Source organism: Devosia sp. (assembly GCF_017744655.1).
Lineage (GTDB): Bacteria > Pseudomonadota > Alphaproteobacteria > Rhizobiales > Devosiaceae > Devosia.
In genome coordinates this window covers 171,393-283,147 of record NZ_JAGIAW010000004.1, presented here as the reverse complement: position 1 = coordinate 283,147, position 111,755 = coordinate 171,393, and the positions used below count along the sequence as shown (strand labels likewise).

Below are 111,755 nucleotides of genomic sequence, written 5' to 3'. Positions count from 1 at the left end.
AGGCGAGCAGCGCCTTGGTATAGGGATGGGTCGGCTGGCGCAGCACCTCGTCCACCGTCCCCGCCTCGACAATATTGCCCATATACATCACGGCCACATCGTCAGCGAGTTCAGCCACGACGCCCATGTCATGGGTGATCAGCATGATCCCCGTGCCATGCTCGCGCTTGAGCTTGTCCATCAGCTCGAAGATCTGCGCCTGAATGGTCACGTCGAGCGCCGTCGTCGGCTCGTCGGCAATCAGCACCTTCGGGTTGCAGGCCATGGCCATGGCGATCATGGCGCGCTGCCGCATACCGCCCGAATAGCGGTGCGGAAAATCGTTCACCCGCTTTTCCGGTAGGGCAATGCCCATCTCCTTGAGCAGCGAAATGGCTTTCTGATGCGCTGCCCGCCCCACCATCTTCATGTGGTATCTGAGGCTTTCCTTGATCTGGAAACCCACCGAATAGACCGGGTTCAGCGCCGTCATCGGGTCCTGGAAGATCATGGCGATCTCAGCCCCGCGAATGCGCCGCATGTGCCGCCCATTCTTTTCGAGCGCATGGAGCGGAATGTCGCCCCGGTCGGCGTGATAGATGATCTCGCCCTGCTCGATCCGCGACAGTGTCGGCAAAAGCTGCATGATCGAGGCGGCGGTCACGGATTTCCCGCAGCCGCTCTCCCCCACGATGCACAGCGTCTTGCCCTTCTTGATATCGAAGGACACCCCGTTGAGCGCCTTGTTGCAGCGGTTGTTCGTATAGAAGAACGTCTTCAGATCACGCACGCTGATGGCGATGTCTTGAGTAGCGGTCATCGCATCACCCCTGCTGGCTCGGATCGGTCGCATCGCGCAGACCGTCGCCAATGAAATTGACGCTCAGCACGAAGAGCGAAATCACCACGCCCACCGGCAGCCAAATCCACCAATTGGTCTGCAGCACGCGAATATCCTGCGCCACATTGAGAATATTGCCCCAGGTCGGAATAGAGAGCGGCACACCAAGCCCCAGAAAGCTCAGCCCCGCCTCCTGCAAGATGAAGGCCGCCGTCGAGAGCGTGATATTGACCATGATCGGTCCCAGCGCATTGGGCAGCATGTGCTTGTAGGCGATCAGCGGCCGGCTGAGCCCAAAACTGCGCAGCGCCAGCACATATTCTTCCTCACGCAGGCTCAGCATGCGCGCCCGCGCCATGCGGTAAATGCCGCCCCAGCCGGTAAGCGTAAAAATCAGCATCAGGTTGAGCAGCGACTGGCCCAGAATGGAGACCAGCATCAGGACGAGAATGATCTGCGGAAACGACATGAAGATTTCCGAGACACGCATGGCCAGCGCATCGAGCCACCCGCCGACATAGCCGGTATAGACGCCGATCAACACGCCGATGATGGCGGCGAGGACTGCGCTGCCGAGACCGACCAGAATGGATATGCGGCCGCCATAGAGCACACGCGCAAAGAGGTCGCGCCCCGTCCGATCTGTGCCGAACCAATGCTCCCAGCTCGGCGCCTGCAACATGCCGCGCAGGTCGATCTTGTTTGGATCATAAGGCGTCAGCAGTGGCGCGAAGACCGATGCGAAAATGATGATGGCAAAGACAACGAGCCCAAAGACGGCGAGCCGATTGTTGAGGAATTTCTTGACCGCACGCGAGCCACCGCCGGACTTGGCGAGGCCAGCCTCTTCACGGGCGCGAATACGGTCAAACTGCGCATCCAGCCGGGTGCGACGGCGTGTGGTGGGATAGTTGGGGCCTGACATGAACTATTCTCCCAGGCGCACGCGCGGATCGATCACCGCGGTCAGAATATCGACGATGAGGCTGGCGACGAGCACCGCCATGACCGAGAGCAGTGCAATGGTCATCACCACCGGATAGTCCTGCGAACGGACGGCCGAGATGAATTCATTGCCGATCCCCGGCCACTGAAACACCTGCTCGATGATCACCGAACCGCCGATGAGAACCGGCAGGCGGAAGCCGATCAAAACCACGACAGGCGTCAGCGCGACGCGAAAGCCGTGCAGCAGATTGACCCGCCATTCCGGCAGGCCCTTGGAGCGGGCTGTCTTGATGAAGTCGCGACTCAAGGCATCGAGCATGGACGAACGCGCATAGCGCATCACACCCGCCGTCAGCATGATCGAGAGAACCATGGCCGGCATGACCATATGCGGTAGCCGGTCCCAGAGCGTCAGATAGCCGGGCATGGAGCGCCCACCGACCGGAAACCATCCGAGGTTGAGCGCAAAGATCGAAATGGCCACGAGACCGAAGAAGAATTCGGGGATCGACACGCCGAGCATGCCGATCACGGTCAGCGCGCTGTCGGTCTTGCTACCGCGCTTGAGGGCACTGACGACGCCGAGGAGGCTGCCGATGACAGTCGAAAACACCAGCGCCACCGCGGCCAGTTCCAGCGTAGCCGGCAGGCGCGTCGCAATGATATTGGCAATGGGCACCCCGCCACTCATCGAGTAGCCGAAATTGCCTTGCAGGAGGTTGGTGAACCACGACCAGAACCGCACATGAAACGGCTGCCCGAGCCCCAGCGATTGACGCAGGGCCTCGAGTTGGGCCGGATTCATGCTGCCCGCGGCATCGGGATTGATCATGTGGGAGACAGCGTCTCCCGGCGTGAGTTCAAGTCCCAGATAGACCAGGAAGCAGATGACAAAAGCCATCGGGATCAGGATCAGGACGCGCCTGATGATGTAGGTCAGCATGGTGTCTGGCCAATCCCCGTCGATAAAAGGAAAAAAGCCGTGGGAGCATCGGCATTGCTGCCAATGCCCCCACAGTCAGGGTCAGTTCGTCGGATGCGGGAACTGGTTGATCCAGAGCATACGGGTATAGGGAATGTCGATCGGGTGGACATTCATATAGTCGAGGGCTTCGAGCCCCGGCACGTCGCCCGCCGCCTTGGTGTAGCCGAAGTCGGCCTTCTGGGCCTGGGCATTGACCAGGAGGTTGCCGTCATTGTCGCTCGAAGGACGGGCGATGATCTGTTCGATCTTCGGCGTACCCTTGTGATAGCCCTCGAAGGGAACGAGCGTGGTGTAGTCGTTCATCACCACTTCGTCGATCTTGAACGGGCCCGAGCCGATCGGCTTCTGCCAATAGGGCGCCTGCTGCAGCGTCACCGGGTCCACGCCTTCGAAATACTTGGCAGGGAGCGGTGCGAACTGGCTGAAGCTCAGGAGCACATTGGGGTCGAGCGTCGCGAACTTCACCGTCACGGTGTTGCCCTCGGCACTGACGCCGGCCAGAGTATCGGCCTCGCCCTTGATGAAGGCATCGGCGCCTTCGATCTTCTTCAGCGTCGACTGCACCACCGGATGGGTAACCGGGAACTTGGCTGCCGCGCCGATCGACCAGACGACATCATCAGCCGTGATCGGCTCGCCATCATGCCAGGTCAGGCCATCCTTGAGCGTGAAGGTGAAGGTCAGACCGTCTTCGCTGATCTCATAGGTATCGGCCATTTCGCCGCCGATCGGGGTGAGCGAACCATCGGCTTCGAGCACGGTGTCGAAGGCGAACTTGTTGGCCACCCAGATACCGAGGTTCTGCCACGGCACTTCGAAGAACTGCGCGGGACCGGCATTGGTATACATCACCGCCTTGCCCGACGCGTCGGGATCAATGGTCCAGTTCTCGACGCCCCAGTTGTAATTGTACTGCTCGTTGCCATAAGGCGCATCGTTGCGGTGCAGACGATCGCTCTCATAGGTATAGAGCTGCTGGTAATAGAGCGGGATTTGGGTGACGTTCTCGTTGATATAGTGTTCCATCTCGAAGTAGCCCTCACGCTGCACTTCGGGATCGGTCGTGCCGTTGACCTTGGCGACCAGCTCGTTCATCCGCGGAATGTTCGGGATCATCGGCTTGAGGCCATAGGCGTATCGGTTGAAATATTCCTGCAGGGCCAGGGCGGCACGGGCGCCATAGAGGAAGTCCCAGGTCACCTTGGACGGGCCGTTCACCGGATCATCCGGCACGACGGAAATCTGCGAAGCGACATCGCCCTCGACAAGGCGATAGTTCACGATGATGCCGACATCGGCAAGATAGGCCTGGAGTGCGGCCATGAGGTCGGCGGTCGCCTGGTCGGTATAATAGTAGACCATGTCGAGCTCACGGCTCGAATCCCAGCCAGCCTCGGCGAGCAGCGCACGGGCCTTGTCCGGATCATAGTCATAGTGGATCAGGTCGGTGGGCTTGTTCGGGCCATCCGGAAGCATGCCGATGGCGCGAACCGCCTGGCCTTCGAAGATGGTCTCGATGATTGTGTCCATGTCGATGGCATAGGCAATGGCCTTGCGCACGCGCGGATCGGACAATGGATTTTCATTGATCGGCTGCGCGAGGGCATGACCGATCGCGGTCGTCGACATCAGCGCGGCAAGGCCGACGGCGATGAGTTTCTTGAATTGCATCTGCGTTCCCCTGTTATGAAACTTGTTCAATGGGTCCGGGCCGAATCCCCACTCGGTGACGCCGGACGATCGCGGTCTCCACACCGCTTGTAGTCAGTCGTTCTGCTTCAAACCTCCGGGTCCTCGTTGCTGTCCTCGAGTGGGGTCAGCACGTGATTGACGTAGATCGCGTAATTACGCGTCAGGTGTTTCGTCAGGATGGTGACAGCGGCCTCCGCGTCATGCGCGATGATGGCCTGGACCACGCCCTTGTGTTCGTCATTGCTGCGCCGGTTGTGGCTCACGACATCCTTCGGACCCGGCCGCGACATCATCAGCCCGCCCACGAACGCATCGTGCAGCGCAACGAAGATCGGATTGCCCGGCACCTCGGCCAGCGCCCGGTGAAATTCCACATCGGCAATCCGGAAGGCCGGCAAGTCGTCGAGCGCCTTGTCACCCTTCTCGATAGCCGCAACCATCTTGCCGATCTGGGCCGGCGTCGCCGATTGCGCCGCATAGCGCGCAAGGCTCGTTTCGAGAAAGAGCCGCGCCTGCTCCATATGCGCGCCGCCCTCGGTGCCCCGGAAGAACAGCCCGGACGCCGCCGAAATGCTACCCATCAATTGCGTAAGCGTCGGATAGGCAACACGCGGCCGATATCCCTTGCGCAGTTCCACCAGTCGCATAGCCTCGAGACGCTTCACCGCCTCGCGGATTGTCGTCCGGCCCACACCAAAGCGATCGCACAGGTCACGCTCGGAAGGGAGCATGGCGCCCACTTCGAGAATGCCCCCATGCACTTCCTCCGCGAGCATGCCGGCAATGTCAGCCGCACCAAAAGTCACTGCGTCCCCCTCCTGATCGCGCTTTACACGCAACCACGAAGCTGAGTTTGGTGTCAAATTTTCTGACTTTGGTCGACCAAAACGACTAGATACGTTGAAAGAATTGAACTTTGAGACTTCAGGAGCAGCTATTTTCGACATTTATGATCGCCCTCCTGAAAAATTTGTTTCACGAAATCGCACAGAAATTCAATTTCACGAAAGATAATTCTATGAAACTCGGAATTAGCAGCCAAACTCCCTCGTTAAACCGCAAAAACCGTTGTTGACAGCTTAAGCTATCTCATTAACATAACAACATAGTTTTTTGGAGTGTCAAGCGGCATTCGAAAATTGCGCTTGATCCGAGGGATGGGGATCGAATGACGAGGGTTCTGATTATCGGCAGCGGCGGCATTGGCCGCCGCCACCTGCGCGGCTATGCGGCAACAGGGCGCGCAAGCCTCGCTATCGTCGAGCCGCACCCCGAGCGGCGCGCCGAGGCCGAAGCGATGTTTTCGCTCGTCGGCAGCTATGCCGATCTCGACGAAGCCGACCTTTCGGCCTTCGACCTCGCCGTCATCTGTGCTCCGGCCCATCTGCATGTACCACTCATGCTTAAGTGCGCCGCGGCAAAGCTCCCCTTCATGGTCGAAAAGCCCCTCGCCGTGACCATGGATGGCGTCGACGCCGCGCTCGAAGCCGTGGAGGAATCCGGCATCCTTGCCCGCGTTGGCTATATCCGCCGCATCGCCCCCGAAGTGCTAGCAGTCCGTCAACAAATCCACGACGGAAAGATCGGGGCGCTAAAGCTCGCCTACGTCAATTCCTCGCAGGAATTTCCCAAATACCGCCCCGACTTCCAGCGCACCTATTATGCCCGCCCGGAGATGGGCGGCGGGGCCATTCTCGATGCCGCCAGCCACACATTCGATATGCTGATCTGGCTCATGGGCCAGCCCGTCGCCGTCGGCGCCATGTATGATCGGCTGGTCCTCGAAGGCACCGAAACCGAGGACACCTGCCTCGTAAATATTTGTTTCGAAAACGGCGCCATGGCCAATGTGACCATCAACCAGTTCCAGAAACCCAATATAAATCAAGCCTCTTTCATCGGCACATCAGGCAATCTCTTCCTAGAACATTCCGTCCTCAGCTTTGCCGATGACGACAGCGGCCGGTGGAAAGACCGCCACGATTACATGGACGGTCTCGTCCCGACCGAAGCCCATCAGGCCCGCTTCACCATTCAGGCCAATGCCATGCTCGACGCGCTCGAAGGCAAACCCTGCCATCTCGCGACCCTGGGCGAAGCCCGCCAGAACCTCCAGATTGCCCTTGCCGCCAAAAAGTCCTGGCAAGACCGCGTCATCGTCTCGATAACCCGCTGAGGCCAAACATGTTTTCTCTTGAAGGCCGCAGCGTCCTCGTCGCCGGCGGCGCCGGCTATCTCGGCACTCCCGTCTGCCTGCTGCTCAAGGCCCAGGGTGCCAATGTCATCATCGCCGACCGCGACATCGAGCGTCTCGAAATCGCCCGCACCACCGTCGCCAACGCTCCAGGCAACGGCGGCGTCGCCACCCTGCCCCTCGACATGGCCGACGAAGCCTCGATCCTCGCCTGCGTCGACGGCGCCACCATGGCCTTCGGCAATCTCTCCGGCCTCATCGCCGCCACCGCCTTCAATTCCGGCAAGACTTTTGATGCCCTCGACGCCGATACCTTCGACCTCGCCAACCGCATCAACCTGACCGGCACCTTCCTCCTCGCCCGCGCCGCGGCGAGCAAGATGGCTCCCGGCGGCGCGATGGTGCTCTACTCTTCCATGTATGGCGTCGTCTCGCCCGATCCGAAGAACTATCCCGGCAAGATGGCGCCCAACGCCATCGAATATGGCGTAGGCAAAGCCGGCCTCAACCAGATGGTCCGCTACATGGCCGGTCACTACGGCCCGAAAAATATCCGCGTCAACGCGCTTTATCCCGGTCCCTTCCCGCATGCTGCAGTGCAGGAAACCCATCCTGATTTCATCGCCAATCTCGAAGCCGAAACCATGCTGGGCCGCATCGGCCGCCAGCATGAAACCGCCGGCGCCGCCGTATTCCTCGTTTCCGATGCCGCCTCCTACATTACCGGCCAGGTGCTCGGCGTAGATGGTGGCTGGACCGCCTGGTGACCTCAATGACCTTTCCCTTCGCCGACCGCCCCATCCGTCTCGCCATGCTCGGCATGGTCGAGGGCAATGGCCACCCCTTTTCCTGGTCGATGATCATCAACGGCCGCTATGACGCCGAAGCGCTAAAGACCTGCCCATATCCGGCGATCATCAACTATATCGGCAAACAGCCCCCCGAAACGCTGGGCATTCCCGGCGTCGAAGTCACCCATGTCTGGACCGACAACCCTGCCGAAGCCCCGCAGGTCGCCGCAGTCGCCAAGATCGCCAATGTCGTCACCCGCGCCGAAGACGTCATCGGCCAGGTCGACGCGGTCATCGTCGCCACCGATAAGGGTTTTGAACATGTCGAGCGCGCTCGCCCCTTCGTCGAGGCCGGCCTTCCCGTCTTCATCGACAAGCCGCTCTGCGACAACCGCGCCGACCTCGAAACCTTCTCCAATTGGATCGCCGAAGGCAAGCCGATCATCTCCTCCTCGGGCATGCGCTTTGCCAAGGAATTCGCGCCCTATCACGGCGCCACCTACGAATTCGGCCCCCTGCGCACGGTCTTCGCCACCATGGCCAAGAAGTGGGAGACCTACGGCATCCATGCCCTCGAGTCGATCTACCCTATTACCGGCCCCGGCTTCGTCTCCGTCCGCAATACCGGCACCTATGAGCGCAACGTCGTGCACCTGAAACACTCCAAGGGCATCGACGTCGTTATCACCGTGACCGCAGACCAGATCGGCGGCTCAGGCTTCATTACCCTCGCCGGCACCGAGGGCGGCGTGACCCTGCGCAGCCAGGACACCTACACCGCCTTCAAGGTGCAGCTCGAAAGCTATGTCGGGTTCCTGCGCACCGGCGTGCCACCCGTCCCCTTCGCCCAGACGCGTGAATTGATGCAACTGGTCATCGCCGGCATCGAAAGCCGCGAGGCCGGCGGCGCTGAAATCCTGCTTTCCAGCTTCGGAGCCTGATCCATGGGCGTTCTCGACACTTTTTCATTGAAGGGCAAAGTTGCTCTCTGCACGGGTGGCGCGGGTCTCTATGGCCGCCAGATCGTCGCCGCCCTCGCCGGAGCCGGCGCTACGACCTATCTCGCTGCCCGCGACCAGACCAAGCTCGAAGCCGTTGCCGCCGAAGAACGCGCAGCCGGCAATGACGTCACCGCCCTCTCGCTCGACCTCAGCTCCGACGCCTCCATCGAGGCCCTGCACAAAACCATTTTCGAGCGTAGCGGCCGCTGCGACGTGCTGGTCAACAATGCCGTGACCCGCTCGGCCACCGATGGCTGGGACCACGATCTCGAAGCCTATGACCGGAGCCTCCGCGTCAACGCCTCGGCGCTGTTCAAGATCACCTCGCTCTTCGGCAAGTCCATGGCCGCCAACAAATCCGGCTCGATCATCAATATCGGCTCGATGATGGGCATGGTTGGCGTCGAAATGGGCAATTATGCCGGCACCGACATGAACCCCAATCCCTCGCCCATCTACTTCTACGAAAAGGGCGGCATGATCAATTTCACCCGCTGGGCCGCCAGCATTCTGGGCAAGGACAATGTCCGGGTGAACTGCCTCTCGCCCGGCGGGCTCTTTTCCAACCAGCCCGCGCCCTTCGTGCAGAACTATTCCGATCGCACCCAGCTCGGCCGCATGGCCAATGAGACCGATCTCATGGGCGTTATCGTCTTCCTCGCTTCCGATGCCTCTGCCTACATCACCGGCACCAATATCCCGGTCGATGGCGGCTACACCGCAAAGTAACAGCCATGACCGAAAAGCAGCTCTATTCCGCCACCCCCGCCACCCAGCACCGCATGCGCAAGAGCCGCGTTTTGCGCACCATCGCCGCTGGCGGCGTTGCGCGCGTGCTGAAGCTAAACACTTTTGACGCCAAGGTCGCCGAAATCTTCGCCCAGGCCCAGCCTGACGCGCTCTGGCTCTGCCAGGAGCACACCTCGGCCAGCATCGAGGCCATCGAGCACCAGATCCGAGCCGCCAAGATTTACGACGTCGATAGCCTCGTCCGCGTCGCCCGCGGCAGCTATTCCGACTATATCCGCCCGCTTGAAGCCGATGCCACCGGCCTTATCGTCCCGCACGTCATGGGCGCGACCGACGCCCGCGCCGTGCGCGACATGACCAAGTTCGCCCCGCTCGGCCGCCGCGCCGTCGATGGGGGCAATAACGACGGCATGTTCACGCGGGTCGGCTTTCTCGACTATCTCGAAACCGCCAACAAGGAACGCTTCGTCTGCCACCAGATCGAGGACCCCGAGGCGCTGGATGAAATCGAAGCCATCGCCGAAATCGACGGCGTCGACGCCCTCTTCTTCGGCCCCGGCGATTATTCCGTTCGCCTCGGCATTCCTGGCCAGATTCAGGCGCCCGAAATCATCAAGGTGCGCGAGCGCGTCGCCGAAGTCGCCCGCAAGCACGGCAAGATCGCGGCCACCGTCGCCGGCAAGGTCAATGTGAAGGACTATGTCTCGATGGGCTACAACCTCCTCAGCGTTGGCGCCGACGTGGTGGCCCTCGCCACCTATGCCGACGACGTCCTTTCCGCATTCGACGCGATCTAGGACGGAAAGATGAACCTCGAGGCGCTGCAGAAAACCCTGCTCGACGGCCGCACCAAGGGCATCCCCGCGACAGCCGAACCCTTCGCACTGAAGGACATTGCCGGCAAAGGCTGGAACGTCCTCCGCGAAGACTTGCCCATGCCGCTGATGCTCCTGAAACGCAGCGCGCTCGACCACAATGCCAGTGTCTTCGGGCAATATCTGACAAGCCACAACCTGTCCCTCGCGCCCCATGGCAAGACCACCATGAGCCCGCAAATCTTCGCCGAGCAACTTTCCGGCGGCGCCTGGGGCATGACGGCTGCTACGGTCAATCAGGTGCAGGTCATGCACCACTATGGCGTCAAGCGCGTCCTCCTTGCCAACCAACTCATCGGGAAGGCGCACCTCGCCGGCATCGCCGCACTCATCGACAGCGACCCAGAGTTCGATTTTCTGTGCTTTCTCGATTCCGCCGCCCAGCTCGACAATATGCTCACGCATCTGCGTGAGCTTGCTCCGATCCGCCCAATCAAGGTCCTGCTCGAAATCGGCGCCAAGGGCGGCCGCACCGGTCTCCGCACGGAAGCCGAAGCGCTCGCCCTCGCCGACAAACTGGCATCGAGCGACCAGAACCTTGTCCGCTTCGCCGGCCTCGCCACCTTCGAAGGCGTCGTGCCGGGCATCGACAAGGACCCGATGCTCGTCGAACCCTTTGCCCAAGGCATCGTCGACATCGCCCGCGCCCTGCCCAAAAACCTCTATGCCGGCCTCGACGAATTCATCCTCTCGGGCGGCGGCTCCTCCTATTTCGATATCGTCGCCGACCGTTTCTCGACCCTAGACCTGCCGCTTCCCGTCCGCGTGCTACTGCGCTCGGGCTGCTACGTCACCAACGATTCCGGCGCCTACAAGAAGGCCCAGGACGAAGCCAAGGCCGATCCGCGCCGCTCGTGGAAATCCGATCTGCAACCGGCCCTCGAAGCCTGGGCCTATGTCCAGTCCATGCCCGAACCCGGCCTCGCCTTCCTCTCCATGGGCAAGCGCGACGTGCCCTACGATTCAGGCCTGCCTATCCCGTTCAAGCGCTACCGTCCCGGCACCGGCTTCCTGCCTGTCGGCGAAGCGACGATCTTCGCCACCAACGACCAGCACGCCTATGTCCGCCTCGGCCCCGACACCGACTGGCAGGTAGGCGACCTCGTCGCCTCTGGCGTCTCCCACCCCTGCACCGCCTTCGACAAATGGCGGTTCCTCCCCATCGTCGACGACGACTACACCGTTATCGACGGCGTTCTAACCTTCTTCTGACCAGGGACTGCGCCATGTCCAAGACCATACTTTTCGGCGGCCTCTACCACGAGACCCACACCTTCCTCGCCGACAAGACCGGCATGGCCCAGTTCGAGGATGGCGGCATCCGCATCGGTCAGGCCGCCGTGGACCAGAACCGCGGCAATGGCTCGCCCAGCGCCGGCTTCATCGACTACGCTGAAAAGGCAGGCTGGCGCATCCTCCCCACCATCCAGATGGCGGCCCAACCGGCCGGCAAGGTGACCGACGACATCGTCGAGCTCTTTTTCGAGCACTTCCTCGCCGGTCTCGACCGCCACATCAATGAGATCGACGGCATCTTCCTCGTCCTCCACGGCGCCATGGTCAGCGAGGGCTCCGACGACGTCGAAGGCCTCGTCATCAAGACCATTCGCAACCGCCTGAAAGCTGCCGGCCGCGGCGATCTGCCGGTGGGTGCCGTCCTCGACCTCCACGGCAACATTTCGCAAGTCATGGTCGAAAACTCGACGATCCTCCGCGCCTATCGCGAAAACCCGCACACCGACGCCTATGAATCAGCCGTCGCCGCTGCCGAACTGCTGGACCGCGCCCTCAGCGAACCCAATATCAAGGCGCTGCACCGGTCGACCAAATACATCGTCTCGCCCGTCGGTGTCGGCTCCGCCAATGACCCGATGAAGAGCGTCCTCGCCGCCGCCCGCGCCATCGAGGCCAGCGATCCTGATATCCAGACCGTCAACGTCATGGCCGGCTACGCCTATTCCGACATTCCCGATTGCGGCTTCAGCCTCAATCTTGTCACCAAGGGTCCGGTCGCTGCCGCCGAAAAACACCTCGACACGCTGGTCAGCGTCCTCGAAGCCAATATCGAAGCCGGCTACCCGCACGAAGACGATCTCGCCACCGCCCTCACCAAAGCCGACTCCCTGCCGCCGGGCACTGGCCCGATCCTCCTCATCGAGCCCGCCGACAATATCGGCGGTGGCACGCCGGGCGATGCTACGGGTCTCCTCGGCCCCCTCCTCGAAACCGGCCGCAAAAACATCCTCGCCGCCCTTGCCGACCGCGAAGCCGTGGCCAAATGCTTCACCGCCGGAGCGGGCGCAAAAGTCTCGCTGCTGATCGGCGGCAAGACCGACGCCCATCACGGCGCGCCGATCCCCTTCACCGGCACCGTCGAAAACCTCAGCGACGGCGTCTTCCAGCTCGAAAACCCGAAATCGCACCTCGCCTCCATGGGCGGCACGACTATCCGCATGGGCCGCTGCGCCGTGATCGCCAATAATCAGGCCAAAATCCTGCTCTCTGAGCGCAAGACGGCGCCCATGGATCTCGGTCAATACCATTCGCAGGGTCTGCGCCCCGAAGACGCCACCTATGTCGTCATCAAGGCCGCCGTCTCGCATCGCGCCGCCTATGACTCGATCCAGCGCGCCAGTTTTTATGTCGACAGCCCCGGCCTCTGCACCAGCGACCTGCGCCGCCTGCCCTTCACCAAGCTTCAGGGCAAGGTGATTTCATTGAGCTGAACATGCCAAGACCGCCGCAAGATCGAAGAGGTTTGCGGCGGAGCCCCATTGGGCCCCGCCATCGCCATTCAGATCTTGCCGGCGGCCCGAAGATCGGCCTGGAGCTTGGCCTGATAAGCCGCCCGCGCCTCCTCATCCACCTTGGCGCTTTCGCCAAAATAGACAAAGCCCAGCGCCCGCCGCGCCCGCGTCGGAGAGGTATTCGGCCCCGCCCAGTGAATGGTCTTGGAATGGTGCATCAGGAAGGTGCCCGCGTCGCCCGGAAAGGCCACGGTATTAGCCTTGTCGTCCGCAGTGCCGAAATCGGTAATTCCCTGCGAAAAGCCAAGGATTTCCGATCGCCCATGCGGTCGATAGCCTTCGTTCTTATGCGACCCACGCACATAGTGGATGCAGCCATTTTCCGGATCGACCCGCTCCAGCGCCAGCCATCCGGTAACCGCGGCTGGCGGGTTGAAATGGAAATAATACCCGTCCTGATGCGGTGGCGTTGGCTTGCCGATGCCGGCAGGCTTGTTGAAATATTCAAGGTTCACCGCCCGCGCTTTTTCGCCCAGCATGCCCTCGGCCAGTTCGCGGATCGTGTCGATCTCGAGCAGATCGCGAAAATACGCATCATAGTGCTGCATGTTCTGCATCTGCTTGAGTGTGCCCCTGGCGCCCTTCTCCTCGTAGAATACTTCCGTGTCCTTCATCTCAGGCACGCAGCTTTCGACATAGCGGTCGAATTCGCGATTGATCTCCGCCATCTTGCTGGCGTCGAAAAGCGGCTTGATGGCGATAAAACCATCCCGGTCAAAATCGCTCTTGAGGTTGGTGGGCGGTTCCTGCATGGCCACGGACATCGGCTTTCTCCTTCTGGGTTCCCTCTGCCACCATCAGAGACCAAGCGCCTGTCGCCGTCTGTTGAGCAGTGCGGCAGCAAACTAGGAATTCCGATTGCGCCTGCCACACATCAGTGGCGGCGCACCCCGCTTCATGGTGCTGTGCTGGCATGACCCAGAGCATCGACCCCGATAGCATCATTCTGCGCGAGCACCGCCTCGGTCGCTTCGATCGGCGCATGCCCATTGGCCCGGCGCAGTGGGATTTTCATGACCTGCTGTGGATCCACGAAGGCAGCGTGCGCCTCAGTATCGGCGGCGACAACATCGCCCTCAGCGCCCCCGGCGGTATCCTGATCCTCCCGAACACCCCCTTCTCGGGCACCACCATCGGCGGCTTCGCCACCGCCTCGATCTGCCACTTCACTTTGGTCAGCGCACAAACCAGCGACCCTGGCTATCTTCTCCCACGCCCCGGCGAAGCCATGCACGTTCAATCCATGCTGCGCCTGAGCCTCGATCTCGCCGGCGCGACCACTGAGGCGGACCTGCAACGCCGCCGTCGGCTCCTCCTCGCCATGCTCGACTGTTTCGATCACCCCACCGCCACCCATAACGAGCCCGCACCCAGCGATGACGGTCTCGACATGGCCTGGGGCCAGGCAACAAAATCCCTCCACAAGATGCGCACCCTCAGTGACGTCGCTGCCGTGATGGGCGTCCATGAAAGCGCCCTGCGCGCCCGCCACCGCCGCCAATACCGCACCTCGGCCGGCAGCCACTTGCGCGAAATGCGCCTGCGCCGCGCCGAAGACCTGCTCTCGACCACCCGCTACACGCTCGGCGAAATCGCCCGCCTCGTCGGCTATGGCCACGCGGAAACCTTCATCGCCGCCTTTCACCGCAGCCGCGGCTGCACCCCCGGCGAATTCCGCCACCGCTCCAATCCCTTTGCCTGAGAGCCCCAATGCAGCTCCTTAAAACCGGCACACTCTACGCCAATCCCGACCCGCTTCTCGTCAGCCGCCAGGCCGCCTTTCCCGGCCTCGCCCGCCTGGCCAATGGCGACATCGTCGCGCTTTTCTCCATCGGCCAGGCCTTCGACGCCGCCGACATGCGGGCCTATGTCAGCCGCAGCACCGACAACGGCCACACCTGGAGCACCCCCGCGCCGCTCCACACCCAAACCTTCACCCCCGAAGAATCCGAAACCTTCAAACCGGCTGCCCTCGCTGACGGCTCCCTCCTCGCCACCGGCTATGTCTTCCTCCGCCCCACCCCGCTCACACCCGTCGTCGATCCCGAAACCAACGAACTCCTGCCACTCCACAACAAGCTGTCCCGCTCCCACGACGGCGGCCAAACCTGGACCGTGCCGGAGCGCTTCACCGTCGAAGATGCCGGCCTCGAAATCTCCGGCCCCGTGATCCAGCGCGCCTCGGGCGAACTCCTCGGCTCGGGCGCCCCATTCCATCTCGGTCCCGACAATCACGAAGGCTGGCTGATTTCCAGCGGTGACAATGGAAAAACCTGGCAGAAAAAATCTATCTTCTTCCGCGCTGAACCCAGCACCATCGCCCCCTGGGAAAGCCGCCTGATCGACTTCGGCGGCGAGCGTATCGGCGTCCTCTTCTGGGCCTTCGACATCGCCGCCGGCCGCAACCTGACCAATCGCCTCGCCCTCTCCGAGGATGGCGGCAAGACCTTCCGCACCCTCGACACTGGCATCCCCGCCCAGGCCTCCAACGGCCTCGCCCTCGATCACAGCGAAATGCTCACCATTCACGCCCACCGCGAATCCCCCGTCGGCCTCAATATCTATCGCTCCCGCCTCCACCATGATCGTCTGGAGGTGCTGGACACGCTTGCTCTTTTCGCCGACGAAAGATTGGGGCAAAGGACGGGGAAGGCCGATCCCTTCGCCAGCCTGCGCTTCGGCCAGCCGAGCCTGCTTACGCTCGGCAATGGCGAATACCTCGCCTGCTGCTGGCAGGTCGAAAACGGCCAGCATGTCATCAAAACTTTCCGCATCCGGCTCTGAGGCCATTGTGTCGACGACACCAGAACTGACCGACTACGCCAAGCTGAGAAAAATGCCGTTCTACTACGGCTATTCCGTACTCACCGGCACCGCCGTACTCTGCACCGTCGGCGCGCCGCTGGTGCTTTTCTCAGCCGAACTCGGCATCGACAAAGACCGCATCGGCCTCATCGGCGGCATCCTGCCCTTCTTCCAGGTTCTCGGCATCGCCGCGCTGCCGGTTATCCTGCACTTCGGCACCAAACGCGTCGCTGCCCTCGCGCTCATCGCTCGCTACCTCTTCCTGTTGCCGCTTTTCATCGCCCCCCTCTTTATCGTCACGCCCAACATCGCCTTCGCCCTGATCTTCGGCGCCATCATCTGCTTCGCCATCTGCCGTACCCTCTCCGAAGCTGCCGTCGTCCCCTGGTCGCAGGAAATCATCCCCCGCCTCGTGCGCGGTCAGGTCAGCGGCAAGAACGCTCTGGCCTATCTACCCACCGCCCTCATCGGCTCTTTCCTCATCCAGCTCTGGCTCGATGGACAAGACGGCATCGAGCGCTTCTATCCCGTCTTCGCCATCGGCATCGTCATCGGCATTGTCGGCGGCCTCTTCCTCTTCGGCCTCGGCGGCGGCGGCCCGCGCACCTCCTCCCGCAGCAGTCTCGACGCCATTCGCCAATTGCGCGTCCCCCTGCGCGATCGCAATTTCCTCGCCTTCCTCTATTCGTCCGGCAGCCAATATCTTGTCTTCGCGGCGCTCAATATCTTCCTTCTGCTGTTCTTCCGCGAGCGCCTCGGCATTTCGAGCGGCCAGATCGTGCTCATGGCCGCGCTCGTCCCGGTCGGCTCTGCCGCCGGCAGTTATGCCGCCGGCTGGTTCATCGACCGCCACGGCACCCGCGCCATCCGTATCACCCTGCAGACCCTGCAGGTCGCCATGCTCCTCGCCCTGCCCTTCCTCCATGACGGCATTCCCGGCGTCGAGCTGCTCGTCGGCCTCGTCTTCTTCCTCTTTGGCTTCCTCGTTCAGGGCGCCATGGTCGGCGGCAGCGTCTATATGCTCAACTATGTGCCGCCCACCGAGCGCGAGAGCTACATGGCCCTCGCCTATTCGAGCGACGGCATCTTTGGCGGCGGCCTCACCGTTCTCGCGGGCGTCTTGGTGCAATATTTCGAGCACAACGGCACCAATCTCGGCTCGGCCCATATCGGCGGCTACGAGGTTCTCTTCCTCGTCGCCGCCCTCGTCACCGCCAGCTCCGCCGCCGTCTTCGCGCTCCTCAAGGAAGAAGGCGCCACCGGCGTCCGCGATTTTCTCGGGCAATTCTCCACCGGCAATCCCCTGCGTGCCCTCTGGGGCATCCAGCGTTTTTCCAGCTTTACCTCGGAACAACGCCGCCGCGACCTTGCCTACAGCTTTGGCGGCACCGGCAGCACGCTCGCCAAGGACGAACTGATCTCAGCCCTTTCAGACCCCAGTTTCGATGTCCGCCACGAAGCCATCCGCGCCCTCGGCCGCCTCCCGCCGACGCGCAAGGCCATCCACGCGCTCGAAGAGATCCTCACCTATGACGGCCTGATTGAGCTGCAATATGCCGCGCTCGATTCCCTCGGCCAGCTTCAGTCCCGCTCCAGCGCCGCAAAAATTGCCCGCTTCCTCGACGACGGCAATCGTCTCCTGCGCTCCCGGGCCGCCCGCTCGCTCGGCGACATCCGCGCCGAGACCTATCTGCCTGCGCTGAGAAAAATGCTCGCGGAAGATGCCGACATCGACTGCCGCCTCGCCGCCGCTTCGGCTCTCGGCAAATTCGGCGACCGGCAAAGCGTACCCGCCCTTGTCGCGATCTATGTCGACCAGGCCGGCGACGAAAACCCGATCAGCGAACCGCGCAGCAAGGTCGTGCTGCTGGCCATTTCCAAAATCCTCGGCCTCGAAGAACAGTTCGCCCGCAATTGGCGCCGCGAACAACGCATGCCCGGCTACTGCCTGCCGGCCCTGCTGAGCCGATTGGCCAAATCGCTCGACGCAAAGGACAAACGCACCGAGAGCGTCCGCGCCAACTTGCAGCAAGCCGCTGCCGGCCTCGGCACCGGCCCGACCGCCGAAAGCTTCGCCGCCCTCCGCGCCCTGCGCCCGCTCATCGCCGCCTCGCCCCACAGCGAAGCGCTACCAGTTGTGGAATTGATCGACGGAACCCAAGACATCACCGAGGCCCACCCGGCTCTAATGGTCCTTCTCGCCGTAGCCGCCCGCCACGTCCTCCGGCCGCCAAAGGACTAGGTCGCAGCCTTCTTGCCCGGCCACCCCATCAAGAGCTGCACCGACTTCTCCGCCTCTTTCGCCTTTTCCACGTCCTTGAAGATGCGCATGACGCAGCGCGGCTCGGTGCGGCTGATGACGTCATAGACGAGGTGATAGCCGGTCTTGTCCATGATCGGCCCGATCCATCCGGCGCAATGGTCGCAATAGCGTGTCATCGGCGCGGCATCGTTGTCCATCACCTTGGCAAGGCTCGGACAGCCGTGCATGTGCAGCTCAAGATGCTCGTCATCGACCATCAGGTCGAGCTCGCAATTTTCCTCTTCTTCGATCACCGACCAATATTCGTACATGCCCTGCAGGCCCTTGGTCCTGATCAGGTCAAGAATATGCTTTTCCTGGTTCTTGCTGATTTCGAGCCAGTAGAGGTCGAGGTCCTCCTGCCCCTTGCTTTCGAGGAACTTGAACACCTCGTTATAGAAGCGGGTGAAATGGTCGCTCGGGATCATGCGCGCCTCCGGATGATCTGCCGGCACGCGCCCGGCCCGGTAATCTCAGTATCAATCCGATAAGGCGTGCCCTCGGCGATCGCCTCGTTCACCTTGGTCGTCTGGTCGCAGAAATGCGCCGAAACCGATGGCGAGATCTTCGCGACATGGTGATAGGCCGTGCAGCGGCGCACGGTAAGCACGATCTCGTCCTCGCTGACGGCAATGTCATAGTCGGCATTTTCGCGGGCAAAAAAATGCCGCCAATGCCGCACCATCTCTTCGGGATGCCCCTCCAGCATATGCCGCCGCAGGTCGACATAAACATCCCTGCCCACCTTGGCGAAAATCTCATGCAACACCTCGACGCCGTAGCGCTCGACGATGAAGTCGATGGTCGTGTTCACCGCACCATGAAAATCGAGGTGAACATTGCCCTCTTCCTGATAACGCAGCGGTGTTTCAGGCAGCTTTTGCATGGTCGCGCCTAAAGTAGGATTTGCCACCGATAATGGTCTCCTCAACCGACAAGTCCACTGCATCGAGCAGCACGAAGTCGGCCAGCTTCCCCGCTTCGATACTGCCGAGGTCCGCCTCCCGCCCGACAACCCGCGCCGGCACCAGGCTCGCCGCATGTGCCGCCTGCACCAGATCCGCGCCCGCCATCGACACATAGTTTCGCATGGCCTCGTCCGAGGTCAACGACGAACCGCAGAGCCCGCCATTGCGATCCCGCACCGCCTTGCCCGGCGCACTGGTCACGAAATATCCGGGATAAAACTCGAACTCCGTCCCCGGCAGGCCCGCATATTTCATCGAGTCCGTTTCGAGAAACACCCGATCCGCCGGCAATTGCGCCAGAATACGAAGGAGCTTGGGATGCGCATGAATGCCATCGGCCACGACGCCCAGCGCCAGGTGCCGCTCCGCCAGCAGCGCATCGGGCAGCGAAAACACATGCACGCCCGAATTATCCGGCGGGATCGTCCGCATCACGTCATACATATGCGTCACCGCGTCGATCCCCCAGCCAACATAGCGCGAGACATCGTCCGGCGCCGCCTGGCTGTGCCCGAAATGGATCGAAACATCAGCCGCCTTCATCGCACGGATAAACTGCTCCGCCCCCGGCAATTCCGGCGCAATAGTCACCGCCGCCAACCGACCCTGCGTCCTGTCAAGCATCATCGCTGCCAGCTCAGCCGATGGCAGTTGCAGGTTCTGCGGGTTATGCGCCCCCGGCGAATTGAAGCATGGCCCCTCGCTGTGAATGCCCAGCGCCCGCGCCCCTTCGGCGCGTCCACAAGCCTCGGCCAGCCGCGACAGCACTGACCCGAATTCCGTCGGCGGCTGGCAGCCGATAGACGGCAGAAACGCCGTCACCCCACGCGCCGGCAACTTGGCGGCAGAGTCCGCCACCCCGTTCGGCGTCGCATCGGAATAGAGATTGATATCGAACCCATGCTGCAAAAGGTCGATCATGCCCGGAAACAGCAGTTTCCCGCTGGCATCCAGCACCAGCCAATCGGTCCCGACCGCCGTTTCCGGTGCGACAATGCCCAGAATCCGGCCGTCTTCCACCAACAGGTCATGACGCAGAATCCCCGTGGGTGTCACCACCAGACCCCCTGCCCACTTCTGCTTGACACCCATTGGGGAACCTCTATTAGCATGTTATTATGCTAATGAGTTAACTCACTTCGTTTCGGGTGTAAATATGGATCGCCGCACCGTCTGCATCACCGGCTCCACGCAAGGCATAGGCTACGGAATTGCCAAGGCTTTTGCCGCTGACGGCCATCGCGTGATCCTCAATTCTCACATTCGCGACGACCGGGCGGAAGAGGCCATCGGCGAACTTTCTGCCCTCACGGAAGTGCACTTCGTACAATCCGATGTCTCAAAGCCCGGCGGCGCAGAACAGCTTGTCGCAAACGCCCACGCACGCTGGGGAGTACTCGATACGTTCGTCAACAATGCCGGCACTTTCCTCGATGCCCCCTTCGGCCAGCTTACCGAGGATATTTTCGACCGCACCTTCGCCCTCAATGTGCGCGCCTATCTCTTTGCGAGCCAGGCCTTTGCCAACCGCGTCAAGTCCGAACAGGTCGGCGCCAGCATCATCTGCGTCGGCTCGACCAATTCCATGGCTGCCGAACGCGATAGCGTCGCCTACGACACGTCCAAGGGCGCCGTGCTCATGCTGGTCAAATCCCTCGCGGTAACCCTCGCCAGCCGCGGCATCCGCGTAAACGGTCTCGGTCCCGGCCTCGTCCGCACCCCACTCACTGCCGCTGCCCTCGCCTCCGAGGATTTGAGAAAAGCCCTGGCTCGACAGATTCCACTCGGCCGTATCGCCGAACCCGAAGATATCGGTGGAGCCGCAGTCTTTCTTGCTTCCGATGAGGCGCGTTATATTACAGGACAGATGTTGTTCATCGATGGCGGGATTCTTGCCAACCAACTGTCCTGGGGTGTCGAACCGTGAATGTTGAACTGACACCGCGCCACCTGCAATTGCGGGACCTCTTGTTCCGCCGCTGGAAAACGGCCGGTCTCAAGGCGGGGGACAAGATCGAGTCGCAGAACGAGATCACCAAATTCTGCGATTTCTCGCTGATCACTGTCATCAAGACCCTCAAGGACCTCGAAGCCGAAGGCGTCATCCGCCGTCAGGTCGGCCGCGGCTCCTTCCTCGAAAAGGCCCCTTGGGCCGAAGCCCACCACCGCGTCGGTTTCTTCTATAACCGCAACATCGTCGGCGGCGGCATCTTCAACAACGAGTTCTATACCCGCCTCGTCATCGCGCTCGAACGCGGCATTGTCTCGGATGGCCATGAATTCGTCATGGGCAGTTTCACCCACGACAAGATGCCGGTCACCTTCTGGGACCGTCTCGACATGGTCGTCCTCGCCGGTATCACCGACGAAACCGATATTTCCGCCCTCGGCCAGACCACGAGCCAGGTCAGCGTCCTGGACGCCACGCTCGACCTGCCAGGCATCCACAGCTATGGCCTGGACTATGGCCCGGCCTTCGAGGAAATGTTCGCCCGGCTCGGCAACAGACCCAATCGCGTCCTCTATCTCGACACGGTCCACCTCTCCTCCGAACAGGCCTCACGTCTCGAAAAATTCAAAGCCGCCTGTGCCGCGAGCGAAGCGGTCCAGATTCTGCGCATCGCCGAAGTGAATCAGGAAGACCAGACGGCCGACATTGTGCCGCTCGAAGAGACCATCGCCGAATTCCAGCCCGACCTCATCTGCGGCTATATGCACCACCGCTGGCACGCCCGCATGGCCGAAGCGCTCGCCAAGCCGGTGCGCATCTATCCCTATGGGCTCGATTCCCACCGCCCCGGCTTCGTCGTCGAAAGCGGTGCTTGGCTCAAGACGGTGCTGCCGACCATCTACCAGAACCTTGATGACCGGCCCGGCGAAGGCGGTGTCCACACTTTCCCGGCCCATTTCGTTTACTGATCAGGACTTTTATTCATGCTCAAGCTCGTCGATAGCGGCGCCCGCTCGCACCTGCCGTTCAGCCCCGCCTTCATCGCTGGCGACCTGATGTTCGTCTCTGGCCAAGCCTCGGTCGACAGCGCCAGCGGCGCCATCATCACCGACACGTTTGAAGGCGAAATGCGCCGTTCGATCGAAAACCTGCGCGCTATCCTCGAAGCCGGCGGCCTCAGCCTCGATCACGTCGTCAACGTCAAGTCCTACGTCGCCGACGAAGCCGACCTCGCCCTCTACAACCAGATTTATCCCGAATATTTCAGCGAACCCCGACCCAGCCGCAGCACCATCGTCGGCGTCCTCGGCACCAAGCTGAAATTCGAACTCGACTGCGTCGCCTATGCCAAGGCCACCCGCCAAGAGGCGGAACGCATCGGCTAAGCCTGGTTCAGCCCCAGCGGATCATCATCCAGCGGCCAGATCGGCCGCTGCAACCGCTCGAAAGGCAGGGCCTTCCAGTCGGGATTGCTGGTGCCCGGCGTCGCCACGAACAGTTGTTTTCGCGATATCGGCGCAAACAGGTCCTTCTGCTTGTAGAGATTCTTGATCGAAACCACCTGCTTGGTTTCGTAGACAATGCCGTGACGGCTCATCAGATCAAGCGAATAGAGATTGGTCCGCAAGGTCGTCAGCAATACCTCAATGCCGTCGACCCGCACCACGGCCACATCGCCAATGCGGATTTTCTCGTCCCCGATATGCCCCTGCCACGAATCCGCCGCGAGGTGCAAAACCTCTGCCTCCACATCGAGCGCTGGGCCCGAATGCGGTTCATACTTGCCACCAATCCTGAGTTTTAGTCGCGCGCCGACGCCCACCTGAAAACAGATTTTTACCGCCAGTGGATCCCAGAGCGGCACCACCGCCGCATTGCGAATGCCCGCTTCGATGAAAGCCCTCAATACATAGGTTGTATCACCCGGCGCCCCGCTGCCGATCTGGTCGGCAGTATCGGCGATGACCAGCGGCATGTCGCCAGCAATACCGGCCTCGGCAATCGCTTCCTCGAAAGGTGTAAAGGGTAGCGTCGCTTCCTTCCGGATTGCATAAAACCTCCGGCCAAAATCGACCGCCACACTCTCGGCGAGCGCCGCATCCCCGTCCACCACCGCCAGCATCTTCACCCCCGCCTGCGGCAGGTCGGCCCATGGAAACCCATGATTGAGCGATAGCGACAGCACGCCGCCCTTCCCCTCTGCCGCTTCCATCTCCGCACAGAATCCGGGCATAGGCCCTTCCATCGTCGTCGGAAACAGGCCGATGCTGCGGCAATCGAACAGCGCCATCTCAGGCGCAATCTCGCCCGCCAGCGTCCGCTTCATGAGATCAAAAACCTCATGCGCCCGCTCATTGTGGTCGATATGCGGATAGGTCTTGTAGAAGACGATGATATCGGCCGCTGCGACCAGCACATCATCGATATGCGCGTGCAGGTCGAGCTCGAGCCCGATCCTGACCTCCGGCCCGACAATGGCGCGCATCCGCGTTACAAGATCGGCCTCGCAGTCGTCATAACCGTCCGCGATCATCGCGCCGTGAAGGAACATCAGCACCGCATCGACCGGTCCAGCCGCTTTCAGGTCGCCGAGGATGCGATCGCGCATGCTCTCATAGGCCGGCCTCGTCGTCGGCCCCGCCGGATTGGCAAAGGCAAAAAGGCTCTGCACCACTTCCCAGCCTTCCGCCTCGGCGCGCTTCAGCCAGGTCTGCCCCGGCCCGCTCCACGGTGACGGTATGGCGCTCGCAATATCGCCCTCATTCCAGAAACAGTCATAGAAATCGTCGATCCCCGTGGGAAAGGACGCGAAGGTATTGGTCTCGGTGCCAAGCGTGGCAATGAAGATGCGCATGGAAAAATCCCGCTAAATATCGAGAAGACGGCTGTGCTGATCGAGCCAGGTTCCGGGCACCAGCACCGCTTTACGCGCCCGCTCGTCCTCCGCAATCACTTCAGGCGTATAGACCGGCGCATTCCCATCCTGCGGCTCGTAGCCGAGGACCCGCCGTGCCGGCTCAATGTCCCAACGCATGCCCGGATTGGCGGAAACGAGATTGAAGATGCCGAACCCCACCTTCGATGCCGCCACCGCGCCATCCATCGCTTGGAGGAAATCCCGATTGGAGAGCCACATCTCTTGACCCCAGCTACCAATTCCGAGATCTGGCCCCGGCAGGTTTTCGCCCGGCCAGATATTGCCGATACGGAAAACAATGAAATCCGCCCCCGTCTCCGCCGCAAAGGCCCGGCCCATTTCCTCGCCAGTCAGCTTTGACACCGCATAGGGATTGAGCGGCAGCGGCGGGGAGTCCGAACGAATTTGCTCTGTCCGAAACCGATAGCCCCCCATGACCTGATTGGTGCTGGCAAACACCACGCGCGGCACGCCCGCCTCCCGCGCCGCTCGCAACACATTGGCGGTACCGACGATATTGGCCGGCTGCACCTGCTCCCATTTCGACGCCGGCGAAATCTGGCCCGCGAGATGAACGACCACCTCAACGCCAGAGAAACGCTCGACCCAACTGGACTCGAATTTACTGATATCGGCCCCGATCACATCGGCTCCACCGGCCCGGTCGAGCAGGACAAGCTCATGGATCCCGTTCGTCCGCCAATGCGCAACCAGCTTGCCGCCCAGATTGCCGGCAGCGCCGGTGATAAGCACACGCGCCATCGCTAAAGCTCCCGCGCCAGATTTTGGAAGATCAGCCCCTTGAGCCCGCTTTCGCTCGCTGCCTCGACAATCTGACCCAGTGTCGTCGGGTCAATTGGGATGCCCTCATCCATCCGTTGGCGCCGTACCGCCTGTTCCGGCTGCCCCGGCAGCAATACCTGCCCAGGCTTTTCCGCATTTTCCGACTGCACCCAGGCCAGCACCTGCGCCATCTCGCTACCAAATACATCGAGCGTCCCGATCCGCTCGGGCGACACGAGTATGGACAGCATGGAATTGATCACTGCCGGATCGCTCGCCCCATCATGCTGGGTCTCCCCACCCAGCAGCGCCGCCCCTAGCAGTTCGCAGGCCAGAGCCAGCCCCCAGCCCTTGTGCTCGCCAAACGGCACGAGGACACCCGGCGGTTCGGCGAAAAGATCATCGGGATTATTGGTCGGCAGCCCATCGGCCGTCAGCAGCGCATTGTCCGGCAGCTTCTTGCCCTGATTGCGATAGACCCGGATCTTGCCCATGGCCAGGCGGCTCGTTGCAAAATCGACCACGACGGGTTCCGCCCCCGCCCGCGGAAATCCCGCCGCGAAGGGATTGGTCCCCAGCCGCGCCTTGGTCCCGCCAAAAGGCGCCACGATAGGCCCCGCAACCACATTGACGAAATGTATCGAAACGAGCCCCGCAGCCGCACATTGCTCGGCCCAGTGTCCGATCCGGCCCAGATGATGGCTATTGCGCAGGCCGACAATGGCGCTGCCCTGCGCCTGCGCCAGTTCGATCCCGGCCTCCATGGCGCGATGCCCCATGACTTGGCCCACGCCACGCCCGGCATCGAAGATCACCATGCCGCCACTGTCGACGACAGGTTTGAGCGTCTGGTTCAAGACCATGCCGCCCGCCGAAATGCTTTTAAGATAAAGCGGCACCACCCCAACCCCATGGGAATCGTGACCACGCAGATTGGCCTCGATCAAATGGCCGGCTATCAGCCTGGCATTTTCCGCAGTCGCCCCGGCCACCTCGAACAATTCGACAACCGCGCGCCGCAGCAGTTCCGGCTCAACCGGTAAGGCCACCATTGCTCTCTCCAGCCCAAAAGGATGAAACGAGCCTATGTCAGTGCCAAAGGGGCAGTAAGAGAGCCGCGTTTCGTTGCAAGAAACGCTGGCGGGTTTCTCCGCCTAAACGTGCAGCGAAATCGGCGGCAGTGAAGCAGTGATACGCCGAGCCGCATCCTGCAACGCTCCTGCGGCACGATCGACCATCGCTTTCATTCGATTATCCGGCGCAGACAGGCTGACGGCAGCGATGGGATAGCCTTTCCCATCGAGAATGGGCACGCCGATGCATGTCACGCCATCTTCGTTCTCGCCGGTCTCCATGGCAAAGCCGCGCCGCCGCGCTTCCTCGACATGCCGGCGGAATGTCCGCGCGTCAGTCAGTGTGCGATAGGTGCGCTGCTCATATTCGGGCCGCACCAGACGTTCGACCGTCTCAGCCGGCAAAAAGGCCGCCATGGCCTTGCCCAACGAAGTCGAATGCACGGGATGCCGATGGCCGATGCGCGCCTGAAATCTCTGCGACCGCGTCGCCTCGCGAATATCGACATAGACGACTTCATCGTCCGCCAGAACTGCCAAGTTTACCGTCTCGCGAAACCCGCCGACCAGCCCATCGAGTTCGCCCTGCGCCGTGCTGCGAAGGCTGTGATAGATCGCGTCAGTCCGCGCCAGCTCGCGAAATCTCTCTCCCACCCCATAGCGGTCCTGCACGATGTCGTGAGCAAAAAGACCGGCAGCAGAGAGTGTCTGCAGATAACGAAACACGGTGGTCTTGGGCATGCCGAGCGCCTGCACCACCTCGGTCAGCGTGACGTCATGCGCCTGGCTCGCGACATAGGCAAACACCTGCATCGCCTTGGCAACCGGCAAAACCGAATAGGGGTCGCTACCCTTGGTCACTCTATCCTCCGAAGACCTGTCGGCACGAATAGAGAATGATGCCGTCCACACTGTCAACAGACTGACATTTTGCACATCTCGTGAGCAGCAGACCCTCGCTTATTTCGTAAAGCGAAACACGGCACGATTTACAGGCAAACCGCTCCAGTGCCTCCTTACGCCACATGCGTGCCAAAGGGGCCCGGTTCCGCCGGGTGGCGCGCCAGGGACGCAAAATCAAGGGAACGACCATGACGCAGACCATTCTCAAGTCTTTCCGGCTGGGCCTCACCATGCTGACCGCCACAGCGGCCATCATGGCAGCTGTTCCGGGTGTGGCGCTGGCGGCATCGCCGCGCGCCGAAGAAGGCAAGATGATCCTCGTCGCCCGTCAGGATCCGGGCACGCTGGACTATACCAAGAGCAATCTGACGGCACTGCGCCTCTGGATTCCGGCCAATGTCGTCGAGCCGCTCGTCTACTTCAACAAGGATGGCAGCGTCGCACCCGGCGTCGCCGAGGCCTGGGAAATCAGCGAAGACAAGCTGACTTACACCTTCACCATCCGCGAGGCCAAATTCTCCAATGGCGAAGCGCTGACCGTCGAAGACGTCATCTATTCGCTCAACGCCATGAAGGCGAGCCCGGTCTCCCAGAACTCGTCGGCGTACCAGGCCGTGACCGCCATCGAAAAGGTCGACAACCGTACCGTGAAGGTCACCCTCGATCGCCCGAGCCAAAATTTCTGGAAGGGCATGGGCTCCACCGCCGGCCTCATCCAGCCCGAAGCCGCGGCCGAAACCATCGCCACCAATCCGATCGGCACCGGCCCCTACAAGCTCGTCAACTATACGTCCAATTCCAGCTTCGAATTCACTGCCAACGAGAACTATTGGGGCGAAGCGCCTGCCATCAAGGACGTGACCGTCCGCATCATCACCGATGGCACGGCCGGCCTCAACGCGCTCGAAGCCGGTGAAGTGGACTCCCTCCCGGTCATCACCATCGACCTCTGGGAACAGCTGATGGCCCGCGGCCTCGACAAGAACTTCTCCATGGTCACCTACCCGCAGATCGGCGAGCCGACCTATGCGGTGATCAACCAGAAGCTCGATCCCGAACTGCGCCAGGCCCTGGCCATGACCATCGACCGTCAGGCCTATAACGACGCCTTCGGCGCCTCCTGGGGTGCCGAAAACACCTGCACCTTCGCCCTGCCCAACCAGGCCTGGTATTCCCCGGAAAGCGCCGAAACCTGCCCCTATCCCTATGACATCGAAGGCGTCATGGCCCTCGTTGCCGAGAAGGGCTATGCCGCGACACCGCTCGAATATGCATCGCTCAGCGACGTGCCGGACCTCTCATTGCCCGCCGACATCATGGTGCCGACCATGCAGGCGGCCGGTTTCAACATGACCCGCAATGCCATCGACCTCGCGCGCTATTCCCAGCTCATCTTCCAGGGCCGCCCGCCCCAGTTCGACGTCACGGTCATGTCCGGCGATGCCGACCCGACCCAATGGGCTTGCGCCGATGAAGCCAGCGCCGGCTGGAGCACCTATTGTTCCGCCGAATATACCCAGGCCTTGGCCGATGCCGACGAAGCGCTCACCGACGAGGACTATCTCGCCCTGATGCAGAAGTCGGCCGATATCCTGCGCAAGGATGCCGTGATTGTGCCAATCATCGCCAAGAAGGGCGTCGGTCTCTTCGACCCCGACCTCAAGGGCTTTGTCGAACCGCGCGTCGCCGTGGCCCTCGAATTCGCCCCGCTGCACTGGTAATTTAGCACCGGGGGCCGGCTCCGTGGCCGGCCCCCGGCCGCCCTCTGTCAGTTGAGGAGACGTCGCGCCCGATGCCGGTCTATATCGCCCGCAAGCTGGCCTTTTTCCTGTTGGCGGTCCTGGCCGCCTCCATCGCCATTTTCCTGCTCATCCGCGGCGCGGGCGGCAATGTCGCCGCCGTCATTCTCGGCAAGGACGCCACCGCCGAAGCCATCAATGCGCTCGCCCAGCAATACGGGCTAGATCGCCCCCTCTTCGTTCAATATTTCGACTGGATCGGCAATCTCCTCCAGGGCGACCTCGGGCGCTCCTTCCGCACCAATGAGCCCGTCACCGATCTCGTCGTCTCGCGCCTTTCCATCTCCATTCCGCTCTGCGTGTCCGGCCTCATCCTGGGCCTCGTGATCGCCATCCCTGCCGGCACCTATTCAGCTCTCAATTCCGACAAGCCGCTCGGCGCCGTCATCGCGCTTCTAAGTCAAGTCGGTATCGCCGTTCCCGTCTTCTGGGCTGGCATTCTTCTTTCGCTGCTCTTCGGTGTCCGGCTAGGCTGGCTGCCCACGGGCGGCTGGACCAATTGGGATGTCAGTTTCTGGGGCGCCGTACGCTCGCTCGTGCTTCCTGTCATTTCGCTCGGCCTCATCCTCGGCGCCTCGCTCACCCGCTATGTGCGCTCGGCCGTCCTCGACGTGATGAACCAGGACTATGTCCGCACCGCTCGCGCCACTGGCATGACGCGGATGCAGGCGCTGCTCCAGGTCGGCCTGCGCAATGCCGCCCTGCCTATCGCCACCGTCGTCGGCCTACAGATCGCCGAACTCATCGGCGGCACCGTCATCATCGAGACCGTCTTCTCCCTGCCCGGCCTCAGCCGCATGATCCTCGCCAATGTCGCCGCCCGCGAAGTTATCGTGGTGCAGTCGACCGTCATGCTGATCATCATCTTCGTCATGTTCATCAATCTCATCGTCGATCTTCTCTACGGCGTTCTCGATCCGCGCGTGAGGCTGGCCCGATGACCCTCGCCCCAACCGCCACGCCGGCTAAACCCAAACGCCGGCGCCGCCGCCGCAATCTCACGCTCACCATCGGCATCGTCATAACCGTCGCCTTCATCGCCATGGCCATGGCCTCGTTCTTCTACCTGCCGCACAATCCCAATCTGCCGCGCATCCCCGACCGCCTCCTGCCCGCCGGCTCGCCGGGCTACCTCCTCGGCACGGATGCGCTCGGCCGCGATATCTTTTCCCAGCTCATGGTCGGCGCCCGCACCTCGCTCATGGTCGGAGCCGGCGGCGCGCTGATCAGCCTTGTCATCGGCACCATTGCTGGCCTCTCGGCCGCCGCCTTCGGGCGCATGGCAGATGAAACCATCTCCCGCGGCGCCGATATCATGCTCTCCATTCCCGGCATGGTGACCGCGCTCGTTTTGGCCGCCACCATCGGCTCGGGTGCCCTGACCACCATCCTGGCGCTATCGGCCTTCTTCACCCCCTCCTTTACGCGCGTCATCCGCTCAGCAGCCCTCTCGGTCATGCAGGAAGATTTCATCACTGCGGCGCGCCTCTATGACCGTCCCACCTGGTTCATCCTCCTCCGCCATGTCCTGCCAAATGTCGCCGGCGTCATGATCGTCCAGTTCACGCTCTATTTCGCTGCCGGCATTCTCACCGAGGCAGGCCTTTCCTATCTCGGCGTCGGCGTCACGCGTCCATCGATCTCCTGGGGCATGATGCTCAACGAGGCCCAGCAGCAGGTCGGCATTTCCTCGCCCCTCGCCATGTGGCCGGGCCTTGCCATCGTCATCGTCGTGCTTGGCCTCAACCTTCTCGGCGATGGGTTGCGCGACGTGCTCGATCCCAAACTGGCACGGAGGGCATGATGACCACACCTCCCGCAATCGAGGTAAAAAACCTCACCGTCGGCTATGAAGACCTCAACGCCGTGCGCGGCGTCTCCTTCACCCTGCCGGCCGGTGGCCGCATGGGTCTCGTCGGTGAATCCGGCTCGGGCAAGAGCATGACCGCCCTCGCGCTCATGGGCCTGCTCCCCGCCGGTTGGGAGGCCCATGGCGAAGTGCTGCATGACGGCGTCAATCTCGTCACTGAGACGGACAAGGCCCTATCCTCCCGCCGCGGCCGAACCATTTCCATGGTGTTCCAGGATCCCATGTCCTCGCTCAATCCGGTGCGCCGTGTCGGCGACCAGATCGCCGATGTCATCCACCGCCACAACAAGGTGAGCCGCCGCGACGCCATGCGGCAGGCCGTGGACCTCATGGTGCAGATGAACCTGCCCCGCCCCGACCAGCTCGCCCGCTCCTACCCGCATCAGATTTCCGGCGGCCAGAAGCAGCGCATCATGATCGCCATGGCGCTGGCCTGCTATCCGCAATTGATCATCGCCGACGAGCCCACCACGGCCCTCGACGTCACCGTCCAGAAGCAGGTGCTGCGCCTTCTCAACGCGGCAACGCGCGAGCGCAACAGCGCCCTCCTGATGATCACCCATGACCTGCCCGTCATTGCCGCCATGTGCGACACCGTCGCCGTCATGTATGCTGGCCGCATCGTCGAATATGGCCCGGTGCAGGATGTCTTCCGCAATCCGCGCCACCATTACACGCGCGGCCTTCTCGACTCCCAGCCGACCATGGACAATATCGCCCTCGACGGCTCCTCGCGCCTCGTTTCCATTCCTGGCATGGTTCCGCCGTTGCAACGCCTGCCCTCCGGTTGCGCCTTCAATCCGCGTTGCCCCGCCGCCACCGAAAAGTGCCGCACCGAAATGCCCGAACTCGGTCCGAATGGCGCTGCCTGCTGGCACCCCGTCGGCGCAGTGCAAGTAGTGGAGGCCTGACCATGTCCGAGCGCCGCCCGCTTCTCGCCATGCAGCAGGTCACCCAGGCCTATAGTCTGCCGCGCACCGCCCTCTTCTCCCCGCCCGGCAGCTTCACCGTGCTGGAAAACATCGACTTCGACGTCTGTGCCGGCGAAGCCGTCGGTCTCGTCGGCGAAAGCGGCGCCGGCAAAACCACCCTCACCCGCATCCTCACCGGCATGGAGCGTCCGCAATCGGGTCACGTCCTGTTCGACGGCACCGATATCTGGTCCGCCGACCAGACCCAGCGCGCCAATTTCCGCCGCTCCGTTCAAATGGTGCTGCAAAACCCGCGCAGCTCGCTCGATCCGCGCATGCGCGTCGGCACCGCCCTGCTCGAACCCATGCGCAGCCTTCGCATCGAGGGCGATCACGTCAAACGCCTTCACGAAGTGCTCGACCAGGTCGGCCTCGACCGCTCGGCACTGGAGCGCTTCCCGCATGAATTCTCCGGCGGTCAGTTGCAGCGCATCGCCATCGCCCGCGCCCTCATGCCCAATCCACGCGTGCTGGTCGCCGACGAACCGGTCTCGGCCCTCGACGTCTCCATCCAGGCGCAGGTGCTGAACCTCCTCAAAGACCTCGTCCGCGATCTCAATCTGGGCCTCGTTTTCATCGCCCATGACCTCTCGGTCGTGGCCTACACGACGAGCCGCGTCTCGGTCATCGCGTCCGGCCGCATCGTCGAAGTCGGGCAGCCCGTCGAGCTGTTCACCCGGCCCAGTGCTCCCCAGACGAAAAATCTCGTCGATGCCGTACTGACGGTTGAGTCAGGCCTTTCCGGCACCGCGCTCTAGAACTTCCTCAAACTATTCCGCACCACGAAATGCCCCGGCGTTTACCTCGGCGGCCTCGTGGTGTGTTTTCAGACAAACAATTCGAGGAGCAGCGAATGCTGAAGTTCGACGAGTCCGCACGCATCATCGCGTCCGAGTCTCGCTATGTGGCCGGCGGCGTAAACAGCAATTTCCGCCTGGGCATGGGCCACGGCCCGCTCGTGTTCACCCACGGCGAGGGCGCCTATTTGCATGATGTCGATGGCAACAAGATCATCGACTATTATTGCGGTATGGGCGCCATGGTCCTGGGCCACAGCCCCAAAGGCGTACAGGCAGCCGTCAAACAACAGGTCGAAAAGGGCATCCTTTTCGCCGGCCAGTCGCCCGTCGAATACGAAGCTGCCCGCATCATCTGCGAGCGCATCCCGAGTGCCGAACGCCTGCGCTTCGGCTCCTCCGGCTCCGAAGTCGCCCAGGCCGCCATGCGCCTCACCCGCGCCGCCACCGGCCGACGCACCATCGTGAAATTCGAAGGCCACTATCACGGCTGGTTCGACAACATCCTCTGGTCGACCGCCCCCTCGCTGGCCGATGCCGGCCCCGCCGAAGACCCCAATCTCGTCATCGGCAGCAAGGGCCAGAGCATGGCCGATGCCGAAGGCCTCGACGTGCTGCAGTGGAACGATCTCGCCGCCGTCGAAGCGCGCCTCTCGCGCGGCGACGTTGCCGCCGTCCTCATGGAAGCTGCCATGTGCAATCAGGGCGCTATCTCGCCCATGCCAGGCTATCTAGAAGGCGTGCAGGCCGCCTGCCGCAAATATGGCACCATCCTGATCTTCGACGAAGTCATCACCGGCTTCCGCCTCGGCCAGAAGGGCGCTCAGGGCCGCTTCAACGTCACGCCCGATCTTTCGATCTTCGCCAAGGCCATCGCCAACGGCTTTCCGGTCGCCGCCATTGTCGGCCGGGCCGACCTCATGGACATGTTCGCCACCGGCGGCGTGCTGCATGGCGGCACCTTCAACTCCCAGCCCGTCCCCATGGCCGCCATGGTGGCGACGCAACAGGCCCTCACGCCCGAGCACTACGAACAGACGTCGGTCTATGGCACCCGCCTTCGCGAGGGCATCAAGTCGATCTTTGCCGAAACCGGCATCAAGGCCCAGGTCACCGGCTACGAACTGATGTTCCATATCGGCTTCGGCCTCGACGCCCCGGCCCGCAACTATCGCGACCTCGCCCGCGCCGACAAGGCCGGCTATGCCCGCTTCGCCCAGGCCCTCCTTCGGCAGGGCGTACGCGTCCTCGAACGCGGCGCCTGGTTCGTCTCCTCCGAGCACAATGACGAGGTCGTGGACAAGACCCTCGAAGCCGTCCGCACCGCCGCCCGCGAAGTTGCTCCGACCCTGCCAAGCTGAGGCACCGGCGAGCCGGCGCAATGCACCCGCGCCGGCTCCCGCCGTTGATCCGATCACTGATCCGCTGTTAGGAGTTCCCCACTTCTTTTGCGGATTGCCAAATGACCACCACCAGCCTTCGCGCCGAGATCGAGAGTTTTCCGATCGCCGGCCGCTTCACCATTTCCCGCGGCAGCAAGACCGAAGCCCGCGTCATCCGCGTGGAACTGGAGCAGGACGGCATCGTCGGCCAAGGCGAGTGCGTCCCCTATGCCCGCTATGGCGAAACGCTCGAAGCCACAATCGAAACCATTTTGAGCCTAGCCCCGCAACTCGCCGCCGGCCTCGACCGCACCGCCCTCCAGACCGCCCTGCCCCCCGGCGCCGCCCGCAACGCCATCGACTGCGCCTTCTGGGACCTCGAAGCCAAACGCGCCGGCACCGACGTCGCCACCCTCGCCCACATCCAGCCTCCGGCCCGCATCGAAACCGCCTACACCATCAGCCTCGACAGTGCCGAAGCCATGGCCGAAGCCGCCGCGCGCCACGCCCACATGCCGCTGCTGAAACTCAAACTCGGCGCCCCAGACGACGCCGAGCGCATCGCCGCCATCCGCGCAGCCGTACCGAACACCCGCCTCGTCGTCGACGCCAACGAGGGCTGGCAACCAAGCGAACTGCAAGCGCTCCTCCGCGCCGCCCACGACGCCCGCATCGAGCTCGTCGAACAGCCCCTGCCCGCCGGAAATGACGCGCTGCTCGCCGGAATCGAGCATACCGTCCCCATCTGCGCCGACGAAAGCGCCCACGCCCTCGCCGGCCTCGACCAACTCGTCGGTTGCTACGACGCCATCAACGTCAAACTCGACAAAACCGGCGGCCTGACCGAAGCCCTTGCCGTGGCCCAACGGGCCAAAGAGCTGAACCTCGCCATCATGGTCGGCTGCATGGTCAGCACCTCGCTCTCCATGGCCCCCGCCTCCCTCCTCGCCCCCTTCGCCCGTTGGGTCGACCTCGACGGCCCCCTGCTCTTGGCGTCCGACCGCCCCAACGGCCTCGCCTACACCGACGGCGCCATCGACCCTTCGGTCGGCAAAATTTGGGGCCGCTACGCCTGAAGCATTCCAACCAGTCAATGCTCCCACCCCCCTCGGTTGTCACCCCGGCGAAGGCCGGGGCCCATCTTGAGATTTCAGGTTGGATCCCGGCTCAAGGCCGGGATGACAGCCAGTGGATACGGAAGCATGCGACCCTACCGAGGATGCGTCACATCACGCGTGCGCTGCAACGCATCCACCGTCTGCTCGTACCTTTGGTTCGCCACCCCCAAAAACAAGCAATCAACAATGGCCAACTGCGCAATGCGGCTAACCATAGCCCCCGCCCGCAACCTACTCTCCCGCGCCCGGCTCACGAGACACTCCTCCGCCGCCTTCGCCAGCGGTGATTCCGGCGACCCCGTCAGCGCAATCGTCAGCGCCCCCGCCTGCCGCGCGATCTCGATATAGCGCACCGTATCGGCCGTTTCCCCGGAATGCGAAAACCCGAAAGCCACCGTCCCCGGCGGCGACAGCAGTGCCGCCGTCCAGGCCTCATGCGGATCGGCCAGAAGAAACGCATTTCGCCCGATGCGAAACAGCTTGTGATGCAGATCCTGCGCCACGAACTGGCTGGCCCCGATGCCGAACAGCAGGATTCGCTGCGCCTTGTCGAGCGCCGCCACCACCCGCTCCAGCGCCTCATAGTCGAGCCCCGAAACCGTCTCGTCGATCGCCAGCATTTCCAGCGAAGCAACCTTCGACGCCATCTCCCGCAGCGTATCGGACTTGGCGATCTCCGCCCCAAGGATCAGGTTGCCGCCATATTGCGCGGTCTCTTTCCCCAGCTCCGTCGCCAGCGACATGCGCAATTGCGCATAGCCCGAAAGCCCCAGCGCCTGGCAAAACCGCACTACCGAAGCCACCGACGTCTCACAGGTTTCCGCCAGCTCATAGATCGTCTTGTTGAGCACCAGGCTCGGCGTATCGCGAATGGCCGTCGCCACCCGCTGCATGGCCGGGGTGAACTTTGCCGACGAGGCCTCGATGCTCGACTGAATACCCAATTCCACCCTCCGGGCCGATCACAGCCCCACCAATCTACCGCAGATCCACCCACCTCTGAAACAATATTTCACAAAATGGCAATCTAGTGAAACTCGTTGACACAGACTGCCGTGAATTCATAGGCTTGTCATGAACCACTACCGCCGACAGGGACGATCCCGAGGGATCGGAGCGGCAGTGCAGTTTGGAATTTCCGGCCCCCGCGTGGCGGCCGTCAGCAAGGAGGGAATTAAGATGAACTGGATCAACCACCGCAAGCTCATGACCGGGCTCGCCATCGCCACGGCGCTGTCCACGGCCGCCGTCGCCCTGCCGGTTCAGGCGGCGACGTTGCGCATGGCCTGGAGCCAGGACGCGACGGGCCTCGACCCGCACAAGCAGACCGCCTTCCCGTCCATTCGCCTGCTCGAACTGGTCTATGAGCCGCTGGTCCGCCTCGATGCCGATCTCAACGTCATCCCCGCCATCGCCACGAGCTGGGAATTCGCCCCCGACGCCAAGACGCTGACCTTCAAGCTCGATCCCAACGCCAAGTTCACCAATGGGGCGCAGGTCACCCCGGCCGACGTAAAAGCTTCCTTCGAGCGCATCCTCAACGAGGAAACCGCCGCCGCCGCGCGCTCGAATTTCCTCTCCATCGACACCATCGACACGCCCGACGCCGAAACCGTTGTTTTCAACCTCAAGACCGCCGACGTGCCGATCCTCGTCGCCATGGCCACCATCAATGCCGCCGTGGTCCCGGCCAGCGAAATCGAGGCCGGCACCATCGGCACCGAAGCCATCGGGTCCGGACCCTTCAAGCTCGATAGCTGGGAACCCAATTCCCGCGAAGTCCTGAGCGCCAATGCCGATTGGGCTGGTGGCGACGTCAAAGTCGACGGCATCACCATCTCCGTCCTGCCCGACGAAACCGCGATCCTCGCTTCGCTCCGCGCCGGCCAGACCGATTTCGCCCTGCTCAACGATCCGCTCGTTGCCACTATGGTGCCCAACGAAGCCAATCTGCAGCTCAACCGCGCACCCGTGCTGGCCTATAACGTTCTGCAACTCAATCCTTCGCGTCCGCCCATGGATAACCTGAAGGTCCGCCAGGCCATGTCCTGTGCCATCAACCGCCAGGAAATCGTCGATGCGGCCCTCGCTGGCGAAGGCAAGGTCACCGGCCCGCTGACCATGCCGGCCTTCGCGCAAGACCCGAGCACCCTCTTCTGCTACGAACAGGACCTCGAAAAGGCCAAGGCGCTCATGGCTGAATCGGGCGTTTCCGGCTTCACCGCCAAGGTCATCGGCGCCACCGGCGAACCCCCGGTTGCCGCCTCCGAAGCCCAGGTGCTTCAGGCCCAGCTCGCCGAAATCGGCATCAATCTCGAAATCGAGATGATGGAACTCAACGTCTATGTCGACACCTGGCTCGCTGGCAATTTCGACATGGCCGTGGCCCAGAATGGCGGCCGTCCTGACCCCTATCCGATGTACAACCGCTACTTCACCAAGGACGGCAACCTCCTGAAGGTTTCCAACTTCGTGGATGACACGCTCGATACCCTGATGCGTGAAGGCCAGGCCGAAACCGATCCGGCCAAGCGCGTCGAAATCTTCCACAAGTTCGAAAATCACCTCGTCGAACAGGCACCGTGGCTCTGGCTCTCGACGGGCTATGGCTACACCGCCCAGCTCAAGACGGTTTCGGGCTTCGTCCCCTCGCCGACCGGCACGCTGTTCGGCCTCACCGAAGTTTCAATCCAGTAATTTTGTATTACGTTCGGGACAGGCCCATGGGCCTGTCCCTTTTTATCCAGGAGACGGCGTTCGATGAATTATGTGGTGCAACGCCTCCTGACGTTCCCACTGATCCTGCTCGGGGTTTCGGTTCTCGTCTTCGTCTCGATCCGCCTCGTGCCCGGCGACGCCATCACCGCCATGCTCGGCACCGAAGCGGGCCTTCTCACCCCGGATCAACGCGCCGCCCTCGCCGCCTATTTCGGCATCGATCAGCCCATCTGGTCGCAATATTTGCGCTGGCTCACCGGCCTCTTCCAAGGCGATCTCGGCATTTCGTCGGTCTATGGCAAGCCGGTCCTCGCCATCATTCTCGAGCGCTTCCCGCTGACCCTGCAACTGGCGCTGATGTCGATGGTCATCTCGCTCAGCGTCGGCATCCCCCTCGGCGTCTTCGCCGCCACCCGCAACGAAAAGCCCAGCGACCTGATCGTCCGCATGCTCGCCATGCTCGGCCAATCGACGCCCAGCTTCGTCATCGGCGTCCTCATCATCTATGTCCTGTCGGTCTTCTTCGGCATGGTCCCCGCCATGGGCACCTTCACGCCGCTCTTCGTCGATCCCCTCGCAAGCATCGGCCAGTTGATCTTCCCGGCCATCACCCTCGGCTTCGCCTTCGCCGCCTCGGTCACCCGCATTTCCCGCTCGGCCATGCTCGATGTCCTGAGCGACGATTACATCCGCACCGCCCGCTCCAAGGGCGCCTCGCAGCGCAGCGTCGTCTGGCGCCACGCCTTGCCCAATGCGCTCATCCCCGTCGTCACCCTTGCCGGCGTCGAATTCGGCTATCTCCTCGGCGGCGCCGTCATTGTCGAACAGATCTTCGCCCTGCCCGGCCTCGGCCGCCTCGTTCTCGATGCCATCACCCAGCGCGATTACGCGCTCGTCCAGGGCACCGTCCTCTTCATCGCCTTCAACTTCCTCCTGGTGAACTTGCTCGTCGACCTCGCCTATGTCGCGCTCGATCCGCGCATCCGGATCGGGAGCCGCTGATGCAAAAACTCTTCCGCGCCTTCCTGCGTCACCCCTCCGGGCGCATCGGCCTCGCCATCATCTCGCTCTACCTGATCGCGGCCCTGCTCGGCATTCTGGGCATCACCCCGCACGACCCGCTAAAACTCTTCGCCATCGACCGGCTGAAACCGCCGAACGCCACCTATTGGTTCGGCACCGACCTCCTCGGCCGCGACACTTTTAGCCGCCTCATGGTCGGCATCAAGCAGTCGATGATCATCGCCTTCTCCTCGGTTGCTCTCGCAACCCTCTTCGGCACCATCATCGGCCTCCTCGCCGCCTGGTGGGGCACGCTGTGGGATGGCATCCTCATGCGCATCATGGACGTGCTGCTGGCCTTCCCGGCCATCCTCCTCGCCCTTCTCATCATCGCCATCGTCGGTCCCGGCACCGGCACCAGCGTCGCCGCCATCGCCATCGTCTATACGCCCATCTTCGCCCGCGTCGTCCGCGGCCCGGCTCTGTCGCTGAAACAACGCGATTTCGTCGACGCCGCCCGCACATTCGGTAGCTCCCAGCCCTATATCCTCAGCCGCCACCTGCTGCTCAATCTCGTCGCCCCGCTCGCCGTGCAGGTCACCCTCGCTCTCGCCTGGGCCCTTCTCACCGAGGCCGGCCTCTCTTTCCTCGGCCTCGGCACCCAGCCGCCGACCCCATCGCTCGGCCTCATGCTGGCCGAAAGCAAGAACCTCATGACCCAGGCTCCCTGGCTGATGATCTTCCCGGCCCTGACCATCATGCTCGGCATTCTCGGCTTCAACCTCACCGGCGACGCCCTGCGCGATATTCTCGATCCCCGCATGGAGAGGAGAGAAGCATGACCCCTCTCCTTTCCGTTCGCGACCTCCGCGTCGGCTTCGGCCAGAACCCTGCCGCTAATGAAGTGGTCAAGGGCGTCAGCTTCGACCTCGCACCCGGCGAAACCCTCGCCATCGTCGGCGAAAGCGGCTCGGGCAAATCCGTCACCGCCCTTTCGGTCAATCGCCTCGTCGATTTCGGCGGCGGCCGCATCACCAGTGGCTCCATTCTCCTGCAACGCAGCGATGGCTCGACCCTCGATGTCGCCAAGGCCGACGAGAAGGTCCTCCGCACCATTCGCGGCCGCGATGTCGGCATGATCTTTCAGGAGCCGATGACCTCGCTCAATCCGGTGCACACCGTCGGCGCCCAGATCGAGGAAGCGTTCCGCCTCAATCGCGGCCTCCACGGCGCCGAAGCCGAGCGCGCCGCATTGGAAGTGCTCGAACGCGTCCGCATCCCCGACGCGAAGTCGCGCCTCGCCTATTACCCGCACCAGCTTTCCGGCGGCATGCGCCAGCGCGTCATGATCGCCATGGCCCTCGCCAGCAGCCCGCGCCTCCTCATCGCCGACGAGCCGACCACCGCGCTCGACGTCACCGTGCAGGCCCAGATCATGGCGCTCCTTGCCGAGCTGCGCGCCGAAACCGGCATGTCGATGATCTTCATCACCCACGACATCGGCCTCGTCGCCGGCATTGCCGACCGCATCATGGTCATGCAGCACGGCCTAGCGGTCGAGCAGAACACCACCGATGCCGTGCTCGACAATCCGCAGCACGACTACACCAAGCACCTCCTCAACGCCGTCCCCCACTTCACCTCCGGCAAGGCCGTCCGCGCCGACAACGAGCGCACCACCACCAGCGAACCCATCATTAGGGTAGACGACCTCGTCGTCCGCTTCCCGGTAAAGAAGGGTCTCTTTAAGCCCAAGGGCGCCATCCACGCCGTCGACGGCGTCAGCTTCGACCTCATGCCCGGCGAAACTCTCGCCATCGTCGGCGAAAGCGGCTCCGGCAAATCCACCACCGCCCGCGCCATCCTCGGCCTGAATGAAAAGCATCGCGGCGCCATCGCCGCCAAGGCCGGCCGCTCGCGCCGCCCCATTCAGATGGTGTTCCAGGACCCCTTCGCCTCGCTCAATCCGCGCCTCAACGTCGAAGCCCTGATGGCTGAGCCCGCCATCGCCAATGGCCAAAAGCTCGACGACGCCCTGCGCGATCGCATGCGGTTCCTCCTCGATCGCGTCGGCCTCCCCGCAGACGTGCTCAACCGCTATCCCCACCAATTCTCTGGCGGCCAGCGCCAGCGCCTCTGTATCGCCCGCGTGCTGATGCTCAATCCCGACGTCGTCGTACTCGACGAAGCCGTTTCCGCCCTCGACGTTTCGGTCCAGGCCCGCGTCCTTGATCTCCTCGTCGATCTCCAGCGCGAATTCAGCCTCGCCTATCTCTTCATCTCGCACGACATGGCCGTCGTCGAACGCATCGCCCATCGCATCGCCGTCATGTATGCCGGCCAGATCGTCGAGATCGGCGAAGCCCGTTCCGTGCTCTCCGACCCGCAGCACAGCTACACCAAGCGCCTGATCTCAGCCGTTCCCGCCGTCGAGCGCCGTCGCCAGCACTTTGCCGTCGATGCCACCCAGGTTCCCTCCCTCGTCCGTCCCGCCGGCTACGAACCGCCACCTGCCAATTGGCGTGAAGCCGGCCACGACCACCGCGTCCGCATCGAAGAAATCAAATGAGCAAGCCGCAAGACATGCTGGAGCGGGCCTTCCCCGCCCTTGAACAAGCCATCGCTTCCGGCCGCATTCCCGGCGGCGTCCTCGGCGTCATCGACCGCGACGGCAACCGCGCCACCCGCGCCATTGGCTCTGCGCAAACGGTTCCCACTAGCCGGCCGATGACGGAAGACACCTGGTTCGACCTCGCCTCGATCAGCAAGGTCGCCTTCACCACCGAGCGTATCCTAGCCCTCGCCGAAGCCGGCACCATCGACCTCGATGCGCCGCTGACGACCATCCTGCCCGACTACCGCCACTACAATCTCGACAATTGGGAGCGGAAGATCACCTTCCGTCAGTGCCTCGGCCACCAGACGCCCTTCCCGGCCGTCTTCCCGCTCTATACCTATGGCCGCGACCCGGACCTGTTGCGCACCTTCTTGCTTCAGTACGAATTCCCCGCCGGCCCCGCCGTCTATTCCGACATCAATTTCATCCTCCTCGGTTTCGCCCTCGAACGCATCCACGGCAAATGGCTGCGCGAGCAGGACCCCGGTCCCGGTTTTGCCTGGTCCGCCGATCCGCAAAACGCCGCCGCCACCGAACTCTGCTACTGGCGCCACCGCGTCCTCGTCGGCGAAGTCCACGACGACAATTGCTCGGCCCTCCAAGGCGCCGGCAATGCCGGCCTCTTCGGCACCGTCCATTCCATGCTCGACTTCGCGGGCGAGAAGCTCGCCAAAGCCGGCCCCGACGCCCTGATCCGCACGCCCCTCAGCGCCCGCCGCACTCATGGCTGGGAGCGCCCCTATGACGGCTGGTCCGGCGGCGACAATTGCACCGCCGAAACCATCGGCCACACCGGCTTCACCGGCACCGGCATCTGGATCGATTTCGCCCGCGGTCACGCCTGGACCCTTCTTACCAATCGCGTCCACCCCACCCGCCATTTCGACAGCGGCATTTTTGCGCTGCGCCGGGCCGTGGGCGACCGCATCAACGCCGAGTAAATCAGATGACCTTTGAACCAATCTGGGCCGTGGGCCTCATGACCGGCACGGTGCTCGACGGCAATATCGACGTCGCCCTCCTCCGCACGGACGGCGAGACCGTCGAAAGTTTCGGCGCCTATACCCTCGCGCCCTATCCCCAGTCGATCCGCGACCAGCTCGAAGAAACCCTCGCCCAAGCCCGCACCTGGGCCTTCGAAGGCCCCGAGCCCGCCATTTTCGCTGAAGCCGAAGACGCCCTAACCCGCGCCCAATCCGCCGCCGTCGCCGCCCTCGTGAAAGACGCCGGTCTCAAAAACGAAGACATCGGCGTCGTCGGCTTCCACGGCCAGTCCGTCCTCCATCGCGCCCCCCAGCCCGGCCGCATCGGCGCCACCCGCCAACTCGGCAATGGCAAGCTGATGCATGACCTCCTCGGCATTCCCGTCGCCTATGATTTCCGCTCCGCCGACGTCCGCGCCGGCGGTCAGGGCGCGCCCCTCGCCGCCCTCTACCACCAGGCGCTCCTCAAGAAGATCGGCGCGACGGATGGCAAGACCGCCGTTCTCAATCTCGGCGGCGTCGCCAATGTCACCTTCTGGGACGGTGAAGACCAGCTCATCGCCTTCGACACCGGCCCCGCCAACGCCCCGATCAACGACTTCGTAAAGGGTCTCGGCCTCGGCGACATGGACCACAATGGCGAGATGGCCCTGCGCGGCAAGGTCGACGAAGAGCGCCTGGCAAAGCTCCTCACACACCGCTACCTCAGCGCCGCCTATCCCAAATCCCTCGACCGCTTCGACTTCCTCTCCACCATGGCCGATGGTCTCGGCGCCGATGATGGTGCGGCAACCCTCACCGCCTTCACCTGCGGCGCCGTCGGCAAGGCGCTCGACCTCCTGCCCCAGCGCCCCGAAAAGCTCGTCGTCTGCGGCGGCGGCCGGCACAATCCGGCCATCATGGCCATGCTCAAAACCCGCGCAGGCGTCGAAGCCGTCCCGGCCGAAACCGTCGGCTGGCGCGGCGATGCTATCGAAGCTGAATGCTTCGCCTTCCTCGCCGTCCGCGTCCTCCGCGGCCTGCCCATCAGCTTCCCCACCACCACCGGCGCCCCCCATCCGCTGACCGGTGGCGTCTTGGCGACATGACCATGTCCATCCTCTCCATGGAGGTCACGGAAACCCCTGCCGCCAGTGATCTCGACAGGATCGGCAAGGGCCTGACAAGTTTCAACGAGGCCGATGTCGGCCCCGCCGAGCGCCGCCCGCTGGCGGTCCTCGTGCATGACAGCAATGGCGAACTCGTCGCCGGCATTTCCGGCTACACCGCCTGGGGTTGGCTTTATGTGCAATGGCTCTGGATCGAAGAAGACCAGCGCGGCCAAAGCCTCGCCGGTCAAATGCTGGAAAACGCCGAACAGGAGGCCCGCCGACGCGGCTGCCACGGCGCCTATATCGACACCTTCAATCCCCACGCCCTGCACGTCTACCAAAAGGCCGGCTACACGGTTTTTGGCACGCTCCCGAACTTCCCCCCGAGCCGCACCCGCAGCTTTCTCTCAAAGGACCTCTAGGTGAAATCCCTCAGCGGCATGCTCTTCTGCGCCTCCGGCATCGTCCTGATGTGCTGCATGGATGCGGTCGCTAAAGCCCTTGGCGCCGATCTCACCACCTTTCAGGTCGTCTTCCTCCGCTATCTCGGCTCCGCCATCTGGCTCACGCTCTGGATCGCCCTCACCGGCGCCTCCTGGCCCAAAAAGGCAGACCTCGGCCGCCAGGCCCAGCGCGCCGCACTCCTCGTCGTCACGGCGTCGCTCTTCTTCTACGCCGTCACCCACCTGCCCCTCGCCGTCGTCGCCGCCCTCGGCATGACCGCCCCGGTCTACGTCACCCTCCTCGGCGCCATTTTCTTCCACGAAAAGATCGGCCCCGGCGCCTGGCTCGCCCTCGGCCTCGGCGCCGCGGGCTCAGCGATCATCATCTTTGCCGGCGAGACCAATCCCTTCGGCTCCATCAATGGCGACGCCATCGCCTGGGCTGCCGCGCTCCTCGCCCCGCTCACCTATGCGATCGTGGTCGCGCTCCTAAAGCACCATTCCGGCCGCGAAGACCCCGCCGCCATGACCATGGGCCAATCCCTCCTTGCGGCGATCTTCGCCTTTCCGCTCGCCCTTGGCGCCTGGCCCGAAATCACGCCAAAAATCGCCGGCCTCGGCACCCTGATCGGCCTCCTCGGCGCTGTCGGTTTTTTGCTCCTGATCAACGGCCTCCGTCGTCTCCCCGTCAGCGTCTTCGCCGTCCTCGATTACACCGCCCTCATCTGGGCCGGTCTTTTGGGCTTTTTCTTCTTTTCCGAAATCCCAGGCCCCCAGCTCTGGATCGGCGGCAGCCTCATCATCGCCGCCTGCGCCCTCAACTCCCGCCGCGCCGCCCAACCGCAAACGGCAAGCTGAAACAATTCGGGCGTCGGCCAAGCCGACGCCCGTTTCATGTCCTTGAAAGCTGACGCTTACTGCGCCGCTTCCAGCGCCCGACCGTTGAGGTCTGCCAGCGCCCGAGCCAAACGCAGGCTTTCCGGCTGCTCGGCGCGATAGCGATGACCGACTTCCATCATCAGCACGGTATCGGGCAGGAAGGTCAGTTCTGAGAAAATCCGATCCCAGTCGATATCGCCCCAGCCGAGCGGCATGTGCAGGTCGCCGATACCCATGGCAGTGTTTTCCTGCGGGTGGAACGGCTTATAAAAGCCCTGGGGACGGCCAAAGCTGTCATGGACATGCAGATGCCCCGCAACCGGCGCCATCGCTGCAATCTCGCTGAAGAAATCGAGGCCACGATAGGTCGATTCAATATAGGCGTGGCTGAAGTCGATCAGCGCCACGATCTGCGAGTGATCGACCGCCTTGACCGTCTCGGCCACCTCTTTCGGCGTCTGGCGATACTGGCCGAGCTCCGTCGTAAAAATGTTCTCGAGCGCAATGCGCACGCCATAGGGGCGAGCGAAATCACCGAGCTCAACCAGCGCTTCGCGTTCGCGCTCGTCAGCGCCGTTGCGTTCGGCGATCTGGTCGGCGCGCAGGCACCCGCCATGCTGCACCAGCACGCGTGCATTGACGCGGTCACACACTTCCACCAGAGCCTTGGCAGCGTCCATCTGGTAGCGCTGCGTCACCGGGTCCATGAAGTTGGACGAAACCAGGCCATGCACCGTATAGCGGAAATCGAACTGGCTGGTGATGGCAACGAGCCGCTCGGCGCGCTCGGGAATGATGCGGCCGCCCGAAATCAGATCGAGGCTGGTCAGCCCCAGCTCGACCGTATCGACGCCCATCTCGGCCAGGGCACGCAGATCGTCGTGAAAGCTCTGGAATTCGCCGTCGGTAGAGCCGACATTGAAGCCGGTGCCGATGATATTGCCCATTGGGGCCTCCTCAAAAAAGGTCAGGCAGAAACGCTGTCAGTGGCGCGAACCGGACGACCCGCATGGTCGGCGCGGCGGCCCGTCGTGTGATCGAAGACGTGGATGTCGCTCTCGCTCATGGCGAAATGCACCGGCATGCCGGTGCCAAGCGCATTATTGCCATCATCTACGGCGATGATCGGGCTGCCATCGACGCGGGCATAGACGAGACGGGAGGCACCGAGTTCCTCGGTATAGTCGACCACGGCCGCGATGGCGTCCTTGTGACTGGCATCGACGCGGCGAACCAGTTCGGGGCGAATGCCGATGGACACTTCCCGGCTGAGATGCGCCTTGGCGAGATCAGGCAGGTTGAGCATGCCGCCCTTGCCATGACGGAAATAGCCGTCTTCTCCGAAGAAGCCGCGCACCAGGTTCATTGCCGGAGAGCCGATGAAGTCAGCAACAAACAGGCTCGCCGGATGATGATAGACCTCTGAAGGCCTGCCCACCTGTTCGACATAGCCCGAATTCATCACGATCAGCCGGTCGGCCAGCGTCATGGCCTCGGTCTGGTCGTGCGTCACGAAAACCGAGGTGACCCCAAGGCTGCGATGCAGGTTCCGAACCTCGGCGCGCATGGCAACACGCAGCTTCGCATCGAGATTAGAAAAGGGTTCGTCGAAGAGAAACACCTTGGGCTCACGCACCATGGCGCGGGCCATGGCAACGCGCTGGCGCTGGCCACCGGAGAGTTCGGCCGGACGGCGATCGAGATAGGGCTCGAGCGACACTGCCTGGGCAACCTTCAAGACGCGCGCCTCGCGCTCGGCCTTGGGCACGCGAGCGACCTTGAGGGCATAGCCGATATTCTGGCGCACCGTCATATGCGGATAAAGCGCGTAGTTCTGGAACACCATGGCGCAGCCGCGCTCGCGCGGTTCGAGCTGGTTGACGACCTTGCCGCCGATAGCGATCTCGCCGCCCGAAATATCTTCGAGCCCGGCAATCATGCGCAGCAGCGTGGACTTGCCGCAACCGGAGGGGCCGAGGATGACGACGAACTCACCCGCTTCGATCTCGACGTCGACGCCGTGGATGACCTCGGTCTTCTGGAAGACCTTCTTTACGGCCTTGATGGAAATCTGGGACATCGGTTTTCTCCGATCACTTATCGCGGGAAATGAGGCCACGCACGAACCAGCGCTGCATGAGGGCAACGACGAGCAGCGGTGGAAGCATGATGATGAGGGCGCCGGCCATGGTGACGTTCCAGTCTGGCGTGCCATTCATGGTGGGGATGAGGAAGCGCAGCTGCATCACGGCCGTGCCGAAATTGGCGCGATCGGTGGTGATGAGCAGCGGCCAGAGGTACTGGTTCCAGCTCGACACGAACATGATGGTGGCAAGCGCCAGCATATTGGTGCGCGAGAGCGGGATCAGCACGTCCCAGAAGAACCGCATGGCGCTGGCGCCATCCATCTTGGAAGCCTCGGCCAATTCGTCAGGAATAGTCATGAAGAACTGGCGATAGAGGAAGGTGCCGGTGGCGGTCGCCACAAGCGGCAGGATGAGGCCGGTATAGGAATTGAGGAGGTTCCAGTTGAGCGCGATCTGGAAACCCGACACCTGCTGCACGAGCCAGGTGATGCCCACGGTATCCAGAATGGTCTGGAACGGCAGCAGCGCATTGGCCGCGATGGCATAGGTGGGCACGATACGCACTTCGAGCGGCAGCATCAGGGTGATGAAGATCAGCCAGAAGCAGACCATCCGCGCCCTGAAGGTGAAGAAGACGATGGCAAAGGCCGACATGGCCGCCAGCGTGATCTTGCCCACGGTGACGCCGACCGCGACGATGAAGCTGTTCGTCATCTTGGTGCCAAGCCCGCCGCGATCCCAGGCCTCTGCGAGGTTGACCCAGAGCTGGTCGGACGGCCAGAGCGCAATCGGCACGCGGCTGACCTCGTGCAGCGATTGCGAGGCGGCGACGATGACCACCCAGAACGGGAAGATCACCATGGCGAGCCCGATGATCATCACCGCATAGGTGACGGCGTCGAAGAAGGGGGAACGTTCGATCATGAACCGGTCCTCAATTGTAGTGCACGCGACGTTCCACCCATTTGAACTGGATGAACGTGAGGCCGATGACGAGAAGCATGAGGACGATCGACTGGGCGGCAGCGCCGGAATAGTCGAGGCCTTTGAAGCCATCGACGTAGATCTTGTAGACCATCACCTCTGTCTGCCCGACCGGACCGCCCTCGGTCATGGTGTCGATCAGGCCGAAACTATCGGTGAAGCTCGAGATGATGTTCATGATGAGCAGGAAGAACGCGGTCGGCGCGATCAGCGGCAGTTGCAGGTCGAACATGCGCTGCAGGGGGCGCGCACCATCCATGGCGCCGGCTTCGCTGATCGAACGCGGGATCATTTGCAACGCGGCGAGGAAGAACACGAAATTATAGCCGATGCCGAGCCAGGCATGGCAGATGATGACCATGCCAAGCGCCTGGATGCCATTGGTGGATGGGTCCCAGATGCCGGGCCAGATCTCGTTGATGCCGCCCACCAGGCCCGCCTCTGGCGAGAAGATGAAGCGGAAGGCGACGCCTGCCGCAGGGGCCGCGATCGCATAGGGCCAGATGAACACCGACTGGAAGATCTTGGTGCCCTTGAGCGCGCGGTCGACGAAGCTCGCCAGCGTCAGGGCGACCAGCATCGATAGACCGGTCGTGCACATCGCGTAGAAGGCCGAGCGGAGCACGGTGCCCCAGTAGCGATTGTCGCGGAAGATATAGAGGAAGTTGTCGAGGCCCGCCCACAGATTGCCGCCGCCCCAGGGTTGCTCGAGCGTGAAGGCCCAATAGAGCGCCTGCGACGTGGGCCAGTAGAAAAAGACCAGCACGAGGATGAGCTGCGGACCAAGCAGCATCCAGGGCAGCACCTTGTTGCGGTAGACCGCGCGACGTTCCATGGACAGGAATCCTTTCGTCAGAAACAGTTCGCCCGGGCAATTTGCCCGGGCGTTGGTCGTGATCGTGAGATCAGGGGAGCTTCTGACCAGCGTAGGTCTGCTCGAACTTGCGCAGGATTTCGTTCGAACGGGCAGCGGCTTCATCGAGAGCGGCCTGCGGATCGGCATTGTCGAAGATCACCGACTGCATGGCCTTGATGACTTCCTGACGGACGGCGCCGAAGTTACCGAGGCGCACGCCACGGGTGTATTCGCCGGCCGGGGTGTAGAGCAGGGATTCGATGGCCAGTTCACGGCCCTTATAGGGAGCCTTGTCGTAGAAACCGGCAGCCTTCATGGCTTCGAAGCCCGACACGGTGACGGGGATGTAGCCAGTGATGGTCGACCAGTGCTGAGCCTGTTCGGGCTGAGCGATGAAGTTGTAGAACGCAGCAGCGCCCTTGTATTCTTCAGCCGACTTGCCCTTGAGGGTCCAGAGAGCAGCGCCACCGACGAGCGAGTTCTGACGAACGGTGCCTTCCCAGATCGGGAGCATGGCGACCTGCCAGTTGCCCTTCTTCTGGGTGCTGAACGTGCCGTGGTCGGCGATCGAGGACGACGTCATGTTGCAATCGCCAGCGATGAAGGCTTCGTTGGCGGTCTGGCCGGCGGCCTTGGACTTGTGGACCATCAGGCCTTCGTCGAACATGCGCTTGTAGAACGCGAGCTGGTCGACGAACTTGCCCTGGTTGAACAGGACTTCGGCGTCAAGACCGCCGTAGCCGTTGCCGTTCGAAGCGATCGGCACGTTGTGGATGGCCGAGAACTGTTCCCACCACTGCCAGTTGCCGGTCGGGTCCATGGCGATCGGGCAGGAGTAGCCGGCTTCCTTGAGCTTGCGAGCAGCGTCTTCGACCTGTTCCCAGGTTTCCGGCACGCCTTCGAAGCCGACAGCGGCGAGCGCGTCGGTGTCGTAGTAGAACATGGCGGTCGAGTTGTTGAACGGCATGGCGAGCAGTTCGCCGGTCGAGGTCGAGAAGTACGAAGCGACGCCCGAATTGTAGTTCGACCAGTCGATGTTATAGCCGTTGTCTTCCATCAGCTGCTTGACGGGCAGGAAGGCGCCGGAAAGCATCAGGTCGACGACGCCGCCGTCCGAAATCTGGGTAACGGTCGGCTGCTTGTTGGCGCGGAAGGCAGCGATCGTGTTCTGCAGGTTGTTTTCGTAGTTTTCCTGGCTGACGCACACGATCTCATAATCGGCCTGAGACGCGTTGAAGCGCGAGCACATTTCCTGAACTTTTTCGGAAAGGTCGCCGGAAAGGCCATACCAGAATTCGAACTTGGTCTGGGCCATGGCAGGTGCAGCAGCTGCGAGGGAAAGCACTGCGATCGTGGACGCTGCACTGAGCAGCTGGGTGCGGTTCATTTTAGCCTGTCTCCGAATTTAAGGCCGTTTGGCGGCCGGACTCCTAGGCGCCCCGCATGACAGGTCATTCTCAAAGCCATGGCGCTTTGACCAAGACTCCGTGACGGAACGACGAAGGCTCGGAGGAGGATCGATGACAGGGCCCACCGCACACGGTGTCACAGGCCCAAAGCCATCACCGGGCGCACTCCGGCAAGCATCGGAAATTACGAAGATTTCGGCTCTCTTCCACGTCAGACGGAGAGGAAACCACCATCGATCGGAAGCACCGCGCCGGAGACCATGGCGCTATCATCGGAGAGTAACATTGCAACGCTGTGCGCCACTTCTTCGGCCAGCGCAAACCGTTGCAGCGGATGACGAACCATCATCGGCTCGCTCTTCTTCGGATCGCTCCAGGCCACTGCAGCGAGCTCGGTCAGAGTGATCGTCGGCGCCACGCAATTGACCCGAATACCATGCGGCCCCAGCTCCTTGGCAAGCACCCGGCTTGCGCCTTCAAGCCCCGCCTTCGACGCCGCATAGGCCAGGTGATCCTGAAACCCGCGATGCCCGGCAATGGAGGTGATGTTGACGATCGCGCCACCACCACCCGCCTCGACGCGCCGTCGTGCAAATTCCTGGCAGGTGATCAGCGCGGCGCGGAGGTTAATCCCCATCACCGCCTCATAGCCCGCCTCGGTCATGTCGAGCACGCTTTCGAGCACATTGATCCCGGCGCTGTTGACGAGGAAATCGCAGGTCCCCGCCTCCGCCATCGCCGCCCGCGCCGCCTTGGGATCGATGAGATCGACTACCACCGTCCGGCATCCGATCTCCGTACGCAGGCTTTCAAGATCAGCCGCCGTCCGGCTCAGCGCCACGACTTCCGCGCCGCGCGCTGCCAAGACCTGCGCGCAGGCCCGGCCAATCCCCTTACCCGCGCCTGTGACGATAACCGTCTTGCCCGCAAACGACATCCCGGCCCTCTCAGACACGATCAAAGTTGCTCGGCAGCACGATCATGTCGCGGATCGTCACGGTACGCTTGCGCGTCAGCATATAGACGATCGCATCGGCCACTTCCTCGGGGTCCATCAGGCTCCCGCTTTCCTTGGCCTTGCGCAGGTTCTCCTCCGGCCAATCAGCCAGTAGCGCCGAAACCACCGGCCCCGGCGACACCTGCGCCACACGCACCCCATGCGGGATCATCTGCCGGCGCATGCCCTGGACGAAGCTGGTGATCGCCCATTTCGAGCCCGAATAGACCGGCTCCCAATAGGTCGGGAAATGCCCGGCAATCGAGCAGGTCACGACGATATCGCCGGTCTTGCGCGCGATCATGTGCGGGGAGACCGCATGCACGTTCTTCATCACCGCATTGACGTTGAGATTGAGCATCCGGTCGATCGCTTCCGGCGTCGTCTCGGTCAGGTCGCCGCCGATATAGGTCCCTGCATTGCAGTAGAGAATGTCGATATGCGGCACCTTCTGGAGAATTTCCGGCACCATCGCATTGCAGCTCTCCGCATCAAGCAGGTTCGTCACCTGCGGAATGGCCCGCTCCCCAAGACTTGCCGCAAGCTGCTCCAGCCCCTCCCTGTTCCAGTCGACCATCAACACCGTCGCACCCTCCGCGATCAGCGCTTTGGTGCTCGCCAGCCCGATGCCCGATGCTGCACCAGTGATGACAGCAATCTTGCCTTCCAGGGATTCAGCCACAATTTCCTCCAAACTATACGGCCTTACACCGCTCTTAGCTTCTCGCGAATGATCGCGCTGGCAACGACCGGATCAGGCGGCAGCACCGCGCTCCTCAGGGCACGGGAATATTCGTGGCTTGGATTGCCGAGCACCTCCTCGGCACGCCCAGCCTCCACCACATCCCCTTTGTGCATGATTATGACGCGATCCGAAATATAATAGGCCGTCGAAAGATCGTGCGTGATGTAGATGATCGACACGCCAAGCGTATCGCGCAGTTCCCGGAACAGGTTGACGATCGACATGCGCAGCGACGCATCGACCATCGATACCGGCTCATCCGCCACGATCAGCTTCGGTCCCGGGATCAACGCCCGTGCCACCGCGATACGCTGCAACTGCCCGCCCGAAAGCTCATGCGAATAGCGCCCGCGCACTTCGGCCAGCGACAGCCCCACATGCTGCAGCGCCTTGTCGGTCGCCGCATCCACCGCCACCTTGTCCTTGAGCCCCAGAAACCGCTTGGCCGTCGAAAACAGATAATAGTCGAGCGTCGTCAGCGGATTGAAGGCTTCAAACGGGTTCTGGAAGATCGGCTGCACCCGCGCCATGAATTCGAGCCGCTCCTGCCGCGTCCGTATCTGGGCAATATCCTTGCCCATGAAGCGCAAGGTCCCGCTCGTCGGCACCTCATTGCCAAGGATCATGCGGGCCGTCGTCGTCTTGCCGCTGCCTGACTCCCCCACCACGGTGAAGATTTCGGGCTTTTCGGCATCGAGCGTAAAGCTCACATGCTTGACGGCGTGCAGCGTCGAGCGGTCGAGAAACCCGCCGACGCGATAGTCCTTGTTGACGTCCTGAAGTTCGAGCAACGCGGTCATGCGGCCTCCACCTCCCCAGCGCGCCAGCAAGCAACCCGGCCACTATTGCGCGGCAGCAGCGCCGGATTCTCGCTCTTGCATTTGTCGACAGCCAGCGGACAGCGCGGATGGAAACGACACCCGCTCGGCGGATCTGCCAGGTTCGGTGGCTTGCCACCCAGTGCCACGCGCTTCCGCGTATCGCCAATGCGCGGCAGGCTGGCGATCAGATGCGCCGTATAGGGATGCTGCGGCCGCTGGAACACATCGAGCGTCGGCCCCTCTTCGACAAGCCGCCCCGCATAGACAATCCCGATCCGATCGGCGATCGCCGCATGCACCGTCATGTCATGGGTCACGAAAATGATCGACGAGCCCATGCGCTGCTGCACGCCCTTGATCAGCGCCAGCACATCCTGCTGCACCAGCACGTCGAGGGCGGTCGTCGGCTCGTCGGCAATGATGAATTCCGGCTCACACACTGTCGCCAAGCCAATGGTCAGCCGCTGTCGCATGCCTCCCGAAAGCTGGTGCGGGTAGGATTCCAGCACCCGCGGATCAAGCCCGATGCGCTGCAGATGGCTCTCCACCCGCGCCCGGAACTCGCCTTCCGAAAGCCCCATATGCTTGAAGGCAAAGTCATGAAAGGCATGCTTCACCTTGCGCACCGGGTTCAGCACATTCATCGAACCCTGCATCACATAGGAAAGATGCTTCCACCGCGCCGCCTTCATCGCCGGGCGCTGGGCATAGACGTCCAGCTCCTTGCCCCCGAAATCGAATTTGACCGAGCCTTCCACCACCCGCAGCGGCGGCGTGATCGCCCCCGCAATGGTCTTGATCAGCGAGGATTTTCCCGAGGACGACTCCCCGGCAATCCCGTAGATTTCATTGCGCTTGATGGTCAGGGAAACATCATCGACGGCCCGCACTTCGCGGCGCACGCCAAAATAGTTCATCTGATAGTAGGCCTTGAGGCCTTCCACCCGCAGCACCGGCTTGGCTTCAACGCTGGCAGACTTGTTTTCGACTGCGGCAAGCATGGCTACGCTCCCATCCGGCTAAGGCGACTGCGGGGGTCGATATATTCGTTGACCGAAATGGCGAGCAGGAAGAGCCCGAGAAACAGCAGCACCACGGCAATGATCGGGAAGGCGATCCACCACCAGATGCCGGCAATGATCGCCTGGTGCTGGTTGGCCCAATAGATCATCCCGCCAATGGTCGGCCTGTTGATGTCCGAGAACCCGAGCACCGACAGCGTCACCTCAAGCCCGATGGCCCAGATGAGATTGTTCATCGCCGTAAAGAAGATGACCGGCATCACATAAGGCAGATGCTGGCGCACCAGGATTTGCGGCACGCTCATCCCGGCAAACACAGCATGCCGGGTAAACTCGCGATTCCTCAGGCTCAGCGTCACCGAACGAATGAGCCGCGCATCATAGTTCCAGCCGAGCAGTGCCGCGGTCAGCGCCAGCACCGGCCAACTCATCTGGTCGCGCATGACGAAGTAGACCAAGAGCAGAATGGGAATGTTCGGCAGCGCGATCATCGTGTCGTTGATCGTCATCAGGAACTCGTCCCACTTGCCCCCGAGATAGCCCGAGATCATGCCCACCGCGACGGCGAACAAGCGGCTCAGAATAGTGACGCTCAGCCCGAACAGCATGGTGTTCCAGATGGCCGAACTCATCTGCCAGAGCACGTCCTGCCCGCGCGATGTCGTGCCGAACCAGTATTCGGCCGAAGGCGGCATATCGGGCGGCAGGAGATAGATGGCCGTGTCCGGCATTGGCGCCCAGAAATGCGCCAGCGCGAAGAGGAAGATGGCCAGCGTCAGGATAAAGCCGATGGTGAATTCGATATTGTAGCGTAGCAGGTCGCGCAGAATCTTGAACATGGTCAGCCCAGCCTCACGCGCGGATCGATGAGCGGATAGAGAAGGTCGATGATGAATACCGCGACCGCCACCGAGATGATCGACATGGTCGTCACCCCCAGCACCAGCGAATAGTCCCCGCGATAAATGCCCTGGATCAGCAGTCGCCCCACACCGGGATAGTTGAACAGGAACTCGGTGATGACAGCGCCGCCGAACACATTGCCAAGGCTCAGCGCCAGGCCAGTCAACTGCGGCAGCAGCGCATTGCGCGCCACATACTGGGAAAAGATCTTGCTCGAATTGACCCCACCCAGCTCGGCATAGACGACGTGGTCATCGGTCACGATATTGGACACCAGCGAGCGCATGGAAATGAACCAACTGCCGATACCGACCAGCACCAGCGTCAGCGCCGGCAGCGTGCCGTGGAGGATCAGCGAGCGGATGTATTCGAAGGTGAAACCGGGCTGCAGGTTCATCTGCGCGCCACCCGAAATCGGCAGCACCGGCCAGATGAAGCCAAAAGCCAGGAGCAGCACGAGGCCGATGATATAGGCCGGCACCGGATGGAGAGCCATCACCGCCGCGCCCGACAGTTTCAGCAGCACATTGGAGCGATAGTAGCCCGCCAAGGCCCCGAGCAGATTGCCCAGCGACCAGGTGATAATGAGTGCCAACGTGAGCAGCCCGATCGTCCAGGGCAGCGCCCCCATGATCAGCGACATCACCGGCGTTGGGAAGGCCGAGAGCGACGGCCCGAAATCGCCGCGCAACACACGCCCCCAGAACGAGAGATATTGGTCGAGCATAGTTCCCTGAAGCCCATAAAGCTCTTCGAGCGCCGAACGCATCAGTTCCACCGAGCGCGGATCGGTGGCGCCGAAACTGGTCATCAACGAAACCGACTGCTCCACCGGATCGACCGGGGAGAGGTTGGTGATGAGGAAGGCCAGCGAAACGCCCAGGAAGATCACAAGGAAAAACTGGAAGAAGCGCCGGACGAGATATTTGGCAAAGCCGTCCATCTGGGGCCCGTTCTCGAACAATAAGTGTCGGAAGGTGCGGGCGGGGCCGAAACCCCGCCCGCCTTTAGGCTTACTGCGCAGCCGGCGCGTTCGGGTTGGCTTCCAGCGCCACGATCATGTAGCGCAGGTTGCTCCAGTTTGGACCCGAAGCGGCATAGGGGTTCGCAGCGCTCGGGTAACCCGTCCAATAGGTCGTGTCGAAGGGCGCGAACTTGTTGTAGGCCATCAGCGGAATGAACGGCATCTCCTCGACGGCGAGCTTGAGATAGTCCATCCCGAGCTCGACCACCTTGGGATCATCGAAGCCCACGGTACGGTTGGCTTCGATGATCTGGTCGAGGCGTTCATCCTGCCAGCGCGTCAGGTTACGCGGCGGCTGCACTTCACCCTTGGGCTTGATGAAGTCCGAGTGGTAGCTTTCAAGGAAGAACGAGAGGTCGGGGTGACCGCCCCAGGTCTCGACAGTCCAATAGATCGCCGCTTCATAGTCACCACCGCCGAGGCGCTGGCCATTGGTCGGGCCGGCCACATCCACCGTCGTCTGGATGCCTTCCATAGACCACTGCTGGGCGATGATCGTACCGGCGCGCGCCAGCGTCGGAATGGCGTCGCCTTCAACCATCAGCTTGATGGTGAACGGGGTGCCATCAGGCTTCAGCCACTGGTTGCCGTTCTTGGTGAACCCGGCCTTCTGCAGCAGTTCGGCCGCGGCAGCGAGATCCTGCTTCCACCAGCCTTCGCCGAACATGGCCTTCAGCTGGGTCGGATCGGACGGGATCTGGTCACCCCACTGGGGTTTTACGAGCGCCGCAATCTGCTCGGCCGTCGTCGGGTCATAGGGCTTGATCGTCCGCGTGCCGGTATTGACCTCGTAATTGGTCAACCATTCCTGCATCGGCTGATAATAGTCGGTGATCGCCGAACCCGTGGGCGGGGTCGAAAGCGCAGCAAGGTTCGCCGCACCGCGATAGGAGCCCATGGCGACCGAACGAATGTCGATCATCAGTGCCAGCGCCCAGCGCACGTCCTTGTTGCTGAACGGTTCGACCTGGTGGTTGAACAGCACCGACGGCAGCGTCGGATCAGGATGCGCAAACGGGAAGCCCGGGAACCAATAGGCCGTCGAGTCAGCCGCATCGCGGGCAATGGTGAACATGCCTTCTGGCGCGATGTCGTTGATCACGTCGAGGTTGTGGTTCATCTGCTCGATGACGCGCGCATCCGGGTTACCGGCATTGCGATAGACCACATACTTCACATCCGGCGCCTCGGTCAGGCCCTGGCCAATGGACGTCCGCTGCCAATCGTCGCGCAACTTCCAGATCACCCAGTTGCCGGCGGTGTCATAGCTATGGAGCACATAGGCCGAGAGCGAAACCGGCGGATTGGCCGCATAAGTCAGCGGATCATCGACCGTCTCGAACACATGCTTTGGCATGATCCAGGCCGCATTCCAGCGCACCGTGAAAAGCGTATGGAAGCGCGAATTCGGCGCCTTGAGGTTAAAGACCACCGTATTGCGATCCGGCACCTCGACACTTTCGACGTTCACCGTAAACGGCGCGCTCCAGCCCATGCCGGGATGCGCGATCTGCGTATCGACCGTATATTTGACGTCATCGGCAGTGAACTCGACGCCATCGCTCCAGAAGATGCCCTCCTTGAGCTTCACCGTCATCACAGTGAAATCGTCATTATAGACCGGCTTGTCCGCCGCCAGCGCATTGGTCCAGGCCGCATCGCCCGTACCTTCGGGGTTGATCCACCAGAGCGTATCGGCCGTCAGCTGCTGATTGCCATTGGTGGTGGCACCACCGCCCGGCGCCCAGAGATTGAACCATTCGGCATTCTGCGCCGCCGGTCCCTGGATGATCAGCGCCTCGTTGCGGGGGATACCCGCAATAAAATCCTGGGCAGCAACCGGCATCGCCATAGCGGCGATGGCAAGAGCGGCTGCAGCCAGCTTCTTGAATAGCATGGTCGTTCCTCCTGATGCCCGCAAAAGCGGACAGCGACCCCGCTGAGCCCACAGGGCTCGGCACGTCGCCTCCCTCGTCTCGTAACCGCGCCGCGCATAGTCCTCCCGCGGCACCGTCCGGCATCTTTATCGACAATTTTCAAACCGAGAGCAACAGGATTATCGACAAAATATCCAGTCAATTCGCATTTTCAGCCGGATTTCCGCATTTTACCCATTCAAAAGCACTCATATTATTGACAACACGACGTGGATTGATAGGTTGATATCGACAACGGCGGCAGAGGACCGCAGTTCATTTCGTGAAGCTGATCAGGGTGGAGAGAAGACGATGACAGCGACTTATGACGTCCGCATCGACGTGGACGCGGGCGCGAGCCGCGGTGTATACCGGCCATTGTGGAACTGGTTCGGCTATGACGAGCCGAATTACACCTACACCGCCAATGGCAAGAAGCTGCTCAACGCGCTCACCGAGCTCAGCCCCGAAGCCCCGCGCGTACGCACGCACAATCTTCTCACCTCAGGCGACGGCAAATATGCCCTCAAATGGGGCTCGACCAATGCCTATACAGAAGACGCCAATGGCAACCCGGTCTATGACTGGACCATCATGGACCAGATTTTCGACGCCTATGTCGAAGCCGGCAATATCCCGCTGATCCAGGTCGGCTTCATGCCCGAAGCCCTCTCCAACGATCCCGGCGAGTATCGCCACCACTGGGCGCCCGAGGATAAGTACGCCACCATCATGACCGGCTGGGCCATGCCGCCCAACAACCTGAAAAAGTGGAGCGACCTCGTCCACGCCTGGGCCCGGCACCTCGCCGATCGCTATGGCGAGGAAAAAGTCCTCACCTGGCCCTGGGAAGTCTGGAACGAGCCCGATGGCCTCTACTGGAAGGGCACCATTCCCGAATTCTGCGAGATGTACGACGTCACCGCTCGCGCCATCAAAGCCGCCCTCCCCGGCGCCCGCGTCGGCGGCCCGCACACCTGCGGCGCCTTCAACAATCCCAAGGCGCAGAAATTCCTCCGCGAGTTCCTGCAATATGTCGTCGACCACAATTCGCCGATCGACTTCATCGCCTTCCACGCCAAGGGCAATCCTGTGATCTGGAAGGACCATGTCCGCATGGGCCTCCACAAGCAACTGCGCGACATCGAGGCCAACCTCGCCATCGTCAACGAATTCCCCACCCTGCGCCACCTGCCTACGGTCATCGGCGAATCCGACCCCGAAGGCTGCGCCGCATGTTCGGCCCGCGTGCACCCGCAAAACGGCTATCGCAACGGCCCCCTCTACGGCGCCTATGTCGTCGAAAGCATGATCCGCACCTATGAACTGAGCAAACGCGCCGGCGTCGAGATCGAAGGCGCCGTCACCTGGGCCTTCCTCTTCGAAGACCAGCCCTGGTACGACGGATTCCGCGATCTCGCGACCAATGGGGTCGACAAGGCGGTGCTCAATGGCTTCCGCATGCTTGGCAAATTAAAGGGCGAATGGGTCACCGCCAAATCCGACCACGCCATCTCCATCGAGAACATCATGGAACACGGCGTCCGCGACCAGCCCGACGTCAACGCCGTCGCCACCCGCGACGACACCGGCGTCTCGATCCTCGTCTGGAACTACCATGACGACGATGTCGAAGACGGCGCCGCCAACGTCACCCTGGCCCTCAAGAACATCAAGCCGGGCAGCCACAAGCTGACCCACTACCGTATGGACAAGGACCACTCCAACTCCTTCGGCGTCTGGAAAGCCATGGGCTCGCCCCAGTCCGTCACCGGCGACGACTACAAAAAACTGGAAGCCTCAGGCCAACTCGCCGTCCTCGAAACAGGAACCGCGAACGCCCCCTCCGGCACCGTCACCCTGACCACCAACCTCCCCCGCCAGGGCGTCTCCCTCCTCCGCATCGACTACTAACCGAGCCCGATGCGACAGCACCCCGCCAGACCTCCCAAGGGGCGGGGTGCTTTTTTTCGCCCCCGCTTCATGGATGCGAGCTTCCCACCTCCACGGCGTCATCCCCGCGAAAGCGGGGATCTCTTTTTCAGGTAAAGAAGGGGCATTCCTGCCTCCGCGGGAATGCCGTTGTGGTTGAGAGAAATAGCGAAGCACCCCCTCATCCGGCGCTTCGCGCCACCTTCTCCCCAATGGGGAGAAGAACAGACCGGCGATCACCTCTTATTCCTCGCCCCATCGGGGAGAGGGTGGATCGCGCAAAGCGCGAGACGGGTGAGGGGGAGCCATCCGGCCTTCATAGCCAGTGGAGGCAACCAGCCCTTAGCCTCACTCCACCAACCCAATATACCGTCTCTTCGACGGCTGCAGATGATCCACGCACAACTGGGCAAGCAGCCAATTATCCCGCCCGCTCAGCATCTCGATCATCAACCGATGCTGGCTATGCGAAATGTCCAGCGCTGCCCGATCCGCCATCGAGTTGGCCCGCACCGGCAGGCTGTAGCGCATATAGAGCTCGATGGTCTGAACCAGATACTTGTTCCCGCACGCCCGAAACAGCGTCAGGTGAAACCGGTCATTGGTCTCGTGCACGCCGCGCAGATAGCCGCTTTCGATATGCTCGCCATGCTCCTCATGGATTTCGAGCAATTCATCAATAAGCCCCTGCGGCGCCGGTAGCGGAATAAGCAGCGCCGCCTGCCGTTGCACCAGTTCGCGCACGGCATAAATCTGTCGCACCTCGTCCGGCGTCAGCGTGCGCACCATGGCGCCCTTGTTCCGCTCGCGCACGACGATGCCCATCTGCTCGAGCTGCACCAGCGCCTGCCGCACAAAGTGCCGCGTCACCGGAAAGCGTGAGAGCAGAGAATCCTCGGTCAACCGCGCCCCCGGCGCCAATCGACCGAAAATGATGTCCTCTTCGAGCGCCCGCGCAATGCCCTCATGATCGAGGTCGGTATTTTCGTTTTCGTCAGCCATCAAAGAGCCCCGCAGGCAGTCTGCTTCGTCTTCTATCAGATAGTCGCAGCCGGTTTAAATCCGCTCAGTTGATAGGCCGCCTCGACCAACCGCAGTGTTTCCAAATTATCCACCGCGCTCGTTTCAAACCCCTGCCCGCGCGTTAGCGACGATACAAAATGCGCAATCGCCCCATCATAGGCAGCCTGATAGCTCACGCCGGGATCAAACGTCACCTCTCGCGGCCGCGGCCCAAACAGCCGCAGCACCGACCCATCGAGATGCACCGTCCCCTCGGAGCCAAAAATCCCGAGCTGGTCCGTCGGCGCCGGCGCCGCTCCATGCACCGCCAGATTACCCGACACATCCAGCGGCACGCCGTCCCCGCGCCGCCGCAAGCCCAATATGGCACTATCTTCACCGAGGATTTCGTCATTGCTCCGCTTGAGCCGCGCCGAATGAAGATCGAACTCCCCAAACAGTGAGCGCAACGTATCGAGGTGATGAATCAGCACCTCCATCACCAGCAGCCGCTGCTCAGTCCTGAAAAACGGCTGCCGCACCAAAGCCGGCCGCTGCCCATCCGCCCCGGCGATCATGCCGCTCGAATGAAAATCGAGCCGGATAGAAGTGATGTTGCCAACGACACCAGCCTCAAGCCACCCGCGCAATTCCCGATAGTAGGGCCGAAACCGCCAGTTCTCATGCACCATCAGCGGCACGCCATCCCCGACGTCCGCCACCAGCGCCTCAGCCTCGGCGAGATCGACGCCCAACGGCTTCTGGCACAGCATAGGCAGCCCCGCCGCAGCGCCTGTCCTCACATTATCAGCATGAAACCGCCGCGGTGTCGCAATATCGAGCGCATCGAGTTTTTCGCCCGCGAGCATTGCCTCGAAACTCGAATAGCGCCCGGCAATCCCGAAGCCATCCGCCCGCGCCTTCAGCGCCACCGGATCGGGATCGCATATCGCCACCACCTCGGCGCCATCCACCTTCGCCCAGGCCGGCAGATGATATTGCGTCACCCACCCGGCCCCTACCAAACCAATGCGCACCACGACCCTCTTATCAATAATATCACCAGACACCGTCCATATCGGATTGTCGGTGATTACAGTGATTTCCCTGACTTTATGCGCATTTCGGCTTCCCGTACACCCACTTCTCGCAATTCGTCACCGCACATTATTGACAATAATTCAAATGACTGTAGGAATGGCCACAAGATGCCGCGCGGTTACGCGGCCGGGAGGATTATGGTGACGCGCGGGCTTCGCAGACGTTTGACGAGCTATGGCGACCAGGATTTTTCCCTGTTTCTCCGCAAGGCTTTCATCAAGGCCATGGGCTATTCCGACGACGCGCTCGATCGCCCCATCGTCGGCATTGCCAATACCTATTCCGACTACAATCCTTGCCACGGCAACGTGCCGCAACTGATCGAAGCCGCCAAGCGCGGCGTGATGCTCGCCGGCGGCATGCCCATGGTTTTCCCGACCATGTCGATCCACGAGAGCTTTGCCGCGCCCACCTCGATGTTCCTGCGCAATCTCATGGCCATGGAAACCGAGGAAATGGTGCGCGCCCAGCCCATGGATTCGGTCATTCTCATCGGCGGCTGCGACAAGACCATTCCGGCTCAGGTCATGGCCGCCGCGTCGAGCGAAGTGCCAGCCATCGTGCTGCCCACCGGCCCAATGGATACCGGCAATCATCGCGGCGAGCGTCTCGGCGCCTGCACCGATTGCCGCCGCCTCTGGGCCCAGTTCCGCGCGGACACTATCGACGAAGCCGAAATCAACGAGATCAACGGGCGCCTGGCTAGTTCCGTCGGCACCTGCACCGTCATGGGCACCGCGTCCACCATGGCGGCTCTCGTCGAAGCCATGGGCCTTGCCCTCCCCATGTCCGGCTCCGCCCCCGCCACTTCGTCCGAGCGTTTCCGCCTCGCCGAAGAAACCGGCCGCGCCGCCGTCGCCATGACCGAAACCGGTCTCACCACCGCCGAAGTGCTCACACCGCAAGCATTGCGCAATGGCCTCGTCACCCTGCAGGCCCTCGGCGGCTCCACCAATGCCGTCGTCCACCTCGCCGCCATTTATGGGCGCCTGGGTAAGAAGCTCGACATGGCCGAGTTCGACGCCATCGGCAAACAAGTCCCGGTCCTTGTCGACCTCAAGCCATCCGGCAGCGGCTACATGGGCGAATTCCACGCCGCCGGCGGCGTCCCGCGCCTGCTCTCGGAATTGACCGACCTCCTCGACCTCACCGCCCCCCGCGCCTTCGGCGGCACATTGGGCGATGCCGTCGGCAACCTGCCCTCGCGTTACGAAGCCCAGATCATCCGCCCGCGCGAAAATCCCATTTCCGCCTCCGGCGCCATCGCGGTTCTCTCGGGCAATCTTGCCCCCCGCGGCGCCGTCATAAAACATTCGGCAGCCGATCCGAAACTGCAGATCCACGAAGGCCGCGCCGTCGTCTTTGACTCCGTGCAAGACATGACAGAGCGCCTCGAAGACCCCAGCATCACTGCCGACGACGTCCTCGTCCTCCGCAATGCCGGCCCCAAAGGCGCCCCCGGCATGCCCGAGGCCGGATACATCCCCATTCCGCGCCACCTTGCCCGCCAGGGTGTGAAAGACATGGTGCGCCTGTCCGATGCCCGCATGAGCGGCACCGCGTTCGGCACCGTCGTCCTCCACATCACCCCGGAATCCGCCGATGGTGGCCCCCTCGCTGCCGTCCGCACCGGCGACCGCATCCGCCTCGACGTTCCCGGTCGACGTCTCGAACTGCTCATCACCCCGGCCGAACTCGACGCCCGCATGGCCGCACTGCCCCCGCCGCCGCCATCGCCGCCGCGCGGCTACGCGCAGCTCTATGATCGCCACGTCACCCAGGCCGATGACGGTCTCGACTTCGATTTCCTGATGGCCGCCCAAGAAAATGGCTGACGTGCTCGACGCCCCGCTCTGCCTGCCGCCGCGCCCGCTGCGCAATCCGGCAAACCTGCGCGTACCGCAAAACACCTGCGACGCGCACTTTCATGTTTTTGCCCGCGAAGCACCCCTGGCCAGCCCTCGCAGCTACACGCCGCAAATGCTGACCATCGAAAACTGGCTCACCCTCGCCGACACTTTTGGCATCGCCCGCGGCGTCCTCGTGCAGCCCAGCGTCTATGGCCTCGACAACCGCGTCCTCCTCACCGCCCTCGCCGGCCACAGTGAGCGCCTCCGCGGCATCGTCGTCATCCCACCCGAAACCAGCGACGCCGACTTCCGTCGCCTGGACACCCTCGGCGTCCGCGGCGTACGCTTTAACCTCCGCAACAAATCCGGCATCGGCTTCGACGCCTTTACCGAACTCGCCCCCCGCATTCGCGCCCTCGGCTGGCACGCCCAGTTCCAGGTCGGCCCCGAAGCCATCGCCACCGTCGCCGAGCTGACCGCGCGCCATGACATCACGGGCGTCATCGATCACCTGGCTTTCATCCCGCTCGACACCCCCGGCACAGCGCTCGACGACCTCGCCCGCGCCCTCGAAACCGGACGGGTCTACACCAAGATCTCGGCGCCCTATCGCCTCCGTGACACCAAGAGTCACCAATTCTATCGTGCGGCACTCTCAATGCTAACAGTCTGCTACCCAACGCGCCTCCTATGGGGCACCGATTGGCCACATACCGAACTCTTCGAAACCATGCCCGAAGACGACGACCTGATCGCCCTCAGCCTCGACGCTTTGCCCGCCGAAAGCCATGCTGCGATCTTCGCCGACAACGCCCAAAACCTCTATTTCCAGCACTAATTCTCTGACCGGAGCCGCCCGATGCCCTTGCTGACCGAAGCCGCCAAAGGCGTCTATGTCATTGCCGTCACACCCTTTTTGGACAATGGCGACATCGATTGGACCAGCGTCGACCGCATGGTCGACTTCTACGAGGAAAAAGGCGTCACCGGCATGACCATCCTCGGTCTCCTCGGCGAAGCGCCCAAAATGACCTCGGAAGAGTCCAAAGCCATCGCCAAGCGCGTCATCGGCCGTGCCAAGGTTCCGGTTGTCGTCGGCGTCACCGCCCCCGGCCTCGCCGCCATGCACGAACTCGCTGATTCCGTTATGGAAATGGGCGCCGCTGGCGTCATGGTCGCCCCGCCTTGGACCACCAAAACCGACGATCAAGCCTACGCGTTCTACACCTCCGTCGGCGACGCCCTCGGCAAAACCCCCTGGGTCCTCCAGGACTACCCGCTGACCACCAACGTCACCATCGCCCCAAAAGTCATCGACCGCATCGTAAAAGACGTCCCCACCTGCGTCATGCTCAAGCACGAAGATTGGCCGGGACTCTCAAAGATCACCGCCCTCCGCGCCTCCAGCGACAAGGGCGAAACACGAAGAATTTCAATCCTTTGCGGCAATGGCGGCCTCTTCCTTCCCGAGGAAATGGGCCGCGGCGCCGATGGCGCTATGACCGGTTTCTGCTACCCCGAGATGATGGTCGGCGTCGTCGCCAACTATGCCAAGGGCGACGTCGAGCGCGCCCACGACATTTTTGACGCTTACCTCCCCCTCGTGCGCTACGAACAGCAGCAAGGCATCGGTTTGGCTGCAAGAAAATACGTTCTGGCCAAGCGCGGTATCATCTCCTCCGCCGCCCTCCGCAAGCCCGGCGGCGCCCTTTCCGCCAAAGACGTCGCCGACGTCGAACGCCTCCTCGCCCGTCAGGCCAAGCGCCTCGCGGAGATCGGCGCATGAAACTCGGTCTCGAAGGCAAGCGCGCCGTTGTCCTGGGCGCCAGCAAGGGCCTTGGCGCCGCCATCGCCCAAACGCTCGCCACCGAAGGCGCCACCGTCATCGGCGGCGCACGCACGGTGGAAGCCATTGAAAAACTTGGTCAAAACATAAAGGGTCTGCCGCTCGACCTCGCCAACCCAGCCTCGGTCCAAACCTTCATCGACGCCGTCCTCGCCGACGGCGGCGCCGATATCGTCGTCAACAATTCCGGCGGCCCGGCCCCAGGCGAAGCCTCGGCCCTCCCCGCAAGCGACTACGCAACGGCCTTCAACACCATGGTCGCTCCGCTGATCTCCATCACCCAGGCTTTTCTCCCCGGCATGCGCACCAAAAAATGGGGCCGCATCGTCACCCTGACCTCATCGGGCGTGGAATCCCCAATCCCCCGGCTCGCCATCTCCAACACCTTGCGGCAGTCACTTGTCGGCTGGAGCAAGACTCTCGCCAGCGAAGTCGCTGCCGACGGCATCACGGCAAATGTCATCGTCCAGGGCCGCATCCACACGACGCGCGTCGACGAACTCGACGAAGCCGCAGCCAAGCGCCTCGGCAAAAGCGTCGAGGACATAAAGGCCCAATCCATCTCGACAATTCCGGCTGCCCGCTATGGTCGCATCGAAGAATTGGCCGACGTTGTCGCCTTCATCGCCAGCGAGCGCGCATCCTATGTCACCGGCAGCCTCGTTCGGGTGGATGGCGGCATGATCCGCTCGATCTAGTCCAATAAAGTTCGACCTTGTTTGAGAGACGACAAAGAAGAATAGTGGGATAATTCAGCAGTTAAGGGGACGAAATGACTTGCTGCAAGAACGCCAGGTACTGGGCAGCAGTTCATTGAGCAGCGTGGTTTCCGACACAACCGGAGACCAGACAAGGCGTCACCTCTCGCCACACATGATCATGCTGTGTGTTCTGGCAATCTCTATTGCCGCAACGGCACTGACGATTGCGCTCGCATCGTCTCGGCCTTGGCTTGGGCTCGAACTTTCCAATTCCGCAGAGAACACCGTCATCATTGCCCATGTCGTGTCCGACGGACCGGCGCGAGACACTGACGCAGCGGCGGGCTTCCGACTGACGGCGATCAGCCAGACCGGCGACGCATCGAACTTTTCGACATTTCCGATCTATGGAAGCGATCTCGTTGAAGAGCCCGATGGCCTCGAAACCTATGCTGCAATCGCCGATGTCCTCGACCGCCAAACCATATTAGCCGATCTTCTCGCGCAGCCTGTCGTTCGCCTGCACCTCGCGGAAACCGCAAACGCAGAAGCCCGGGTCGTGGACGTCGCCCCGCGCGATCGGCCGTTTTGGGCCTTGCCCGCGGTCTTCTGGGTGCAGTTATTTTCCGGCCTTGCCGGCTTTGCCATCGGAGCGTGGGTCTGGGCCATCCGTGGCAAGGACATAGCGGCCTGCATGTTCGCGCTATCGGGCCTGGGCCTGATGATTTCGGCCCTCTCCGCCGCTGTTTACAGCACCCGTGAACTGGCAATTCCGGGAGATCTCTTTGCTCTGTTGAGCGCCCTCAACCATCTCGGCGTCCATCTCTTCGGCGGCGCCATCGTGGCGCTGTTCCTCAGCTATCCGCGGCGGCTGGTTCGTCCGGTCTGGCTGCTGCTGATCCCCGTTGTGCTGGTGCCCTGGCTCTGGGCCGACATTGCCCGGCTGATGCCTGATCCAGCCACCGGCATGTATGTGCCCATGCTGGCCGAGATGCTGCTGATCGTCGCCCTGGTGATGATCCAATGGCGGCTGGCAAGGCGCGATCCAGCGACGCGCGCTGCCCTGAGGTGGCTTGGCCTATCTGTCGTCGTCGGGGCCGGCGCCTTCGTGGTGGGCATAGGCGTGCCTTCGCTGCTCGGCGCCGAACCGGCCATCAGCCAGGGCTACGCCTTCGCCTTCTTCCTCATCGTTTATGGCGGCATCGCGCTGGGCATCCACCGCTACAAGCTGTTCGAGCTGGGCGATTGGGCTTTTCGCATCCTCTTCTATGCTGGTGGTGCAACGCTGTTGCTGGGCCTTGATGCCGCGCTGATCTGGCTGCTCAATATCGAGCGAGGGCCGGCCTTGGGTGCCTCCCTGCTGCTGGTCGGCTTTGCCTATCTGCCGCTACGCGATGTGCTCTGGCGGCGCATGCGCGGCAAGCCCGTGCTGGCCGAACACGAACTGTTCGAGGCGGCGATGGACGTGGCTTTCGGCCCCACCTCGACCGCGCGCGCCGAGCGCTGGCGTCGCCTGCTGGCCCAGCTCTATGACCCGCTGGAAACACTGCCCGCCACGGACGTGAATGAAGTGATAGCCACCACGAATGGTCTTGAACTGCTGCTGCCCGCCGTTGCCGGCGAAACGGCACTGCGCTTGCGCTATCCGCTTGGGGGCAAGGGGCTTTTCGGTCCGCGCGACAAGCGATTGGCAGGCCAACTCATAGGCCTCATCGCGCGCGCCGAAGCGAGCCGTGATGCCTATGAGCGCGGTGCCATTGAAGAGCGGCAGCGTATTGCGCGGGATCTCCATGACGATGTCGGCGCGCGACTGCTCACCGGCCTCCACAGTGGAGATGGGCAGGTGCGGCCCATTTTGCAGGCGGCTTTGTCGGATATCCGCGCCATTGTCAGCGGCCTCAATGGCGAGACGACGACGCTGGATGTGGTGCTGGCCGAAGCCCGGCACGAGGCGGCGCGGCGGCTCGAAGCCGCGCGGATCGAGCTTGATTGGCCAGCGCCCGAACAAGGCGCCGAGCAGATCAGCCTCGACTACCGGCAAAGCAAAGCCTTGCTCTCTTCGGTGCGCGAAATCGTCAGCAATATCGTCCGCCACGCCGGTGCCACACGGGTGAAAGCCGAGATCATCGTGACGGATATTTCTGCCCTGGTTCGCATCTCCGACAATGGCCGCGGCCTGCCCGCACAGCAGGACGTTTCGGGCTATGGCCTCAACAATATTCGCCAAAGGGTGCACGCCATTGGCGGGACCACGCTTGTCGATTCCAGTGCGGCAGGCACAGCGATCGAGATCGTCGTGCCCTTGGCGAATGACCCAACCAATATAGCCGCGACCCTGCAGGAAAGGCCGATCCGAACCAGCGATGATAGGGAGACAGCCCCCGCCGCCATGACCGATGCCGCCCGCTAGGATTTATTACTCGTCGATACTGAGCCGCACCACGCTGCCGGGAGAAATCGTCAGGCGTTGATAGGCTTCGCCGCCACCCAATTCCCCGCCGCCGACATCCCAGCATCCGGCCGAAAGCGTGAAACTGACCTTCTCGCCGGGCGCGACATAGGCGCCATCGGCGAGCCGGTTGAAACCATAGCTCATGGCGTCGCAATCGGAGATGACCACCGCGTCGAGATCGCCATAGGTATTGTTGTAGACGATCAGCGTGCCCGTCGGCTCGCCCGGTCTTACCAATGCGCCGCCTGTCAGTGTGTCGCATCCGGCAAGGGTCGCCAGGCAAAGTGCCGCGCCCATTGCTGGAAGAAGTTTGTTCATGCCCACTCTTTTTCCCTCCACGCGCCCGCCCGCTCCAAGGGTCGGCTGCCAAGCCCATGAGCGGATTTCTAGAGGGAGGTACCCTGCGCTTCAGCCCCTGTTTCGGGGTAGGCTCAAGGGAAGAGCAACTCGCAGATGCCACCCCCGATCGGGGGATGCTTCTTGCCGCGATGAGGTGCATCTTGGTTTCAAATGGAGGCGCGCAGATGAACCGCCCGATCCGTGACTGCTTGTTGGTCGAAGACATCCCGGCAACGCGCACCTGGCTGGAAACGGCCCTCGCAACCGCATTCCCCGGCATCGCCATCAAGAGCTGCGGCACCATCCGGGCCGCGCAAAAACTTCTCGACCACCGAACGGCGCCCTTCTCCATCGCGCTTGTCGATCTCGGCCTGCCCGATGGCAGCGGGCTGGATCTCCTGCGCCGGCTAACGCTCGAAATGCCCGAAACCCTGGCCATTGTCGCCACCATATATGACGACGACACGCATCTGTTCGACGCGATCATGGCCGGAGCGCAGGGCTATGTGCTCAAGGACGAGGATACCGACCTGATTGGCAGCCTGCTTGCCCGGATCGGGCACGGAGAACCACCTTTGTCCCCCTCGATAGCTCGGCGCGTCCTCGCCCATTTTCGCGCCAGCGCTGTCGCTTCTGAGCCAGACGAAGCCGGATTGACCGCCCGGGAAACCGAAGTATTGACGCTGATCGCCAAAGGCATGACCGTCGCCGAAACCGCCCGGCTCATTGCTCTCAAACCGCAGACGGTGGCGAGCTACGTCAAAACCATCTATTCCAAGCTCAACATCTCGACCCGTTCGGAAGCGACGCTGGAAGCAGTCCGCCGCGGCCTCGCCTGAAGCCTGCCGTCTCGACTAAGGCAGCGCTGGAACTGTCTGGTCTGCCATCCCCGTCATCGCCCCACCCCACCTGCGCAACCTCGCCAATGGCGCCCCGCCAAAGCCGGAAGAAGCATCGCAGAATCCAAACGGGCAATTGGCCCAAAGACCCATTGCGCCTTCCTGGTGCCGCGACCGCGGCCGACGCCTCGCTCATCGACGGCGTCCACCTCGGCTCCCGATCCACGATTGCACTTAGCCAGGGCGATCGGTAAAAAAGTCGCGGACATGCTGTCGGTCCCGTCCGCAAACTAGCTCGCAGACGAAGCGTTCAGTTGCTCTGCCAACAAAAATACCTGAAAAGAAATGGCGCGCCCGAAGAGATTCGAACTCCTGACCCCCAGATTCGTAGTCTGGGGTTAAGGCTCGCGAAATATAGCATCTCGACGGCCATGTGCCATCTATGTGCCATCACCACTTTAGCCGAGCAAGGATTTCTCCGCCGCAGCGAGCAGGTCGGCATGATCATCAGCAGGGAAGAGATGGCCGTAAGTGTCCATCGTCATGCCGATCGTCGAGTGCCCCATGCGCTCCTGAACGACCTTCGGCGACAGCCCCTGCCCTCCTGCCGAAACCGGATTGATGCACCAAGACGCATAGAAGTGCCGAAGCGCATGCATGCCCGTATATCTGGCCGCCAGAACTGGCTTGCCATCCTTGTCGAGTTTGTCGGTGGGCACCGTGACGCCAGCGGCGATCATCGTCGGGATCAAGCCGCGCTTGGAAATGTTTCCCTTGTTCTCGATGTTGCCCTGCCCGTTCGGAAAGACCAGGTACAATTCTCGGATGGCCTCGCCCTGCGCATCTTTCCGCCCGCTATCCCGACGCGGGCAAGACAGCTTCCACTCGCGCAGCGTATTCGCCACGATTGGAGGAATCGGGATTGAGCGGTCACCTGCTTCGCTCTTCGGTCGGCCAACATCGTTGAAGGCGTCCGCACGCTCGCGCACATGGATCATCTTCGAATCGAGATCCACGGCCGCCCACGTGAGCGCCCGCAGCTCCGAAGAGCGCATGCCGGTGAACACGGCCGTCATCAGCAGAGGGCGCCACCGCCCCTCCGCAGCGCCAATCAGCGCCTTGACCTCGTGCGGCGCCGGAATATCAACCCCCACCTGAAGACGTGCCTTCGCCCGCTTCTCGCTCGACCGAGCGGTGGAGCGCGCCCGCGATCGTTCGTGAACGGGATTGCGGACGGTAAGGCCCCTGTCCTGCGCATCGGCGAAGATGCTGCCCAGCGACACTGTCACGATCTTCACCATGGCCGGTGACCGGCCCTCGTCGCGCAATTTCTCCTGAAAGCTCCGCACCCAGGGAACAGTGCCCTTGTTCAACCGGACGGCTCCGACGAACGGGACGATGTGCAGGTCAAGGTGCTGCCGGCGCTGGACGATTGTCCCGCGCTCGAGCCCTGCCGCCTCCCCCGATTTAATCCAGAGCTTTCCCGCCTCTTCCACCGTGATGGTGTCCGCGTCCGGCACATGCACGCCGTCACGCACTTCGGACTGAGCCTTGAGCAGAAAAGTCTCGGCTTCCTTCTTCAGGCGGAATGTCTGGCGCTGGCGCTTACCGTTGGCATCTTTGTAGTCGGCGACCCAGCCGGATTTCTCGACACCGTTGGTCGTCCAGGTGCGCTTGCGGACACTCATTCGTCCTCGCCCTTCTGGGGTTCAGTGCTGTAGCCTCTTGCAATCAAGCGGTCCCGGATTTTGTTGCGCTGGATCTCTATCTGGCGAGAGAAGTGTTCGATGTTCGAATTCATTGTCGAACGCTGCGCCTTGATCTGCTCGACGGCATGAGCCTGCTCTTGAACATTGAGCCTCAAATACTCGACCTGATCCAATAGCTCCATCAGTTGGTCGACCGACAAGAGGAAAGCCCGCTTCAGGTCGGGATTGTCCTGACGGCCCTCGTCTCTAATGTTTGCGTATAGATCGATCTGCTCTTCGGCGAAGACCTCGAGCTGATCAATAAGGCTATGAAGGTGCGACAGCACGTCTGGAAGTATCGCTTCTTCCGCGCCAATACCGATGGAACATAGCCGACGAATGGCTTCGGCTCGGGACCGAACGCGGTTCTTGAACATCCAGTCGTCGAGATCTCGCGCCTCGGCCGGCGACATCATCATCTGAAATTTTAAGGTCTTTTTGTCGTCAGCCATTGGGTGCTCCTGCCCCCGCAATATCCAAAAAACTCCATATGTACGTCAATAGACGGAAGTTCAGTTAGTTTGCACTTGACGAACGAATGGTCAATGGCCATGGTTAACCCGTTACTGACGGAACTAACGGAGGTTTTGAATGGCGGAGGCCAAGTCCACGAAAATTCAGCTCATGATCGAGCCGAGCCTGATCGACCGCTTGGATAACTGGCGGTTCGCAAACCGTATCGGCTCGCGGGCTGCAGCGATGAGAAGCCTCATCAATCGCGGTCTAGCATCTGAGAATGAAAAAGGCCCGGCAAGCGTTGGCGCGCTTCCGGACCCGGAACAACTGACCCACCCCTAGCAAGGATTAGATCAATGAACTCGAAAGAGAATAGCACCGGCTCGGCCGGAGATGCAAGCACGTCTGGTCGCAACTACTCGGCCATGAGTGTCTACGACATCTACTTGGCCCTGACGACACTGGTCGGCATCAAGCAATTCTACAACCTCACCTGTATGGGCCAGGCCGATGGCTTCACCGCAGTCTTCGAGTGGGCCGAGGCTCGCGAGGAAGAAGTGGACGCCGAAATGCTGGCCATGTCCAAGAACCTCACCTCCCGCATGGGCCTCAGCCGCGACGACGAAGACCTTCGCGACTTGGCTTTCGCTCGCATCGACGGCTACGTGCCTTCCGGTATCTGGCTCGACGGCCGCATCGAGAGGATGCGGTCAGTTGCTGACATCACACGGCGTCCGCAGGTGTCGCCATGACTGAGCAAGACTTCGCCCACGCCGACGGCTGCGCCTATCGGTTGGCCGCGTTGCTCCGCACCATGGAAGAAGGCGCGCGCAGTCTCAGCGAGACGAACGAAGCCTACGATCATCGTCTCCGCTGCAATGATATGGCCCAGCTCTGCGAGCTTGCCAGCGGCCTCACCGAAACCATCCATGACATGATGCAGCTGCTGCATCAGGCGGTGTCTCGTGACAGCCACTAGTCCTGAACCACTCGACCTCATCTGGGGCGCAGAAGCCATCGGCAAGGTGCTCGGTCTGACGGAGGGTCAAGCGAAATACGCCCTCACCAAGGGCGAACTACCCGGCCGAAAGGTCAATGGGCGGTGGGTGGCCTCGCGCCAGCGTCTGGTGGCTTATTTCGAGGAGCGCGCGGCATGAGCGCATCAGGCATCAGACGAGCCAAACGCTTTCCAAGCGATTTCTACACAAAGATCATGCTCCGGCTTCCGGGTGACCTCGCTGCCAGAGTGAAAGGCCACGCCAGCATCAACAGGCAGTCGATCAATTCGACAATTGTGATCGCACTAGAGGCAGCCTACCCCGCACCGGTAGAGCCAGAATCGGTCAATCAGCGGCTTTTGGAATCCGCGTTGATCCTCGCCGGCCAATGGAGCGCGGCGCTTGAAAGCATGGGTGTAGATCCGGCTCAGCACCCTGCCCTTCAGAAGTTCTTCAAGGACGCCGACGAGGCGGTGCATGGCCGCGAGGAGGTCGCGGAATGACCGACCAGGATCAAACATTCCTGCGCGTCTCCGTCGTGCTTCTGGACGAGGGTTACGCCGTCCTCGGTTTCACCCGAGGGCCGGTTATGCAGCGTATCGGCGACTATCACGCTACCCAAGAGGCGGCGATGGCAGCGGCCCGCCAGGTCAACAGGAAGCACGACTTCGTCGGGTTCCGCGACGTGAGGGAGCTGTCATGACCGACGACCTCGACGAAATGGAGCAGAAGCTGCGCGACCTCTGGGCGGTGACCCTGCCCAAGTCTGCGCTGGCAAATGAAGATCGGGCGGTGGCAGTCAAGCTACTGGGCGCCGATGGTGCCCGACGCCTCGCCGCTACCAAGCGCGGAGATCGGTACCGGTACCGGCCTCAGGCTATCCAGAAGATCGAATACCACTTCGTGCCCGCCGGCGACGACAAGCCGGCCTATGAAATGGGGTGGACGATCGAGGCAACGCAGAACCACGTTCGGCGCATCCTTGGCCGGCTGCTGACCCATGAGCGGTGCGGCTTCATCGTCAAGGAACTGACCAAGCGCGGGTATCGCGTTGATCTCGTCATCACCGAGCCCATGAAGCGCTGCCGCGTCCTCGGCATTCCTCGCGAATACGAGCAGCGCGGCCCCAGCCCTCAAGAGCGCCGCGAGCCCTCCAAGCGGTTCGCCATACTCGACCAATTGAGGGGCTTCCGCCTATGAGCCGCTGGTTCCGCCATTACACCGGAATGATGCGTGACGAGAAGCTGGTATCGGCCGCCGTGAAGTCGCGTCAGCCGGTAGAGCGCGTGGTGTGGGTTTGGGGAGCGATCCTTGAAAGTGCATCGGAGATTGATGATGCCGGACGATACGACTTCGACGCAACCGAAGCCGCTTATTTTCTCCGAGCGGATGAAGCTGACATATGCGCTGTACTCGATGCGCTTGCCAATGCCGGGCGTGTGGCTGATGGCCGTGTGGTCAAGTGGGGCGACCGTCAGTACCAGTCGGACAAATCCTCTGAGCGTCAGGCTCGATATCGCGAGCGGAAACGGCAAGCGGTCGCTGGCAGTGACGGTAAGCAGGCCCTTGGTGACGTAACTCCAACGTCACGTGACGGCAAACTGACGCCCCCAGATACAGAGACAGATACAGATAGAAAAGAAGAACCTATCGGTTCTTCCAAAAGCCGTGGGACACGTCTCCCTAGCGATTTTGAGCCTGATCTCGCCTGGGCTGTCAGCGCAGGGCTTTCGCTCTCGGTCGTCGAAATCGAGAAAGCGAGTTTCAGGGACTATTGGATTTCACAGCCTGGCGCCAAAGGGGTCAAGCTTGATTGGGATGCCACGTGGCGGAATTGGGTCCGACGGGCCATTGAGCGCCAACCGAAGGCACGTGGGTCGCCACCCGGGCGTCAGCAGCAACAGCGTCATGACCCCTTCAAGTCCCTTGCCGAAAGACTGACCAATGAACCAGATCGAAGCCGCCCAAGCCACGACCATCATCGGGATGATGCTCAAGGCGTTCCCTTCCTCACAATCGACCATGACCGACGATAGTGCGATGGCATACCTGTTCGCCGTCGAGGACTATTCGCTCGCCGCAGTCACCCGCGCCTGCCGTGATTTCATAAAAGGCAAGGTGCCCGACCGGAACAAGGATTTTGCCCCCTCTGCTCCCGCCCTGGCAGAGCGCTGCGAGATTGCCGAAGGTGCCCTGAAGGTTGAGGCCTACGAGGCCGCCCGAATTTTCATCGAGGCCGACAGCGAGCTCTGGCGCAAGATGGAAATCGTCAAGGGCAACCATAGCCTCGTGAGCTGCACGCGCCATGGCAAGCGCGGCTGGTTCTTCCTGCCCGAAGAGGTCGCAAAAGCCGAGCAGGTAGCTCTGCCGCCACCGGTGTCTGAGGCCGAACGGCTGGCGAGCATGGCCCGCCTCTCCGTCATCTTGGGCAACTTCACCGAAACGACTGAGGTGAACATAGAGCCTCGCGCGGGTGCACGCGTATGCGCGTGCGAGGGCGACTGCCAATGTGAACCGGAGGAAACCGAATGACTGTGATCAGCATGCCGGTGCGTACCGGAGACGGCGCGGAGAGCGTCAACCTGGCAGTGTTCTTCCACCGCACCGATGCGGCCATGCAGCAGGTCACCAGCACGATTTCGGGAATGCTCGAAAGCCTGACGGTGGATCAGCTCTTGACGGTCGAGGAGCGCATTCACGACCGCTACGGCTACGGCCCTGCCGCCACCAACCTTTGCGACATAGTCGATGAAGAAATCTGCCGGCGCCACATCGTCAAATCCCCAGATGGAGCGGCGTGATGACCGAGACAGATTTTCGCGATCCGGGTGAGCTACCCGTCATCGACTGGCTCGACAAGAACCAGATCGACATCGACCCGACCTATCAGCGCGGCCTCGACCGTCACCGCGTGAACAAGATCCTGCACGGCTTTGAATGGGCCAGCTTCGGCGCGGTGGTGGTCGCTAAGACCGATGCAGGTCGATACCACTGCACCGACGGCCAGCACCGCCTCGAGGCGGCAAAGCTGCACCCGCTGATCGAACTGGTACCGGCCATCATCGTGGCCGTCACCGGGACTAAGGGCGAAGCGGCCAACTTCATCGCCCTCAACCGCGACCGTAAGAACATTTCCAAGCTGGATCGCTATTGGGCAGAACTGGCGGCCGAAGACGAAGATGCGCAAACCATCGACCAGGTGGTACAGCGCGCCGGTGTGACGATCATGCGACATCCCGGCCCTGCCTATGCGCCTCGGCAGACGATCGCCATCAGCGCCATTCGGGCGGTCGTGGAAGGCCGTGGCGTCATTCGTGCAAGGGAAATCCTTCAGGTGCTGGCCAAAGCCGAACTGGCGCCGATCAAGGGCGAGCACGTCAAGGCCTGCGAAATCCTGCTGACCGACGAAGAGTTCCGGCACGACGTCGAAGGTGAAGCGCTGGCAGAGGCCATGTTCGGCAACGACGAGCAAATGGCGATCGATGCCAAAGCATTCGCCAAGACCCACCGCATGGCGGCAGGCAGGGCGCTGGCCTCGGTCTGGTTCCGCAAGACACGGAAGAAGAGGAAAGCGGCATGAGCGAGGATAGGAAGTGGCTTTGGATGGCCAGGCTGATGTTCGTGCTCTCAACCATCGCGGTTTTTGCTGAGGTGTCCGAAATCCGGATAGCTGCGGCATATCTAGTCACCGCGATCATGTACTCGACTTCAGCGATCCTGAAAACGTGCAGGGGAGCAGCATAATGCGAGCAGTGCTTACATCGAAAAAGCCGCGATGGATCGAACCACGCATCATCCAGCCGCAGCTCGTGCCCGACCCGGCTATGACGGACGCTGAGTATTTCCACCAGCGCCAGACCAACAAGGGCGAGCACGTCGGAAAGGTGGGCGTGGCCATGAACATGCTCGAAAAGATCGGAGGCCTCGCCCGCTTCAGCGACGAGGAAAAGACCGAGCCTCGCATTGCGGCCGCGGCCAAGTTCCGCTCACTGTACGAGCGTGCCCAGCTCGGCGGCGCGAGGGCGACCGATTACGCAGCCGTTCGGGTGGACACCTCAGGACAGTCACCGAATGCCAACGCTGACTTTGGCGAGGATGCCCGCAGGGAATACCGCTTCGCTTCGCAGCACCTGGGCATGGTGTCATCGAGCATCGTCGAGCGTGTGGTGATCTATGACCAGTCGATTTCGGCGATCGCGGGCGGCGGTTCTCGCGCACGTGCGCGTGCGACCCGGCAGCTGATGGATGGTCTCGACGCGTTGGCCGTGCATTTCAAGTTGGCGGCACTGCCGACGCAGAGCAGGGATGGGGGCAGATAGCCGCCCCCATCGATTAGCCTGTTACGCCACGCGGCGCCATGTGGGAGATGCCATCACATTCGCAAGCATCTGAGGGTCAGCGACCCCTATCTGCGCGAACAGATGTGTGGACAAGTCGAGGATCATGACCATGTCCCGTCCGTCGAGGTGGATTGAGGATCTTGCCTTTACGGCTGCCAGCAGTTCGCCCACCGTATTGGGATGATGGAATAGGAAGCTGGCAGTGCCCTGATCCCATCGACGTGGCGCGATCTCGGCAATGACGTCATTCAGCGATTGCCAGCGACGATCATAGCCCGCGTCAAAGTTGAGGCGGAAGAGAAGCAGTTTTACGGAGTCCATTGGCTTTACCTTTAGTGTTGCCAGATGGCCCCGACGCACGCTACACCCAAGCTTGTCAGAGGATGGGATGACGCTTTTTCTTCGTAACGCGAAGTTGTCGCGCCCGAATCATCGGGGATGACCAGTCAAGGTCATCCCCAGTTTTATTTCGATTCCTCAAATTCACAAAACCCCTCGCCTCGAAAGCCCACAGGCCATTTGTTGTTCTCGTTATGTCCAGCGTGGACTATTGACGAGCGGGGCAACGCAGAGCATAAATCCGATAGGTTGGCGATTTGCGCCTGACCTCCAAGGGCTCGCTTCGGCGGGGCCTTTTCTTTTCGGTTAGGGCTTTGCTGGCTTGATCAGGCTCACCGCGCTCACAGCCGAATATGCGAACACAGCCGTGATCGCCGGAGTGACGACCTCGAATGCTCCGGTGCCCTGTGTCAATTCTGCGTCTTCGCCGCGAAAGGTAAATGGCTCGTCCGACCCAGCCGTGTAAATGCGCACTACAAGACCTTGCTCCTTGGCGCGACTGAACTGGGTAAGGATCATTACCTCAAGCGTCAGTTCCTTCCGAAATGTCATAATCGGTCCTTCTCGTAAACTCCTGATAGCATAGCGCAAATGCCATCAAAGCCCAAGCGCCACCATGCACCTGGTGCATTGACGAAGCGGGCCTCCCTTCAGCGCGTGCACGATGCGCCCAAGCAGACCACGACCGAGCGCGGCTATGGTTGGCAATGGCAGAAGCTGAGGAAGCGGGTTCTTTCAGAAGAGCCGTTGTGCCGAGCTTGCGCCGAAGAAGGGCTGGTTACGACGGCCGCTGAAATCGACCACATCGACGGTAACTCTCACAACAATGCCAGGGATAACCTGAGGCCATTGTGTCGGCCCTGCCACCTTCAGCGCACAGCCAAGGATCAGGCCTTCGGCAAGATGCAATGGCGGCCCGAGTGGCTGAGGCATTCGACCATACCGCTCACCATCGTGTGCGGACCGCCTGCCTCGGGTAAGAGTTCGTATGTGGCCAAGCATGCACAGCCCGGCGACCTGGTCATTGACCTCGATGTCATCGCCTCACATCTCTCGGGCCAGTCGCTGCATGGATGGGATCGAGGCCAGTGGCTAGTGCCGGCCATCCGTACACGCAATGAGATGCTCGGCGATATAGGTCGTCCGACACGGCAATGGGCAAGAGCATGGCTCATCGTGTCGGAGGCCAAGGCAGAGCTTCGGCAATGGTGGGCTGACAAGCTGGCCCCTCAAAAGATCGTCGTGCTTGAGACCCCGGCATCTGTCTGCATCGAGCGCGTGCGGCAGGACGCCGAGCGCAAGCGCGACAGCAACTTCGAAACGATAGCCCGATGGTGGGAAGCCTACACGCGTCGAGACGGTGACGTGGTCGTCCGATGACGCCCTCGCCCGCCACCGGGCCGTGCTGGCCACCGGGGGGGTGTTTGCGACCTTTTGGTCGATGCTTTCCTGACCGGCGGCTCCCATCACGCTTACGCGCGTGCAAAATGGAGACATTTTTTGGCGGCAGGACGAAAGCGGAAGCCAGACCACCTCAAGGTGGTTTCTGGAACGGACCAGCCGAGCCGTATGAACCCCAATGCGCCCAAGGCTTCACAGGAGGTTCCGGACGCGCCGCACTGGCTGTCGGCCCGCGCCGCCGAAATCTTCGAGCAGCTGGTGGCGATCATCAGCGGCATGGGTATCGCCTCGGCGTCGGACACGGCGATGCTGTCGATGGTGGCGTCTCGACTTGAGGAAGTCGAAATCTGCACGGCCATGATTGAGGACGCCGGCCGAACCTTCGTCAGCAACGTCGAGATGGACGACAAGGGCAACATCATCAGCCGGCAGATAAAGGGCCATCCTGCTGTCGCGCAGCGCAGTGAAGCGATGCGTCATGCTCAATCGCTCCTGGCAGAATTCGGCCTGTCGCCGGCAGCACGCTCAAAGGTATCGGCGACTACACCAAATGAAGAGAACCCTTTCGGCGCCCTCGGCTAAGTCGACCCCGCATGTCGACGCCGCGAACCGGTATGCCAAGGGGGTTGTGTCGGGGAAGATCCCGGCAAACAAGTGGGTCAAGCTGGCATGCAAGCGCCATCTCGACGACATGGCCAGGCAGAAGGATCGGGCGTTCGCCTACCGGTTCGATGCCAACGCCGCTGAGAAGTGGTGCAAGTTCATCGAGCTGCTGCCGCACATCAAAGGCGAATGGGCCCGCAAGGCTCAGAACCTGACGCTCGAGCCGTGGCAGTGCTTCAAGACCATCTGCATTTTCGGCTGGCTCCGGAAAGATGATGGTCTGCGGCGATTCCGCAAGGCCTTGATCCTTGAGCCCCGCAAGAACGCGAAGTCGACGTGGGCCGCCGCCATCGGGCTCGGCATGCTGACGATCGACAATGAACACGGCGCCGAAATCTACTCGGGCGCCACTACCGAAAAACAGGCGTGGGAAGTCTTCAAGCCCGCAAGGCTGATGGCGATCAAGCGCCCCCAGCTGCTGCAGCACTTCGGCGTGACGGTGAATGCCTCCAACATTCACATTCTCGGCGACGGCTCCAAATTTGAGCCGATGATCGGCAACCCGGGCGACGGCGCGTCTCCATCCTGCGCGATCGTGGACGAATACCACGAGCACGACACCGACGTGATGGTCGACACGATGGAAACCGGCATGGGCGCTCGCGAGCAGCCCTTACTGCTGATCATCACGACGGCCGGCGATAACCTTGCCGGTCCCTGCTATGCGGCGGTGCAAGAGGCGGAGAAGGTTCTCGACGGCATCATCGAGAACGATGAGCTGTTCGCCCTGATCTACGGCGTCGATAAGGACGACGACTGGACCAGCGATCTCGCGCTGCGCAAGGCCAACCCGAATTATGACATCTCGGTCAAAGGTGAATTCCTTCGGGCTCGCCAGCGAGACGCAATCCAGAACGCCCGTAAGGTCGGCGTCTTCAAGACGAAGCACCTCAACATGTGGGTGCAGGCGCGGGATGCGTATTTCAACATCCAGCGTTGGCAGGAGAGCGCCGACACCGGCCTGAAGCTGGAAGATTTCAAGGGCAAGCCTTGCCGCATCGGCGTGGACTTGGCCTCGACGGTGGACATTGCCGCCATCGAACTGACGTTCGAACATGGCGACGGGTTCGCCCGCTTCGGTCGATATTACCTTCCGGAAGCGACTATCGAGCTGCCCGAGAACGAACACTATCGCGGGTGGCGTGATGCTCCTGAGAAGTGGATCACTCAGACCGACGGCGACATGATCGACTATGTCACCATCCGCGATGACCTTCTGCAGCTTCGCGATGACGGCTTCATGATTGCCGAAGTCGCATTCGACCCGCACCAGGCGATGATGATGATGGCCGAGTTGCAGGCCGAGGGATACGAGACCGTCGAGGTTCGGCCTCTGACGCTGAATTTCTCGCCGGCGATGAAGCAGATGGACGGCCTGATCCGCTCGCGGAAGATCGTTCACAACGGCGACCCTGTGTTCACCTGGATGCTTTCGAACGTCGTGGCCAAGCCCGACGCGAAGGACAACGTCTACCCGCGCAAGAACCGGCCGGAGAACAAGATCGACGGCCCGGTGGCGCATATGATGGCGCTGGCGCGCTGGATGGCCGTCCAAGAGGCGACCCCTGAGTACCAGATGCTCATCCTCTGACCTGAAGGAATCTCACATGAAGTCCCGGGCCTATTCGCTCCTGACCGTGAAATCGGTCGAGGAAGGGAAACGTATTATCCGCGGCGTGGCCACGTCCCCGACCGTTGACCGCGTCGGCGACATCGTGGAGCCGATGGGGGTGACGTTCAAGAACCCGCTGCCGCTTCTCTGGCAGCACATGCATGACAAGCCGATCGGCACCGTCGTGTTCGATGAGCCGACCGAGGAGGGCATCACCTTCACCGCCGAGTTGCCGATCATCGAAGAGGCAGGCGCATTGCGCGACCGCATCGAAGAGGCTTGGCAGTCGATCAAGGCCAATCTCGTCCGTGCGGTGTCCATCGGCTTCCGCGCCATCGAATATGCGTGGATCGACGACGGCGGCATTCGCTTCATCAAGACCGAAGTTTACGAGCTCAGCGCGGTGACCATCCCGGCGCAGCCCGACGCGGTCATCACCAGCCTCAAGAACCTCGACGCCGCTGGCCTCGAGCTCATCAAGAAATTCGACACGAACGCTCCGGCCGCGTCTGGCCGCCCCGAGCGTCCGTCGAATACCGCCCCCGGCGCCTCGGGGAAAACGCACAAACCCGTTGATTTGCGCCCCAAGGAGGGCACCACAATGAAGACCATCGCTGAGCAGATCACTGCTCTTGAGGCTTCTCGCGCGACCAAGGCGGCCCGAATGGCCACCGTGATGCAGAAGTCCATCGACGAAAACCGTTCCACGGACGAATCCGAACAGCAGGAATTCGACACCCTCGAACAGGAAGTCGTTGCCATCGACGCCGACATCAAGCGTCTGAAGTCCCTGCAGAAGGCTCAGGCCGCTACTGCTACCCCGGCTCAGGGCAACAACACCGTTGAAGCAACCAGTGCCCGCGCCGGCGTCGTTGTGAAGGCGGCAAAGCCCGAACCCGGCATCCGCTTCGCCCGCTATGCCCGCTGCCTTGGTCTCGCTCGCAAGACCGGGCAGGATCTTATGGGCGTGGTGGAGCAGCACTACGGCACCCGCGACCCTGACCTCGTCGGCATCGTCAAGGCGGCCGTGACGGCCATCAACACCACGACCGACACTGCACTGATCGGCAACGAAGGCGGCTTTGCTGATTTCGTTGAATTCCTCCGGCCGATGACGATCGTTGGGCGCTTTGGCCAGGGCGGTATTCCTTCCCTTCGCCGCGTGCCCTTCCGTGTTCCGCTGATCCGTCAGACCGGCGGCGCCACCGGCTACTGGGTCGGGGAAGGTAAGCCCAAGCCGCTGACCAAGCCGTCTTGGAGCCGTACCGAGCTCAATCCACTCAAGGCCGCCAACATCGCAGTCGCCACGATGGAAGCCCTGCGGGACAGCTCGCCGTCGGCTGAAATGCTGCTTCGTGACGACCTGGCAGCGGCTATCGTCGCCGCGATCGACACCGCCTATATCGATCCGGCGAATGCTGGCTCCGCCGGCGTAAAGCCTGCCTCGATCACCAATGGCATCACCGCTATTCCGTCGAGCGGCAATGACGCTGCGGCAATCCGTGAGGATGCGCGCAAGGCAATGTCGGTGTTTGTGGCGGCCGAGAACCCGCTCACCTCTGGCGTGTGGATCATGTCGACGATCGTCGCCCTGTCGCTCTCGTTGATGCGTACGGCGCTTGACCAGCCGGAATTCCCCGGCATCACCATCAATGGCGGTACCTTCATGGGCCTCCCGGTGATTACGTCCAGCTATGCCGGCACCAACGTGACGCTGCAGAACGCCCAGGACGTGTGGTTCGGTGACGATGGCGAAGTTGCTGTCGACATGTCCACCGAAGCTTCGCTGCAGATGATGGACAACCCGACCAACGACAGCGTGACGCCGACGGCGACGGACCTTGTGTCGATGTTCCAGACCAACAGCGTGGCTTTCCGCGCTGAGCGCACTGTGAACTGGCTCCGCCGCCGCGATACCGGCGTCGCCGTCATCAGTGGCGTGGAATGGGGCCAGCCTGACGAAGAGCCGTAAGGCGACCATGAGGGGCGGCAGAAGCCGCCCCTTCTTCCCCTCGTGAAACCGGAGCCGGCGAAATGAAAGAGCTGATCGCAGCGAAATCGATGACCTACGCCACGCGGCGCCTTTCCGCCGGCGACCTATTTACGGCATCCAACCGGGACGCACGAATTCTCACCGCTTTGAAGCGGGCTCGCCATGCTGAAGCCGTCGCCATTCCTGAGACGTGGGAAACCCTGCCGTGGCCCCAGCTGCGGTCGCTTGCGAGCGAATTCAGCGATGCGCCGATCAAGAACAAGGCCGAAGCTATTGCGGCCATCCAGGCGGAGATTGCGAAGCGTGGGGCTGCTGCCTGATGGATAAGCCCCGGTACCGCATCGGCGCCGACGGCAGCAACGCGCGCCAGGTCGAGGCCAAGTCCCTTTCGCAGGTTCCAGCCAACAGTGGTTGGTTTCCCGTCATTGGCGAGAGCTTCCCCGGCGCATGGCAGCGCAATGTCGAAGTAAAATTCGAAACAGCCATGCAGTTCAATGCGGTCTTCGCCTGCCAGACCCTTATCGCCTCGGACATCTCCAAGCTGCGCGTGAAGCTGGTCGAGCAGGACGTCGAAGGCATCTGGAGCGAGACGCGAAACAGTGCGTATTCGCCCGTCCTGCGCAAGCCGAACCACTATCAGAACCGCATCCAGTTCTTCGAAAGCTGGGTGCTGTCGAAGCTTGCGCGCGGCAACACCTATGTCCTGAAATCGCGCGACGGCCGCGGTGTCGTCCAGAAGCTATTCGTGCTCGATCCGACGCGTACCCGGCCGCTCGTTTCGACAACGGGCGACGTCTACTATGAGATCAGCACCGATCACCTGATGGGGATCACCGACAACAAGGTCGTCGTTCCCGCGAGCGAAATCATCCACGACAGGTTTAATTGCCTGTTTCATCCGCTCGTCGGGCTGTCGCCCATATACGCGTCCGGCCTCGCGTCGATGAATGGGCAGGCCATCCAAAACAGCGCCGCCTTGTTCTTCCAGAACGGTTCTCAGCCAGGCGGCATCATCACGGTACCGACCCGCATCGATGACGCGACGGCAGCGAGGATGAAGGCCGACTGGGAAGAGAAGTTTTCGGGAAAGAACCGTGGCAAGGTTGCGGTGCTGGGCGACGGGATGAAGTTCGAAAGCTCTACCGTAAAGGCGGTGGACGCCCAGATGGTCGAGCACTTGAAGCTGTCGGCAGAAATCGTCTGCTCGGTCTACCATGTGCCGCCGTACAAGGTGGGCGTTGGCGCGATGCCTTCAGCCAACAATCTGCAATCGCTCAACGTCGAGTATTACAGCCAGTGCCTTCAGATTCTCCTGGAGAGCATCGAGCTCTGCCTCGACGAGGGTCTTGCTACCGGGGACAAGATCGGCACCGAGTTCGATACCGACCAGCTGCTCAGGATGGATTCTGTCGCGCAGATGGACGTGCTCGAAAAGGGCAAGAGTGTCATGACTCTCGACGAGAGACGGCGGCGGCTGGACCTTCGGAAGATGCCGAAGGGAGGTGCCACGGTCTACATGCAGCAGCAGGACCATTCGCTCGAGGCGATTGCGGCCCGAGATGCACAGCTCATCGAGCAGGCGCAGACCCCGCAGCCAGTCGTCGCTCCCGCCGCACCAGTGGTGGAAGAGCCCGACCTCGACCCGACAACAGCAGAACGTCTATTCGCCGTCAGTGAGGCCGCCTGATGAAATTCCAAGAGGCGTTTGACCGTGGCTTCGGCGCGGTGAAATCTTATGTCGACAAGGCCGTGGCAGACGCCGTCAAGCGCATCTCCGCTTTGGAGACGAAAGCGGCTCCTGTTTCGGTGGCCTCCGCGCTGATCGATCGAGACGGCCAGTTGGTGCTGACCTATTCCGATGGCTCCACCAAAGAGCTCGGCGTTGTGGTCGGCAAAGATGCCGAGGGCAAGCCAGGTGCCGATGGTTTCGGCTTCGACGACCTTGACGTCATCCACGATGGCGAACGCGGCTTCACGTTCCGCTTTGCCAAAGGGGAACGGGTCAAGGAATTCGCTTTTGTCTTGCCGGTGGTCATCGATCGAGGCGTCTGGGTCGAGGCCAAAGAAGGCGGCTATGCCAAGGGCGACGGCGTCACTTGGGGAGGTTCGTTCTGGATTTCCCAGAAGGACGAGAATGGTGACAAGCCCGATGGCGGCGATGGCTGGCGGCTGTCCGTCAAGCGTGGCCGTGATGCGAAGTCGGTCAAGGTCGGTGTGGGAGCATAGCGCATGCCTGACCTGATCACTTTGGAACAGGCCTTGCGCCACCTTCGGCTCGTCGTGGGCGATTTGCCCGATCCCGAGGACCATCCTCAGGCCGCCGACGTGCAGTTCAAGCTCGCCCAGGCCACAGGCATCGTCCTCGACTTCGTCAAAGATCCGGATGGCTCGATCAACAACTGGACCCCGGACGACTGTCCCGGCGCCGTGCAGGCCGCTACGGCCATTGTCCTCTCCGATCTCTGGGAAAACCGGGCCGGCAGCGCCGACGATGACGTGTTCCTATCCTTCGCCACCCGGGCTTTGCTCGAAAAGTACCGGAAGCCGACCCTCGCATGAACCTGCGCCCGCGAAACAACCGTGACCGCGTGACGGCTGGCGTGCGCGATCGCGTCATCCGCCTCGAGCGCTACGGCGTGACGAAAGACGAATTCAACCAGCCGACTACTACCTGGTCGCTTCTGGCTGATCGCTGGGCATCGAAGGAAGATGTCAGCGACGGTGAAAAGGTGCGCGCGTCGCAGGTTGGCTCATCGCTGACCACTCGCTTCCGCGTGGACTATGATGAACAGACGGCCAGCCTCACCACTGCCGACCGGCTGCTGCACGAAGGCAAGACCTACGACATCAGCGGCGTCAAAGAGATCGGAACCCGCGAGGGTATCGAGATCACGGCGTCACTGCCGGGCCCAGTGCTCGCAGCGGAGCCGGCGCCGTGAAGGTCACGGTAAAGGTTGATGGGTTGACCGCCATCGATGCGGCGCTGGATCAGTTCACTCCGACCAAGCGCCGCGCCATTGGTCGCAAAGCCCTCGACAATGCTGGACAGATCCTTGCACGGTCGATGCGCGACAAGGCGCCGGAGGGGAAGGGCTATCTCAAAGAGAGCATCGACGTTGGCGGTGTCCTCGCACCCGGCCCAAAGTCGGCACACCCGAAGGTGGCAGAGCAGGAACGCTATGTCGGCCCTGACAGCCGGCCGCAGGCGGTGCAGCAGGAATTCGGCAACGAGAACCATCCGCCCCAGCCATTCGCTCGCCCGGCATGGGACGAGACGCAAAAGGAAGTGCTCGATCGCATTGGAGACGAGCTGTGGCTCGGCATCGAGCGGGCGGCAACGGCTGCGGCGCGCAAAGCGGCAAAGGGCAAGTGATGCAAAAGGTCTTGGCAAATCTGCTGCTTGAGCATGCGCCGCTCGCCGCCCTGATCGATGATCATCTGCATTGGGACGTGATGCTGCCCGGCGCCCCGTTTCCGAACGTCGTCATGTTCGTGATCAGCGGTGTGACCAACTACACTTATTCCGGCCCTGACAGGACGCAACAGAACCGCATCCAGTTCGACAGCCGCGGCAGCACGGCGGCAGATGCTCGCGCTGTTGCTGATGCGTTGACTGAACGGCTCTCGGGCTTCCGTGGGGAGTTTCAGGGCACGAAGTTCAAGGGCTGCTTTGCCTCTGGGCAGCGCACCCGGCACGAGAAGGTCGACGGCTTGGAATGGTTCGTCGATAGCCGCGACTTCAACATCTTTTGGGCTCCGGCCTGATCCTGCCCTAGCGCGCCGTGGGCTGGCGCACCTCTTTTCAATTCCCTCAGGAGAATGAAATGGCTGATTCCGAAGCCGAGATTGGCTATGGCAGCGTCTTCGAAATGGCCGACCAGGACACGCCGACCGTGTTCATCGCGCTCGGCGAAGTGACCAATGTTGACCCGGGCGACGACCAGCAGGCGCGCGTGGAAGTCACGCACTATCAGAGCCCCGGCCGCACCCGCGAATATATCCCGGGCATGATCGAGCCGGGCAGCGCCACGGTCGAAATGAACTATGTGCCGGGCTCCGCCACCGACCTCGCCATTCTCGCCATGGTCGGCAAGAAGAACATCGGTCGCATCACCTTGCCGAACGGCGTGCGCAAGACGTTCCCTATCATCCGCGACACCTATGCCACGGCCATCCCGATCGACGACCGCATGACGGCAACGCTGACGCTGCACCGCGCCGGCGCGACCACGACCGACAGCGCCGAGGCTCCGGTCAACGGTCTGATCCCTTCCATCGCCGGCATTGCGCAGGTTGACGAGGTTCTGACTGCGGTACCCGGTGTCTGGGCACCCTTCGCGACATTCACCTACCAGTGGAAGAACGAGGGTGTGAATATTCCGGGCGCGACGGGCCCGACCTATACGCCGGTCGTCGGCGACGTGGGCGACAACCTCACCGTCGAAGTCACCGCCACCAATGGTGCTGGCGCAGCCTCGGCAACGTCTGCAGAAACCGCGCCTGTTCTCGCGGCGTAAGGAAGGCCCATGGGAAACCCAATCCGCGGTGAAGTTACCGTTGTTGCCGATGGCGTCAGTTACACGCTGCGCCTCGGCATGAACGCCATTGTCGAGATAGAAACGGCTCTCGACATCGGCATCGCCCAAGTAACTGAGCTATTTCAGGGAGAGGGCCTCAAGGTCGGGAATATGCGCCTGGTGCTCTGGGCGGCCCTGCGCGAGCGGCATACGGATCTCACGCTTGAGGATGCCGGCGACATCATGGGCCAGATCGGCCTCGCCGAAACTATCGCCAAACTGGGCGAGGCCATGCAGGCCGCGTTCCCTGAACCAGCGGCGGGTAAGAAGCCCTCGCGCCCTCAGAAGAAGTCTGGGACTGGCAAGGCCTCCTGACCGAGTTCCTGTCCTTCAACGACGACATGGCACGCTTCTGGGCAATGACACCGCGCGAGCTGGGTCTCTTCCTGGAAGCGCAGCGCCGCAGACTGATCCGCCAGTTCGATGCCGACGCTCGTGTGGCGTGGTTGACCGCGAAGCTGACCGCCTATGCTCCGGAAAAGGGCACGCGGTTCGTGAAGCTCGAGCGCCTCCTGCACCACGAGAAGAAGGTCGAGAAGATGGACTGGCGTCAGCAGGCCGCGATCCTCGACAGCTGGTGACTTTACACCCCGGCAATTCCTGTGCAGCGTGCGCCCTCGAAAATGGAGGATCGCATGCTGCTGAGAGTTTTGACCCTGACCCTGGCGCTCACCGGTGCCGCGGTCGCACAAGTTGCGCCAGATGACTTGGCGGAAGCCATCTCTGACAAAGCCCAAGGCTGCTGGTCGCTACTGCCATCGGACTATTCGCCGGAGAACGTCTTTGAACTCGACGTTCCGGTAAGCGCCGGCGGGGTGGTGAAGGGTATGCCAGAGGTGGTCAGCGGTGTTTCCACAATTGCACAAGGGGCGATCAGCAGAGCCGCCCAGCGCGCGGTGGTGCAATGCTCGCCATACCCCGAGGCGCGAGACTTCACTGGCGTCGTTCGAATAACGATGTCGCCTAAACTGTAAATCATCAGCCCGCCTCAATGGCGGGCTTTTTGTTTGGAGCTACGCATGTCTGGTTCTGCTCGCATTGGTGCCTTGCATGTGATGCTCGGCCTGGACTCGGCGCAGTTCACGGCGGGACTTGCGAAGGCACAAAACGGCATGGCGAAATTCGCCAAGGCGGCTGGTGTTGGGATGGCTGCCGTCGCTGCCGCAGGAACCGCCGCTGCCACAGCTTTCGCCTTCGCCATAAAGGGGGCCATCGACAACGCTGACCGCATGGGTGAAATCGCTCAGTCTCTCGGCATTACCGTCGAGGCACTGAGCAGCCTTGGCTACGTGGCCAAGATGTCGGGCACCGACGTTGAGACGCTGTCCGTCGGCCTGAAGAAGCTGTCCCAGAACATGCTGGCTGTTGCCGAAGGCGCGGGCGGTACGGCCGGTTCTGCTTTCCAGATGCTAGGCGTGAAGGTGAAGGACGCAGAGGGCAATCTCCGATCATCTGATCAAGTTCTCATCGACATCGCCGAGAAGTTTGCTGGCATGGAAGCGGGGGCATTGAAGACGGCGACTGCTATCCGTCTATTCGGCAAGTCAGGCGCAGACCTTATCCCCCTGCTGGACCAGGGCCGCGACGGTATTGCTGCCCTGACAGCAGAAGCTGACCGGCTTGGCATTACCATCTCCGGCGCGACCGCGGCCGCTGCGGGTCGCTTTAACGACGCTCTCGACCGTATGCAGAGCATTGCGGACGGCTTCACCAACAAGGTCATGGCTGGGGTGGTGCCTGCGCTGGATAAACTCGCCACGAAGCTCGCGGAATCGGCCACCAGTTTCGGCGGGCTTCAGGTGGCCGTCGATGTGTCGATTTGGCTGTTTAAACAGTTCCTGCAGTTCGTGGCTGAGGCAGAGGCCAACCTGAATTCTATGGCCCAGACCATCTACCTGCTGGGACGTGCCTTCGAATTCATCAAGCTCGGAAACATGCAAGGGGCCCTTGAGCAGCTCGGCGACATCGGCGTGGTCAACGATCAGATTTTCAAAGACCTGAAGGTGACGATCGACGACATCTGGAGTGGCGCAGACGGAGGCGGTGAAGGAACTGGAACGGGCTTTACCCCGCTAATTCCTGATATCGCCGAAATCAAAGCCGCTCAGAACGAGATGAAGAAGCTGGCCGACGAAGGCAAGCGCGTCTTCGAAGCCACCCGCACGCCGGCGGAAAAGATGTCACTGGAAATCGATCGGCTCAACAAGCTGCTCGACGCCGGCGCCATCGACTGGGACACCTACAATCGGGCTATGAAGCAGGCGCAGGATGACTTCGCCGAAGCCGAGCTGGCAGGTAACAAGTTCGCATCGACCATTGCCGACGGCCTCGCCAATATCTTCGGCCAGGTGATCGATGGCTCCAAGAGTGCGGTGGACGCGGTCGCCGAGCTTACCAAGCAGCTGGGCATGATGACACTGCAAGAAGGCTTCCGCGGCCTCATGGGCGGTCTGCTGAGCGGCGTGAGCGGCGGCGGAGGTATCGGCGGCATCTTCTCCGGCCTGTTCGGCGGCGGTGGTCTCAAGCTGGGCTATAACCTGCCTTCGTTCGACGGCGGCGGCAGCACTGGCTCCGGTTCTCGCGCTGGTGGTCTGGACGGCCGCGGGGGCTTCCTCGCGATGCTCCATCCCGACGAGACCGTCTTTGATCATACCTCATCGCGCAGCGGCGGCACTCAGGGCGGCGACACCTACAATATCGATGCGCGTGGCGCTCAGAAGGGTGTCGGTGCAGAGATCGCACAGGCGCTTGCCGACTTCTCGAAAAACACCCTGCCGTCGCGGGTCCAGCAGATCCAGCGCAATCCCCACCGGAGATAGCCGAGCATGGCACTTCCCGACACGCTGGGCCGCGACCAGTTCGCGGACCTGTTGCGCACGGCTGACATCAAGCTTGTGCAGGCGTTTCAGCAGCAGCGCTCGATGACGGGCGGCGGGGAAACCCGCTACGCCGATAGGGCGCCATCGCTTTATCGCGCGGACATTCGCCTTGCCACCATGGAGAACGCCGAGGCCGAAGGCATCATGGCGCTGATCAACAGTCGTGGTGGCGGGCTCAAGACGGTGTTGCTGTTCAACAGCCGAATGCCGTTCCCTGCCTCCGACCCTGATGGCTCCATCATCGGTGCCACCGTGCCCAAGCTCGGTGCCATCACTGATCGGTTGCATGTGGCCTTCACCGGCTTCCCTGCCGGCTATGTGCTGCCTCGCGGCATGTTCTTCGGAATCGTGTTCGACACCAGCCGGCACTATCTTGGCCAAATCGTTGAGCCGAAGGTGGCAAGCGGCGCTGGTGCTGTGACGGCCACTGAAATCTGGCCGCCTCTGCCCGCTTCGATCGCTGGCACGCCTGATGTCGTCGTGGCCAAGCCTGTCGGTAAATTCCGCATCGAGCCCGGCAGCGCCTTCGCGCCTTCCGTCGACCAGGTGAATGCGACCGTGCAGTTCACTGCCGAACAGACATACAGCCGGTAGGTTGCCATGTACGATCCAGAGACCATTGACGCTCTCGCGAGCGGCCAGATCGTCGTGCGCGACTTCTTCACGGTGAATGGCAAGACGCTCGGCGGTGCCGCGGCTCATTTCGCCTACTGGACGGGCGAGGATAATGTCGCCGTCAACGTCATTCCCGCCGGCGGTGGCTCGGTGGTAAGCCGAAACTTCGTCGGGGGCGGCACGCTCCTCGATGTGCCGGCCGTGGTCGATGCGATCGGCTTCGATGCGAACACGATTGCGATTGGCCTCGACCATATTTCCAAGGCCGTCGGTTCGCCGATGGACATGGTCTACGGCAACAATGTTCGCGTGGGTCGCGTCGAGCTGCACCGCGGCCTCTTCGATCCCGCAACGTGGAACCTCGTCTCAACGCCACACCTGCTGTTCGCTGGTCGCGTGGATCAACCATCTATCGACGATGCGGCTGCCGGCGGCGAAGGCGGGTTGACGCTTTCGGTCATCAGCAGCGCCATCGACCTCACCAAGACCAATCCAGCCATGGAATCCGACGAGCATCAGAAGCTGCGCGGTGATCGCTTTCGCCGGTGGGGCGACAGCGCCGCGACCGTCGAAACGTGGTGGGGTCAGGCAAAGGGCTCCTAAGTGTTTGATCCTTTCAGCATTCTGATCAACCTCATCCTTGGGGTTGTTCTCAGCGTTGCCGGCACTCTGCTGCAACAGGCCTTCGGCTCGAAAGAAGAGCAGGAGCGCCGCACCGGGACGCGCGGCTCTACCCAGATCGGCGGCAAGGTTCCGCAGTACTTCCTCGTCGGCACAGTAGGCGAGCCGGGCAAGCTGGAATACCAGAACGCCTGGGGAAATGACGGGCAGGTGCCGAACGCTTACCTGACGAGTGTGACTTCCTTCGGCGACCTGCCAGTGACGGCCATGTCGGGCCTTTACGTCAACGGTGTGCGCGTGACGTTGTCAGGTGCTGGCGCCGTGCCGCAGGGCTATCCGGTGCCGGAGCTGTCCAACAAGTTTTGGTGGAAGTTCTTCGACGGCCGGCAGCTCGTGGCCGATGGCTACCTGATCGACAAGTTCGGCGGCGATGCTGACCGCGCCTGGGCATCGGACATGGTCGGCATTGGTGTGCCGTACCTGATCACCACGGCACTCTGGGACGAGAACCTCTGGACCTCATTCCCGTCCGTGCTTGGCGAGTTTCAGGGCATCCCGCTTTATGACCCTCGCAAGGACAGCACTGCGGGCGGCGTAGGTGCGCAGCGCTGGGCCAATCCGGCGACATGGGCGTTCTCCGACAACAATGCCGTCATCATCTACAACATCGAGCGCGGCATATATTACAACGGCGCGCACGTCTGGGGCGGTAAGAAGACCGCTGCCGAAATGCCTTATGCCGTATGGGCTGCTGCCATGGATGCCTGCGACGAGGCGGTCGCGCTCGACGCTGGCGGTACCGAGAAGCGCTTCCGCGCCGGCCGCCGCATCAACCTCAACGAGCGCCCGGCCGATGTCATCAAGGAACTGCTGATCGGGTGCAATGGCCGCATCAGCCATGCCAGCGATGGTCTGGTCTTTATCCTTGTCGGCGTGCCAGCAGTCGCTGATGGCGCCTTCTCAGATGCCGACGTGCTGGCGACTGAGCCGCTCGGCTCGATCCCGTGGCCGAACCTCGACGAGATCATCAACGGAGCGACAGCGACCTATCGCGAGCCCCTGCAGGCGTGGGAAGACAAAGAGACCGCGCCTTACCTCCGCTCCGACCTGGTCGAGGCAGACGACGGCCGCGAGAACATCGAGGGCCTCGACCTCGGCACGACGTTCTCAGGCACCCAGGCGCAACGCGTCATCAAGGCGGTGATTGAGGAGGGCCGGCGCTTCGATACACACGTCGTGGCGCTGCCTCCGGAGTTTGCCCAGTTCCGGCCGTTGCAGGTGCTGGCATGGACCTCGGATCGCTTCGGCTATTCCGCCAAGCTGTTCCTCATCACGGCCCGCACGCGCGAACCGTTCGGCAATGTCGTCTTCGGCTTGCAGGAGATCGACCCGACCGACCATGACTGGAACCCCAGCACTGACGAAAAGCCGCTGAGCTTTGCGCCTGTCGTGACGAACCGGCCGGCGCCGCAGGAGGTGTCTGGCTTCTTCGTAGAGCCGGCCATTGCCTATGACAGCGAAGGGCGGCCACGTCGCCCCGCTATCGATGTGTTCTGGTCGGGCGCATCCGTCACGGTGGACGTAAGGGCTGTTCGCATCACCGTCGCGTTGCCCGATGAAGCCGATGAGGACGAACCGGGCACACTGGTCTGGGATAGTGAGGCGCCGAGGCCTGAACTCGGCTCAGCCCGCCTCGTTGAGGCGTTGCTGCCGAACCAGGCGTATTTGGTGCAAATCCAGTACACGCCTCACTCCGGCCGGGCGACTGTCGAAAGCGGGTGGTTGGCCGTCACGACGCCAGACGTACGATACACCTCGCTCGATATCGAAATCGACGAGATCCGCGACGAGGTTCTGGAAAGCGTCGGCGAGCTCGACCGAGAAACCCGCATCAACGTCCGCGATCTGATCGAGGACAAGCGTTCGCAAATCCTGCTGGCCGTGCAAGGGCAGCTTGCAGACTACAGCGATCGTCAGCTTATCCGTCGTGCTCTCGTCGCACAGGACGGGGCGAACCGGGCAGAGTACAAGGAGGATATCCTTGTTGCGACCGGACCGGGCTCCGCGATCGTCACGCGCATCGAGGAACTGCGCGCCGAAGTATTCGATCCAGATACCGGTCTGCCAGCGACCGCGGAGGCTGTCAGCCTCCTTTCGGCTGAGGTCCACAATCCCGATACGGGTTTGGAAGCCTTGGCCAACATGGTCGACCTGCTTTCAGTCAGCTATGGCGATGTATCGGCGGACGGCTTGCTTTCGGTCGAGGTCGGCATTGCGCCGTCCGGCGTGTCATCGCGGGCTATCCTGTCCACCAGGGCAACAGCGGGGGGCGCCGTGGCCTCCGCCGCCATGATGCTCGACAGCCGCATCATCAGCGGAACGCTGACTTCTGAAGTGCTATTGGTCGGCGGCCGGATTTCTCTGGTCGCATCGACCAGCCCAACGGCAACCAAGCGCGGCATGCTCGTGGTGGATGGCGACAATGTCTACATCGACAATGCTCGCATTCGGAGCCTGACCGCCGTCAACATCGCAACGAACAGCCTCGATGCGACCGTGATCAACGTGGCCAGCATCTTCGCCCAGAATGCAGCGATCGCCGGTCAATTGACGGTCGGCGCGTCAATCCTGATCGACGGGCCCAACGGGCGTATACTGGTGAGTGACTGATGGCCAGAAGGGTTGTTTTGGGTGCCCTTCCAGGTGGCGGAATGGGGCTGCGCGTGTCGCGGCCGGGGTTCGATGTTCTTGATCCAGCATTGGCCGGTCAGCAGTTGGCGTTCGACAGTCGCTGGCCGACTGCTGCGCGTCTTCATATGGAAGGATCAGTCGTCTGCGCGGCCGCTGGTAACCTCACGACGTACACCACCGTCGGCTTCGGCGTTGACTTCGGCGTGTTGCCACCTGTCCTCGTGCAGATGAACAATGGGAATGGATGGCAGAGCACTGACTGGAACTACAACGGCGGGAGCTGGCAAGCGGCTGGCGGGGCAATCGAGGCTTGCCGCATCTTCTCGAGCTACATGCAGTTCTGGCACCCGGTAGTGGCGCCAACCAGAACGTATCGATATCTGGTGATGAGACCATGGTAGGTCGTGTCGCAACAGGCTTCAGGCTTGGAGCTTATGGCATCTGGGTTTCAAAGCCCGGCATCGAGGTGCTGACAGCCGGAGACGCCGACTTGTTGCTGAGCAGCGACAGGAAGTCAGCTCAGGTCGTTGCGTCAGGGATCATCGCAGCAGCGACAAATGGCACTTATGTCATTTCCTGGCCCAGTACCGGCTTCACCCCGGTGGTCGTGGCCGGTTCGGCACGCTTTCCAGAAGCTCGGGCCGTCGTCACTGGCGTCAACACTGCGAATATTCTCGCGGGCATCGCTCAGGGCTTCTCCAGTTGGACTGGCGGAAACACCCCGATCTCTCCATTCACGATCAGTTGGATCGTGCTGAACATTCCGGGGTAACTGATGGTCAGACGAGTGTTGCTGAATTCGAGTGGCCTAAAAGTGTCCGTTCCGGGCGTCGATGTGCTGGCTGCAGGGAATAACCAGCTTCAGTTTTCCTCTGACTTTTCGGCGCTGTCTTTATTCACACAAGGCTATCATTCCTTGGCATGGAGCAGTGGCGGCAACGTCGCGGATCACGCGGCCTTCATCCCATTTGGGAAGACGTTCGCCTCGCCCCCGCTGGTGTGGTTTTTTCAGTACATGGGGAGCTACCTCATCCCTTTGGGAAACGCATATGGCGTAGCGTACAGCATTCAGGACGGCAGCCTTCCGGGCCAGCCCCGCAATTTCTATGTCAATTGCACTGTACTCACCAACGGCATCGATGTTCGGGCTTTCTACAACAAGCAGACGACCGGCTGGCCGCAGCCGAGCATGACCATCGCCTACTTCGTGTTCGAATATAATCTCTAGGGCTGGCAACCGCCGTCCGGAATGTGAGGATCAATGTCGACCCAGATAGCCCCTATCTCAGCTGCTGCGCACTACTCGACCAGCGCCGCATTCTGGGAGAACCACGCCAAGATATTGCAACACCAGCTTGACCGGGCGCTGACCCGCATTGCCGAGTTGGAGAAGGTCGAGCAACCACCTCCGCCCGCCGATGTCGGCAACACCGAAACCCGCTCTTGATCCAGCCGCCTCCGGGCGGTTTTTCTTTGCCTGAGGAAACCATGGCGATCGACATCACCATCAGCCACTACAGCGACGGGACAGCCACCGTTGCCGGCGTCAATGTCACCGGACAGGGCACGACATGGAGCCTCCTGCGTCCGGGGGATCAGTACGGCACTCATCGCGGCTTCGGCGTTCGCATTGCCGAGGTCATCGACGACACGCATCTGACGCTCGCCTATGATGTGCCGGCGCTCTACCAGACCGAAGCCGACTATGAAATCCAGCGCACGCCTTACGAGCTCGGCTACATGCAGGGCATTCAAGACCTGCTGCTGAAACTCGGCAACGGCAATCTCGATTCCTTCGCTGGTCTCAATGGCCTTGCCGACAAGCTGCCGATGTTCACCGGCCCGGGCGAACTGGCGCTGGTATCGAAGATCGATCTCGTCTCGGGCGTCAATTTCAACGTGCAGGTCGATGATCTGGCTGGCCGTGCCGCTTACGACAATGAGGCAACGGGCTTTGCAGTGCTAGTGGCCAATGTTGGCGATGGTCGCTCTGCCATCTATGCCAAGCGCAGCGGTGCAGCTGCAGACTGGTCGGACCCGGCCTATCTGACTGGTCCAGCCGTCACGCTCGAGGTGACGGAAGTCGACGAGGTGCCATATGGTTCACCGCCAGATGTCGTTCTCACCCCTGTCGCGGGCGGCTACAATTTGGCGTTCGAAATTCCCCGCGGGATGATGATCGAGCCTGGAACGACGACGACGTTGCCCCCTGGTTCTGACGCGATTGTAGATTTCGTCCCTGTAACAGGTGGCTATCGCCTCGACATATCTCTGCCGAAGGGAGACACAGGCGATATCGACGGCGTGACACCCTTCTGGATCACGCGGATCACAACAGATGTCGATGCCTCAGCAGCGCTCACCGGACTTGGCTTTACGGCGTTCTCGAAAGCCTTGATCGGCGACGCCGATTCGACAGCCGCTCGGACAACGCTTGGCGCGGTGGGGGCACCTGGAAGTGCCACGAATAACCACATCGCCGTATTCGACACCGACGGGAACCTTCTCAAAGACGGCGGAAAGACAATTGACGAGCTCGTCCCGGGCGACAACAGCATCACCAATGCCATTCTCGCCAATATGGCAACGGCGACATTTAAGGCGCGGGCGACAGCGGGCACGGGTGATCCAGAAGACTTGACCGCAGAACAAGCCCGCGTTGTTCTAGGCTTGGAATATGGCTTCCCATTGCTTCACGTGAGGGACGCTAAAGCGGTAGGTGTTGGGGGTGGCACCAACGTTGCTGGTGCTAATATCCGCGTCTTGAATACCGTTATTACAAACGATTTTGGTGCAACTCTTTCTAGTAACCGCGTGACGCTACCAGCGGGCACCTATTTTCTGGAGGCGTCCGCCCCTGGGCATGGTGTCGCCCGACATCAAGTATATATCGTTAACGTGACAGCCGGGGTAGACGTTATATTCGGGGTCAATGAGTATTCCAATAACACGGCACTACAACAAGTAAACGCTTCTATATCAGGCAGGTTCACACTTGCTTCGTCTTCCATGATTGAACTCAGACACTATATGCAGGTTGTTACGGCAGATGTTGGTCTAGGCGTTCCTAAAAGTGTCACGGGATATCCAGAAGTTTATGCCGATATGAAAATCTGGAAGCTAAAATGACCAACTTCGTCAAGATATCGAATGGTGTCGTCGTACAAGTCCAGCCGTACATCGAGGAGGGTTTTGTCGAAGCCCCGGATGATGTGGTTTGTGAAATGATCTGGGATGGCCATGCGTTTATTGACCCTCCCCCGTCTCCGGTCAGCGTGGAAGCCGCTAAGGCAGAGTTTCCCAACCTTGAGCCGGATCAGTTCTGGTTTGTGGTGCGGGTCACCGGTCACGAGCAGGAGCTTCGCGACTGGGTGGCAGGGCTCAACGATCCTGAAAGCCCGACTTACGATCCGATGGCTTGGGCCGTCGCATCGGCAAAGCTCGACTTCGCCAAGTTTTTCGAGCGTGATCATCCGCTAGTCGAGGCGGCTCAACAAGCGCTTGGCATGACGGCACAGCAGCTTGACGACCTCTGGAAATACGCTGCCGTCGGGTCAAGTTAACCCGTCCTAACGCCGCGCCACCGAGCGGGGCTTTTCATTTCCAACATCAGGAGAGCCTTATGGCCACGCTACTGAAGCGGGGGTCGCGCGGTGCTGCCGTGCGTGCCCTGCAGGATCTGCTCAACCGTGCCAATCACGGCGCCGGCTTCACGCCTCTTCCGCTGAAGATCGACGGCGACTTCGGCGAAGCTACCGACAAGGCCGTCAGAGTCGCTCAGGAACGCCTTGGACTGGTGGTTGATGGGAAGGTCGGGAAACAGACCAGCACCGCCCTGAAGCGCGCCGCGGAGGACGTGAAGCCGGGACGCGTCGAGCCCGACAAGTCGGCTATGCTCACCCCGCCACCGGCGACGGCAACCGGTGGCGACTTGGCCGTGCCGCCGCCGAACGTCGACAGCCTCGACCTTCTGGACACCGCTCGGGCGATCTCTGAAATCATCGTCCACTGCACGGCCACGCCCGAGGGAAAGGACTTCACCGTGGCCGACGTGCGTGCCTGGCATAAGGCTCGCGGCTTCTCCGACATCGGCTACCACTACCTGATCTATCCCGATGGCCGGATAATGCTGGGTCGCCCCATCGGCCAAGTCGGCGCTCATGTTCAGGGACACAACACCGGCACGATTGGCATCAGCTACTTCGGCGGCGTCTCTGCCGACGGAAAGTCCGCCAAGGACACGCGGACGCACCGCCAGCGGTCGTCGCTGCTCTGGCTGGTTCAGGCCCTCATCGCCAAGCACAAGGGCGTCCGCAAGGTCACCGGCCACAACCAATACGCGAACAAAGCCTGTCCCTCCTTCGATGTGCGCAAAGATCCGCTCGGAGCGCTCGCCGCCTGACCCCCAAATGGTATGTGCATGACGCACATGCCCTCAGGGTGTGGTCATGATGACCATACCTTTCACCACCACCCCTTAAAATGATCGGAAATGCCATGAAGCTGCCCAAGCAGTTTGCGGGCCTTGCTGTGCTCGCTCTCGTCACCCTCGTCATCTGGCCCATTGCCGTCTTCGCCCAAGAAGGCGCCGGTGTAGTTGCCGCCGAACCGACCTTCCTGCAGCAGCTTCTGGTGGCCGTTCTGCCAGCGCTGGGTCTCGCTATCACCGCCGTGCTCACCTGGGCGGCGAACGAGCTGCACAAGCGTACCGGAATCGACATCGAGGCCCGGCATCGTGAAGCCTTGCAATCGGCGCTCCTCAATGGCGTGAAATTCGCACTTCAGAAAGCGGGATGGCTGCCCAATACTCCGCTGCCGGCTAACCTGCTCGGCTTCGCCAGTAGTTATGTCAGCAGCTCGGTACCGGACGCCCTCAAGCACTTCAACATTGACCCGTCGGTGCCGCAGGGAATTGCTGTGCTCGAGCGCCTCATCACCCCGCACTTGCCGTTGCCGCTTGGCACTGTTCTGCCGAACGGCGACATGCTGGTTGGTCAGGTCCAGTGACCGGCGGGCGCCTACCTTACACAGGCCCGGCCCTATGGGTGTCCATCACCCATAGGTTCGGCCCCCGCATGCCGGAGTGGTTCATGGCTGGCCATATCCTGCTCTTCGGCGTCGTGCTGCTCGTGGCCCAAGGGCTCTTCATGCAACCGACGTGGTCAGGCTTCCGCAATCTGTTTGCCTTCACCGGTGCGGATGGCGGCTCAATCCAATTCTGGATGGGTGTGGCCATGGTCCTGACTGGCCTCGCGCGCTTCGGTGGCCTCATCGTCAACGGCGCCCGCAAACACGTCACCCCGCGCATCCGCCAATTCTCGGCCGGCGTGGGGTGCCTCATCTGGTTCGGCATAGTCTATGGGTTCGCCTCTTCCGACGTGTTGAGCACCTGGCTCGCCATCTATCCGCTCTTTGGCGTCAATGAGCTGGTCAACATCCACCGTGCCGCGCACGACGAAGGGGAAACGCGGAATGGCCGAACTGGCTGAATTACTGCAGTCGCTGCCAACGCCGGCGCTGATCGTCTTTGCCGCCGTCCTCGCCTTAATCTTTGGCGTTCGCCACCTCGGGCTGCTTCAAGGGCTCAAGGCGCCGGCGGCGGCGTCTGAAACCAAGGCACAGGTTGCGGCGGTCATCGTCGATCCCACCGCGCTTGTCGCCGCGTCTGCTGAAGTGTCTGGGCTTGCGGTGGCAGTGACGGAAGGAACTGTCGCGCTGAAGAAGCACACCGCAGCTATGGAGCGACAGGGCGAGCGTCTCGATGCGCTTGCCGATGGCATGGACAAGCTCCGCACCGAACTGATCCGCGCCGCGGCTAAAATGGAGTAGCCCTCAGTTTTGAGGAGATGTCATGTGCCATGCCATGTGCCACGTCGGCGCTTTACGTGGTTTGATGACCGTTGATTTACAACGACTTAGCTGGACGGCACATGGTGGCACATGGGGGTTCCCTCACGCTTAGGAAACCTGCGCCAAACACTTGATTTCATTGAGAGAAAAATGGCGCGCCCGAAGAGATTCGAACTCCTGACCCCCAGATTCGTAGTCTGGTGCTCTATCCAGCTGAGCTACGGGCGCGCATACCGCTAAGTCGCGGCGGGCATTTCGGGGCGGAGCTGATTGCTCGTCCGAAAGCGAGGCAACCCATATAGCGGTGTTCGCCGCATTGCAAGCGTGTGACAAAAGCTTTTTGTGTTTGCACTCAAAGGCTGTGAATATCTTTTGGCAGGGTCAGCGTGAAGCGCGTGCCCGGCTCTTCCATATCGACATGGCGCAACGTGCCGCCATTGGCCTCGGTCAATTCGCGGGCAATGGCGAGCCCCAACCCGGTGCCGCCAGCGCGGGCGGAGCCTTCAAAGGCAACGAAAAGATTGTCCCGCGCCCGCGGCGGCAGTCCTGGTCCATTGTCGGTGACGCTGAGCGTTGCCACCGCCCCTTCCGCGCCGGCTGTCACATCGATGCGGTGTTCGCCGGGCTTCTGGCTGGCCTCGAGCGCCTCGCGCGCATTTTTCAGCAGATTAACGAGAACACGCGTCATTTGCCCCGCGTCGACATAGACGAAAAGGTCTTCTGGAACAGACGCAGAGAAGGCAACGGTGGGATGACCGACGAGATGGGCTTCGAAAGCCGCGTCGTCGACCAGCGCCTTGAGGCTCACCTGCGTCGGCTGCGGTACGCTGGCGGCTTCGCGACCATAGTCGAGCACCGATTGGGCAAAACCGATGGCCCGGTCGAGCGTCGTCACGAGGCGGGGGGCCAGACGCTGCACTTTTGGATCGTCAAGCGTTGCCACTTGGTCGGAAAGCAATTGCGCCGAAGTCAGCGTATTTCTGAGGTCATGATTGATCTTGGCGACGGCAAGCCCGAGATCGGCGAGGTGCCGCTGCTGGCGCAGCATGGCAAAAAGCTCACTCTCCATGGCGGCAAGTTCGCGCTCCAAAACGCCGATCTCGTCGGCCCGCTGCGTCGGCGCCAGAATCAGGGTGGCGTTCTCCGGCGCCTTGCGGAAACGCAGGATATTGGTGGTCAGCCTTTGCACCGGCAGGATGAAAAGCCGGCTGACGAGCATGTAGAGTGCGAAAGCCGTGACGGCTGCGATCCCCAACGAAGCCAGCACGATGTTGCGCGAATAGTCGATCATATCGCTGCGCAGGGGGCGCTCGGGCATGAGAATTTCGACGAGGCTTTCGTCGAGGTCACCTTCGCCCACGATACGCAGGGTTCGTCCGGGTCCGGCAAAGAGCGTATCGAGCGCACCGACGATAAGGCTCGGCAGGTCGCGCTGGCGCATGTCGGCTGTGACAACCCGTTCGGGCGTCACAGGATCGGCAAGCTCGATAAGCTGGCTCTGCCCGGCGCGGCGATAGACGATTGCATACGCCCCGGCCGAGGTCAGCAGACGGTCGGTCAGATTGCGCGGCAGAGCCATGACATCGGGTACGGCATCGAGCACGCGGGCCGCAACAATGCCTACGCGCAGGCGATCGTCGAGCCAGGAAGCGCGAAAGGTGGCGAGAGAGGGGAGATAGACGATGATCTCAACGAGCAAAATTACCGCGATAATGGCGGCAATCAGCTTGTTCGAAAGGCCGGAGAACCGGCCCGGTGTGACATTGGATTCGTCTGTCATCGCGACTCGATCATAGGAGATGACAGGCCTGGGCGTCAGCCCCTCGACCTAAAGCCTCAGCCAGCGCCGAAGCGCCCGGCCACCCTGCCCTTTAGTGGATACGTTTTGAGCAGCCAGATAGTTCTCCCCGAGGCGGGAAAAAATCTCAAAGAGACTGGGACGAGGCAGCGCCAGATCGGCTAGATCGGCAAGCCCCACCTTGCGGTTCATGGCCAGGGCCAGGGTTCCCGCAAGCTCCGCAGCGAAGGGATCGACTAGGCTCGCACGCTGGATCTGGCCTCTCCCGTCAAGCGCCAGCTTGACCAACCCGCGCTCGCTGCCCATTGCGGCGGCGCGATCGTTTTCAGCCATATTTTCCCGCAGGATCGTATCACCGGTGCGAGCTTTTTCTGCACGCGGAGCCAGTGGCCCGATCTGGGCAATCGCCGGTTCGGTTTCAACAAGACGAGGAACCAGGAATTGGCCATTGCCTCGCCGCCGTCCCAGCAAGGCGTCGACCACAGCGCGTCCATGTGCCCGCGCGACATTCCACTCTTCATGGCCCGCAGCAGTGCCGGCAGGCCGAATGGTGCGGGAGGCATTGGTCCCCGGTCTCAACCGTGCTTTGGCAATATCGAGTTCATCAAGATCGACCTTCCGACCAGCAGATACCAGCACATGGGAGGCATCGAGCGTTTCACGAACGCCGCCTTCAGCCTCGATTTCGACACCGATTCCCTGCGAACGCCGATTGATGGCAACAACTTGCGCGCCGGTTCGAACCGAAATGCCTTCTTCGGCAAAGGTACTGAGCAGCAGGGAAACGGCTTCGGGATCGAAATCGGACAATAGCGGACCATGTGGCACTAGCGTCACTGCCGCGCCCAGCCGGCGCTGCAATTGCGCCTGCTCGACCGCGGCAGCGTCCGAACCGACGATGACAAGGTGGGTCAGCTTACGCTGGTTCTCGAGGATCGAATCCACGGTAAAGGCATCGATATCGCCGAGACCCGGAATATCGGGAACAGCGGGCACCCCACCGATGGCAATGATAACCTTGCCCGGCTTGATGGTGATGTCCCCGACCAGCACGGATCGGCCATCGACGAAACTGACCGCGCCCCGCATCACCGTCACGCCCTGCGCCGTAAGAACTTCTGGTGATGTCGCTCGGATGCGATTCTCGACCAGCCGATTGGCCCGCTCTGCCACCTGCTTGGCGGAAAGCTTGAACTCGGAGGCACCCACGCCCAATTCCGGTGCGCGCCGCATGTCCTGGGCCCGCTTGGCGCTCTGCACCAGCGAGGCCATGCGTAGCGCCTGTTGCACGGCATCGCCCGGCTCGGGTCGGTCCCGATCGGCCAGGACGACGCTGGCGCCGAGACGCCGCGCATAAAGGGCCAGATCGACACCGAGCGTCCCGGCACCGATTATGCAAAGGTCAGGAGATGTGGACACGAGCCAGATTCCGCGGCGGGCTAAACAATGGTCCACTTATGCGGTCATATAGGGAGCCTGACAACAGGCTGGAAAGCACAAGCTTGAGGCCCATCGCGCGTTGACTTGGCCCATGCTTTTCCCTATAGACGCCACGAACAAAGCTGGCGCGCCCTGCCCGTCGGCCGGACAAGTTTATGCGCATATGCGCCAGAAATAGAGGAACCGTGCTTAAGCGCGGTTGAAAGTCATGAAGCGTACTTATCAGCCCAGCAAGCTCGTGCGTGCTCGTCGTCACGGTTTCCGCGCCCGTATGGCCACCAAGGACGGCCGTGCGATTCTGAACCGTCGTCGTCGCGACGGCCGCAAGAAGCTCTCGGCCTAAGGCTGTTGGCCGGATGACGGCCGACGCGCAAAAGGTCGCGACATTGCGCCGTCTCCGGCGGCGCTCGCAGTTTTTGAGGGCAGCCCGGGGCAATCGCGCCGGGCGCTCTGCGTTTGGGCTACAGGTTGTTGCCGCCGAAGACGAATTGCCCGGGGTGGGCTTCACCGTCACCAAGAAGGTGGGCAATTCGCCGGAGCGCAACCGCATGAAGCGTCGTCTGCGCGCGGCTGCGGCAGCATGTGCCGATGACTTTCTGCCCGGCCATGACTATGTGCTGTTGGCAAGGCGCGAGGCCCTGAGCCGCCCGTTTGCCAAAATGATCAAAGACCTCAACGGTCTTATCGCCAAAGTCCATGACACAAATGTGCATGACACAAAGGCGGATGATAATCGGAGAGGGGCCGGGCATGGCCCACGGAACACGACACCATGAATTTAGATAATCGCAATGTGATTCTCGCCGTCGTGCTGAGCATGCTCGTGCTGTTCGGCTGGCAGTTCTTCGTTGCCGGGCCGCAGCTGGAGCGCCAGCAGCGCCAGAACGAAATCGTCGCCCAGCAGCAAGCCGAACAGGCTGCCCTTGCCGTGCCCGCAACCACTGCCGATGGTACGCAGGCGGCCGCAACCGACCAGCCGCTCTCGTCGCAGACCTTTGCCGACCGTGCCACTGCCATTGCCGCGTCGAACCGCGTCGCCATCGACACCGAGGATCTCGCCGGCTCGATCAACCTGACCGGCGCTCGTATCGACGACCTGCGTCTCGAAAAATACCGCGAAACGGTCGACCCCAATTCGCCGATCATCACGCTTCTGAGTCCCTCGGGCGCTCCGGGTGGCTACTATGTCGAACACGGCTGGGCTCCAGCCGCCGGCGCCACCATCGCCCTGCCCGATGCCAATTCGGTCTGGACGCTTGAAGGCGACGCGACGACCCTGACCGCCGCCACCCCGGTGACGCTGCGCTACGACAATGGCCAGGGCCTGATCTTCCGCCGCACCATTGCGCTCGACGAGCACTATCTCTTCACCATCACCCAGACCGTGGAAAATACCGGTTCGGGCGATGTGGCCCTCTTCCCCTATGCCCGCGTCGTTCGCCAGGGCACCCCGCCGGTCCAGAATTTCTTCATCCAGCATGAAGGCCCGATCGGCGTTCTCGGCTCCAACAACTATGTTGCGCGCAAGTATCACGACCTCCAGAACGAGCGTCAGGTCGATTTCCCCTCGACCAGCGGCTGGCTCGGCATTGCCGACAAATATTGGGCGACCGCCGTGCTGCCCAAGCCCGAAGCCAGCATCAATGCCCGCTTCGCCTATACGAGCCAGGGCACGACGCCGATCTACCAGACCAATTATGTCGAAACCCAGCCGGTCATCGTTCCGGCCGGCGGCACGGCGAGCGTCGAAAGCTTCGTCTTTGCCGGCGCCAAGGAAGACCGCGTCATCACCGCCTACCAAACCGAGCACGGCTTTGACCGTCTCGAACTCCTGATCGACTGGGGCTGGTTCCACTTCCTCACCAAGCCGATGCACTGGCTTCTGGTGACGCTCTATGGCCTCCTGGGCAATTTCGGCCTCGCGGTTCTCGCCGTGACCGTTATCGTCAAGGCGATCTTCTTCCCGCTTGCCAACCGCTCCTACGCGTCCATGGCCGCCATGCGCCGCGTGCAGCCGGAAATGAAGGCTATCCAGGAACGCCTCAAGGACGACCGTCCGGCCCAGCAGCAGGCCATGATGGAGCTATACAAGAAGGAAAAGATCAATCCGCTCTCGGGTTGCTGGCCGATCCTTATCCAGATCCCGGTCTTCTTCGCGCTCTATACGGTTATCTTCATCTCCATCGAGATGCGCCATGCGCCGTTCTTTGGCTGGATTCAGGATCTTGCCGCGCCCGATCCGACCAATATCTTCACCCTGTTCGGCCTAATCCCGTGGAATCCCACGACCCTGCCGCTCATCGGTTCGTTCCTGCATCTCGGCATCTGGCCGGTGATCATGGGCATCACCATGTGGGTGCAGATGAAGCTCAACCCGCCGCCGCCGGATCCGACCCAGGCGATGATCTTCAACTGGATGCCGATCATCTTCACCTTCATGCTCGGCGCTTTCCCCGCCGGTCTCGTGATCTACTGGGCCTGGAACAATACGCTCTCGGTAACCCAGCAGTGGGTGATCATGAAGCGCCACGGCGCCGAGGTGAACCTCTTCGGCAATATCCTGGACACCTTCCGCAGGAAGCCCAAGCCAGCAGAAAATTCAAAGAGCTAACCGACATTCCCGCACCATTCGGGGCCCGCTGGAAAATCCAGCGGGCCCCAGTCTTTGAGGCCGAGCACCGCATGACCGAAATCAATTATCCAACCGACCTCATCGAACGCGGCCGCCTGATGTTTGCGCGCCCCATCGTCTTCACCAAGGGCTGCGTCAGCCTTGCCGACCTGCCGCCGATGGATCGCGTCGAAATCGCCTTTGCCGGCCGCTCCAATGTCGGCAAATCGAGCCTGATCAACGCGCTCTGCGGCACGTCCAATCTGGCGCGTACGTCCAACACGCCGGGCCGCACCCAGGAACTCAATATCTTCGAGAGCCAGAGCGAAAACCTGCGCATCGTCGACATGCCCGGCTATGGCTATGCCAAGGCGCCGGAGCCGAAGGTGAAGGCCTGGACCAAGCTGGTGCACCAGTACCTGGTGGGCCGCGCTACCCTCCGCCGCGTCTACGTCCTCATCGACAGCCGCCATGGCCCCAAGGACAATGACGTCAGCGTCATGAACGAGCTGGACCACGCGGCCGTGAGTTATCAGGTCGTCTTGACCAAGGCCGACAAGCCCAATTCGGAAGATGTCGAAAAGGCACTTGCGGCGACCCGCTGGAGCATCGCCAAGCGCCCCGCTGCGCACCCGCATGTTCTCCTCACATCGAGCGAGAAGGGCACTGGAATCAAGGATCTCCGAACCGAAATCGCCATGCTGCTCGAAAGCAGCGGCGCATAAGAAAAGGCGCATCCCGCAGGATGCGCCTTTCTCGTCTTTCTTGTCTGATTAAGCGGCGTAGCGCGCCGCAACCCGGGCATTGCCCAGTTCGAACACAGCGACGATTTCGTCGAGTTCGGCAGCCTGATTTTCCGTCTGCTCGATGGCAGCATTGGTTTCTTCCACGAGTGCCGCATTGTGCTGGGTGATTTCATCCATCTGCCGCACTGCGGTGCTGACTTCCCCGATGGCGACAGCCTGCGAACGGCTGGCCTCGGCAATCTCGCCAATGAGCTTGGCACTCTCGCGCACCGAGAGGTTGAGCGTCGAAATCTGCTCGGCGATCTGCATCACCACCTGCGTACCGGCCTGCACCTCACCGGCCGAAATCTCGATGAGCTGCTTGATCTCAGCCGAGGCTTCCGCCGCCGACTGCGCCAGGCGCCGCACTTCCACCGCGACCACGGCAAAGCCCTTGCCGGCCTCACCTGCGCGCGCTGCTTCCACCGAGGCGTTGAGCGCTAAAAGGTTGGTCTGGAAGGCGATGTCGTCGATCATGCCGATGATGCTTGAGATCTTCGCGGACGAGGTCGAGATCTGCTCCATCGCCTTGTTGGCCGCATCCATGGCCGACCCGCTTTCGACGGCGATGCGCGAGGCATTGCCAACCGAACGATCGGCTTCCTGGGCACGCTTGGCGTTTTCAGTCACGGTGCTGGAGAGGCCCGACACTGTTGATGTCGTTTGCTGCACCATGGCCGCCTGACGGCTGGTGCGTTCAGCGAGATCATTGGAGCCCGCAAGGATTTCTCCGGTCGCCGTCTTGAGACGATGCGAGGTCTCTTGCAGGCGGCCCATGACCTCGGTCAGCCGGTCCGCCACGGCATTGGTATTGTCTTGCAGCTCGGCAAAGGCACCCTGGAATTTTCCGCTCACGCGCTGGCTGAGATCGGCTTTGGCCAGAGCCGAAAGCACACGCCCCGTCCCGGTAAGGCCTTTGTCGACCGCGTCGAGCAAGGCGTTGACTTCGCCCGCGAGGCTCTTGAGTTCGTCCTGCGAATAATCGGCCGCAACGCGACGACTCAACTGACCGGCCATCACGGCGTGGATCGTGTCCTTGAGATCGTCGGTCAGCCTATCTGAAGCGCGACGGCGCTGGCCACTTTCGGCATTGCGCTGCTTGTCGGCGTTCTCCAGGGCCGCCTGCTCAACCAGCGCGCCGCGGAAGCTGGTGAAGGCATCGAACATAACGGTCAACTCGTCCTGCACCTTCTGGGCCGGAACATCGACTTCGGTATTGCCCTTGGCCAGTTCGCCGGTGATCTTCACGAGCTGATCCAGCCGCGCCGAGACGACCTTGCGGAAGAACAGGAACACGGTGAAACAACCGGAGGCGGCGCCAATGCCGGCAAGGATCAGCGTGATGATGGCAAAGCTCTGTGCGCCGGTTAGCCGCGTCAGGCCCTGCTGCATGTCGTCAAAGACCGATTTCTCGAGCGCCGTCGCCTCGACGATGACGCTGTCATAAGCGGCGTCGAACGCCGCATCTGCGGCAGAACCGGCGCCTTCGTCGCCCTTGCCGAGATTGGCATAGCGCTGTTCGGCCGCGGCGCGGAAATCAGTAAGCGCCTGCAAGACCTTAGGGCCTGCCGCCTGTACGCTGGGATTTTCGGAGGCAAAATAGACCGCACCCTCAATATCGTCGCCGTTCTGAATAGCAGCGAGATAGGCCTTGGCCGCGTCGAGGTGAGCCCAGACATTGGTGACATCTTCGCTGGCATCGCCCATCATGATTTCTTCGAAATAGAGATGGGCTGTGGTCGCGTTGAGCTTGATCTCCATCGCCGCCTTGACGTGCGGCGAGAGCAGCGCCCCGACCTCGTTGCCGCGATCCCCGAGGGATTTCGCGGCCAGCAGCGCGAGGCCGCCGAGTGCCGCGACCACGACACCGAAACCGAGAAAGACGATGACAAGTTTTTTGGTGATCGAGAACCGGCTGAAGCGGAACATTTTGTGAGTCCTGGGGCAGGATTTATTGCCCACAGCCTCGCCGATCTTGGTTAATGCCGCCTTGATTCCCGCGGGTTACGCGGTGTTTCCGCGAAAGAACTTGCCGATATAGTCGGCCATCCGAGCGCTGTCAGAGTTTTGCGCAAAAGAGGCTACGCCCTGCTCGACAACCTCTTCGGGCGCGCGGCCGCGGCGCAGTTCTACCAGCGCCATGGCGTAGTCGTCGAGGAATTCTGGATGCGGCTGGAAGCTTAAAGCCTTGCCGGACTTATAGAAAAGCCCGGCATTGGGCGTGAAGTCAGAGGCAAGGATCACCTCGGCTTCGGCGGGCGGTACGATGACCTGATCCTGATGCGAGCAGGCTATCGCCAGTGTTTCCGGCGCATCGGCCATGAAATCGGGGCGGCCGGCGACGCGGTAGGCGTGACGGCCGAGACCCCAGCCTTTCTCGGATTTCCGGACGTCTCCGCCCAGCGCATCGGCCATGATCTGGTGACCGAAGCAGACGCCGAGCATGGGGGTTTTGGCCGAATAGGCGCGACGAATGAACTCGCGCAGGGGCGGCAGCCAGTCGTGATCCTCGTAGACGCCGGCCGGCGAACCGGTGATGACGATCCCCTCTATGCGTGAGGGATCGGGTAACAGACTGTTCCCTTCGACATCAACCACCTCATAGCTAAAGCCATTTTCGGTCGCGTCGAACATGCGCTCGAACATCGAATGGTATGGACCGAAATTGTCGCGAAGCGGTTCGGGGACTTCCCCGGTCTGGATGATGGTGAGGCGCATGTGAATCTGATGCTCGAGAGGTCAGTCACACCTATCGAAGTTCAGGGGCGAAGATCAACACCATGCGCCTCAACGCAGCCATGCCTTCAGGCGGCGACGAAGCTGAGCGACACACCGTTGATGCAGTAGCGCAGGCCCGTGGGGGCCGGACCATCGTTGAAGACGTGCCCCTGGTGGCCACCGCAATTGCTGCAATGCACTTCGGTGCGAACCATACCCAGCGTTGTATCCTCGGTCGAGCCGATGGCGCCCGGAACGAAATCCCAGAAGCTGGGCCAGCCGGTGCCGCTGTCGAATTTCTTCTCCGACTCGAAGAGGATCTGGTCGCAGCCGGCGCAATGGAATTTGCCGACCCTGTGCTCGTCATTGAGCGGCGAGGTGAAGGGGCGTTCGGTGTCTTCGTGGCGAAGGACATTGTAGGCGGCCGGATCGAGCTTAGCCTTCCATTCCTCATCGCTGAGCTTGAACGGAAAATCGCCCTCGGCTGCCCGCGGCTGGCTTGTCGAGCGCCAGAGCGAAAAGACCGAGAGGGCGGCCACGGCCGAACTACCCAAGAGAACTGCGCGTCGTGTGAGCTGCATTGTCATCGTCTCCCTGCCCCTAGCATAGACCAATCCGGATCGAACTTTCCTCAAGAATGCGAGAGGCCCCGCCCGGGGGGAAGCGGAGCCTCATGACCTCATTCGGCGGGATGCCGAAGAAGGTTACATCTTCGGGGTCAACACCGCGTCGATGACATGGATGACGCCGTTGGACTGGATCACGTCGGCAATGGTGACATTGGCGACAGTGCCGTTTTCGTCGGTAATGGTCACCTTGCCGTCAGCAGCCTTGAGGGTGAGCTTGCAGCCACCGACGGTGTCAGCGACATGTTCGCCGCCATCGGCTTCAACCATGCTGACGATGTCGGTCGACAGCGCCTTGGCCGCGATGACATGGCACGTCAGGATCTTGGTCAGCATATCCTTGTTTTCCGGCTTCAAGAGGTTTTCGACGGTACCGGCGGGCAGGGCGGCGAAAGCTTCATTGGTCGGGGCAAGGACAGTGAACGGGCCAGGGCCGGAAAGGGTGTCGACAAGGCCAGCTGCCTTGACGGCGGCAACCAGCGTCGTGTGATCGGCGGAATTGACGGCATTCTCAACGATGTTCTTGTCGGCAAACATGGCAGCGCCGCCAACCATCGGATTGTCCTGGGCAAATACGGAGCCGGTCAGGGCACCAAAGGACAGAATGGCGGCGACGGATACAGCGCGCAGGGAAATGTTCATTTGAGAGTTCCTTCCTGTTTAATTCTGTTCCCGATCAGTGTCGGGACATGAGTAAGAACGGACGGATTTCAGCTGCAGTTTTTGCTGGTTCAGCGTTTTCTCGAGAAAAAAGCTGAAACTTTTTCGGGTCAGTTTCGTACGCGAGCGGCACTGTCCGGCGCACATGAGAACCCGCAAAAATAAAGGTGCGCCGGCCTTGGCCAGCGCACCGATTATGAAAAGCAGACTTGTTGGCTAGATCTTGGTAACAGCGCCCTGGGCCACAACCGGGCCCGTGGGAACACCCGCAGGAGCACCGCCCTTGGGTTCGAGGGTGACCGCAAGAACGGAGCCTTCGCCCCAGCCGGCGCGCACAGTGTCCGAGAGTTCAACCGTGCTGCGCGCATTGATCGGCACCACGCCCATGGAGATAGGTGATCCACCGCCCTGGATAGCCCAGAGTTCATAGTCATTATTTGGCATGGTCTCGCCCGAGAGTGCCGTCAGTCGCACAGCACCTGTACCATCGTAAAGTGCGAGGAATTGTACATCGCTGCCTTCGGCCTGAAGCGCCGCCACAAGCTGGGTCGCAAGAGCCGAAGAATCAGGGCTCGGCTGCATGACCGAAAAGCCGACAGCGGCCACCGCAACAGCAAGCGCGCCTGCCGCGACCGAGCGCCAGAGAGCCAGGCTATCCCACCAGGACGCGCGCTTCTCCGTTCCGAAAAGTCTGGACTCGATTTTCGGCAGGATATGAGCGGGTGGGGCGACGGGCTCAAACTGATCGTCGAGACCGGAAAAATGGTTGGCCCAAAAATCATGCTCGCGCTGCAAGGCCGTGTCGCCGGCAATACGCTTGCCCACAGCTTCATGCGTTTGCACGTCGAGCAGGCCAAGGACGTATTCCGCCACCAATGCGCGGTTTCCGTCTTTCTCTTGTTTATCTTGGTCGCTCATGACGTCAGGCAATCTTTCAACTTGGCCAGGCTCCGGCGTAGCCATGTCCGCATCGTGTTGAGCGGCACGGCATGGCGTTGGGCCAATTCTTCGTAGCTGAAACCATCGAGATAAGCGCCCCGCACTGCCTCGGCGCGATCGGGCTCAAGCGTACCGAGGCAATGCGCAATGCGCGCGCTGTCTTCGGACTGCTCTACCTGTCGCTCGGGACTGGGACCCATATCGGCGATATCGAGGGCGGTATCGATGTCTTCGCTGACCGGTCGTTTGACCCGCACCTTGTCGAGTGCATGATTGCGGGCAACGGCCACAAGCCAGCTGATCGGGCTGTACTGACCGGCCACATAACGGTCGG

121 protein-coding genes and 1 tRNA gene (2 of these 122 cut by a window edge) are annotated in these 111,755 nt (G+C 61.9%); 80 read left to right on the top strand and 42 right to left on the bottom strand.

The window, feature by feature from the left end; all coding sequences use genetic code 11:
* The 5 genes from J7557_RS10735 to J7557_RS10715 form a co-directional block, all read right to left on the bottom strand.
* Positions 1-799: the 5' portion of an ABC transporter ATP-binding protein gene (locus J7557_RS10735; protein ID WP_291420055.1), read on the bottom strand. Its footprint begins 212 nt before the window's first position; 799 of the gene's 1,011 nt are visible here — the first part of the coding sequence; its start codon is at positions 797-799; the stop codon falls past the left edge of the window.
* A 4-nt stretch (positions 800-803) separates the two neighbouring features.
* Positions 804-1,745 (bottom strand): ABC transporter permease, encoded by a 942-nt coding sequence (locus J7557_RS10730; protein ID WP_291420054.1) that lies wholly within the window; start codon positions 1,743-1,745, stop codon positions 804-806.
* 3 nt (positions 1,746-1,748) lie between these two features.
* On the bottom strand, positions 1,749-2,711 hold the full coding sequence (locus J7557_RS10725) for an ABC transporter permease (protein WP_291420053.1): 963 nt from the start codon (positions 2,709-2,711) through the stop codon (positions 1,749-1,751).
* An 81-nt stretch (positions 2,712-2,792) separates the two neighbouring features.
* Complete coding sequence (locus J7557_RS10720; RefSeq protein WP_291420052.1) at positions 2,793-4,424, bottom strand: ABC transporter substrate-binding protein; 1,632 nt, start codon at positions 4,422-4,424, stop codon at positions 2,793-2,795.
* 107 nt (positions 4,425-4,531) lie between these two features.
* The gene (locus tag J7557_RS10715; protein ID WP_291420051.1) at positions 4,532-5,251 is read right to left on the bottom strand and encodes an FCD domain-containing protein; all 720 of its coding nucleotides are present in this window, start codon (positions 5,249-5,251) and stop codon (positions 4,532-4,534) included.
* A gap of 362 nt (positions 5,252-5,613) precedes the next feature.
* On the opposite strand from J7557_RS10715, the gene J7557_RS10710 reads away from it, so the two are divergent.
* The 7 genes from J7557_RS10710 to J7557_RS10680 are packed head-to-tail and all read left to right on the top strand — an operon-like array spanning position 5,614 to position 12,782.
* On the top strand, positions 5,614-6,621 hold the full coding sequence (locus J7557_RS10710) for a Gfo/Idh/MocA family oxidoreductase (RefSeq protein ID WP_291420050.1): 1,008 nt from the start codon (positions 5,614-5,616) through the stop codon (positions 6,619-6,621).
* Between the two features lie 8 nt (positions 6,622-6,629).
* Positions 6,630-7,406, top strand: coding sequence for an SDR family oxidoreductase (locus J7557_RS10705; RefSeq protein ID WP_291420049.1), 777 nt, complete (start codon positions 6,630-6,632; stop codon positions 7,404-7,406).
* A 5-nt stretch (positions 7,407-7,411) separates the two neighbouring features.
* On the top strand, positions 7,412-8,371 hold the full coding sequence (locus J7557_RS10700) for a Gfo/Idh/MocA family oxidoreductase (protein WP_291420048.1): 960 nt from the start codon (positions 7,412-7,414) through the stop codon (positions 8,369-8,371).
* Between the two features lie 3 nt (positions 8,372-8,374).
* The gene (locus tag J7557_RS10695) at positions 8,375-9,160 is read left to right on the top strand and encodes an SDR family oxidoreductase (RefSeq protein ID WP_291420047.1); all 786 of its coding nucleotides are present in this window, start codon (positions 8,375-8,377) and stop codon (positions 9,158-9,160) included.
* A 5-nt stretch (positions 9,161-9,165) separates the two neighbouring features.
* Positions 9,166-9,978: an aldolase/citrate lyase family protein gene (locus tag J7557_RS10690; protein ID WP_291420046.1), complete on the top strand. Its 813-nt coding sequence runs from the start codon at positions 9,166-9,168 to the stop codon at positions 9,976-9,978.
* A 9-nt stretch (positions 9,979-9,987) separates the two neighbouring features.
* On the top strand, positions 9,988-11,268 hold the full coding sequence (locus tag J7557_RS10685; protein WP_291420045.1) for an amino acid deaminase: 1,281 nt from the start codon (positions 9,988-9,990) through the stop codon (positions 11,266-11,268).
* 14 nt (positions 11,269-11,282) lie between these two features.
* Positions 11,283-12,782: a M81 family metallopeptidase gene (locus tag J7557_RS10680; protein WP_291420044.1), complete on the top strand. Its 1,500-nt coding sequence runs from the start codon at positions 11,283-11,285 to the stop codon at positions 12,780-12,782.
* 68 nt (positions 12,783-12,850) lie between these two features.
* Here J7557_RS10680 and J7557_RS10675 read toward each other — a convergent pair whose 3' ends face one another.
* On the bottom strand, positions 12,851-13,627 hold the full coding sequence (locus tag J7557_RS10675; protein ID WP_291420043.1) for a phytanoyl-CoA dioxygenase family protein: 777 nt from the start codon (positions 13,625-13,627) through the stop codon (positions 12,851-12,853).
* Positions 13,628-13,776: 149 nt separating this feature from the next.
* On the opposite strand from J7557_RS10675, the gene J7557_RS10670 reads away from it, so the two are divergent.
* From J7557_RS10670 to J7557_RS10660, 3 genes are read left to right on the top strand one after another with little or no spacing between them, the layout of a single operon-like run.
* Entirely contained in the window at positions 13,777-14,565 is a 789-nt protein-coding gene (locus J7557_RS10670) for a helix-turn-helix transcriptional regulator (RefSeq protein ID WP_291420042.1), read from the top strand.
* 8 nt (positions 14,566-14,573) lie between these two features.
* Positions 14,574-15,647 carry a sialidase family protein gene (locus J7557_RS10665; protein WP_291420041.1) on the top strand — a complete coding sequence of 358 codons (1,074 nt, stop codon included), beginning with the start codon at positions 14,574-14,576 and terminating at the stop codon, positions 15,645-15,647.
* 7 nt (positions 15,648-15,654) lie between these two features.
* Complete coding sequence (locus J7557_RS10660) at positions 15,655-17,910, top strand: MFS transporter (RefSeq protein WP_291420040.1); 2,256 nt, start codon at positions 15,655-15,657, stop codon at positions 17,908-17,910.
* Here the strand turns inward: J7557_RS10660 and J7557_RS10655 are convergent.
* From J7557_RS10655 to J7557_RS10645, 3 genes are read right to left on the bottom strand one after another with little or no spacing between them, the layout of a single operon-like run.
* Entirely contained in the window at positions 17,907-18,398 is a 492-nt protein-coding gene (locus J7557_RS10655; protein ID WP_291420039.1) for a hypothetical protein, read from the bottom strand. The two genes, J7557_RS10660 and J7557_RS10655, sit on opposite strands and share 4 nt — an antisense overlap.
* Entirely contained in the window at positions 18,395-18,856 is a 462-nt protein-coding gene (locus tag J7557_RS10650; RefSeq protein WP_291420038.1) for a hypothetical protein, read from the bottom strand. The genes J7557_RS10655 and J7557_RS10650 overlap by 4 nt, the downstream gene beginning before the upstream one ends.
* On the bottom strand, positions 18,840-20,030 hold the full coding sequence (locus J7557_RS10645; RefSeq protein ID WP_291420037.1) for an amidohydrolase family protein: 1,191 nt from the start codon (positions 20,028-20,030) through the stop codon (positions 18,840-18,842). Before J7557_RS10645 ends, J7557_RS10650 begins: the two co-directional genes overlap by 17 nt.
* Positions 20,031-20,094: 64 nt before the next feature.
* On the opposite strand from J7557_RS10645, the gene J7557_RS10640 reads away from it, so the two are divergent.
* Genes J7557_RS10640 through J7557_RS10630 form a run of 3 tightly spaced genes read left to right on the top strand, consistent with a single transcriptional unit; the run spans position 20,095 to position 22,274 of the window.
* The gene (locus tag J7557_RS10640; protein ID WP_291420036.1) at positions 20,095-20,865 is read left to right on the top strand and encodes an SDR family NAD(P)-dependent oxidoreductase; all 771 of its coding nucleotides are present in this window, start codon (positions 20,095-20,097) and stop codon (positions 20,863-20,865) included.
* Positions 20,862-21,857 (top strand): GntR family transcriptional regulator, encoded by a 996-nt coding sequence (locus J7557_RS10635; protein WP_291420035.1) that lies wholly within the window; start codon positions 20,862-20,864, stop codon positions 21,855-21,857. The genes J7557_RS10640 and J7557_RS10635 overlap by 4 nt, the downstream gene beginning before the upstream one ends.
* Positions 21,858-21,872: 15 nt before the next feature.
* The gene (locus J7557_RS10630; protein WP_291420034.1) at positions 21,873-22,274 is read left to right on the top strand and encodes a RidA family protein; all 402 of its coding nucleotides are present in this window, start codon (positions 21,873-21,875) and stop codon (positions 22,272-22,274) included.
* Here the strand turns inward: J7557_RS10630 and J7557_RS10625 are convergent.
* From J7557_RS10625 to J7557_RS10610, 4 genes are all read right to left on the bottom strand, one after another.
* Positions 22,271-23,743: a M81 family metallopeptidase gene (locus J7557_RS10625; RefSeq protein WP_291420033.1), complete on the bottom strand. Its 1,473-nt coding sequence runs from the start codon at positions 23,741-23,743 to the stop codon at positions 22,271-22,273. The two genes, J7557_RS10630 and J7557_RS10625, sit on opposite strands and share 4 nt — an antisense overlap.
* A gap of 12 nt (positions 23,744-23,755) precedes the next feature.
* On the bottom strand, positions 23,756-24,568 hold the full coding sequence (locus J7557_RS10620; RefSeq protein WP_291420032.1) for an NAD(P)-dependent oxidoreductase: 813 nt from the start codon (positions 24,566-24,568) through the stop codon (positions 23,756-23,758).
* Between the two features lie 2 nt (positions 24,569-24,570).
* Positions 24,571-25,641, bottom strand: coding sequence for a malate/lactate/ureidoglycolate dehydrogenase (locus J7557_RS10615; protein WP_291420031.1), 1,071 nt, complete (start codon positions 25,639-25,641; stop codon positions 24,571-24,573).
* Between the two features lie 102 nt (positions 25,642-25,743).
* A complete protein-coding gene (locus tag J7557_RS10610) occupies positions 25,744-26,523 on the bottom strand; it encodes an IclR family transcriptional regulator (protein ID WP_291420030.1) in 780 nt (259 codons plus the stop codon).
* Between the two features lie 230 nt (positions 26,524-26,753).
* On the opposite strand from J7557_RS10610, the gene J7557_RS10605 reads away from it, so the two are divergent.
* The 7 genes from J7557_RS10605 (at position 26,754) to dgcA (ending at position 34,460) form a co-directional block, all read left to right on the top strand.
* Positions 26,754-28,286, top strand: a complete 1,533-nt coding sequence (locus J7557_RS10605) for an ABC transporter substrate-binding protein (RefSeq protein WP_291420029.1) — start codon at positions 26,754-26,756, stop codon at positions 28,284-28,286.
* 71 nt (positions 28,287-28,357) lie between these two features.
* On the top strand, positions 28,358-29,305 hold the full coding sequence (locus J7557_RS10600) for an ABC transporter permease (protein ID WP_291420028.1): 948 nt from the start codon (positions 28,358-28,360) through the stop codon (positions 29,303-29,305).
* A complete protein-coding gene (locus tag J7557_RS10595; protein ID WP_291420027.1) occupies positions 29,302-30,168 on the top strand; it encodes an ABC transporter permease in 867 nt (288 codons plus the stop codon). Before J7557_RS10600 ends, J7557_RS10595 begins: the two co-directional genes overlap by 4 nt.
* A complete protein-coding gene (locus J7557_RS10590; RefSeq protein ID WP_291420026.1) occupies positions 30,168-31,145 on the top strand; it encodes an ABC transporter ATP-binding protein in 978 nt (325 codons plus the stop codon). The genes J7557_RS10595 and J7557_RS10590 overlap by 1 nt, the downstream gene beginning before the upstream one ends.
* A gap of 2 nt (positions 31,146-31,147) precedes the next feature.
* Positions 31,148-31,963: an ABC transporter ATP-binding protein gene (locus tag J7557_RS10585; protein ID WP_291420025.1), complete on the top strand. Its 816-nt coding sequence runs from the start codon at positions 31,148-31,150 to the stop codon at positions 31,961-31,963.
* A gap of 95 nt (positions 31,964-32,058) precedes the next feature.
* Positions 32,059-33,363: an aspartate aminotransferase family protein gene (locus tag J7557_RS10580; protein WP_291420024.1), complete on the top strand. Its 1,305-nt coding sequence runs from the start codon at positions 32,059-32,061 to the stop codon at positions 33,361-33,363.
* A 101-nt stretch (positions 33,364-33,464) separates the two neighbouring features.
* Positions 33,465-34,460 carry an N-acetyl-D-Glu racemase DgcA gene (dgcA, locus tag J7557_RS10575; RefSeq protein WP_291420023.1) on the top strand — a complete coding sequence of 332 codons (996 nt, stop codon included), beginning with the start codon at positions 33,465-33,467 and terminating at the stop codon, positions 34,458-34,460.
* A gap of 134 nt (positions 34,461-34,594) precedes the next feature.
* On the opposite strand, the gene J7557_RS10570 is transcribed toward dgcA, so the two are convergent.
* Entirely contained in the window at positions 34,595-35,446 is an 852-nt protein-coding gene (locus J7557_RS10570) for a MurR/RpiR family transcriptional regulator (RefSeq protein WP_291420022.1), read from the bottom strand.
* 235 nt (positions 35,447-35,681) lie between these two features.
* On the opposite strand from J7557_RS10570, the gene J7557_RS10565 reads away from it, so the two are divergent.
* From J7557_RS10565 to J7557_RS10530, 8 genes are all read left to right on the top strand, one after another.
* Positions 35,682-37,199, top strand: a complete 1,518-nt coding sequence (locus J7557_RS10565) for an ABC transporter substrate-binding protein (RefSeq protein ID WP_291420021.1) — start codon at positions 35,682-35,684, stop codon at positions 37,197-37,199.
* A 63-nt stretch (positions 37,200-37,262) separates the two neighbouring features.
* A complete protein-coding gene (locus J7557_RS10560; protein ID WP_291420020.1) occupies positions 37,263-38,222 on the top strand; it encodes an ABC transporter permease in 960 nt (319 codons plus the stop codon).
* Positions 38,222-39,064, top strand: coding sequence for an ABC transporter permease (locus J7557_RS10555; RefSeq protein ID WP_291420019.1), 843 nt, complete (start codon positions 38,222-38,224; stop codon positions 39,062-39,064). The genes J7557_RS10560 and J7557_RS10555 overlap by 1 nt, the downstream gene beginning before the upstream one ends.
* The gene (locus J7557_RS10550; RefSeq protein WP_291420018.1) at positions 39,061-40,791 is read left to right on the top strand and encodes an ABC transporter ATP-binding protein; all 1,731 of its coding nucleotides are present in this window, start codon (positions 39,061-39,063) and stop codon (positions 40,789-40,791) included. Before J7557_RS10555 ends, J7557_RS10550 begins: the two co-directional genes overlap by 4 nt.
* The gene (locus J7557_RS10545) at positions 40,788-41,780 is read left to right on the top strand and encodes a serine hydrolase (RefSeq protein WP_291420017.1); all 993 of its coding nucleotides are present in this window, start codon (positions 40,788-40,790) and stop codon (positions 41,778-41,780) included. The genes J7557_RS10550 and J7557_RS10545 overlap by 4 nt, the downstream gene beginning before the upstream one ends.
* A 5-nt stretch (positions 41,781-41,785) precedes the next feature.
* Positions 41,786-42,910, top strand: a complete 1,125-nt coding sequence (locus J7557_RS10540; protein WP_291420016.1) for an anhydro-N-acetylmuramic acid kinase — start codon at positions 41,786-41,788, stop codon at positions 42,908-42,910.
* On the top strand, positions 42,907-43,335 hold the full coding sequence (locus J7557_RS10535) for a GNAT family N-acetyltransferase (protein ID WP_367272884.1): 429 nt from the start codon (positions 42,907-42,909) through the stop codon (positions 43,333-43,335). The genes J7557_RS10540 and J7557_RS10535 overlap by 4 nt, the downstream gene beginning before the upstream one ends.
* Complete coding sequence (locus J7557_RS10530) at positions 43,336-44,214, top strand: DMT family transporter (protein WP_291420015.1); 879 nt, start codon at positions 43,336-43,338, stop codon at positions 44,212-44,214.
* A 56-nt stretch (positions 44,215-44,270) separates the two neighbouring features.
* Here J7557_RS10530 and J7557_RS10525 read toward each other — a convergent pair whose 3' ends face one another.
* From J7557_RS10525 to J7557_RS10470, 12 genes are all read right to left on the bottom strand, one after another.
* Positions 44,271-45,182: a TIM barrel protein gene (locus J7557_RS10525; RefSeq protein ID WP_291420014.1), complete on the bottom strand. Its 912-nt coding sequence runs from the start codon at positions 45,180-45,182 to the stop codon at positions 44,271-44,273.
* Positions 45,183-45,202: 20 nt separating this feature from the next.
* Positions 45,203-46,315, bottom strand: a complete 1,113-nt coding sequence (locus J7557_RS10520; protein ID WP_291420013.1) for an ABC transporter ATP-binding protein — start codon at positions 46,313-46,315, stop codon at positions 45,203-45,205.
* Between the two features lie 13 nt (positions 46,316-46,328).
* Complete coding sequence (locus tag J7557_RS10515) at positions 46,329-47,246, bottom strand: ABC transporter permease subunit (RefSeq protein WP_291420012.1); 918 nt, start codon at positions 47,244-47,246, stop codon at positions 46,329-46,331.
* Positions 47,247-47,256: 10 nt separating this feature from the next.
* Positions 47,257-48,141, bottom strand: a complete 885-nt coding sequence (locus J7557_RS10510) for an ABC transporter permease subunit (protein WP_291420011.1) — start codon at positions 48,139-48,141, stop codon at positions 47,257-47,259.
* Between the two features lie 70 nt (positions 48,142-48,211).
* Positions 48,212-49,549, bottom strand: a complete 1,338-nt coding sequence (locus J7557_RS10505; RefSeq protein WP_291420010.1) for an extracellular solute-binding protein — start codon at positions 49,547-49,549, stop codon at positions 48,212-48,214.
* 233 nt (positions 49,550-49,782) lie between these two features.
* Positions 49,783-50,508, bottom strand: a complete 726-nt coding sequence (locus tag J7557_RS10500; RefSeq protein WP_291420009.1) for an SDR family oxidoreductase — start codon at positions 50,506-50,508, stop codon at positions 49,783-49,785.
* Positions 50,509-50,518: 10 nt separating this feature from the next.
* Complete coding sequence (locus J7557_RS10495; protein ID WP_291420008.1) at positions 50,519-51,250, bottom strand: SDR family oxidoreductase; 732 nt, start codon at positions 51,248-51,250, stop codon at positions 50,519-50,521.
* Positions 51,251-51,273: 23 nt separating this feature from the next.
* Positions 51,274-52,113 (bottom strand): ABC transporter ATP-binding protein, encoded by an 840-nt coding sequence (locus tag J7557_RS10490; protein ID WP_291420007.1) that lies wholly within the window; start codon positions 52,111-52,113, stop codon positions 51,274-51,276.
* Positions 52,110-53,135, bottom strand: a complete 1,026-nt coding sequence (locus J7557_RS10485; RefSeq protein WP_291420006.1) for an ABC transporter ATP-binding protein — start codon at positions 53,133-53,135, stop codon at positions 52,110-52,112. The genes J7557_RS10490 and J7557_RS10485 overlap by 4 nt, the downstream gene beginning before the upstream one ends.
* 2 nt (positions 53,136-53,137) lie before the next feature.
* Positions 53,138-53,995 carry an ABC transporter permease gene (locus J7557_RS10480; RefSeq protein ID WP_291420005.1) on the bottom strand — a complete coding sequence of 286 codons (858 nt, stop codon included), beginning with the start codon at positions 53,993-53,995 and terminating at the stop codon, positions 53,138-53,140.
* A 2-nt stretch (positions 53,996-53,997) separates the two neighbouring features.
* A complete protein-coding gene (locus J7557_RS10475; RefSeq protein ID WP_291420004.1) occupies positions 53,998-55,002 on the bottom strand; it encodes an ABC transporter permease in 1,005 nt (334 codons plus the stop codon).
* Between the two features lie 70 nt (positions 55,003-55,072).
* Complete coding sequence (locus J7557_RS10470) at positions 55,073-56,980, bottom strand: ABC transporter substrate-binding protein (protein ID WP_291420003.1); 1,908 nt, start codon at positions 56,978-56,980, stop codon at positions 55,073-55,075.
* A gap of 331 nt (positions 56,981-57,311) precedes the next feature.
* Between J7557_RS10470 and J7557_RS10465 the strand changes: the two genes are divergently transcribed.
* Positions 57,312-58,913: a beta-xylosidase gene (locus J7557_RS10465; protein ID WP_291420002.1), complete on the top strand. Its 1,602-nt coding sequence runs from the start codon at positions 57,312-57,314 to the stop codon at positions 58,911-58,913.
* A gap of 366 nt (positions 58,914-59,279) precedes the next feature.
* Here the strand turns inward: J7557_RS10465 and J7557_RS10460 are convergent, their stop codons facing one another.
* Together J7557_RS10460 and J7557_RS10455 are read right to left on the bottom strand one after the other, a co-directional pair.
* Positions 59,280-59,933: a GntR family transcriptional regulator gene (locus J7557_RS10460; protein WP_291420001.1), complete on the bottom strand. Its 654-nt coding sequence runs from the start codon at positions 59,931-59,933 to the stop codon at positions 59,280-59,282.
* A gap of 35 nt (positions 59,934-59,968) precedes the next feature.
* Positions 59,969-60,988, bottom strand: coding sequence for a Gfo/Idh/MocA family oxidoreductase (locus J7557_RS10455; protein ID WP_291420079.1), 1,020 nt, complete (start codon positions 60,986-60,988; stop codon positions 59,969-59,971).
* Between the two features lie 186 nt (positions 60,989-61,174).
* Here J7557_RS10455 and J7557_RS10450 point away from each other — a divergent pair, with 186 nt between their 5' ends.
* The 5 genes from J7557_RS10450 to J7557_RS10430 all read left to right on the top strand — a co-directional run bounded on the left by J7557_RS10450 (position 61,175) and on the right by J7557_RS10430 (position 67,841).
* Positions 61,175-62,869 (top strand): IlvD/Edd family dehydratase, encoded by a 1,695-nt coding sequence (locus J7557_RS10450; RefSeq protein ID WP_291420000.1) that lies wholly within the window; start codon positions 61,175-61,177, stop codon positions 62,867-62,869.
* Positions 62,862-63,722 (top strand): amidohydrolase, encoded by an 861-nt coding sequence (locus tag J7557_RS10445; RefSeq protein WP_291419999.1) that lies wholly within the window; start codon positions 62,862-62,864, stop codon positions 63,720-63,722. Before J7557_RS10450 ends, J7557_RS10445 begins: the two co-directional genes overlap by 8 nt.
* 21 nt (positions 63,723-63,743) lie before the next feature.
* Positions 63,744-64,670, top strand: a complete 927-nt coding sequence (locus tag J7557_RS10440; RefSeq protein WP_291419998.1) for a dihydrodipicolinate synthase family protein — start codon at positions 63,744-63,746, stop codon at positions 64,668-64,670.
* Positions 64,667-65,428, top strand: a complete 762-nt coding sequence (locus J7557_RS10435) for an SDR family oxidoreductase (protein WP_291419997.1) — start codon at positions 64,667-64,669, stop codon at positions 65,426-65,428. The genes J7557_RS10440 and J7557_RS10435 overlap by 4 nt, the downstream gene beginning before the upstream one ends.
* A 79-nt stretch (positions 65,429-65,507) precedes the next feature.
* Complete coding sequence (locus J7557_RS10430) at positions 65,508-67,841, top strand: ATP-binding protein (RefSeq protein WP_291419996.1); 2,334 nt, start codon at positions 65,508-65,510, stop codon at positions 67,839-67,841.
* Positions 67,842-67,847: 6 nt separating this feature from the next.
* Here the strand turns inward: J7557_RS10430 and J7557_RS10425 are convergent, their stop codons facing one another.
* The gene (locus tag J7557_RS10425; RefSeq protein WP_291419995.1) at positions 67,848-68,201 is read right to left on the bottom strand and encodes a hypothetical protein; all 354 of its coding nucleotides are present in this window, start codon (positions 68,199-68,201) and stop codon (positions 67,848-67,850) included.
* 206 nt (positions 68,202-68,407) lie between these two features.
* On the opposite strand from J7557_RS10425, the gene J7557_RS10420 reads away from it, so the two are divergent.
* Positions 68,408-69,061 carry a response regulator transcription factor gene (locus tag J7557_RS10420; RefSeq protein ID WP_291419994.1) on the top strand — a complete coding sequence of 218 codons (654 nt, stop codon included), beginning with the start codon at positions 68,408-68,410 and terminating at the stop codon, positions 69,059-69,061.
* A gap of 458 nt (positions 69,062-69,519) precedes the next feature.
* Here J7557_RS10420 and J7557_RS10415 read toward each other — a convergent pair whose 3' ends face one another.
* The gene (locus J7557_RS10415) at positions 69,520-70,749 is read right to left on the bottom strand and encodes a site-specific integrase (RefSeq protein WP_291419993.1); all 1,230 of its coding nucleotides are present in this window, start codon (positions 70,747-70,749) and stop codon (positions 69,520-69,522) included.
* A complete protein-coding gene (locus J7557_RS10410) occupies positions 70,746-71,261 on the bottom strand; it encodes a hypothetical protein (protein WP_291419992.1) in 516 nt (171 codons plus the stop codon). The genes J7557_RS10415 and J7557_RS10410 overlap by 4 nt, the downstream gene beginning before the upstream one ends.
* 139 nt (positions 71,262-71,400) lie before the next feature.
* On the opposite strand from J7557_RS10410, the gene J7557_RS10405 reads away from it, so the two are divergent.
* The 12 genes from J7557_RS10405 (at position 71,401) to J7557_RS10350 (ending at position 76,582) form a co-directional block, all read left to right on the top strand.
* The gene (locus tag J7557_RS10405) at positions 71,401-71,607 is read left to right on the top strand and encodes a hypothetical protein (RefSeq protein ID WP_291419991.1); all 207 of its coding nucleotides are present in this window, start codon (positions 71,401-71,403) and stop codon (positions 71,605-71,607) included.
* A gap of 14 nt (positions 71,608-71,621) precedes the next feature.
* Positions 71,622-72,017, top strand: a complete 396-nt coding sequence (locus tag J7557_RS10400) for a hypothetical protein (protein WP_291419990.1) — start codon at positions 71,622-71,624, stop codon at positions 72,015-72,017.
* On the top strand, positions 72,014-72,244 hold the full coding sequence (locus tag J7557_RS10395; RefSeq protein ID WP_291419989.1) for a hypothetical protein: 231 nt from the start codon (positions 72,014-72,016) through the stop codon (positions 72,242-72,244). Before J7557_RS10400 ends, J7557_RS10395 begins: the two co-directional genes overlap by 4 nt.
* The gene (locus J7557_RS10390; protein WP_291419988.1) at positions 72,231-72,422 is read left to right on the top strand and encodes a DNA-binding protein; all 192 of its coding nucleotides are present in this window, start codon (positions 72,231-72,233) and stop codon (positions 72,420-72,422) included. Before J7557_RS10395 ends, J7557_RS10390 begins: the two co-directional genes overlap by 14 nt.
* Positions 72,419-72,766, top strand: a complete 348-nt coding sequence (locus J7557_RS10385) for a hypothetical protein (protein WP_291419987.1) — start codon at positions 72,419-72,421, stop codon at positions 72,764-72,766. The genes J7557_RS10390 and J7557_RS10385 overlap by 4 nt, the downstream gene beginning before the upstream one ends.
* A complete protein-coding gene (locus tag J7557_RS10380; protein WP_291419986.1) occupies positions 72,763-72,966 on the top strand; it encodes a hypothetical protein in 204 nt (67 codons plus the stop codon). The genes J7557_RS10385 and J7557_RS10380 overlap by 4 nt, the downstream gene beginning before the upstream one ends.
* Complete coding sequence (locus J7557_RS10375) at positions 72,963-73,463, top strand: hypothetical protein (protein WP_291419985.1); 501 nt, start codon at positions 72,963-72,965, stop codon at positions 73,461-73,463. The genes J7557_RS10380 and J7557_RS10375 overlap by 4 nt, the downstream gene beginning before the upstream one ends.
* Positions 73,460-74,299, top strand: coding sequence for a hypothetical protein (locus J7557_RS10370; RefSeq protein ID WP_291419984.1), 840 nt, complete (start codon positions 73,460-73,462; stop codon positions 74,297-74,299). Before J7557_RS10375 ends, J7557_RS10370 begins: the two co-directional genes overlap by 4 nt.
* Positions 74,208-74,795, top strand: a complete 588-nt coding sequence (locus J7557_RS10365) for a hypothetical protein (RefSeq protein ID WP_291419983.1) — start codon at positions 74,208-74,210, stop codon at positions 74,793-74,795. Before J7557_RS10370 ends, J7557_RS10365 begins: the two co-directional genes overlap by 92 nt.
* A complete protein-coding gene (locus tag J7557_RS10360; protein WP_291419982.1) occupies positions 74,792-75,064 on the top strand; it encodes a hypothetical protein in 273 nt (90 codons plus the stop codon). Before J7557_RS10365 ends, J7557_RS10360 begins: the two co-directional genes overlap by 4 nt.
* A complete protein-coding gene (locus J7557_RS10355) occupies positions 75,064-75,843 on the top strand; it encodes a DUF6551 family protein (protein ID WP_291419981.1) in 780 nt (259 codons plus the stop codon). Before J7557_RS10360 ends, J7557_RS10355 begins: the two co-directional genes overlap by 1 nt.
* 163 nt (positions 75,844-76,006) lie before the next feature.
* On the top strand, positions 76,007-76,582 hold the full coding sequence (locus tag J7557_RS10350; RefSeq protein ID WP_291419980.1) for a DUF6456 domain-containing protein: 576 nt from the start codon (positions 76,007-76,009) through the stop codon (positions 76,580-76,582).
* A gap of 21 nt (positions 76,583-76,603) precedes the next feature.
* Here the strand turns inward: J7557_RS10350 and J7557_RS10345 are convergent, their stop codons facing one another.
* Complete coding sequence (locus tag J7557_RS10345) at positions 76,604-76,924, bottom strand: hypothetical protein (protein ID WP_291419979.1); 321 nt, start codon at positions 76,922-76,924, stop codon at positions 76,604-76,606.
* A gap of 324 nt (positions 76,925-77,248) precedes the next feature.
* The gene (locus tag J7557_RS10340; RefSeq protein WP_291419978.1) at positions 77,249-77,494 is read right to left on the bottom strand and encodes a hypothetical protein; all 246 of its coding nucleotides are present in this window, start codon (positions 77,492-77,494) and stop codon (positions 77,249-77,251) included.
* Between the two features lie 39 nt (positions 77,495-77,533).
* On the opposite strand from J7557_RS10340, the gene J7557_RS10335 reads away from it, so the two are divergent.
* The 29 genes from J7557_RS10335 to J7557_RS10195 all read left to right on the top strand — a co-directional run bounded on the left by J7557_RS10335 (position 77,534) and on the right by J7557_RS10195 (position 99,823).
* Positions 77,534-78,322, top strand: a complete 789-nt coding sequence (locus J7557_RS10335; protein ID WP_291419977.1) for an AAA family ATPase — start codon at positions 77,534-77,536, stop codon at positions 78,320-78,322.
* A gap of 189 nt (positions 78,323-78,511) precedes the next feature.
* Entirely contained in the window at positions 78,512-78,925 is a 414-nt protein-coding gene (locus J7557_RS10330; protein ID WP_291419976.1) for a phage terminase small subunit P27 family, read from the top strand.
* On the top strand, positions 78,894-80,597 hold the full coding sequence (locus J7557_RS10325) for a terminase TerL endonuclease subunit (RefSeq protein WP_291419975.1): 1,704 nt from the start codon (positions 78,894-78,896) through the stop codon (positions 80,595-80,597). The genes J7557_RS10330 and J7557_RS10325 overlap by 32 nt, the downstream gene beginning before the upstream one ends.
* Positions 80,598-80,613: 16 nt before the next feature.
* Positions 80,614-82,590 carry a phage major capsid protein gene (locus J7557_RS10320; RefSeq protein WP_291419974.1) on the top strand — a complete coding sequence of 659 codons (1,977 nt, stop codon included), beginning with the start codon at positions 80,614-80,616 and terminating at the stop codon, positions 82,588-82,590.
* Between the two features lie 62 nt (positions 82,591-82,652).
* Complete coding sequence (locus J7557_RS10315; RefSeq protein WP_291419973.1) at positions 82,653-82,931, top strand: hypothetical protein; 279 nt, start codon at positions 82,653-82,655, stop codon at positions 82,929-82,931.
* Complete coding sequence (locus tag J7557_RS10310) at positions 82,931-84,298, top strand: phage portal protein (protein ID WP_291419972.1); 1,368 nt, start codon at positions 82,931-82,933, stop codon at positions 84,296-84,298. The genes J7557_RS10315 and J7557_RS10310 overlap by 1 nt, the downstream gene beginning before the upstream one ends.
* 62 nt (positions 84,299-84,360) lie before the next feature.
* Positions 84,361-84,837 carry a hypothetical protein gene (locus J7557_RS10305; RefSeq protein WP_291419971.1) on the top strand — a complete coding sequence of 159 codons (477 nt, stop codon included), beginning with the start codon at positions 84,361-84,363 and terminating at the stop codon, positions 84,835-84,837.
* A gap of 3 nt (positions 84,838-84,840) precedes the next feature.
* Positions 84,841-85,170, top strand: a complete 330-nt coding sequence (locus J7557_RS10300) for a head-tail connector protein (protein ID WP_291419970.1) — start codon at positions 84,841-84,843, stop codon at positions 85,168-85,170.
* A complete protein-coding gene (locus J7557_RS10295; protein ID WP_291419969.1) occupies positions 85,167-85,550 on the top strand; it encodes a phage head closure protein in 384 nt (127 codons plus the stop codon). Before J7557_RS10300 ends, J7557_RS10295 begins: the two co-directional genes overlap by 4 nt.
* Complete coding sequence (locus J7557_RS10290) at positions 85,547-85,984, top strand: HK97-gp10 family putative phage morphogenesis protein (protein ID WP_291419968.1); 438 nt, start codon at positions 85,547-85,549, stop codon at positions 85,982-85,984. Before J7557_RS10295 ends, J7557_RS10290 begins: the two co-directional genes overlap by 4 nt.
* Entirely contained in the window at positions 85,924-86,376 is a 453-nt protein-coding gene (locus tag J7557_RS10285; protein ID WP_291419967.1) for a hypothetical protein, read from the top strand. The genes J7557_RS10290 and J7557_RS10285 overlap by 61 nt, the downstream gene beginning before the upstream one ends.
* A gap of 59 nt (positions 86,377-86,435) precedes the next feature.
* Positions 86,436-87,128, top strand: a complete 693-nt coding sequence (locus tag J7557_RS10280) for a phage tail tube protein (protein WP_291419966.1) — start codon at positions 86,436-86,438, stop codon at positions 87,126-87,128.
* A gap of 9 nt (positions 87,129-87,137) precedes the next feature.
* Positions 87,138-87,503: a GTA-gp10 family protein gene (locus J7557_RS10275; RefSeq protein ID WP_291419965.1), complete on the top strand. Its 366-nt coding sequence runs from the start codon at positions 87,138-87,140 to the stop codon at positions 87,501-87,503.
* 26 nt (positions 87,504-87,529) lie between these two features.
* Positions 87,530-87,769, top strand: coding sequence for a hypothetical protein (locus tag J7557_RS10270; protein ID WP_291419964.1), 240 nt, complete (start codon positions 87,530-87,532; stop codon positions 87,767-87,769).
* A gap of 54 nt (positions 87,770-87,823) precedes the next feature.
* On the top strand, positions 87,824-88,162 hold the full coding sequence (locus tag J7557_RS10265) for a hypothetical protein (protein WP_291419963.1): 339 nt from the start codon (positions 87,824-87,826) through the stop codon (positions 88,160-88,162).
* Positions 88,163-88,207: 45 nt separating this feature from the next.
* Positions 88,208-90,007: a hypothetical protein gene (locus J7557_RS10260; protein ID WP_291419962.1), complete on the top strand. Its 1,800-nt coding sequence runs from the start codon at positions 88,208-88,210 to the stop codon at positions 90,005-90,007.
* A 6-nt stretch (positions 90,008-90,013) separates the two neighbouring features.
* The gene (locus tag J7557_RS10255; RefSeq protein WP_291419961.1) at positions 90,014-90,661 is read left to right on the top strand and encodes a hypothetical protein; all 648 of its coding nucleotides are present in this window, start codon (positions 90,014-90,016) and stop codon (positions 90,659-90,661) included.
* Between the two features lie 6 nt (positions 90,662-90,667).
* Positions 90,668-91,285, top strand: a complete 618-nt coding sequence (locus J7557_RS10250; protein WP_291419960.1) for a hypothetical protein — start codon at positions 90,668-90,670, stop codon at positions 91,283-91,285.
* Positions 91,286-93,973: a phage tail protein gene (locus tag J7557_RS10245; RefSeq protein ID WP_291419959.1), complete on the top strand. Its 2,688-nt coding sequence runs from the start codon at positions 91,286-91,288 to the stop codon at positions 93,971-93,973.
* Positions 93,973-94,395, top strand: coding sequence for a hypothetical protein (locus J7557_RS10240; RefSeq protein WP_291419958.1), 423 nt, complete (start codon positions 93,973-93,975; stop codon positions 94,393-94,395). Before J7557_RS10245 ends, J7557_RS10240 begins: the two co-directional genes overlap by 1 nt.
* Positions 94,389-94,766, top strand: coding sequence for a hypothetical protein (locus J7557_RS10235; protein ID WP_291419957.1), 378 nt, complete (start codon positions 94,389-94,391; stop codon positions 94,764-94,766). Before J7557_RS10240 ends, J7557_RS10235 begins: the two co-directional genes overlap by 7 nt.
* Positions 94,767-94,808: 42 nt before the next feature.
* Positions 94,809-95,222 carry a hypothetical protein gene (locus J7557_RS10230; RefSeq protein ID WP_291419956.1) on the top strand — a complete coding sequence of 138 codons (414 nt, stop codon included), beginning with the start codon at positions 94,809-94,811 and terminating at the stop codon, positions 95,220-95,222.
* A gap of 33 nt (positions 95,223-95,255) precedes the next feature.
* Positions 95,256-95,441, top strand: a complete 186-nt coding sequence (locus J7557_RS10225) for a hypothetical protein (protein ID WP_291419955.1) — start codon at positions 95,256-95,258, stop codon at positions 95,439-95,441.
* A gap of 41 nt (positions 95,442-95,482) precedes the next feature.
* Entirely contained in the window at positions 95,483-97,123 is a 1,641-nt protein-coding gene (locus J7557_RS10220; RefSeq protein ID WP_291419954.1) for a hypothetical protein, read from the top strand.
* A complete protein-coding gene (locus tag J7557_RS10215; RefSeq protein WP_291419953.1) occupies positions 97,120-97,557 on the top strand; it encodes a hypothetical protein in 438 nt (145 codons plus the stop codon). The genes J7557_RS10220 and J7557_RS10215 overlap by 4 nt, the downstream gene beginning before the upstream one ends.
* Before the next feature lie 59 nt (positions 97,558-97,616).
* On the top strand, positions 97,617-98,396 hold the full coding sequence (locus tag J7557_RS10210) for an N-acetylmuramoyl-L-alanine amidase (protein WP_291419952.1): 780 nt from the start codon (positions 97,617-97,619) through the stop codon (positions 98,394-98,396).
* Positions 98,397-98,491: 95 nt separating this feature from the next.
* Complete coding sequence (locus J7557_RS10205) at positions 98,492-99,001, top strand: hypothetical protein (protein WP_291419951.1); 510 nt, start codon at positions 98,492-98,494, stop codon at positions 98,999-99,001.
* A gap of 83 nt (positions 99,002-99,084) precedes the next feature.
* Complete coding sequence (locus J7557_RS10200) at positions 99,085-99,483, top strand: hypothetical protein (RefSeq protein WP_291419950.1); 399 nt, start codon at positions 99,085-99,087, stop codon at positions 99,481-99,483.
* A complete protein-coding gene (locus J7557_RS10195; protein ID WP_291419949.1) occupies positions 99,467-99,823 on the top strand; it encodes a hypothetical protein in 357 nt (118 codons plus the stop codon). The genes J7557_RS10200 and J7557_RS10195 overlap by 17 nt, the downstream gene beginning before the upstream one ends.
* Before the next feature lie 172 nt (positions 99,824-99,995).
* Here the strand turns inward: J7557_RS10195 and J7557_RS10190 are convergent.
* From J7557_RS10190 to J7557_RS10180, 3 genes are all read right to left on the bottom strand, one after another.
* Positions 99,996-100,072, bottom strand: a tRNA-Arg gene (locus J7557_RS10190).
* A 124-nt stretch (positions 100,073-100,196) separates the two neighbouring features.
* Entirely contained in the window at positions 100,197-101,624 is a 1,428-nt protein-coding gene (locus J7557_RS10185) for a HAMP domain-containing sensor histidine kinase (RefSeq protein ID WP_291419948.1), read from the bottom strand.
* Between the two features lie 48 nt (positions 101,625-101,672).
* Entirely contained in the window at positions 101,673-103,061 is a 1,389-nt protein-coding gene (locus tag J7557_RS10180) for an FAD-dependent oxidoreductase (protein WP_291419947.1), read from the bottom strand.
* Between the two features lie 229 nt (positions 103,062-103,290).
* Between J7557_RS10180 and rpmH the strand changes: the two genes are divergently transcribed.
* The 4 genes from rpmH to yihA all read left to right on the top strand — a co-directional run bounded on the left by rpmH (position 103,291) and on the right by yihA (position 106,418).
* Positions 103,291-103,425 carry a 50S ribosomal protein L34 gene (rpmH, locus tag J7557_RS10175; RefSeq protein ID WP_035077916.1) on the top strand — a complete coding sequence of 45 codons (135 nt, stop codon included), beginning with the start codon at positions 103,291-103,293 and terminating at the stop codon, positions 103,423-103,425.
* 13 nt (positions 103,426-103,438) lie between these two features.
* A complete protein-coding gene (rnpA, locus tag J7557_RS10170) occupies positions 103,439-103,858 on the top strand; it encodes a ribonuclease P protein component (protein WP_291419946.1) in 420 nt (139 codons plus the stop codon).
* Positions 103,855-105,693 carry a membrane protein insertase YidC gene (gene yidC / locus J7557_RS10165; RefSeq protein WP_291419945.1) on the top strand — a complete coding sequence of 613 codons (1,839 nt, stop codon included), beginning with the start codon at positions 103,855-103,857 and terminating at the stop codon, positions 105,691-105,693. Before rnpA ends, yidC begins: the two co-directional genes overlap by 4 nt.
* A gap of 71 nt (positions 105,694-105,764) precedes the next feature.
* Positions 105,765-106,418: a ribosome biogenesis GTP-binding protein YihA/YsxC gene (gene yihA / locus J7557_RS10160; RefSeq protein ID WP_291419943.1), complete on the top strand. Its 654-nt coding sequence runs from the start codon at positions 105,765-105,767 to the stop codon at positions 106,416-106,418.
* Positions 106,419-106,466: 48 nt separating this feature from the next.
* Here the strand turns inward: yihA and J7557_RS10155 are convergent, their stop codons facing one another.
* From J7557_RS10155 to J7557_RS10130, 6 genes are all read right to left on the bottom strand, one after another.
* Entirely contained in the window at positions 106,467-108,407 is a 1,941-nt protein-coding gene (locus J7557_RS10155; protein ID WP_291419941.1) for a methyl-accepting chemotaxis protein, read from the bottom strand.
* A gap of 75 nt (positions 108,408-108,482) precedes the next feature.
* Positions 108,483-109,196 (bottom strand): gamma-glutamyl-gamma-aminobutyrate hydrolase family protein, encoded by a 714-nt coding sequence (locus J7557_RS10150; RefSeq protein WP_291419939.1) that lies wholly within the window; start codon positions 109,194-109,196, stop codon positions 108,483-108,485.
* An 86-nt stretch (positions 109,197-109,282) separates the two neighbouring features.
* Complete coding sequence (gene msrB / locus J7557_RS10145) at positions 109,283-109,777, bottom strand: peptide-methionine (R)-S-oxide reductase MsrB (RefSeq protein ID WP_291419937.1); 495 nt, start codon at positions 109,775-109,777, stop codon at positions 109,283-109,285.
* A gap of 123 nt (positions 109,778-109,900) precedes the next feature.
* The gene (locus J7557_RS10140) at positions 109,901-110,464 is read right to left on the bottom strand and encodes a fasciclin domain-containing protein (RefSeq protein ID WP_291419935.1); all 564 of its coding nucleotides are present in this window, start codon (positions 110,462-110,464) and stop codon (positions 109,901-109,903) included.
* Between the two features lie 234 nt (positions 110,465-110,698).
* Positions 110,699-111,400 carry an anti-sigma factor gene (locus tag J7557_RS10135; RefSeq protein WP_291419933.1) on the bottom strand — a complete coding sequence of 234 codons (702 nt, stop codon included), beginning with the start codon at positions 111,398-111,400 and terminating at the stop codon, positions 110,699-110,701.
* On the bottom strand, positions 111,397-111,755 hold the 3' portion of the coding sequence (locus tag J7557_RS10130) for a sigma-70 family RNA polymerase sigma factor (protein WP_291419931.1). The gene runs 193 nt beyond the window's last position; only the last 359 of its 552 coding nucleotides appear in the window; its start codon lies beyond the right edge, outside the window — the gene reads right to left on this strand; the stop codon is at positions 111,397-111,399. Before J7557_RS10130 ends, J7557_RS10135 begins: the two co-directional genes overlap by 4 nt.

Excerpts from the sequence above, each read along its gene's own strand:
- J7557_RS10730 (WP_291420054.1), bottom strand. The coding sequence starts at position 1,745 with ATGTCAGGCCCCAACTATCCCACCACACGCCGTCGCACCCGGCTGGAT.
- J7557_RS10725 (WP_291420053.1), bottom strand. The coding sequence starts at position 2,711 with ATGCTGACCTACATCATCAGGCGCGTCCTGATCCTGATCCCGATGGCT.
- J7557_RS10720 (WP_291420052.1), bottom strand. The coding sequence starts at position 4,424 with ATGCAATTCAAGAAACTCATCGCCGTCGGCCTTGCCGCGCTGATGTCG.
- J7557_RS10710 (WP_291420050.1), top strand. The coding sequence starts at position 5,614 with ATGACGAGGGTTCTGATTATCGGCAGCGGCGGCATTGGCCGCCGCCAC.
- J7557_RS10705 (WP_291420049.1), top strand. The coding sequence starts at position 6,630 with ATGTTTTCTCTTGAAGGCCGCAGCGTCCTCGTCGCCGGCGGCGCCGGC.
- J7557_RS10700 (WP_291420048.1), top strand. The coding sequence starts at position 7,412 with ATGACCTTTCCCTTCGCCGACCGCCCCATCCGTCTCGCCATGCTCGGC.
- J7557_RS10695 (WP_291420047.1), top strand. The coding sequence starts at position 8,375 with ATGGGCGTTCTCGACACTTTTTCATTGAAGGGCAAAGTTGCTCTCTGC.
- J7557_RS10690 (WP_291420046.1), top strand. The coding sequence starts at position 9,166 with ATGACCGAAAAGCAGCTCTATTCCGCCACCCCCGCCACCCAGCACCGC.
- J7557_RS10685 (WP_291420045.1), top strand. The coding sequence starts at position 9,988 with ATGAACCTCGAGGCGCTGCAGAAAACCCTGCTCGACGGCCGCACCAAG.
- J7557_RS10680 (WP_291420044.1), top strand. The coding sequence starts at position 11,283 with ATGTCCAAGACCATACTTTTCGGCGGCCTCTACCACGAGACCCACACC.
- J7557_RS10675 (WP_291420043.1), bottom strand. The coding sequence starts at position 13,627 with ATGTCCGTGGCCATGCAGGAACCGCCCACCAACCTCAAGAGCGATTTT.
- J7557_RS10670 (WP_291420042.1), top strand. The coding sequence starts at position 13,777 with ATGACCCAGAGCATCGACCCCGATAGCATCATTCTGCGCGAGCACCGC.
- J7557_RS10665 (WP_291420041.1), top strand. The coding sequence starts at position 14,574 with ATGCAGCTCCTTAAAACCGGCACACTCTACGCCAATCCCGACCCGCTT.
- J7557_RS10655 (WP_291420039.1), bottom strand. The coding sequence starts at position 18,398 with ATGATCCCGAGCGACCATTTCACCCGCTTCTATAACGAGGTGTTCAAG.
- J7557_RS10650 (WP_291420038.1), bottom strand. The coding sequence starts at position 18,856 with ATGCAAAAGCTGCCTGAAACACCGCTGCGTTATCAGGAAGAGGGCAAT.
- J7557_RS10645 (WP_291420037.1), bottom strand. The coding sequence starts at position 20,030 with ATGGGTGTCAAGCAGAAGTGGGCAGGGGGTCTGGTGGTGACACCCACG.
- J7557_RS10640 (WP_291420036.1), top strand. The coding sequence starts at position 20,095 with ATGGATCGCCGCACCGTCTGCATCACCGGCTCCACGCAAGGCATAGGC.
- J7557_RS10630 (WP_291420034.1), top strand. The coding sequence starts at position 21,873 with ATGCTCAAGCTCGTCGATAGCGGCGCCCGCTCGCACCTGCCGTTCAGC.
- J7557_RS10625 (WP_291420033.1), bottom strand. The coding sequence starts at position 23,743 with ATGCGCATCTTCATTGCCACGCTTGGCACCGAGACCAATACCTTCGCG.
- J7557_RS10620 (WP_291420032.1), bottom strand. The coding sequence starts at position 24,568 with ATGGCGCGTGTGCTTATCACCGGCGCTGCCGGCAATCTGGGCGGCAAG.
- J7557_RS10615 (WP_291420031.1), bottom strand. The coding sequence starts at position 25,641 with ATGGTGGCCTTACCGGTTGAGCCGGAACTGCTGCGGCGCGCGGTTGTC.
- J7557_RS10605 (WP_291420029.1), top strand. The coding sequence starts at position 26,754 with ATGACGCAGACCATTCTCAAGTCTTTCCGGCTGGGCCTCACCATGCTG.
- J7557_RS10600 (WP_291420028.1), top strand. The coding sequence starts at position 28,358 with ATGCCGGTCTATATCGCCCGCAAGCTGGCCTTTTTCCTGTTGGCGGTC.
- J7557_RS10595 (WP_291420027.1), top strand. The coding sequence starts at position 29,302 with ATGACCCTCGCCCCAACCGCCACGCCGGCTAAACCCAAACGCCGGCGC.
- J7557_RS10590 (WP_291420026.1), top strand. The coding sequence starts at position 30,168 with ATGACCACACCTCCCGCAATCGAGGTAAAAAACCTCACCGTCGGCTAT.
- J7557_RS10585 (WP_291420025.1), top strand. The coding sequence starts at position 31,148 with ATGTCCGAGCGCCGCCCGCTTCTCGCCATGCAGCAGGTCACCCAGGCC.
- J7557_RS10580 (WP_291420024.1), top strand. The coding sequence starts at position 32,059 with ATGCTGAAGTTCGACGAGTCCGCACGCATCATCGCGTCCGAGTCTCGC.
- dgcA (WP_291420023.1), top strand. The coding sequence starts at position 33,465 with ATGACCACCACCAGCCTTCGCGCCGAGATCGAGAGTTTTCCGATCGCC.
- J7557_RS10565 (WP_291420021.1), top strand. The coding sequence starts at position 35,682 with ATGAACTGGATCAACCACCGCAAGCTCATGACCGGGCTCGCCATCGCC.
- J7557_RS10560 (WP_291420020.1), top strand. The coding sequence starts at position 37,263 with ATGAATTATGTGGTGCAACGCCTCCTGACGTTCCCACTGATCCTGCTC.
- J7557_RS10555 (WP_291420019.1), top strand. The coding sequence starts at position 38,222 with ATGCAAAAACTCTTCCGCGCCTTCCTGCGTCACCCCTCCGGGCGCATC.
- J7557_RS10550 (WP_291420018.1), top strand. The coding sequence starts at position 39,061 with ATGACCCCTCTCCTTTCCGTTCGCGACCTCCGCGTCGGCTTCGGCCAG.
- J7557_RS10545 (WP_291420017.1), top strand. The coding sequence starts at position 40,788 with ATGAGCAAGCCGCAAGACATGCTGGAGCGGGCCTTCCCCGCCCTTGAA.
- J7557_RS10540 (WP_291420016.1), top strand. The coding sequence starts at position 41,786 with ATGACCTTTGAACCAATCTGGGCCGTGGGCCTCATGACCGGCACGGTG.
- J7557_RS10535 (WP_367272884.1), top strand. The coding sequence starts at position 42,907 with ATGACCATGTCCATCCTCTCCATGGAGGTCACGGAAACCCCTGCCGCC.
- J7557_RS10525 (WP_291420014.1), bottom strand. The coding sequence starts at position 45,182 with ATGGGCAATATCATCGGCACCGGCTTCAATGTCGGCTCTACCGACGGC.
- J7557_RS10520 (WP_291420013.1), bottom strand. The coding sequence starts at position 46,315 with ATGTCCCAGATTTCCATCAAGGCCGTAAAGAAGGTCTTCCAGAAGACC.
- J7557_RS10515 (WP_291420012.1), bottom strand. The coding sequence starts at position 47,246 with ATGATCGAACGTTCCCCCTTCTTCGACGCCGTCACCTATGCGGTGATG.
- J7557_RS10510 (WP_291420011.1), bottom strand. The coding sequence starts at position 48,141 with ATGGAACGTCGCGCGGTCTACCGCAACAAGGTGCTGCCCTGGATGCTG.
- J7557_RS10505 (WP_291420010.1), bottom strand. The coding sequence starts at position 49,549 with ATGAACCGCACCCAGCTGCTCAGTGCAGCGTCCACGATCGCAGTGCTT.
- J7557_RS10500 (WP_291420009.1), bottom strand. The coding sequence starts at position 50,508 with ATGTCGTTTGCGGGCAAGACGGTTATCGTCACAGGCGCGGGTAAGGGG.
- J7557_RS10490 (WP_291420007.1), bottom strand. The coding sequence starts at position 52,113 with ATGACCGCGTTGCTCGAACTTCAGGACGTCAACAAGGACTATCGCGTC.
- J7557_RS10485 (WP_291420006.1), bottom strand. The coding sequence starts at position 53,135 with ATGCTTGCCGCAGTCGAAAACAAGTCTGCCAGCGTTGAAGCCAAGCCG.
- J7557_RS10480 (WP_291420005.1), bottom strand. The coding sequence starts at position 53,995 with ATGTTCAAGATTCTGCGCGACCTGCTACGCTACAATATCGAATTCACC.
- J7557_RS10475 (WP_291420004.1), bottom strand. The coding sequence starts at position 55,002 with ATGGACGGCTTTGCCAAATATCTCGTCCGGCGCTTCTTCCAGTTTTTC.
- J7557_RS10470 (WP_291420003.1), bottom strand. The coding sequence starts at position 56,980 with ATGCTATTCAAGAAGCTGGCTGCAGCCGCTCTTGCCATCGCCGCTATG.
- J7557_RS10465 (WP_291420002.1), top strand. The coding sequence starts at position 57,312 with ATGACAGCGACTTATGACGTCCGCATCGACGTGGACGCGGGCGCGAGC.
- J7557_RS10460 (WP_291420001.1), bottom strand. The coding sequence starts at position 59,933 with ATGGCTGACGAAAACGAAAATACCGACCTCGATCATGAGGGCATTGCG.
- J7557_RS10445 (WP_291419999.1), top strand. The coding sequence starts at position 62,862 with ATGGCTGACGTGCTCGACGCCCCGCTCTGCCTGCCGCCGCGCCCGCTG.
- J7557_RS10440 (WP_291419998.1), top strand. The coding sequence starts at position 63,744 with ATGCCCTTGCTGACCGAAGCCGCCAAAGGCGTCTATGTCATTGCCGTC.
- J7557_RS10435 (WP_291419997.1), top strand. The coding sequence starts at position 64,667 with ATGAAACTCGGTCTCGAAGGCAAGCGCGCCGTTGTCCTGGGCGCCAGC.
- J7557_RS10425 (WP_291419995.1), bottom strand. The coding sequence starts at position 68,201 with ATGAACAAACTTCTTCCAGCAATGGGCGCGGCACTTTGCCTGGCGACC.
- J7557_RS10420 (WP_291419994.1), top strand. The coding sequence starts at position 68,408 with ATGAACCGCCCGATCCGTGACTGCTTGTTGGTCGAAGACATCCCGGCA.
- J7557_RS10415 (WP_291419993.1), bottom strand. The coding sequence starts at position 70,749 with ATGAGTGTCCGCAAGCGCACCTGGACGACCAACGGTGTCGAGAAATCC.
- J7557_RS10410 (WP_291419992.1), bottom strand. The coding sequence starts at position 71,261 with ATGGCTGACGACAAAAAGACCTTAAAATTTCAGATGATGATGTCGCCG.
- J7557_RS10405 (WP_291419991.1), top strand. The coding sequence starts at position 71,401 with ATGGCGGAGGCCAAGTCCACGAAAATTCAGCTCATGATCGAGCCGAGC.
- J7557_RS10400 (WP_291419990.1), top strand. The coding sequence starts at position 71,622 with ATGAACTCGAAAGAGAATAGCACCGGCTCGGCCGGAGATGCAAGCACG.
- J7557_RS10395 (WP_291419989.1), top strand. The coding sequence starts at position 72,014 with ATGACTGAGCAAGACTTCGCCCACGCCGACGGCTGCGCCTATCGGTTG.
- J7557_RS10385 (WP_291419987.1), top strand. The coding sequence starts at position 72,419 with ATGAGCGCATCAGGCATCAGACGAGCCAAACGCTTTCCAAGCGATTTC.
- J7557_RS10380 (WP_291419986.1), top strand. The coding sequence starts at position 72,763 with ATGACCGACCAGGATCAAACATTCCTGCGCGTCTCCGTCGTGCTTCTG.
- J7557_RS10375 (WP_291419985.1), top strand. The coding sequence starts at position 72,963 with ATGACCGACGACCTCGACGAAATGGAGCAGAAGCTGCGCGACCTCTGG.
- J7557_RS10370 (WP_291419984.1), top strand. The coding sequence starts at position 73,460 with ATGAGCCGCTGGTTCCGCCATTACACCGGAATGATGCGTGACGAGAAG.
- J7557_RS10365 (WP_291419983.1), top strand. The coding sequence starts at position 74,208 with ATGAACCAGATCGAAGCCGCCCAAGCCACGACCATCATCGGGATGATG.
- J7557_RS10360 (WP_291419982.1), top strand. The coding sequence starts at position 74,792 with ATGACTGTGATCAGCATGCCGGTGCGTACCGGAGACGGCGCGGAGAGC.
- J7557_RS10355 (WP_291419981.1), top strand. The coding sequence starts at position 75,064 with ATGACCGAGACAGATTTTCGCGATCCGGGTGAGCTACCCGTCATCGAC.
- J7557_RS10350 (WP_291419980.1), top strand. The coding sequence starts at position 76,007 with ATGCGAGCAGTGCTTACATCGAAAAAGCCGCGATGGATCGAACCACGC.
- J7557_RS10345 (WP_291419979.1), bottom strand. The coding sequence starts at position 76,924 with ATGGACTCCGTAAAACTGCTTCTCTTCCGCCTCAACTTTGACGCGGGC.
- J7557_RS10340 (WP_291419978.1), bottom strand. The coding sequence starts at position 77,494 with ATGACATTTCGGAAGGAACTGACGCTTGAGGTAATGATCCTTACCCAG.
- J7557_RS10335 (WP_291419977.1), top strand. The coding sequence starts at position 77,534 with ATGCCATCAAAGCCCAAGCGCCACCATGCACCTGGTGCATTGACGAAG.
- J7557_RS10330 (WP_291419976.1), top strand. The coding sequence starts at position 78,512 with ATGAACCCCAATGCGCCCAAGGCTTCACAGGAGGTTCCGGACGCGCCG.
- J7557_RS10325 (WP_291419975.1), top strand. The coding sequence starts at position 78,894 with ATGAAGAGAACCCTTTCGGCGCCCTCGGCTAAGTCGACCCCGCATGTC.
- J7557_RS10320 (WP_291419974.1), top strand. The coding sequence starts at position 80,614 with ATGAAGTCCCGGGCCTATTCGCTCCTGACCGTGAAATCGGTCGAGGAA.
- J7557_RS10315 (WP_291419973.1), top strand. The coding sequence starts at position 82,653 with ATGAAAGAGCTGATCGCAGCGAAATCGATGACCTACGCCACGCGGCGC.
- J7557_RS10310 (WP_291419972.1), top strand. The coding sequence starts at position 82,931 with ATGGATAAGCCCCGGTACCGCATCGGCGCCGACGGCAGCAACGCGCGC.
- J7557_RS10300 (WP_291419970.1), top strand. The coding sequence starts at position 84,841 with ATGCCTGACCTGATCACTTTGGAACAGGCCTTGCGCCACCTTCGGCTC.
- J7557_RS10295 (WP_291419969.1), top strand. The coding sequence starts at position 85,167 with ATGAACCTGCGCCCGCGAAACAACCGTGACCGCGTGACGGCTGGCGTG.
- J7557_RS10280 (WP_291419966.1), top strand. The coding sequence starts at position 86,436 with ATGGCTGATTCCGAAGCCGAGATTGGCTATGGCAGCGTCTTCGAAATG.
- J7557_RS10275 (WP_291419965.1), top strand. The coding sequence starts at position 87,138 with ATGGGAAACCCAATCCGCGGTGAAGTTACCGTTGTTGCCGATGGCGTC.
- J7557_RS10270 (WP_291419964.1), top strand. The coding sequence starts at position 87,530 with ATGGCACGCTTCTGGGCAATGACACCGCGCGAGCTGGGTCTCTTCCTG.
- J7557_RS10265 (WP_291419963.1), top strand. The coding sequence starts at position 87,824 with ATGCTGCTGAGAGTTTTGACCCTGACCCTGGCGCTCACCGGTGCCGCG.
- J7557_RS10260 (WP_291419962.1), top strand. The coding sequence starts at position 88,208 with ATGTCTGGTTCTGCTCGCATTGGTGCCTTGCATGTGATGCTCGGCCTG.
- J7557_RS10255 (WP_291419961.1), top strand. The coding sequence starts at position 90,014 with ATGGCACTTCCCGACACGCTGGGCCGCGACCAGTTCGCGGACCTGTTG.
- J7557_RS10250 (WP_291419960.1), top strand. The coding sequence starts at position 90,668 with ATGTACGATCCAGAGACCATTGACGCTCTCGCGAGCGGCCAGATCGTC.
- J7557_RS10240 (WP_291419958.1), top strand. The coding sequence starts at position 93,973 with ATGGCCAGAAGGGTTGTTTTGGGTGCCCTTCCAGGTGGCGGAATGGGG.
- J7557_RS10235 (WP_291419957.1), top strand. The coding sequence starts at position 94,389 with ATGGTAGGTCGTGTCGCAACAGGCTTCAGGCTTGGAGCTTATGGCATC.
- J7557_RS10225 (WP_291419955.1), top strand. The coding sequence starts at position 95,256 with ATGTCGACCCAGATAGCCCCTATCTCAGCTGCTGCGCACTACTCGACC.
- J7557_RS10220 (WP_291419954.1), top strand. The coding sequence starts at position 95,483 with ATGGCGATCGACATCACCATCAGCCACTACAGCGACGGGACAGCCACC.
- J7557_RS10215 (WP_291419953.1), top strand. The coding sequence starts at position 97,120 with ATGACCAACTTCGTCAAGATATCGAATGGTGTCGTCGTACAAGTCCAG.
- J7557_RS10210 (WP_291419952.1), top strand. The coding sequence starts at position 97,617 with ATGGCCACGCTACTGAAGCGGGGGTCGCGCGGTGCTGCCGTGCGTGCC.
- J7557_RS10205 (WP_291419951.1), top strand. The coding sequence starts at position 98,492 with ATGAAGCTGCCCAAGCAGTTTGCGGGCCTTGCTGTGCTCGCTCTCGTC.
- J7557_RS10200 (WP_291419950.1), top strand. The coding sequence starts at position 99,085 with ATGGCTGGCCATATCCTGCTCTTCGGCGTCGTGCTGCTCGTGGCCCAA.
- J7557_RS10195 (WP_291419949.1), top strand. The coding sequence starts at position 99,467 with ATGGCCGAACTGGCTGAATTACTGCAGTCGCTGCCAACGCCGGCGCTG.
- J7557_RS10185 (WP_291419948.1), bottom strand. The coding sequence starts at position 101,624 with ATGACAGACGAATCCAATGTCACACCGGGCCGGTTCTCCGGCCTTTCG.
- rpmH (WP_035077916.1), top strand. The coding sequence starts at position 103,291 with ATGAAGCGTACTTATCAGCCCAGCAAGCTCGTGCGTGCTCGTCGTCAC.
- rnpA (WP_291419946.1), top strand. The coding sequence starts at position 103,439 with ATGACGGCCGACGCGCAAAAGGTCGCGACATTGCGCCGTCTCCGGCGG.
- yidC (WP_291419945.1), top strand. The coding sequence starts at position 103,855 with ATGAATTTAGATAATCGCAATGTGATTCTCGCCGTCGTGCTGAGCATG.
- yihA (WP_291419943.1), top strand. The coding sequence starts at position 105,765 with ATGACCGAAATCAATTATCCAACCGACCTCATCGAACGCGGCCGCCTG.
- J7557_RS10155 (WP_291419941.1), bottom strand. The coding sequence starts at position 108,407 with ATGTTCCGCTTCAGCCGGTTCTCGATCACCAAAAAACTTGTCATCGTC.
- J7557_RS10150 (WP_291419939.1), bottom strand. The coding sequence starts at position 109,196 with ATGCGCCTCACCATCATCCAGACCGGGGAAGTCCCCGAACCGCTTCGC.
- msrB (WP_291419937.1), bottom strand. The coding sequence starts at position 109,777 with ATGCAGCTCACACGACGCGCAGTTCTCTTGGGTAGTTCGGCCGTGGCC.
- J7557_RS10140 (WP_291419935.1), bottom strand. The coding sequence starts at position 110,464 with ATGAACATTTCCCTGCGCGCTGTATCCGTCGCCGCCATTCTGTCCTTT.
- J7557_RS10135 (WP_291419933.1), bottom strand. The coding sequence starts at position 111,400 with ATGAGCGACCAAGATAAACAAGAGAAAGACGGAAACCGCGCATTGGTG.